103 protein-coding genes, 5 tRNA genes and 1 riboswitch (2 of these 109 only partly in view) are annotated in these 113202 nt (G+C 71.3%); of the genes, 35 read left to right on the forward strand and 73 right to left on the reverse strand.

Going from position 1 to position 113202, the window contains the following annotated elements; translation table 11 throughout:
- On the reverse strand, window positions 1-895 hold the 5' portion of the coding sequence (locus tag ACIRQ9_RS20065) for a DAK2 domain-containing protein (RefSeq protein ID WP_404174784.1). It extends 779 nt beyond the left edge of the window; 895 of the gene's 1674 nt are visible here — the first part of the coding sequence; it begins with the start codon at window positions 893-895; the stop codon falls past the left edge of the window.
- 257 nt (window positions 896-1152) lie between these two features.
- On the opposite strand from ACIRQ9_RS20065, the gene rpmB reads away from it, so the two are divergent.
- The gene (gene rpmB / locus ACIRQ9_RS20070; protein WP_003993230.1) at window positions 1153-1338 is read left to right on the forward strand and encodes a 50S ribosomal protein L28; all 186 of its coding nucleotides are present in this window, start codon (window positions 1153-1155) and stop codon (window positions 1336-1338) included.
- 106 nt (window positions 1339-1444) lie between these two features.
- Here rpmB and thiD read toward each other — a convergent pair whose 3' ends face one another.
- Window positions 1445-2248: a bifunctional hydroxymethylpyrimidine kinase/phosphomethylpyrimidine kinase gene (thiD, locus tag ACIRQ9_RS20075; protein ID WP_404174787.1), complete on the reverse strand. Its 804-nt coding sequence runs from the start codon at window positions 2246-2248 to the stop codon at window positions 1445-1447.
- The gene (locus tag ACIRQ9_RS20080) at window positions 2245-3210 is read right to left on the reverse strand and encodes a thiamine-phosphate kinase (RefSeq protein WP_404174790.1); all 966 of its coding nucleotides are present in this window, start codon (window positions 3208-3210) and stop codon (window positions 2245-2247) included. Before ACIRQ9_RS20080 ends, thiD begins: the two co-directional genes overlap by 4 nt.
- Window positions 3211-3416: 206 nt before the next feature.
- On the opposite strand from ACIRQ9_RS20080, the gene ACIRQ9_RS20085 reads away from it, so the two are divergent.
- Entirely contained in the window at window positions 3417-3650 is a 234-nt protein-coding gene (locus ACIRQ9_RS20085; RefSeq protein WP_404174793.1) for an Lrp/AsnC family transcriptional regulator, read from the forward strand.
- Window positions 3651-3670: 20 nt separating this feature from the next.
- A complete protein-coding gene (locus tag ACIRQ9_RS20090; RefSeq protein WP_404174796.1) occupies window positions 3671-4156 on the forward strand; it encodes a DUF3515 domain-containing protein in 486 nt (161 codons plus the stop codon).
- Between the two features lie 79 nt (window positions 4157-4235).
- Here the strand turns inward: ACIRQ9_RS20090 and ACIRQ9_RS20095 are convergent, their stop codons facing one another.
- The 3 genes from ACIRQ9_RS20095 to ACIRQ9_RS20105 are packed head-to-tail and all read right to left on the reverse strand — an operon-like array spanning window position 4236 to window position 7224.
- The gene (locus tag ACIRQ9_RS20095; protein ID WP_404174799.1) at window positions 4236-5393 is read right to left on the reverse strand and encodes a D-alanine--D-alanine ligase family protein; all 1158 of its coding nucleotides are present in this window, start codon (window positions 5391-5393) and stop codon (window positions 4236-4238) included.
- A gap of 59 nt (window positions 5394-5452) precedes the next feature.
- Window positions 5453-6463, reverse strand: a complete 1011-nt coding sequence (locus ACIRQ9_RS20100; RefSeq protein WP_404174802.1) for an NAD(P)H-dependent glycerol-3-phosphate dehydrogenase — start codon at window positions 6461-6463, stop codon at window positions 5453-5455.
- Window positions 6460-7224 (reverse strand): lysophospholipid acyltransferase family protein, encoded by a 765-nt coding sequence (locus ACIRQ9_RS20105; RefSeq protein ID WP_404174805.1) that lies wholly within the window; start codon window positions 7222-7224, stop codon window positions 6460-6462. Before ACIRQ9_RS20105 ends, ACIRQ9_RS20100 begins: the two co-directional genes overlap by 4 nt.
- A 179-nt stretch (window positions 7225-7403) precedes the next feature.
- Between ACIRQ9_RS20105 and cofC the strand changes: the two genes are divergently transcribed.
- Window positions 7404-8042 (forward strand): 2-phospho-L-lactate guanylyltransferase, encoded by a 639-nt coding sequence (gene cofC / locus ACIRQ9_RS20110; RefSeq protein WP_404174808.1) that lies wholly within the window; start codon window positions 7404-7406, stop codon window positions 8040-8042.
- A gap of 9 nt (window positions 8043-8051) precedes the next feature.
- Window positions 8052-8255 carry a hypothetical protein gene (locus tag ACIRQ9_RS20115; RefSeq protein WP_404174811.1) on the forward strand — a complete coding sequence of 68 codons (204 nt, stop codon included), beginning with the start codon at window positions 8052-8054 and terminating at the stop codon, window positions 8253-8255.
- Between the two features lie 82 nt (window positions 8256-8337).
- On the opposite strand, the gene ACIRQ9_RS20120 is transcribed toward ACIRQ9_RS20115, so the two are convergent.
- The 4 genes from ACIRQ9_RS20120 to leuC all read right to left on the reverse strand — a co-directional run bounded on the left by ACIRQ9_RS20120 (window position 8338) and on the right by leuC (window position 11648).
- The gene (locus tag ACIRQ9_RS20120; protein ID WP_404174814.1) at window positions 8338-8958 is read right to left on the reverse strand and encodes an HU family DNA-binding protein; all 621 of its coding nucleotides are present in this window, start codon (window positions 8956-8958) and stop codon (window positions 8338-8340) included.
- A 140-nt stretch (window positions 8959-9098) separates the two neighbouring features.
- Window positions 9099-9329 carry a hypothetical protein gene (locus ACIRQ9_RS20125; RefSeq protein WP_404174817.1) on the reverse strand — a complete coding sequence of 77 codons (231 nt, stop codon included), beginning with the start codon at window positions 9327-9329 and terminating at the stop codon, window positions 9099-9101.
- 288 nt (window positions 9330-9617) lie between these two features.
- Entirely contained in the window at window positions 9618-10211 is a 594-nt protein-coding gene (leuD, locus tag ACIRQ9_RS20130; protein WP_404174820.1) for a 3-isopropylmalate dehydratase small subunit, read from the reverse strand.
- A gap of 6 nt (window positions 10212-10217) precedes the next feature.
- A complete protein-coding gene (leuC, locus tag ACIRQ9_RS20135; protein WP_404174822.1) occupies window positions 10218-11648 on the reverse strand; it encodes a 3-isopropylmalate dehydratase large subunit in 1431 nt (476 codons plus the stop codon).
- 204 nt (window positions 11649-11852) lie between these two features.
- Here leuC and ndgR point away from each other — a divergent pair, with 204 nt between their 5' ends.
- Entirely contained in the window at window positions 11853-12569 is a 717-nt protein-coding gene (gene ndgR / locus ACIRQ9_RS20140) for an IclR family transcriptional regulator NdgR (RefSeq protein ID WP_003993203.1), read from the forward strand.
- A 227-nt stretch (window positions 12570-12796) separates the two neighbouring features.
- Here the strand turns inward: ndgR and ACIRQ9_RS20145 are convergent, their stop codons facing one another.
- Window positions 12797-13306: a DUF4188 domain-containing protein gene (locus ACIRQ9_RS20145; RefSeq protein WP_404174826.1), complete on the reverse strand. Its 510-nt coding sequence runs from the start codon at window positions 13304-13306 to the stop codon at window positions 12797-12799.
- A gap of 90 nt (window positions 13307-13396) precedes the next feature.
- On the opposite strand from ACIRQ9_RS20145, the gene ACIRQ9_RS20150 reads away from it, so the two are divergent.
- The gene (locus tag ACIRQ9_RS20150) at window positions 13397-14041 is read left to right on the forward strand and encodes a MerR family transcriptional regulator (RefSeq protein WP_404174829.1); all 645 of its coding nucleotides are present in this window, start codon (window positions 13397-13399) and stop codon (window positions 14039-14041) included.
- A gap of 56 nt (window positions 14042-14097) precedes the next feature.
- On the opposite strand, the gene ACIRQ9_RS20155 is transcribed toward ACIRQ9_RS20150, so the two are convergent.
- The 9 genes from ACIRQ9_RS20155 to ACIRQ9_RS20195 form a co-directional block, all read right to left on the reverse strand.
- Window positions 14098-14170, reverse strand: a tRNA-Glu gene (locus tag ACIRQ9_RS20155).
- Window positions 14171-14214: 44 nt separating this feature from the next.
- Window positions 14215-14286: transfer RNA gene (locus ACIRQ9_RS20160), tRNA-Gln, on the reverse strand.
- A gap of 21 nt (window positions 14287-14307) precedes the next feature.
- Window positions 14308-14380, reverse strand: a tRNA-Glu gene (locus ACIRQ9_RS20165).
- A 22-nt stretch (window positions 14381-14402) separates the two neighbouring features.
- Window positions 14403-14475, reverse strand: a tRNA-Glu gene (locus ACIRQ9_RS20170).
- Window positions 14476-14514: 39 nt separating this feature from the next.
- A tRNA-Gln gene (locus tag ACIRQ9_RS20175) sits at window positions 14515-14586 on the reverse strand.
- A 91-nt stretch (window positions 14587-14677) separates the two neighbouring features.
- Complete coding sequence (locus ACIRQ9_RS20180) at window positions 14678-15418, reverse strand: HAD family hydrolase (RefSeq protein ID WP_404174834.1); 741 nt, start codon at window positions 15416-15418, stop codon at window positions 14678-14680.
- Window positions 15419-15501: 83 nt separating this feature from the next.
- On the reverse strand, window positions 15502-16986 hold the full coding sequence (gene gltX, locus ACIRQ9_RS20185; RefSeq protein WP_404174837.1) for a glutamate--tRNA ligase: 1485 nt from the start codon (window positions 16984-16986) through the stop codon (window positions 15502-15504).
- Window positions 16979-17764 (reverse strand): fumarylacetoacetate hydrolase family protein, encoded by a 786-nt coding sequence (locus ACIRQ9_RS20190; RefSeq protein WP_404174840.1) that lies wholly within the window; start codon window positions 17762-17764, stop codon window positions 16979-16981. The genes gltX and ACIRQ9_RS20190 overlap by 8 nt, the downstream gene beginning before the upstream one ends.
- 132 nt (window positions 17765-17896) lie before the next feature.
- Complete coding sequence (locus ACIRQ9_RS20195) at window positions 17897-18085, reverse strand: hypothetical protein (protein ID WP_351932127.1); 189 nt, start codon at window positions 18083-18085, stop codon at window positions 17897-17899.
- A gap of 572 nt (window positions 18086-18657) precedes the next feature.
- Between ACIRQ9_RS20195 and ACIRQ9_RS20200 the strand changes: the two genes are divergently transcribed.
- From ACIRQ9_RS20200 to ACIRQ9_RS20235, 8 genes are all read left to right on the forward strand, one after another.
- Window positions 18658-22587, forward strand: coding sequence for a nitrate- and nitrite sensing domain-containing protein (locus ACIRQ9_RS20200; protein WP_404174843.1), 3930 nt, complete (start codon window positions 18658-18660; stop codon window positions 22585-22587).
- A gap of 9 nt (window positions 22588-22596) precedes the next feature.
- Window positions 22597-23010: a roadblock/LC7 domain-containing protein gene (locus ACIRQ9_RS20205; protein WP_005479910.1), complete on the forward strand. Its 414-nt coding sequence runs from the start codon at window positions 22597-22599 to the stop codon at window positions 23008-23010.
- Between the two features lie 111 nt (window positions 23011-23121).
- Window positions 23122-23520, forward strand: a complete 399-nt coding sequence (locus ACIRQ9_RS20210; protein WP_019058642.1) for a DUF742 domain-containing protein — start codon at window positions 23122-23124, stop codon at window positions 23518-23520.
- On the forward strand, window positions 23501-24076 hold the full coding sequence (locus ACIRQ9_RS20215; RefSeq protein ID WP_046729249.1) for an ATP/GTP-binding protein: 576 nt from the start codon (window positions 23501-23503) through the stop codon (window positions 24074-24076). Before ACIRQ9_RS20210 ends, ACIRQ9_RS20215 begins: the two co-directional genes overlap by 20 nt.
- Before the next feature lie 381 nt (window positions 24077-24457).
- Window positions 24458-27739: a nitrate- and nitrite sensing domain-containing protein gene (locus tag ACIRQ9_RS20220; RefSeq protein ID WP_404174846.1), complete on the forward strand. Its 3282-nt coding sequence runs from the start codon at window positions 24458-24460 to the stop codon at window positions 27737-27739.
- A 10-nt stretch (window positions 27740-27749) separates the two neighbouring features.
- A complete protein-coding gene (locus tag ACIRQ9_RS20225) occupies window positions 27750-28163 on the forward strand; it encodes a roadblock/LC7 domain-containing protein (protein ID WP_005479603.1) in 414 nt (137 codons plus the stop codon).
- 96 nt (window positions 28164-28259) lie between these two features.
- Window positions 28260-28829, forward strand: a complete 570-nt coding sequence (locus tag ACIRQ9_RS20230; RefSeq protein ID WP_404174849.1) for a DUF742 domain-containing protein — start codon at window positions 28260-28262, stop codon at window positions 28827-28829.
- The gene (locus tag ACIRQ9_RS20235; RefSeq protein WP_046729246.1) at window positions 28810-29391 is read left to right on the forward strand and encodes an ATP/GTP-binding protein; all 582 of its coding nucleotides are present in this window, start codon (window positions 28810-28812) and stop codon (window positions 29389-29391) included. The genes ACIRQ9_RS20230 and ACIRQ9_RS20235 overlap by 20 nt, the downstream gene beginning before the upstream one ends.
- 214 nt (window positions 29392-29605) lie before the next feature.
- Here the strand turns inward: ACIRQ9_RS20235 and ACIRQ9_RS20240 are convergent, their stop codons facing one another.
- A complete protein-coding gene (locus ACIRQ9_RS20240; protein WP_351323498.1) occupies window positions 29606-29806 on the reverse strand; it encodes an acyl-CoA carboxylase subunit epsilon in 201 nt (66 codons plus the stop codon).
- Between the two features lie 35 nt (window positions 29807-29841).
- On the reverse strand, window positions 29842-31437 hold the full coding sequence (locus ACIRQ9_RS20245; RefSeq protein ID WP_351932135.1) for an acyl-CoA carboxylase subunit beta: 1596 nt from the start codon (window positions 31435-31437) through the stop codon (window positions 29842-29844).
- A gap of 443 nt (window positions 31438-31880) precedes the next feature.
- Between ACIRQ9_RS20245 and ACIRQ9_RS20250 the strand changes: the two genes are divergently transcribed.
- Window positions 31881-32474, forward strand: a complete 594-nt coding sequence (locus tag ACIRQ9_RS20250) for a YceI family protein (RefSeq protein ID WP_404174855.1) — start codon at window positions 31881-31883, stop codon at window positions 32472-32474.
- A gap of 218 nt (window positions 32475-32692) precedes the next feature.
- Here ACIRQ9_RS20250 and ACIRQ9_RS20255 read toward each other — a convergent pair whose 3' ends face one another.
- A complete protein-coding gene (locus ACIRQ9_RS20255) occupies window positions 32693-34048 on the reverse strand; it encodes a hypothetical protein (RefSeq protein WP_404174858.1) in 1356 nt (451 codons plus the stop codon).
- A gap of 41 nt (window positions 34049-34089) precedes the next feature.
- On the reverse strand, window positions 34090-37101 hold the full coding sequence (locus ACIRQ9_RS20260; RefSeq protein ID WP_404174861.1) for a glycoside hydrolase family 3 protein: 3012 nt from the start codon (window positions 37099-37101) through the stop codon (window positions 34090-34092).
- Between the two features lie 127 nt (window positions 37102-37228).
- Between ACIRQ9_RS20260 and ACIRQ9_RS20265 the strand changes: the two genes are divergently transcribed.
- On the forward strand, window positions 37229-39094 hold the full coding sequence (locus ACIRQ9_RS20265) for a ricin-type beta-trefoil lectin domain protein (protein ID WP_404174864.1): 1866 nt from the start codon (window positions 37229-37231) through the stop codon (window positions 39092-39094).
- A gap of 59 nt (window positions 39095-39153) precedes the next feature.
- Here ACIRQ9_RS20265 and cimA read toward each other — a convergent pair whose 3' ends face one another.
- The 5 genes from cimA to ureA all read right to left on the reverse strand — a co-directional run bounded on the left by cimA (window position 39154) and on the right by ureA (window position 45268).
- Window positions 39154-40764 carry a citramalate synthase gene (gene cimA, locus ACIRQ9_RS20270; protein ID WP_404174867.1) on the reverse strand — a complete coding sequence of 537 codons (1611 nt, stop codon included), beginning with the start codon at window positions 40762-40764 and terminating at the stop codon, window positions 39154-39156.
- Window positions 40765-41144: 380 nt separating this feature from the next.
- Window positions 41145-41744, reverse strand: a complete 600-nt coding sequence (locus ACIRQ9_RS20275; protein ID WP_404174870.1) for a TetR/AcrR family transcriptional regulator — start codon at window positions 41742-41744, stop codon at window positions 41145-41147.
- A gap of 18 nt (window positions 41745-41762) precedes the next feature.
- Window positions 41763-42800, reverse strand: coding sequence for an agmatine/peptidylarginine deiminase (locus ACIRQ9_RS20280; protein ID WP_404174873.1), 1038 nt, complete (start codon window positions 42798-42800; stop codon window positions 41763-41765).
- A 60-nt stretch (window positions 42801-42860) separates the two neighbouring features.
- Window positions 42861-44573 carry an urease subunit alpha gene (locus ACIRQ9_RS20285; RefSeq protein ID WP_404174876.1) on the reverse strand — a complete coding sequence of 571 codons (1713 nt, stop codon included), beginning with the start codon at window positions 44571-44573 and terminating at the stop codon, window positions 42861-42863.
- A complete protein-coding gene (gene ureA / locus ACIRQ9_RS20290; RefSeq protein WP_404174879.1) occupies window positions 44570-45268 on the reverse strand; it encodes an urease subunit gamma in 699 nt (232 codons plus the stop codon). The genes ACIRQ9_RS20285 and ureA overlap by 4 nt, the downstream gene beginning before the upstream one ends.
- A gap of 155 nt (window positions 45269-45423) precedes the next feature.
- Between ureA and ACIRQ9_RS20295 the strand changes: the two genes are divergently transcribed.
- A complete protein-coding gene (locus ACIRQ9_RS20295) occupies window positions 45424-46872 on the forward strand; it encodes a cytosine permease (protein ID WP_404174882.1) in 1449 nt (482 codons plus the stop codon).
- A 99-nt stretch (window positions 46873-46971) separates the two neighbouring features.
- Here ACIRQ9_RS20295 and ACIRQ9_RS20300 read toward each other — a convergent pair whose 3' ends face one another.
- Together ACIRQ9_RS20300 and ACIRQ9_RS20305 are read right to left on the reverse strand one after the other, a co-directional pair.
- The gene (locus ACIRQ9_RS20300; RefSeq protein WP_404174885.1) at window positions 46972-48060 is read right to left on the reverse strand and encodes a branched-chain amino acid aminotransferase; all 1089 of its coding nucleotides are present in this window, start codon (window positions 48058-48060) and stop codon (window positions 46972-46974) included.
- Between the two features lie 251 nt (window positions 48061-48311).
- Window positions 48312-49355 carry a 3-isopropylmalate dehydrogenase gene (locus ACIRQ9_RS20305; protein ID WP_404174888.1) on the reverse strand — a complete coding sequence of 348 codons (1044 nt, stop codon included), beginning with the start codon at window positions 49353-49355 and terminating at the stop codon, window positions 48312-48314.
- Window positions 49356-49487: 132 nt separating this feature from the next.
- Between ACIRQ9_RS20305 and ACIRQ9_RS20310 the strand changes: the two genes are divergently transcribed.
- Complete coding sequence (locus ACIRQ9_RS20310) at window positions 49488-51035, forward strand: purple acid phosphatase family protein (protein WP_404174891.1); 1548 nt, start codon at window positions 49488-49490, stop codon at window positions 51033-51035.
- Between the two features lie 82 nt (window positions 51036-51117).
- On the opposite strand, the gene ACIRQ9_RS20315 is transcribed toward ACIRQ9_RS20310, so the two are convergent.
- From ACIRQ9_RS20315 to ACIRQ9_RS20330, 4 genes are all read right to left on the reverse strand, one after another.
- Window positions 51118-51249, reverse strand: coding sequence for a hypothetical protein (locus tag ACIRQ9_RS20315; RefSeq protein ID WP_089098576.1), 132 nt, complete (start codon window positions 51247-51249; stop codon window positions 51118-51120).
- A 287-nt stretch (window positions 51250-51536) separates the two neighbouring features.
- Complete coding sequence (locus tag ACIRQ9_RS20320) at window positions 51537-52073, reverse strand: GNAT family N-acetyltransferase (protein ID WP_404174894.1); 537 nt, start codon at window positions 52071-52073, stop codon at window positions 51537-51539.
- Window positions 52074-52183: 110 nt separating this feature from the next.
- A complete protein-coding gene (pruA, locus tag ACIRQ9_RS20325) occupies window positions 52184-53815 on the reverse strand; it encodes an L-glutamate gamma-semialdehyde dehydrogenase (protein WP_404174897.1) in 1632 nt (543 codons plus the stop codon).
- An 80-nt stretch (window positions 53816-53895) separates the two neighbouring features.
- Complete coding sequence (locus ACIRQ9_RS20330; protein ID WP_404174900.1) at window positions 53896-54876, reverse strand: proline dehydrogenase family protein; 981 nt, start codon at window positions 54874-54876, stop codon at window positions 53896-53898.
- 181 nt (window positions 54877-55057) lie between these two features.
- Here ACIRQ9_RS20330 and ACIRQ9_RS20335 point away from each other — a divergent pair, with 181 nt between their 5' ends.
- Together ACIRQ9_RS20335 and ACIRQ9_RS20340 are read left to right on the forward strand one after the other, a co-directional pair.
- A complete protein-coding gene (locus tag ACIRQ9_RS20335; RefSeq protein WP_404174903.1) occupies window positions 55058-56308 on the forward strand; it encodes a PucR family transcriptional regulator in 1251 nt (416 codons plus the stop codon).
- Between the two features lie 181 nt (window positions 56309-56489).
- Window positions 56490-56657, forward strand: a complete 168-nt coding sequence (locus tag ACIRQ9_RS20340) for a hypothetical protein (RefSeq protein WP_404174906.1) — start codon at window positions 56490-56492, stop codon at window positions 56655-56657.
- 7 nt (window positions 56658-56664) lie between these two features.
- Here ACIRQ9_RS20340 and ACIRQ9_RS20345 read toward each other — a convergent pair whose 3' ends face one another.
- The 7 genes from ACIRQ9_RS20345 to ACIRQ9_RS20375 form a co-directional block, all read right to left on the reverse strand.
- Window positions 56665-56796, reverse strand: a complete 132-nt coding sequence (locus ACIRQ9_RS20345; protein WP_404174909.1) for a hypothetical protein — start codon at window positions 56794-56796, stop codon at window positions 56665-56667.
- A 97-nt stretch (window positions 56797-56893) separates the two neighbouring features.
- Window positions 56894-58483 carry a phosphoglycerate dehydrogenase gene (gene serA / locus ACIRQ9_RS20350; protein WP_404174912.1) on the reverse strand — a complete coding sequence of 530 codons (1590 nt, stop codon included), beginning with the start codon at window positions 58481-58483 and terminating at the stop codon, window positions 56894-56896.
- A gap of 226 nt (window positions 58484-58709) precedes the next feature.
- Entirely contained in the window at window positions 58710-59708 is a 999-nt protein-coding gene (gene ilvC, locus ACIRQ9_RS20355; protein WP_351323474.1) for a ketol-acid reductoisomerase, read from the reverse strand.
- 116 nt (window positions 59709-59824) lie between these two features.
- The gene (gene ilvN, locus ACIRQ9_RS20360) at window positions 59825-60349 is read right to left on the reverse strand and encodes an acetolactate synthase small subunit (protein WP_404174917.1); all 525 of its coding nucleotides are present in this window, start codon (window positions 60347-60349) and stop codon (window positions 59825-59827) included.
- A 22-nt stretch (window positions 60350-60371) separates the two neighbouring features.
- The gene (locus ACIRQ9_RS20365; RefSeq protein WP_404174920.1) at window positions 60372-62237 is read right to left on the reverse strand and encodes an acetolactate synthase large subunit; all 1866 of its coding nucleotides are present in this window, start codon (window positions 62235-62237) and stop codon (window positions 60372-60374) included.
- Between the two features lie 243 nt (window positions 62238-62480).
- A complete protein-coding gene (locus ACIRQ9_RS20370) occupies window positions 62481-65519 on the reverse strand; it encodes a putative bifunctional diguanylate cyclase/phosphodiesterase (protein ID WP_404174923.1) in 3039 nt (1012 codons plus the stop codon).
- A 402-nt stretch (window positions 65520-65921) separates the two neighbouring features.
- Entirely contained in the window at window positions 65922-66872 is a 951-nt protein-coding gene (locus tag ACIRQ9_RS20375) for a 2-hydroxyacid dehydrogenase (RefSeq protein ID WP_404174926.1), read from the reverse strand.
- A gap of 73 nt (window positions 66873-66945) precedes the next feature.
- Here ACIRQ9_RS20375 and ACIRQ9_RS20380 point away from each other — a divergent pair, with 73 nt between their 5' ends.
- Window positions 66946-67944 (forward strand): aldo/keto reductase, encoded by a 999-nt coding sequence (locus ACIRQ9_RS20380; RefSeq protein WP_404175131.1) that lies wholly within the window; start codon window positions 66946-66948, stop codon window positions 67942-67944.
- A 149-nt stretch (window positions 67945-68093) separates the two neighbouring features.
- Entirely contained in the window at window positions 68094-69239 is a 1146-nt protein-coding gene (locus tag ACIRQ9_RS20385) for a PQQ-dependent sugar dehydrogenase (protein WP_404174929.1), read from the forward strand.
- Here ACIRQ9_RS20385 and ACIRQ9_RS20390 read toward each other — a convergent pair.
- The 5 genes from ACIRQ9_RS20390 to ACIRQ9_RS20410 all read right to left on the reverse strand — a co-directional run bounded on the left by ACIRQ9_RS20390 (window position 69227) and on the right by ACIRQ9_RS20410 (window position 74535).
- The gene (locus ACIRQ9_RS20390; protein ID WP_404174932.1) at window positions 69227-72277 is read right to left on the reverse strand and encodes an AAA family ATPase; all 3051 of its coding nucleotides are present in this window, start codon (window positions 72275-72277) and stop codon (window positions 69227-69229) included. The genes ACIRQ9_RS20385 and ACIRQ9_RS20390 overlap by 13 nt on opposite strands.
- A 188-nt stretch (window positions 72278-72465) precedes the next feature.
- Window positions 72466-72660, reverse strand: a complete 195-nt coding sequence (locus tag ACIRQ9_RS20395; RefSeq protein ID WP_404174935.1) for a hypothetical protein — start codon at window positions 72658-72660, stop codon at window positions 72466-72468.
- 198 nt (window positions 72661-72858) lie between these two features.
- Window positions 72859-73485, reverse strand: coding sequence for a hypothetical protein (locus tag ACIRQ9_RS20400; RefSeq protein WP_404174938.1), 627 nt, complete (start codon window positions 73483-73485; stop codon window positions 72859-72861).
- A gap of 35 nt (window positions 73486-73520) precedes the next feature.
- A complete protein-coding gene (locus ACIRQ9_RS20405; RefSeq protein WP_404174941.1) occupies window positions 73521-74096 on the reverse strand; it encodes a GNAT family N-acetyltransferase in 576 nt (191 codons plus the stop codon).
- 100 nt (window positions 74097-74196) lie between these two features.
- Window positions 74197-74535 carry a hypothetical protein gene (locus ACIRQ9_RS20410; protein ID WP_404174944.1) on the reverse strand — a complete coding sequence of 113 codons (339 nt, stop codon included), beginning with the start codon at window positions 74533-74535 and terminating at the stop codon, window positions 74197-74199.
- 186 nt (window positions 74536-74721) lie between these two features.
- On the opposite strand from ACIRQ9_RS20410, the gene ACIRQ9_RS20415 reads away from it, so the two are divergent.
- Window positions 74722-75519, forward strand: a complete 798-nt coding sequence (locus ACIRQ9_RS20415) for an SAM-dependent methyltransferase (RefSeq protein ID WP_404174946.1) — start codon at window positions 74722-74724, stop codon at window positions 75517-75519.
- A gap of 51 nt (window positions 75520-75570) precedes the next feature.
- Here ACIRQ9_RS20415 and gatB read toward each other — a convergent pair whose 3' ends face one another.
- The 6 genes from gatB to ACIRQ9_RS20445 all read right to left on the reverse strand — a co-directional run bounded on the left by gatB (window position 75571) and on the right by ACIRQ9_RS20445 (window position 80141).
- Entirely contained in the window at window positions 75571-77085 is a 1515-nt protein-coding gene (gene gatB / locus ACIRQ9_RS20420) for an Asp-tRNA(Asn)/Glu-tRNA(Gln) amidotransferase subunit GatB (protein WP_404174949.1), read from the reverse strand.
- Between the two features lie 15 nt (window positions 77086-77100).
- Window positions 77101-77343 carry a hypothetical protein gene (locus ACIRQ9_RS20425; protein WP_351323461.1) on the reverse strand — a complete coding sequence of 81 codons (243 nt, stop codon included), beginning with the start codon at window positions 77341-77343 and terminating at the stop codon, window positions 77101-77103.
- Complete coding sequence (gene gatA, locus ACIRQ9_RS20430) at window positions 77340-78833, reverse strand: Asp-tRNA(Asn)/Glu-tRNA(Gln) amidotransferase subunit GatA (RefSeq protein WP_404174952.1); 1494 nt, start codon at window positions 78831-78833, stop codon at window positions 77340-77342. The genes ACIRQ9_RS20425 and gatA overlap by 4 nt, the downstream gene beginning before the upstream one ends.
- Before the next feature lie 5 nt (window positions 78834-78838).
- Window positions 78839-79135 carry an Asp-tRNA(Asn)/Glu-tRNA(Gln) amidotransferase subunit GatC gene (gene gatC / locus ACIRQ9_RS20435; RefSeq protein ID WP_018544665.1) on the reverse strand — a complete coding sequence of 99 codons (297 nt, stop codon included), beginning with the start codon at window positions 79133-79135 and terminating at the stop codon, window positions 78839-78841.
- Between the two features lie 112 nt (window positions 79136-79247).
- Window positions 79248-79739 carry a cupin domain-containing protein gene (locus tag ACIRQ9_RS20440; RefSeq protein ID WP_404174955.1) on the reverse strand — a complete coding sequence of 164 codons (492 nt, stop codon included), beginning with the start codon at window positions 79737-79739 and terminating at the stop codon, window positions 79248-79250.
- A 30-nt stretch (window positions 79740-79769) separates the two neighbouring features.
- Entirely contained in the window at window positions 79770-80141 is a 372-nt protein-coding gene (locus tag ACIRQ9_RS20445) for a DUF4267 domain-containing protein (protein WP_404174958.1), read from the reverse strand.
- A 96-nt stretch (window positions 80142-80237) separates the two neighbouring features.
- Between ACIRQ9_RS20445 and ACIRQ9_RS20450 the strand changes: the two genes are divergently transcribed.
- Window positions 80238-80816 (forward strand): TetR/AcrR family transcriptional regulator, encoded by a 579-nt coding sequence (locus ACIRQ9_RS20450; protein ID WP_404175134.1) that lies wholly within the window; start codon window positions 80238-80240, stop codon window positions 80814-80816.
- 51 nt (window positions 80817-80867) lie between these two features.
- On the opposite strand, the gene ACIRQ9_RS20455 is transcribed toward ACIRQ9_RS20450, so the two are convergent.
- The 5 genes from ACIRQ9_RS20455 to ACIRQ9_RS20475 form a co-directional block, all read right to left on the reverse strand.
- A complete protein-coding gene (locus ACIRQ9_RS20455) occupies window positions 80868-83099 on the reverse strand; it encodes a putative bifunctional diguanylate cyclase/phosphodiesterase (protein ID WP_404174961.1) in 2232 nt (743 codons plus the stop codon).
- Between the two features lie 213 nt (window positions 83100-83312).
- Window positions 83313-85508 (reverse strand): NAD-dependent DNA ligase LigA, encoded by a 2196-nt coding sequence (gene ligA, locus ACIRQ9_RS20460; protein WP_404174964.1) that lies wholly within the window; start codon window positions 85506-85508, stop codon window positions 83313-83315.
- Between the two features lie 13 nt (window positions 85509-85521).
- Window positions 85522-86523, reverse strand: coding sequence for a methionine synthase (locus ACIRQ9_RS20465; protein WP_404174967.1), 1002 nt, complete (start codon window positions 86521-86523; stop codon window positions 85522-85524).
- A gap of 154 nt (window positions 86524-86677) precedes the next feature.
- Window positions 86678-87376, reverse strand: coding sequence for an SDR family oxidoreductase (locus tag ACIRQ9_RS20470; protein WP_404174970.1), 699 nt, complete (start codon window positions 87374-87376; stop codon window positions 86678-86680).
- A gap of 7 nt (window positions 87377-87383) precedes the next feature.
- Window positions 87384-87923 carry a TIGR00730 family Rossman fold protein gene (locus ACIRQ9_RS20475; RefSeq protein ID WP_404174973.1) on the reverse strand — a complete coding sequence of 180 codons (540 nt, stop codon included), beginning with the start codon at window positions 87921-87923 and terminating at the stop codon, window positions 87384-87386.
- A 50-nt stretch (window positions 87924-87973) separates the two neighbouring features.
- On the opposite strand from ACIRQ9_RS20475, the gene ACIRQ9_RS20480 reads away from it, so the two are divergent.
- Window positions 87974-88300, forward strand: coding sequence for a DUF427 domain-containing protein (locus tag ACIRQ9_RS20480; RefSeq protein ID WP_404174976.1), 327 nt, complete (start codon window positions 87974-87976; stop codon window positions 88298-88300).
- A 3-nt stretch (window positions 88301-88303) separates the two neighbouring features.
- Here the strand turns inward: ACIRQ9_RS20480 and mnmA are convergent, their stop codons facing one another.
- Window positions 88304-89437, reverse strand: coding sequence for a tRNA 2-thiouridine(34) synthase MnmA (gene mnmA / locus ACIRQ9_RS20485; protein ID WP_404174979.1), 1134 nt, complete (start codon window positions 89435-89437; stop codon window positions 88304-88306).
- 60 nt (window positions 89438-89497) lie between these two features.
- Here mnmA and ACIRQ9_RS20490 point away from each other — a divergent pair, with 60 nt between their 5' ends.
- Window positions 89498-90151, forward strand: a complete 654-nt coding sequence (locus tag ACIRQ9_RS20490; RefSeq protein ID WP_404174982.1) for an N-acetylmuramoyl-L-alanine amidase — start codon at window positions 89498-89500, stop codon at window positions 90149-90151.
- Between the two features lie 57 nt (window positions 90152-90208).
- On the opposite strand, the gene ACIRQ9_RS20495 is transcribed toward ACIRQ9_RS20490, so the two are convergent.
- The 3 genes from ACIRQ9_RS20495 to ACIRQ9_RS20505 form a co-directional block, all read right to left on the reverse strand.
- Window positions 90209-91372: a cysteine desulfurase family protein gene (locus tag ACIRQ9_RS20495; protein WP_404174985.1), complete on the reverse strand. Its 1164-nt coding sequence runs from the start codon at window positions 91370-91372 to the stop codon at window positions 90209-90211.
- 141 nt (window positions 91373-91513) lie between these two features.
- Window positions 91514-91789, reverse strand: coding sequence for a DUF4190 domain-containing protein (locus ACIRQ9_RS20500; RefSeq protein WP_401647927.1), 276 nt, complete (start codon window positions 91787-91789; stop codon window positions 91514-91516).
- 32 nt (window positions 91790-91821) lie between these two features.
- Window positions 91822-91989, reverse strand: coding sequence for a hypothetical protein (locus ACIRQ9_RS20505; protein ID WP_404174988.1), 168 nt, complete (start codon window positions 91987-91989; stop codon window positions 91822-91824).
- Window positions 91990-92111: 122 nt separating this feature from the next.
- On the opposite strand from ACIRQ9_RS20505, the gene ACIRQ9_RS20510 reads away from it, so the two are divergent.
- Entirely contained in the window at window positions 92112-92750 is a 639-nt protein-coding gene (locus tag ACIRQ9_RS20510) for a TetR family transcriptional regulator (RefSeq protein ID WP_404174991.1), read from the forward strand.
- A 491-nt stretch (window positions 92751-93241) separates the two neighbouring features.
- Here the strand turns inward: ACIRQ9_RS20510 and ACIRQ9_RS20515 are convergent, their stop codons facing one another.
- Complete coding sequence (locus ACIRQ9_RS20515) at window positions 93242-94093, reverse strand: thioesterase family protein (protein WP_404174994.1); 852 nt, start codon at window positions 94091-94093, stop codon at window positions 93242-93244.
- A 165-nt stretch (window positions 94094-94258) separates the two neighbouring features.
- On the opposite strand from ACIRQ9_RS20515, the gene ACIRQ9_RS20520 reads away from it, so the two are divergent.
- Window positions 94259-95488, forward strand: coding sequence for an alpha/beta hydrolase (locus tag ACIRQ9_RS20520; protein WP_404174997.1), 1230 nt, complete (start codon window positions 94259-94261; stop codon window positions 95486-95488).
- Here the strand turns inward: ACIRQ9_RS20520 and ACIRQ9_RS20525 are convergent.
- From ACIRQ9_RS20525 to ACIRQ9_RS20570, 10 genes are all read right to left on the reverse strand, one after another.
- Window positions 95397-96056 carry a trimeric intracellular cation channel family protein gene (locus tag ACIRQ9_RS20525; RefSeq protein ID WP_404175000.1) on the reverse strand — a complete coding sequence of 220 codons (660 nt, stop codon included), beginning with the start codon at window positions 96054-96056 and terminating at the stop codon, window positions 95397-95399. The genes ACIRQ9_RS20520 and ACIRQ9_RS20525 overlap by 92 nt on opposite strands.
- A gap of 47 nt (window positions 96057-96103) precedes the next feature.
- Entirely contained in the window at window positions 96104-97495 is a 1392-nt protein-coding gene (locus ACIRQ9_RS20530; RefSeq protein WP_404175003.1) for a M1 family metallopeptidase, read from the reverse strand.
- Between the two features lie 97 nt (window positions 97496-97592).
- Complete coding sequence (locus ACIRQ9_RS20535) at window positions 97593-98897, reverse strand: ABC transporter ATP-binding protein (RefSeq protein WP_404175007.1); 1305 nt, start codon at window positions 98895-98897, stop codon at window positions 97593-97595.
- Between the two features lie 14 nt (window positions 98898-98911).
- Complete coding sequence (locus tag ACIRQ9_RS20540; protein ID WP_404175011.1) at window positions 98912-100009, reverse strand: ABC transporter ATP-binding protein; 1098 nt, start codon at window positions 100007-100009, stop codon at window positions 98912-98914.
- Window positions 100006-101004 carry an ABC transporter permease gene (locus ACIRQ9_RS20545; protein ID WP_404175014.1) on the reverse strand — a complete coding sequence of 333 codons (999 nt, stop codon included), beginning with the start codon at window positions 101002-101004 and terminating at the stop codon, window positions 100006-100008. The genes ACIRQ9_RS20540 and ACIRQ9_RS20545 overlap by 4 nt, the downstream gene beginning before the upstream one ends.
- 111 nt (window positions 101005-101115) lie before the next feature.
- On the reverse strand, window positions 101116-102912 hold the full coding sequence (locus ACIRQ9_RS20550; RefSeq protein ID WP_404175017.1) for an ABC transporter substrate-binding protein: 1797 nt from the start codon (window positions 102910-102912) through the stop codon (window positions 101116-101118).
- 69 nt (window positions 102913-102981) lie between these two features.
- Window positions 102982-103989 (reverse strand): ABC transporter permease, encoded by a 1008-nt coding sequence (locus ACIRQ9_RS20555; protein WP_404175020.1) that lies wholly within the window; start codon window positions 103987-103989, stop codon window positions 102982-102984.
- A gap of 676 nt (window positions 103990-104665) precedes the next feature.
- Window positions 104666-105457: an enhanced serine sensitivity protein SseB C-terminal domain-containing protein gene (locus ACIRQ9_RS20560; protein ID WP_404175023.1), complete on the reverse strand. Its 792-nt coding sequence runs from the start codon at window positions 105455-105457 to the stop codon at window positions 104666-104668.
- A gap of 169 nt (window positions 105458-105626) precedes the next feature.
- Window positions 105627-106418 carry an enhanced serine sensitivity protein SseB gene (locus ACIRQ9_RS20565; RefSeq protein ID WP_404175026.1) on the reverse strand — a complete coding sequence of 264 codons (792 nt, stop codon included), beginning with the start codon at window positions 106416-106418 and terminating at the stop codon, window positions 105627-105629.
- 103 nt (window positions 106419-106521) lie between these two features.
- Complete coding sequence (locus ACIRQ9_RS20570; RefSeq protein ID WP_404175029.1) at window positions 106522-107205, reverse strand: AAA family ATPase; 684 nt, start codon at window positions 107203-107205, stop codon at window positions 106522-106524.
- Window positions 107206-107367: 162 nt separating this feature from the next.
- Window positions 107368-107465: riboswitch (glycine riboswitch) on the forward strand.
- A 156-nt stretch (window positions 107466-107621) separates the two neighbouring features.
- Here ACIRQ9_RS20570 and gcvT point away from each other — a divergent pair.
- From gcvT to ACIRQ9_RS20600, 6 genes are all read left to right on the forward strand, one after another.
- Window positions 107622-108749 (forward strand): glycine cleavage system aminomethyltransferase GcvT, encoded by a 1128-nt coding sequence (gene gcvT, locus ACIRQ9_RS20575; protein ID WP_404175032.1) that lies wholly within the window; start codon window positions 107622-107624, stop codon window positions 108747-108749.
- Window positions 108750-108881: 132 nt separating this feature from the next.
- Window positions 108882-109259, forward strand: coding sequence for a glycine cleavage system protein GcvH (gcvH, locus tag ACIRQ9_RS20580; protein ID WP_351323430.1), 378 nt, complete (start codon window positions 108882-108884; stop codon window positions 109257-109259).
- Between the two features lie 31 nt (window positions 109260-109290).
- Window positions 109291-110553, forward strand: coding sequence for a serine hydroxymethyltransferase (gene glyA / locus ACIRQ9_RS20585; RefSeq protein ID WP_404175037.1), 1263 nt, complete (start codon window positions 109291-109293; stop codon window positions 110551-110553).
- A 56-nt stretch (window positions 110554-110609) separates the two neighbouring features.
- Window positions 110610-111977, forward strand: a complete 1368-nt coding sequence (locus ACIRQ9_RS20590) for an L-serine ammonia-lyase (RefSeq protein WP_404175040.1) — start codon at window positions 110610-110612, stop codon at window positions 111975-111977.
- Between the two features lie 104 nt (window positions 111978-112081).
- Window positions 112082-112240 carry a hypothetical protein gene (locus tag ACIRQ9_RS20595; protein ID WP_404175043.1) on the forward strand — a complete coding sequence of 53 codons (159 nt, stop codon included), beginning with the start codon at window positions 112082-112084 and terminating at the stop codon, window positions 112238-112240.
- A 79-nt stretch (window positions 112241-112319) separates the two neighbouring features.
- Window positions 112320-113202 carry the 5' portion of a YcaO-like family protein gene (locus ACIRQ9_RS20600; protein WP_404175047.1) on the forward strand. The gene runs 401 nt beyond the window's last position, so only the first 883 of its 1284 coding nucleotides appear in the window; it begins with the start codon at window positions 112320-112322; its stop codon lies off the right edge, out of view.

The raw sequence follows: 113202 nt of genomic DNA on the forward strand, positions 1-113202 counted from the left end.
CGACGTGCACGTGGACGTTCCACAGGCCGTCGCCGCCGACCACGACGAGGGAGTCGCCGAGCGCGTCGAGCCGGGCCCGCAGCCGCTGTACGGCGCGGTCCTCGGCCTCCAGCAGGTAGATGACCTCGAAGGCGGGGCCGGTGGCCTGCTCGGCGCACGCCTCGGCCCGCACGCCGGAGACGGCGTCCACGCGCGCGCCGGCGACCGGGGGCGCTCCGTGGGCGTGCGGGTCGAAGACCGCCGGCGTCTCCCCGGTGAACGCCTCCACCAGGGCGCCGAGCACGGCGACCAGGCCCAGGCCGCCCGCGTCGACCACACCCGCCCGTGCCAGCGCGGCGAGCTGTCCCGGGGTCCGCGCGAGCGCCGCGCAGGCGCCCTGGTACGCGGCCCGCGCGACCGTGGCGCAGTCGCCCTCGGCCGTGTCGGCGGCGTCGGCCGCCGCGGACGCGACCGACAGCACGGTGCCCTCGACGGGGCGCGCGACGGCCCCGCGGGCGGCGTCGGCCGCGTGCCGCAGGGCCCGCCGCAGCTCCGCGCTGTCGATGTGAGCCGCCTCGCCCTCGGCGAGGACCTGGGACATGCCGCGCAGCAGCTGCGCGAGGATCGTGCCGGAGTTGCCGCGCGCGCCTATCAGGGCGCCGTGCGCCATCGCGCGGACGGCGTCGGCGAGGGCGGGGACCTCTTCGCCCAGTTCGTAGCCCGCGAAGACGGCCTCCACGGCGCCGGCGGCCGATTCCAGCGTCAGATAGAGGTTGGTGCCCGTGTCGCCGTCGGCCACCGGGTAGACGTTGACGGCGTCGATCTCCTCGCGCGCCCGGCCGACCGCCCCGAGCGCGAGAGCGCACCAGGCGCGTACCGCGAGAGCATCGAGGAATGTCTGCGGCACCTGCGCCACCTGCGCCTCCTTGAGCTGGCCCGACGTGGTCGCAGCGTAGACCCCGCGCGGGTGTCCACCGGAAGAGGGCCGGGAGCGGGCCCCTGAGCTGCCATGCTAGTTTCGTCTAACCGTCGCGGCCGTTGTATGCTGCTCCGGTTGCCCGATCCGATCGGGCCATACCCCTGGCAGGCCACTCAAGATCTCAGATCTCCGGATCTGGATCCCGGGCACGCCGGGATCCACCGTAAGTGCATCTGAAGTCTTTGGAGTGACCCGTGGCTGCCAACTGCGACGTCTGCGGCAAGGGGCCGGGCTTCGGCAACAACATCTCGCACTCGCACCGCCGTACGTCCCGTCGCTGGAACCCGAACATCCAGCGTGTGCGTACCGTGGTCGGCGGGACGCCGAAGCGCGTGAACGCCTGCACCTCGTGCATCAAGGCCGGCAAGGTCTCGCGCTGACGCACTGCTGCTAGCGCGCGGCCACAACCGGTTTCGCCGCACTGAGCCGGTCCACCTCCGGGTGGACCGGCTTTTTGCCATGCCCGGCCGCGAGCGGCCCGGCCCCCTACTTCTGTCCTGAGTCCCGGCTCAGGGCCCAGCCGTGGTCCACCGGACCGATCCCGGCACCGAGCGCGAACCCGGCGGCGATCGCGCCGGTGACGTACTCCTTGGCCGCCGCCACCGCCTCCGGCACGGACTGCCCCTTCGCCAGGTGGGACGCGATCGCGGACGCGAGCGTGCAGCCGGTGCCGTGCGTGTGCCGGTTGTCGTGGCGAGGAGCGCTCAGCAGGAAGTCGTCCGTGCCGTCCGTGAGCAGGTCCACGGCCGCACCGGGCAGATGCCCGCCCTTGATCAGCACCCACCGCGGCCCGTACGACAGCACGGCCGCGGCGGCCCGCCGCAGGTCCGCCTCCGATTCGACCCGTACGCCGGTGAGCTGGGTCACCTCGTCGAGGTTGGGGGTGGCCACGGTGGCCAAGGGGAGCAGTTCGGTGCGGACCGTCTCCAGGGCGGAGGCGGCGAGCAGGGAGTCGCCGTGCTTGGAGACGCCCACCGGGTCGACGACCACCGGAGCCCCGGTCCCGGCGATCAACTCCGCGACCGCTGCGACGAGTTCGGCGGAGGCGAGCATCCCGGTCTTCACCGCGTCCACGCCGATGTCGTCGACCACGCTGCGGTACTGGGCGCGCACCGCCGCCACCGGCAGTTCCCAGGCGCCCTGCACGCCCACGGAGTTCTGCGCGGTGACGGCCGTGATCACGCTCATGCCGTGCACGCCCAGCGCCAGCATCGTCTTCAGGTCGGCCTGGATCCCGGCGCCGCCGCCGGAGTCGGAGCCCGCGACCGTCAGCACGCGCGGGAGGCTCATGACTCGATGTCCCCGAAGTGGTCCCAGCCGCCCTTGCTGGTCCAGGGCGCGCCGTCGACGGTCACCTGGGGCAGCGCGGACGGGTTGAGGACCTCGCCGATGACCTTCCAGCGGGCGGGCAGCTTCACGTCCGGCGGGAAGGTCGCCACGATCGCGTGGTCCTCGCCGCCGGTCAGCACCCACTGGAGCGGATCGACGCCGACGGCCTGGCCGATGTCGTTCATCTGGGTCGGGACGTCGATCGCGCCGGAGCGGACGTCGATCCGCACCTTGCTGGCCTCCGCGATGTGCCCGAGGTCGGCGATCAGTCCGTCGCTGACGTCGCACATCGCGGTGGCACCGAGTCCGGCAGCGGCCGGGCCCGCGTGGTACGGGGGTTCGGGGCGACGGTGCGCCTCCACGAAGGCGCGCGGCGACCGGAAGCCCCGGGAGAGCACCGCGTAGCCGGCCGCGGACCAGCCCAGCCAGCCCGTGACGGCCACCAGGTCACCGGGCTGGGCACCGGCCCGGGTCACCGGCTCCTGGTTGCGCAGATCGCCGAGCGCGGTGATGGAGACCATGATCGTGTCGCCGCGGACCACGTCCCCGCCGACCACCGAGGCGCCCGCCACCTGGCACTCGTCCCGGATGCCGTCCATCAGCTCGCTGGGCCAGGTCACCGGCAGTTCGGCGGGGACCACCAGGCCGAGCAGCAGCGCGGTCGGGACGGCGCCCATCGCCGCGATGTCCGCGAGGTTCTGGGCGGCCGCCTTGCGGCCCACGTCGTAGGCCGTGGACCAGTCGCGGCGGAAGTGCCGGCCCTCCAGCAGGATGTCGGTGCTCGCCACGACCCTGCGGTCGGGCGCGGCGACCACCGCGGCGTCGTCGCCGGGACCGACCCGGACCGCCGGAGTGGTGGTGAGACGGGAGGTGAGCTCCCTGATGAGCCCGAACTCCCCCAGCTCACCGACAGTGCCCTTCATCGCCCTTACGCCCCTTCTCTGCTCTGCCGGGCCCGCTCGCGCGTCACCGTCGTCCTGGATACGGTCGAGGTGACCGTCAACTTCTGTCCTGCCTGCACCCTGGCGCGCGGGCCCCTGTCCGCGCAGGTCTCCCCGCGGTGAGCGGCGACGCGATACCGTGGCGTTCCTTTTCCCCACATGATCCTCGTGGCCGCCCTGGAGGTTCCGTGGTACAGGCGTACATCCTGATCCAGACGGAGGTCGGCAAAGCGTCGACCGTCGCCGAGATCATCAGCAAGATCCCTGGAGTCATCCAGGCCGAGGACGTGACAGGACCGTACGACGTCATCGTGCGCGCGCAGGCGGAGACGGTCGACGACCTCGGTCGGCTCGTGGTCGCCAGAGTCCAGCAAGTGGACGGCATCACGCGCACCCTGACCTGCCCGGTCGTCCATCTGTAGCCCCCGTCTACGCTTGGCCGGTGAACATCTACCGTCACCGGCCATTCGGTCTGCCCGCGCTCGCCGCACTGGTGCTCGCGGCCGCGGGCTGCTCCTCGGCAGACGACGCCCCGACGGCGGAGGTTCCCCGTCCGGGCGCGGCCGTCGCCGAGCTGTGCCGCAACCTCGACGAGGGGTTGCCGAAGAAGGTGGACGGACTCGCCCGGCGGGACCCCGAGCCCGCCTCCGCGCTGACGGCGGGCTGGGGGAACCCCGCGATCATACTGCGCTGCGGTGTCGAGCGGCCTGCGAAGATGTCCGACCCCGAAGCCGACGGGGTCGAGGTCGACGGGGTCGGATGGCTGCTGGAGCAGGAGGCCGACAAATCGTTCCGCTTCACCACCACGCTGCGGAAGGCGTACGTCGAGGTGACGATCCCGGCGGCGCGGACCGGCGGCGGCATGACGCCACTGGTGCACCTGGCGCCCGCCGTCAAGAAGGCGATCCCGAAGGGGATCGCCGACTAGCCGTCGCAGCGGCCCAAGGAGTGCGCCGGGTGCGAGCCGCGCGGGGTCGCCCGCGCGGTTCCGGGCGCCTCCCGATCGGTCACCTCAGACCGGTCGAGCGGTTCAGGGCCGCCTGGATCAGGCGGTCGATGAGGTCCGGGTAACTGACGCCGGTCGCCTGCCACATCTGCGGGTACATCGAGATCGGCGTGAAGCCCGGCATCGTGTTGATCTCGTTGATCACGAAGTCGCCGTCCTCGGTGAGGAAGAAGTCCGCGCGGACCAGGCCCTCGCAGGACGCCGCCTCGAACGCGTCCACCGCGAGCGCCTGGATCTGCGCGGTCTCCTGCTCGGTGAGCGGGGCGGGGACGATGCCGGGGGTGGAGTCGATGTACTTGGCCTCGAAGTCGTAGTACGCGTGCGTGTCGGCCGGCGGGATCTCGGCCGGCACCGAGGCGCGCGGGCCGTCCTCGAACTCCAGGACGCCGACCTCCAGCTCACGGCCGCGCAGCGCCGCCTCGACCAGGATCTTCGGGTCGTGGACCTGCGCCGTGGCGATCGCCTCGTCCAGTCCGGAGAGGTCGTCGACCTTGGTGATGCCGATCGACGAGCCGGCCCGGGCGGGCTTCACGAACAGCGGCCAGCCGTGCTCGCCGGCGAACTCCACGATCCGCTTGCGGGCGGCGGACTCGTCCTGCTTCCACTCGCGGGGCCGGATCACCAGGTACGGGCCGACCTTGAGCCCGAACGAGGTGAACACCCGCTTCATGTACTCCTTGTCCTGGCCGACGGCCGAGGCCAGCACGCCCGAGCCGACGTAGGGCACCCCGGAGAGCTCCAGGAGCCCTTGCAGGGTGCCGTCCTCGCCGTAGGGGCCGTGCAGCATCGGGAAGACGACGTCGACCTCGCCGAGCGCCTTGGGCACGGAACCGGGCTCGCTGTAGACGACCTCGCGGTTGGCCGGGTCGACGGGGAGCAGCACGCCGCCGTCGGTGGACTCGGCGAGGTCGCCGACCTCCGGCGTACGGCGGTCGGCGATGGCCATGCGCTCGGGGGCGTCGGCCGTGAGCACCCAGCGGCCCTCCCGTGTGATGCCGATCGGCAGGACGTCGTACTTCGTCCGGTCGATGGCGCTCAGGACCGCTCCGGCGGTGACCATGGAGATGCCGTGCTCGGAGCTGCGGCCGCCGAACACGAGGGCCACACGGGGCTTGCGAGCGGGCTGCTCAGGGCTCTGGGGGAGGTTCTCGGTGCTCATATCGCGATGAGAGTACCCGGTGGTAGTGCGCCGATACAGCGTCGGCGGGGTGCGTTCGCTCAGCGTCGCTCGGGCTTCGCGCTGCGCGACATCAGCTCCTTGAGGGCGACCACCGGGGGCTTGCCCTCGTGCACGATGTCGACGACCGTCTCGGTGATCGGCATCTCCACGCCGTGCCGGCGGGCGAGATCGGCCACCGACTCGCAGGACTTGACGCCCTCGGCGGTCTGCCGGGTGACCGCGATGGTCTCCTCCAGGGTCATGCCCTTGCCGAGGTTGGTGCCGAAGGTGTGGTTGCGGGACAGCGGCGAGGAACAGGTCGCCACCAGGTCGCCGAGTCCGGCCAGGCCGGAGAAGGTGAGCGGGTCGGCGCCGAGCGCGACGCCGAGCCGGGTGGTCTCGGCCAGGCCGCGGGTGATGAGCGAGCCCTTGGCGTTGTCACCGAGCCCCATGCCGTCAGCGATGCCGACCGCGAGCCCGATGACGTTCTTGACCGCGCCGCCGAGTTCGCAGCCGATCACGTCGGTGTTCGTGTACGGCCGGAAGTACGGCGTGTGGCAGGCGCTCTGGAGGCGCTCCGCGACGGCCCCGTCGGTGCAGGCGACCACGGCGGCGGCCGGCATCCGGGCGGCGATCTCGCGCGCCAGGTTGGGGCCGGTGACCACGGCGATGCGGTCCCGGCCGACCTTGGCGACGTCGGAGACGACCTCGCTCATCCGCATGGTGGTGCCCAGCTCGATGCCCTTCATGAGGGACACCAGGACGGTGCCGGGCGCGAGCAGCGGCGCCCAGTCCGCGAGGTTGGCGCGCATGGTCTGGGACGGCACCGACAGGACGGTGAAGTCGGCGCCCTCCGCCGCCTCGGCGGGGTCGGTCGTGGCCCGCAGGTTCTCGGGGAGTTCCACGCCGGGCAGGTAGTCGGGGTTGGTACGGCCGGAGTTGATCGCCTCGGCCACCTCCGCCCGCCGCGCCCACAGGGTGACCTCGCACCCGGCGTCGGCGAGCACCATCCCGAAGGCCGTACCCCACGAACCCGCGCTGAAGACCGCTGCCTTGGCAGGCATGCTCACTTGCCGCTCTCCTCTTCCAGACCGCTCTGCGCACGCGTCCGGCGCCGCTGCTCGATCCGCACCTGGCGTGGATCGTAGGGGGTCTCGGGAGCCTTCTCGCCGCGGATCTCCTCCAGCAGGCGGGTGATCGACGCCATGATGACCTCGGACGCCTCCCTGAGGACGTCCTGGGTCATCTCCTTGTCGTAGAAGCGGCTGAGATCGACCGGCGGGCCCGCGAGGACGTGGTGCGTCTTGCGGGGCAGCAGGTTGGGCTTCTTCGCGTACGGCGGCAGCAGTTCGTTGGCGCCCCACTGGGCGACCGGGATCACCGGGCACCTGGTCTGCAGGGCGACCCGGGCGGCGCCGGTCTTGGCCGTCATGGGCCACTGGTCGGGGTCGCGGGTGATCGTGCCCTCGGGATAGAAGGCCACGCACTCGCCGCGTTCCACGGCGTCGATCGCGGCCCGGAAGGCGCTGAGGGCGTCGGTGGACTCGCGGTAGACCGGGATCTGGCCGGTGCCCCGCATGGCGGCCCCGACGAATCCCTTCTTGAAAAGCCCGCTCTTCGCCAGGAATCGCGGAACACGCCCGGTGTTGTACTGATAGTGCGCGTAGGCGAAGGGGTCGATGTGGGAATTGTGGTTCACCGCGGTGATAAATCCGCCGTCAGCCGGAATGTTCTCCATTCCGCGCCAGTCCCGCTTGATCAGGACCACCAGCGGCGGTTTGCAGAGCACTGCAGCGAAGCGGTACCAGAAGCCGATTCTCCGGCGGGGCACGCGCACACCTTCCTCTAGGACTTCATTCCCGGTCCCCGGGACTTCTTCTCCCGGACCGGGGGGCCGGGAGAAGTGTCGCCCCGGACCGCCGGTCTGTCGAGGAACACCGTACGCCTCACTTCCGCGCCCGCCTCGGGGCCCGGGTGACAATGAGGCAACAAGGGAGGGACGGTACGTCGGTGCAGTGGACCTTGGTGATACCCCTCAAGCCCCTGGCGCGAGCCAAGAGCAGGCTCGCGGACACCGCGGCGGACGGTTTGCGCCCGGGACTGGCCCTGGCCTTCGCCCAGGACACGGTGGCCGCGGCGCTGGCCTGCCAGGCGGTGAAGGATGTGGCGGTGGTCACGGACGACGCGCTGGCCGGGCGGGAACTGTCGGCGCTGGGCGCGCGGATCGTCCCGGACACGCCGGGAAGCGGCCTGAACGCGGCTCTGCGGCACGGCGCGACGGCGGTCCGCGTGTCGCGCCCGGAAAGCGCGGTGGCCGCGCTGAACGCCGATCTGCCGGCGCTGCGTCCGCTGGAATTGTCGCGGGTGCTCGACGCGGCCGCGGAATTCCCGCGCGCTTTTCTCGCGGATGCGGCGGCTGTCGGCACCACTCTGCTGGCCGCGGCGCCCGGCAGTGAATTGGCGCCCGCATTCGGGCCGGATTCCCGTGCCCGGCACGCCGCCTCGGGCGCCGTGGAACTGCGGCCGGCCGACGTGGAGTCGGTGCGCCAGGACGTGGACACCGGTGCCGACCTGCGCACGGCGCTGGCCCTCGGCGTGGGCCCGCGCACGGCGGCGGTGGCGGCGCGCCTGCTGATCCCGGGCCAGTAGGCTGCCGCCATGCAGGCGACCGCGTACACGTACGACCCCGAGACCCGCGGCGGCCAGGTGCTCCTGGACGACGGGACCCCGGTGCCCTTCGACGGTGCGGCGTTCGACGCGGGCGGACTGCGGCTGCTTCGCCCGGGTCAGCGCGTGCGCATCGAGACCGAGGGCTCCGGAGACGGTCTGCGGATCACGTTGGTGACGCTGCAGACGCTCTGACGCGCTCCACCCCGACCACACCGCGGGCCGGACTCCCCGAGGAGTCCGGCCCGTCGCGTGAGTGTCCCCGGGTCGTCGCTGCCTAGCGCGCGGCCGTCTTCTTGGCGGTGGCCTTGCGGGCCGTCGACTTCTTGGCCGGCGCCTTCTTGGCGGTGACCTTCTTGGCCGGCGACTTCTTCGCGGCGGTCTTCTTGGCCGTGGCCGTGACCTTCTTCGCGGTCGCCTTCGCCGTGGTCTTCTTCGCGGCGGCCGTGGTCTTCTTGGCGGCGGCCGTGGTCTTCTTCGCGGTGACCTTCTTGGCGGCGGCCGTGGTCTTCTTGGCGGTGCTCTTCTTCGCGGCCGCCTTCTTGACGGTCGCGGAAGCGCCGCCGGTCAGGCTGCCCTTGGGCGCCTTCTTGACCGAGACCTCGCCGCCGCGGGGAAGCTTCTTCGAGCCGCTCACCAGGTCCTTGAAGCCCTGACCGGCGCGGAAGCGCGGCACGGAGGTCTTCTTGACCCGAACCCGCTCGCCCGTCTGGGGGTTGCGGGCGTAACGCGCGGGGCGGTCCACCTTCTCGAAGGACCCGAAGCCCGTGACCGAGACCCGGTCCCCCGCGACGACCGCACGGACGATGGCGTCCAAAACCGCGTCCACCGCTTCGGCGGCCTGCTGACGGCCGCCCATCTTGTCGGCAATCGCTTCTACGAGCTGCGCCTTGTTCACGTCTTCCCCTTCGGAGACATCGCCAGAACGAATGTGTTCAAGCTTTTTCGCACGTTAGGCAGATATATACCGCAAATCAAACACGAAACGGGCTTATCACCCTTGTGCCGCAACGGATTAGATCGTCCAGGACGGTTCGGTCAGCGTTCCTCTTCGGCGAATCGACCCGCTTCGAGGTCCGTGTTGAACCGTTCCAGCCGCCTTGCCGCGTCGGCGAGGTCGTGCTTGGCCGCGGCCGTAATGACCAGCAGCTTCCGGGTCAGCGCCATCCGTACGCCCTCCGGGACTTGCAGTGCGCGCACTCTTGTGTGCGCTTCCTTCAGTTGGTCCGCGACCGCCGCATAGAGCTGGAGTTGGCCGTCGTGTTCCATGCACAGATTGTGCCATCTGGGGCGAGTTGTCGCCTGCGCAGGGGGCAACTGCCGCCTCGAATGGCCTTCCGGGCACTTGCGGAAGACGCGAGCACAGCACTCACGTACCCACACAACATCCTTCTTAACGTGGGAAGTTGGCAAGACCTGCGACAACGCGAGCGTCCGTTCGGGTGCAGACATGGCTGTACCCCCAATCGTGGCGATCGGGGGTACAGGCGGGGGGCTGCGGTGGCTGAAACCAGCCGTATTCAGATGGGGGCGATCAGGCCCGAAGCGGGCTCCGGATCAGCTCTGGAGCGTCCGCGGCTTGTAGGACGGCCGCTTGGTCTCGTACGCGGCGATGTCGGCCTCGTTCTGGAGGGTGATGGAGATGTCGTCCAGCCCGTTCAGCAGCCGCCAGCGGGAGTTCTCGTCCAGCTCGAAGGAGGCGGTGATGCCCTCGGCGCGCACCTCGCGGGCCTGGAGGTCGACGGTGATCTCGGTCTGGGGGTCGCTCTCGGTGAGCTCCTGGAGGGCGTCCACCGTCTTCTGCTCCAGCACCACCGTGAGCAGCCCGTTCTTCAGCGAGTTGCCCCGGAAGATGTCCGCGAAGCGGGAGGAGATGACGGTCTTGAACCCGTAGTTCTGCAGGGCCCAGACGGCGTGCTCGCGCGAGGAGCCGGTGCCGAAGTCGGGGCCGGCGACCAGGACGGTCGCCCCCTGCCGCTCGGGCCGGTTGAGCACGAACTCCGGGTCCTTGCGCCAGGCCTCGAACAGCCCGTCCTCGAAGCCGTCCCTGGTGACCTTCTTGAGCCAGTGAGCAGGGATGATCTGGTCGGTGTCGACGTTGGAACGGCGCAGCGGGACGGCCCGGCCGGTGTGCGTGGTGAATGCTTCCATGGCTGATCAGACTCCAGCGGGCGTACGAACGTCGGCGTCGGACAGGTCGGCGGGCGAGGCCAGGTGGCCGAGGACGGCCGTGGCGGCCGCGACCTGCGGCGACACCAGGTGGGTACGGCCGCCCTTGCCCTGCCGGCCCTCGAAGTTGCGGTTGGAGGTGGACGCGGAGCGCTCACCGGGGGCCAGCTGGTCGGGGTTCATGCCCAGGCACATCGAGCAGCCCGCGTGCCGCCATTCGGCGCCGGCCTCCTTGAAGACGACGTCCAGGCCCTCGGAGACGGCCTGCAGGCCGACCCGCGCGGAGCCGGGGACGACCAGCATCCGTACCCCGTCGGCGACTTTGCGGCCCTCCACGACGGCGGCGGCGGCGCGCAGGTCCTCGATGCGTCCGTTGGTGCAGGAGCCTACGAAGACGGTGTCCACCTTGATGGACCGCAGCGCCTGTCCGGCCTCCAACCCCATGTACTCCAGGGCCCTTTCGGCGGCGTGCCGCTCCGAAGCGTCTTCGTACGAAGCCGGGTCGGGGACGTGCGCCGAAAGCGGCGCGCCCTGGCCGGGGTTGGTGCCCCAGGTGACGAACGGCGCGAGGGCGGACGCGTCGATGCGCACCTCGGCGTCGAAGACCGCGTCCTCGTCCGTCCGCAGGGTCTTCCAGTACGCGACCGCCGCGTCCCAGTCCTCGCCCTCAGGCGCGTGGGCACGGCCCTTGATGTAGGCGAAGGTGGTCTCGTCGGGCGCGATCATGCCCGCGCGGGCGCCGGCCTCGATCGACATGTTGCAGATGGTCATGCGGGCCTCCATCGAGAGCTTCTCGATGGCGGAGCCGCGGTACTCCAGGATGTAGCCCTGGCCGCCGCCGGTGCCGATCCTGGCGATGATCGCCAGGATCAGGTCCTTGGCGGTGACGCCCTCGGGCAGCTCGCCGTCGACCGTGATGGCCATGGTCTTCGGGCGGGCCAGCGGCAGGGTCTGGGTGGCCAGCACGTGCTCCACCTGGGAGGTGCCGATGCCGAACGCGAGCGCGCCGAAGGCGCCGTGGGTGGAGGTGTGGGAGTCGCCGCAGACGACGGTCGTGCCGGGCTGGGTCAGGCCCAGCTGCGGGCCCACGACGTGGACGACACCCTGCTCGACGTCGCCCAGCGGGTGCAGCCGGACGCCGAACTCGGCGCAGTTCTTGCGCAGCGTCTCCAGCTGGGCGCGGGAGACCGGGTCCGCGATGGGCTTGTCGATGTCGAGGGTCGGGGTGTTGTGGTCCTCGGTCGCGATGGTGAGGTCGAGGCGGCGCACCGGGCGGCCGTTCTGGCGCAGACCGTCGAAGGCCTGCGGGCTGGTCACCTCGTGCAGCAGGTGCAGATCGATGAAGAGGAGGTCGGGCTCGCCCTCGGCGCGCCGGACGACGTGGTCGTCCCAGACCTTCTCCGCGAGTGTCCTACCCATCGCTTTCCCTCCGGCCGGCAGCGCGCACCGGCCCAACTAGAGATCTTGAGGTAGCGGCCGCCCGTTCTCCGGGCCCCTGAAGTCGTGGTTCCGGGCTTCCGCCGCCGGGCCCGTTGGTTCGCGGGCCACTGTGTCCATCCAGGGTGGCGCGTTCCCACGAAAATTGAACTTGCGTTTCACAGAGTGAGACGTGAGTATCGTTGCATGGACAACAGTAGCGGCGTCGGCGTTCTGGACAAGGCGGCCCTTGTCCTGAGCGCCCTGGAGTCCGGTCCGGCCACCCTCGCGGGTCTGGTCGGAGCCACCGGACTGGCACGGCCCACGGCTCACCGGCTGGCCGTGGCCCTGGAACACCACCGCATGGTGGCACGCGACATGCAGGGCCGTTTCATTCTCGGTCCGCGACTCGCGGAACTGGCCGCGGCGGCCGGCGAGGACCGCCTGCTCGCGACGGCGGGCCCGGTGCTCACGCACCTCAGGGACATCACGGGCGAGAGCGCTCAGCTCTATCGCCGTCAGGGGGACATGCGGATCTGCGTGGCCGCGGCGGAACGCCTGTCCGGCCTGCGGGACACCGTCCCGGTCGGCTCGACCCTCACGATGAAGGCGGGATCCTCGGCGCAGATCCTGATGGCCTGGGAGGAGCCGGAGCGGCTGCACCGCGGTCTCCAGGGCGCCCGCTTCACGGCGACGGCGCTGTCGGGCGTGCGCCGCCGTGGCTGGGCGCAGTCCATCGGCGAGCGCGAGCCGGGCGTGGCCTCGGTGTCGGCGCCGGTGCGCGGGCCGTCGAACCGGGTGGTGGCGGCGGTCTCCGTCTCCGGACCGATCGAGCGGCTGACCCGCCATCCCGGCCGTATGCACGCGCAGGCGGTCATCGACGCCGCGGGCCGTCTCTCCGAGGCGCTGCGCCGCACCGGCTGACACCTCCACCGACAGGGGCCGGCCTCAACGCCGCGGCCGGGCCCTTTCCAGGGGATGAGACTCTTCCCCCCGGGGACTGCCCGCACCCAGGGGCCGCGGGGAACCACGCGGCCGGCCACGACTGTCCGCGGTCGTCCGCCGCCGGCAGCGGACGACGCGCCAGGGGGGCCGGCCGGAGGTCGGGCGCGCCCCGGACGTGGCCGGCCGCGCAGTCGTCCCCCGCGCCCCTAGTCGGTTGCGCTCCCGGAACGATGGGCGAACCGGTCCTTCCCGTACCGCCCGCGGTGTTCCAGCGGCAGTACCCCGCTCGCCGCGCCCAGGCCGAACTCGGGCATGTCGAAGTAGATCGACTCGTAGCCGCCCTCGGGCGCCACGTACGTCTCGTGCCACAGGCCCACATGGCCCCGCAGCTTCCCCGCACGCTCCTTGCGGTTCACGAGGCTCCACATCCCGTGGTGGAGCATCTCCGGCGAACTCGCGTACGCGTACAGCTTCTCCTTGGACTCCCAGTACTGCACGACGTAGTACGTCCGCGGCGAAGCCGTCAGCAGGACGCGTCCCAGCAGGCCCCGGCCCGGGTCCCGTTCGAGTTCGCGCAGCATGCGGACCATCGACAGCCCGACCGGCAGCCACTGGTGGACGGCCCAGAAGTGGTTGACGCGCATGCCGATCAACAGAACCACGGCGTCGCCCTCGCGCGCCGCGGTCGTACGGCCCCGAATCGGTTTCGTGAACATGATGACAGCCCCCGGATCATCATCGGATAGCGGCACTATCCTTCGCGTCGATGCTTGGATAGTGGCACTAACCGAGGAGGGGCGCAAGACATGCGGCTTGCCCAGCTGAGCGAGCGCAGCGGTGTGTCCGCCGCGACGATCAAGTACTACCTGCGCGAGGGCCTGTTGCCGCCGGGCCGCCAGGTCAACGCCACCACCGCCGAGTACGACGAGGAGCACCTGCGGCGGCTGCGGCTGGTGCGGGCGATGATCCAGGTCGGGCGGATCCCCGTCGCCACCGTCCGCGAGGTGCTCGGCCATGTCGACGACAGCTCGCTGGGCCGCACGATCAGGGTGGGCGCCGCGCTGTGGGCGCTGCCGCAGGTGCCGGAACCGGACGAGGAGGACAAGTTCGTGCGCAGCGCGCACCGGGAGGTCGGTGCCCTGCTGGACGCGCTCGGCTGGGAGAACGCCAAGCAGCTCACGACCATCTCCCCCGCGTACCGCCAGTTGGTGGTCGCGGTGGCCGCGTTCCGCCGGCTCGGTTACGACTGGGGCTCCGAACTCCTGCTCTCGCACGCGCGGTTGATGCACCGGGCGGCCGTCGCCGACCTGGACTTCCTGGAGACGCATCCGTCGGAGGAGGAGAAGGCCGAGGTCGCCGTGGCGAGCGCGGTCCTGGTGGAGCCGATGCTCCAGGCGCTGCACCGGCTGGCCCAGGAGGAGGAGACGGCCCGCCGCTACGGCTTCGAGTGAGCGCGGGACGCACGAAGAAGGCCCCTCACCGAAGTGAGGGGCCTTTTCCGTATCTGTACCCCCGACCGGATTCGAACCGGCGCTACCGCCTTGAGAGGGCGGCGTGCTAGGCCGCTACACAACGGGGGCGTGGATCTTGCGAGCGTTCACAACTGCTCCGCCGCAGATCCGAGCTGGTCTACCTGGACTCGAACCAAGACTAACTGAACCAGAATCAGTCGTGCTGCCAATTACACCATAGACCAATGATGGTTTAGACCAGTTCGTACCCCCGACCGGATTCGAACCGGCGCTACCGCCTTGAGAGGGCGGCGTGCTAGGCCGCTACACAACGGGGGCCCTAGCGATCTTTCGATCACCGTACCCCCGACCGGATTCGAACCGGCGCTACTGCCTTGAGAGGGCAGCGTGCTAGGCCGCTACACAACGGGGGCTTGCGGATGTGATCCGCGCATGCAGATGAGCTCTGCGAGCTGGCCTACCTGGACTCGAACCAAGACTAACTGAACCAGAATCAGTCGTGCTGCCAATTACACCATAGGCCACTGGAACGCAATCCCCCGAAGGGATCTTGCTCTAGCTTCGCGCCTCCGGTTCCGGCCTTTCGGCCCGCTCCCCGGCGGCGCAGGAAGAACATTACCTGAAGGTGGACGGGGCTCCAAAACGGGTATCGGCGTGGAGGATCGCGGGCAGTTCGGCGAGGGAGCCGATCCGGTGACCGCCGGCCGGCGCGCTCCCGGTCCCGTGCCGGTCGAGCCAGACGGACAGCAGCCCGGCGTCCGCGGCACCGCGTGCATCGATCTCCGGGTGGTCACCGACGTACGCGACCTGGTGCGGAGCGAGTTCCAGCGCCTCGCAGGCGGCGAGGAAGGCCCCGGCCGCGGGCTTGGAGACGCCCAGTTCGGCGGCGCACAGCACGGCCTCGAAACGGTCGTGCACACCGAGCGTGCGCAGCTTGTGGTCCTGGACGTGCAGGCTGGAGTTGGACAGCACGACGTGCCGGTAGCCGGCCGCGAGCGCGTCCAGGGCGGGCAGGACGTCCGGGAAGAGCGCCCAGGCCGCCTCGTAGTGGGCCCGGTACCGGCGGAACCAGGCGTCGGCCTGCTCGTCGGTCAGCTCCTCGCCCAGGAAGACCCGCACCCGGTCCAGGCGCTGCCCCTCGAAGGTGACCTCGCCCGCCGAGAACCGCGCCCACTGCGCGTCGGTGATCGCCCGCCACCGCACCAGCGCCGCGGCCACGCCCTCCCCGCCCTGCGCGCCCTCCTCCCCCGCGAGCAGGCCCTCCGCCGCCAGGTGCGCCCGCATCCCCTCGCGGTCGGCGCTCGTGTAGTCGAAGAGAGTGTCGTCCACGTCCCAGACCACGGCCCTGATCGTCATGGCACCGACCGTACCCCGGCCGGGACGGGTGAGGGGCGGCGCCCGGTGGTCACCGGATGCCGCCCCTCGGGTGCGTGCGCGGGTTAGGCGCTCAGCCTCGCCAGCGCCGTGTCGATCCGCGCCAGGGTCTTCTCCTTGCCCAGGATCTCCAGGGACTCGAAGAGCGGCAGGCCGACCGTGCGGCCGGTGACGGCGACCCGGACCGGGGCCTGCGCCTTGCCGAGCTTGAGGCCGTGGGCCTCACCGGCGGCCAGGACGGCCTCCTTCAGGGACTCCGGAGAGGTCCAGTCGGCCGACTCCAGCTTCTCGCGGGCCGTGGTCAGCAGGGCGTCGCTGCCCTCCTTCATCGCCTTCGCCCACGACGCCTCGTCGGAGACCGGCTCGGGCAGGAACAGGAAGTCGACGTTGTCGGTGATCTCCGACAGGACCTTCAGACGGGTCTGGGCATGCGGGGCGATCGCCTGCCACTTCGCCTCGTCGAAGTCCTCCGGCGCCCAGGGCGCGACGGGGGCCCGCAGCCAGGGGGCGCAGCGCTCCGCGAAGTCCTTCACGTCCAGCATGCGGATGTGGTCGGCGTTGATCGCCTCGCACTTCTTCAGGTCGAAGCGGGCCGGGTTGGGGTTCACGTCCGAGATCTCGAACGCGGCCACCATCTCCTCGACCGAGAAGATGTCCCGGTCGGCGGAGAACGACCAGCCGAGCAGCGAGAGGTAGTTCAGCAGGCCCTCGGGAAGGAAGCCGCGCTCGCGGTAGAGGTTGAGCGAGGACTCCGGGTCGCGCTTGGAGAGCTTCTTGTTGCCCTCGCCCATGACGTACGGGAGGTGGCCGAAGGCCGGGACCCGCTGGGCGATGCCGAGCTCGATGAGCGCCTTGTAGAGGGCGATCTGGCGCGGGGTGGAGGAGAGCAGGTCCTCACCGCGCAGGACGTGGGTGATCTCCATCAGGGCGTCGTCGACCGGGTTGACCAGCGTGTACAGCGGGGCGCCGTTCGCGCGGACGATGCCGTAGTCCGGGACGTTCTCCGGGGTGAAGGTCAGCTCGCCGCGGACCAGGTCCGTGAAGGTGATCGTCTCGTCGGGCATCCGGAAGCGGACGATCGGGGTGCGGCCCTGGGCCCGGTACTCCTCGACCTGGGCGGCGCTCAGGTCGCGGCAGTGGCCGTCGTAGCCGGACGGCTTGCCGGCGGCGCGGGCGGCCTCGCGGCGGGTGTCCAGCTCCTCCTGGGAGCAGTAGCAGTGGTAGGCGTGGCCGGCGTCGAGCAGCTTGCGGGCGACGTCGGCGTAGACGTCCATGCGCTGCGACTGGCGGTACGGCGCGTGCGGGCCGCCGATCTCGGGGCCCTCGTCCCAGTCGAAGCCCAGCCAGCGCATCGCGTCGAGCAGCTGGCCGTAGGACTCCTCGGAGTCGCGGGCCGCGTCGGTGTCCTCGATGCGGAAGACCAGCGTGCCCTGGTGGTGCCGGGCGAACGCCCAGTTGAACAGGGCGGTGCGGACCAGGCCCACGTGGGGGTTACCGGTGGGCGAGGGGCAGAAACGGACGCGTACGGGGGAGCCGGGTGCGCTAGCCACGCTTGACAACCTTGTTGGTGAGAGTGCCGATGCCTTCGATGGTGACGGCGACCTCGTCGCCGACGTTGAGGGGGCCGACCCCTGCCGGGGTGCCGGTGAGGATCACGTCGCCGGGGAGCAGCGTCATGGCCTCGGTGATGTTGACGATGAGATCCGCGATGGGGTGGATCATCTCGCTCGAACGGCCGAGCTGGCGCTGTTCGCCGTTGACCGTGAGCTGGATCGTGAGGTCGGACGCGGCGTCGAGGTCCAGGTCCGTCTCCACCCAGGGGCCGAGCGGGCAGGCGGTGTCGAAGCCCTTGGCCCGGGCCCACTGCTTCTCCCGCTTCTGGACGTCGCGGGCGGTGACGTCGTTGGCGCAGGTGTAGCCGAGGATGACGTCCTGGACGCGCTCGCGGGGGACCTCGCGGCACATGCGGCCGATGACCACGGCCAGTTCGGCCTCGTGGTGGAGGTCCTCGGAGAAGGCCGGGTACTGGATCTCGTCGCCGGGGCCGATCACCGAGGTGGAGGGCTTGAAGAAGGCGAAGGGGGCGTCGGGGACCTCGTTGCCCAGCTCCCTGGCGTGCTCCGCGTAGTTGCGCCCGAAGGCGACGACCTTGTTGGGGAGCACCGGCGGGAGCAGCCGTACCTTGTTCAGCGGGACCTTCGTGCCGGAGAGCTCGAAGTCCGTGAACGGAATGCCCTTGATGATGTCGAGGACGAGTTCGTCCTGCTTGTCGCCTTCGACGGCGCCGAAGGCGACGTTCCCGTCGATGGAGAACCTGGCGATGCGCACGGGATCCTGGCGCCCCTCACTGAACCGGCTGGAGTCTGACACTCCAGGCTAGCGCGGCAGGGGGCGGCCGCCGTGAGAGCGACCCGGTGGCCGGGTGCGCGGACGGCCGGCGGCCGTGTCCCGTACCGGCGGCTATTCGGCGGCCGCGGTCGCGACCGGGATCTCCATGAGGACGGTGCGCCGCGGGTTGGCGGTCTGGGCCGGGAGGTCGAGGGAGTGCTCGGGCAGTTCCGGGGTCTGCAGTTCCTCGGCGTCCTTGAGGTGGGCGAGGGTGGTGCGCCGGGGGTTGGCTATGTTGCGGAACATCATCGTCGTCTTCACGGTTGTCGTGGACCCCGTCATGTGTCGGTTGGCAGAGACTTCCCTCTTGTAAAGCGCCAGGCTAAACATCGAATTCCCGGCGGAAGCCGCCAACCGACCGCGATCCGCGTGTGAGTTTGCTCACGGCGGCGATCTCAAACCAGTCATTCCGGACCGGTAACTCCTCGCACCGAAACGGACATTGACGAACTGAAGCTGTCATTCCGCTCCTGATCATGGCGACTGGGACACGAGTGAGGCGCCCGCGTCTGGCAGGGATACGTCCGTTATGTACGCGATCGACTTCGACATCTCGTAACGTGTCACTCACAGGCTGTCACGGAGGTCACAGCTCGGTCCACGGCCCTTGTTGGAGATCCGGCACTGTGCTGGAATTCCACGGACCGCCGCGGGATCCAGCCGGCGCGCAGGGGCGCAACGCAGCGCCGGGTGGCGGCGAGACAGGGGGAGCCAGCGCCGGTCACACTCACGACCAACAGGGGGCGCGCATTCAGGGCGCTCCTCCCTATCAACGCCGACACCGTGTCTCTCCGTTCAGCGGAGGGGCGCCTGGTCCAGAGGTTGCGACGCTAGTGCAGGGACGTTTCAAGAGGGATGGCAGCGCTTCGGCGGAGCCGGAGGCGCACGGCGGGACCGACCGCGGTTCCTCGCCCCAGCACGCCCAGAACCAGGGCCCGGCTCCGGCCGGCGGTGGTGACGGCGGCGAGCGCTCCGGGCGCCCCGCCGTGTCGGCGTCTTCGACGGCACCGGGATCCTCGGGTCCCCAGCCGGCCGCCACACCGGCGCCCACGATCAAGCCCGCCACGGGCCCGTCCAACGCGGGCTCGCGCATAGCCCTGCGCAACTGGCGCATCTCCACGCGCCTGGTGTCGCTGCTCGCGCTCCCCGTGGTGGCGGCGACCTCGCTGGGCGCGGTCCGCATCAACCAGTCGCTCGACGACATCCAGCAGCTCGACAACATCAAGCTGCTGACCGACATGACCAAGCAGGCGACCGAGCTGGCCGCCGCCCTCCAGGACGAGCGCGACTTCACGGCCGGTCCGCTGGCGCACGGCCAGTCGGTCACCAGCATCGCGGTCAAGACCCAGGAGACGCAGACCGACCGGGCCCGCGAGAACTTCCTCAACGCCTCCGAGGAAATCGACACCGCGAGCAAGAACGGCCAGCTCCAGGGCGTCCGGGACAGCCTCGTCGGTCTGGCCGGCCAGCTGGACGACCTGGCGAAGATCCGCAAGGACGCCTATCAGCAGAAGGCGAACTCGACCCAGACGGTCGAGGCCTACCACCGGCTGATCACCCAGCTGATCGACCTCTCCCAGGACATGGCGCAGGCCTCCAGCAACCCGGAGATGATCCAGCGCACCCGCGCCCTGGCGGCGTTCTCCACCGCCAAGGAGTACGCGTCGGTGCAGCGAGCGGTCATCGCCGCGGCCCTGCCGGCCAACAACACGAACATCGGAAACCTCTCCGAGAACGACCGCCTCTACGGTCAGTCGGCCCAGGAGAGCGAGACCTCCGAACTCACGATCTTCCGGAAGATCTACTCGGGCAACGCCGCCGAGCTGCTCAAGCCGGTCGACGAGAACAACCCGACGATCGAGGCCGCCAACACCTACGCCAAGCGCGCGCTGGGTGCCCAGAACGGCCTGAACGAACTGGCCAAGCGGTCCTACCGCGACTGGGTGGACGACAGCTCCACCAAGATCGAGCAGATGAAGAAGATCGAGCACACGCTGCTCGAGGACATGGAGCAGAAGGCCCGCGAGCTGCGGTCCTCCTCCGAGCAGGAAGCGATCATCTCCGGTGCGCTGATCCTGCTCGTCCTCGGCGTGTCGCTGGTCGGCGCCTTCATCGTGGCCCGCTCCATGATCCGCTCGCTGCGCCGCCTCCAGGAGACCGCCACCAAGGTCGCCCAGGACCGCCTGCCCGAGCTGGTCAAGCAGCTCTCCGAGTCCGACCCGCAGGACGTCGACACGTCCGTGGAGTCGGTCGGTGTGCACTCCCGGGACGAGATCGGCCAGGTGGCCGCGGCCTTCGACGACGTGCACCGCGAGGCGGTCCGTCTCGCCGCCGAGCAGGCCCTGCTGCGGGGCAACGTCAACGCGATGTTCACCAACCTCTCGCGCCGCTCCCAGGGCCTCATCCAGCGTCAGCTCTCGCTCATCTCCGAACTGGAGTCCCGCGAGGCCGACCCGGACCAGCTGTCCTCCCTCTTCAAGCTCGACCACCTCGCGACCCGTATGCGCCGGAACGGTGAAAACCTTCTGGTCCTCGCGGGCGAGGAGCCCGGCCGCCGCTGGACCCGCCCGGTCCCGCTGGTCGACGTGCTCCGCGCCGCCGCCTCCGAGGTGGAGCAGTACGAGCGCATCGAACTGGCCGCCGTGCCGACCACCGAAGTGGCCGGCCGCGTGGTCAACGACCTCGTGCACCTGCTCGCCGAGCTGCTGGAGAACGCCACCTCGTTCTCCTCTCCGCAGACCAAGGTCAAGGTCACCGGTCACGCGCTGCCCGACGGCCGGGTGCTGATCGAGATCCACGACACCGGCATCGGCCTCTCCCCCGAGGACCTGGCGGCGATCAACGAGCGGCTCGCCTCGCCGCCCACCGTGGACGTCTCGGTCTCCCGCCGCATGGGTCTGTTCGTGGTCGGCCGGCTGTCCCAGCGGCACGGCATCCGCATCCAGCTCCGTCCCTCCGACTCCGGTGGTACGACCGCGCTGGTCATGCTCCCGGTCGACGTCGCCCAGGGCGGCAAGAAGCCCGCTCCCGGCAAGCCCGGCGTCCCGGCCTCCGGCGGTCCCGCCGCCGCGCAGGCCGCGGCCGGTGCGGCCGCGGCCCGTCGCGGCGGCGGCCAGGGGGGATCGCTCGGCGCGGGTGCTCCCGCCTCGGCCCTCGGCGGCGGCGCGGCAGGCGCGCGCGGCGGTGCCCTCGGCGCGGGCGGTGCCACCGGTGGTCTGCTCGGCGCCGGTGCGGCGCGCGGACAGGTCGGCGCTGGCCAGGGTCCCAGGGCCGCGCTGCCCGGCGCGGGCCAGAACGGCGGCCGTCCCGGCGCGCCGGGCGGTGCCCGCGGCCAGCAGCCTCCGGCCGCTCCGCAGCAGGGCCGGTCCAACGGCGCCGGCACCTTCGGCGACCAGGACGCGTTCGGCAACCGGCAGGAAGCCTTCGGCTCCCAGGACGCCTTCGGCAACCGGGGTCCGGTCCCGCCGCAGCGTTCCGGATCCGCCTCCGACCAGGGCCGTCAGCCCCAGCTGCCGCCGCGCGGTGGTCCGCGGGCCGAGCTGCCCGGCGGCAACCCGCAGCAGGGCCGGCCCAGCTGGAGCGACGACAACGCCCAGCCGCCGCTCTCCCGTGCCTCGCTGGACGCCCCGCGCGGCCACGACGAGCAGGACCCCTCCCAGACCGCGCCGATGCCCCGCATCGACGACCGGCAGGACCTGGGCGCCACCTCGCAGATGCCGGCGATCCCGCAGGGACCGTCGTCCACCGGCGAGTTCCCCCGCCCGGACTTCAACCAGCCGAACAACGCGCAGAACACGGGCTCGTACCAGCGTCCGGGCATGAACGGACCGCAGGACACCGGCTCCTACCCGCGCCCCGACGCCAACGGCCGCCAGGACACGGGTTCCTTCCCGCGCCCCGGCGGACCGCAGGACACGGGTTCCTTCCCGCGGCCCGACGTCAACGGCCAGCAGGACGGCGGGCAGTTCGTCCGCTCGGACGTCTTCGGCGGGCAGGGCGGGCCGCAGGGCGCGCCCCACCACACCGGCCAGTACGCCGCACCGCAGGCCTACGACAACGGTTCCGCCGGTCAGTACGCCGCTCCGCAGGCCTACGACAACGGCTCGACCGGCCAGCACTCGCTGCCCGGCCGCCAGAACGGCTACCCGGACAACGGCCGCCACGACACGGGCCAGTTCGAGCGTCCCGGCACCAACGGCCGCGGCATGGACTTCGGCGCCGCCCAGCGTCAGCCCGCCCCGCCGGTCCGCCAGGAGCCCGAGGCGCTGCCGCCGGCCAGCGGTCCCGGCGACGGCCGTACCCCGCTGTACGACACGCTGGAGACCAACTGGTTCCACGGCGGTCAGCAGGAACAGCAGCACCAGCAGCAGCCGCAGAGCAACGGCCACGGGATCGGCTCGGCGCCGCTCCCGCCCGTCCCTGCCCAGCCGCCGGCCCCGGCCGCCGCGGCCCCCCAACGTCCCGCCCAGGCGGCCTGGCGCACGTCCCCGAACGACGATCTCGTTCGGCAGGCGGAGCGCGTACGGCAGCCGGCGGCGGGCGGTGTCACCACCTCCGGTCTGCCGCGCCGGGTGCCCAGGGCGAACCTCGTCCCGGGCACGGCTCAGCAGCAGCAGCACCACACCGGTCCGCAGGTCTCGCGTGCGCCTGATGACGTCCGCGGCCGGCTGACCAATCTCCGTCGGGGTATCGCGCAGGGTCGGCAGGCCGGCGGCCCGCAGACCGGCAGCTTCCCGAGCCCCACTCACCAGCAGGAGCGTTAGTTGAGTCCGATGAGCCAGGCGGCACAGAACCTGAACTGGTTGATCACCAACTTCGTGGACAACACCCCAGGGGTGTCCCACACCGTCGTCGTGTCCGCCGACGGTCTCCTTCTGGCCATGTCCGAAGGCTTCCCCCGCGACCGCGCCGATCAACTGGCGGCCGTCGCGTCCGGGCTCACGTCGTTGACGGCCGGGGCGTCCCGGATCTTCGAGGGCGGCGACGTGGCGCAGACGGTCGTCGAGATGGAACGCGGCTTTCTGTTCCTGATGTCCGTCTCGGACGGGTCGTCCCTCGCCGTCCTGGCCCACCCCGAGTGCGACATCGGCCTCGTCGGCTACGAGATGGCGCTCCTGGTCGACCGCGCGGGCGCGGTGCTCACGCCCGACCTGCGTGCCGAACTGCAAGGCAGTCTGCTCCACTGACCGCCCCGGATCCAACCCACCTCACCAAATCACCGTCCGGCCGCCACAATCCCCCCACCGGCCACGTCCGACGGCACGACTGACCGACTTGCTGTCCCGCCCGGAGGAACGATGACCCCGCCCACCGCCTCTCATGATCCGTACGCGGAGCCGTACGGGGACGAGGGCGACCAGCCGCTGGTACGTCCTTACGCGATGACCGGCGGCCGGACCCGGCCCCGCTATCAGCTCGCCATCGAGGCGCTGATCAGCACGACGGCCGACCCGGCAGCGCTCATGGGGCTGCTTCCGGAGCACCAGCGCATCTGCCACCTGTGCCGTGAGGTGAAGTCGGTCGCCGAGGTCTCGGCGCTGCTCGCCATGCCGCTGGGTGTGGCCCGGATCCTGGTGGCCGACCTCGCCGAGGCCGGCCTGGTCGCCATCCACCAGCCGGGCGGCGACGAGAACAACGGTGGCGCACCTGACGTGACGCTGCTCGAAAGGGTGCTCAGTGGACTTCGCAAGCTCTGACGGAGGCCGGGCCACCACCTCCGCGAAGATCGTGGTGGCGGGCGGCTTCGGCGTCGGCAAGACCACGTTCGTGGGAGCGGTCTCCGAGATCAACCCGCTGCGCACGGAGGCCGTCATGACGTCCGCCTCGGCGGGCATCGACGACCTGACCCACACCGGGGACAAGACCACCACCACGGTGGCCATGGACTTCGGCCGTATCACGCTCGACCAGGACCTGATCCTGTACCTGTTCGGCACGCCCGGCCAGGACCGCTTCTGGTTCATGTGGGACGACCTGGTACGCGGCGCGATCGGCGCGGTGGTGCTCGTGGACACCCGGCGTCTGGCCGACTGTTTTCCCGCGGTGGACTATTTCGAGAACAGCGGTCTGCCGTTCGTCATAGCCCTCAACGGCTTCGACGGGCACCAGCCGTACACGCCCGAAGAAGTCCGCGAGGCGCTGCAGATCGGTCCCGACGCCCCGATCATCACCACGGACGCCCGGCACCGCGCCGATGCCAAGAGTGCGCTGATCACGCTGGTGGAGCACGCGCTCATGGCACGGCTGCGGTAGCACTCAAGTCATTCGTCGAGTACGGCAGTTGCCGTACGGAAACCGGAGCCGACTGTGGCCTTTGACACGGTCGGCTCCGGTGTTCATAACGTTTCGGCAGAGGAATCGGGTGGTATCGCCACGCGTCGCGGTCGCACGGTACCGCTGCGCGCACAACAGCCCCGCCTTTTGGCGGGGCTCGCTCTTTATGACCGTTTTATCTGGGCCTTACAAGACCGCACTCCATCGCTTTCCGCTGTTTGGAAGTGCGCATGCCCCCATGCTGGAATGCCTGAACTGCCCAATAGTCAAAGACGTACTGAGTAGTGGTCTGGGACACACCGGGCTCTGAGAGACTGCGGCACAACGACAGGTGCCCGCCGCCGAGAGGTTGTTGGTCGAGTGAGGCGAAGCAAGAACGGTCCCGAGCCGTCGGCGCGGGGCAACTTCACCCCGCCGCCGCGCGCCGCGGCGCCCTCCCCCGTGCCGGCCGCGGAACCGCCGGCCGGCCCCGCGAAGAGCGGCGGCCGTTTCTCGCCGCGCAACTGGCGCGTGCCGACCAGGCTGAACGCGATCCTGCTCATACCCGTGACCGTCGGTCTGGTCATGGGCGGTTTCCAGGTCAAGAGCTCCATCGACACCTGGAACGAGGCCCGCGACGCGGAGAACACCGCGCGCCTGGTCCGTGCCTCCCTCACCTACGCGGACGCGCTCTACCAGGAGCGTGACATCACCGTCGCTCCCCTTCTCAAGGGCTCGCTGCAGAACGCCGCGGACAAGAAGACGGTCTCGGACGCCCGCGCCAACACCGACAAGGCCGCCGACGCCTTCGACGCGGCCGCGCAGAACATGCCGCAGAAGGCCGGCCTCGAGCGCCGCCTCAAACTCTTCCGCGAGGCCGAACCGAAGCTCACGGGCCTGCGCGCCGAGGCGTACACGACCAAGCTGACCGGCGTGAAGACCGAAGAGGGGTACGTCGAGATCGCCCACCCCCTGACGGAGTTCGCCAACGAGCTCGGTCTGGGCACCGGGAACATCACCTCCTACGGCCGTACGGTCTACGCCATCGCGCTCACCAAGTCGGCTCTGTCGCTGGAGCGCTCGATCGGCATGCACCTGCTGGTCAAGCCCGGTCCCGACGCCGGCAACCTGGCCAGCCAGCGGGTGGCGCTGTCGTCGTACGCCTACCTGGAGGGCATCGCCGTCGAGGAGTACATCGGCGGTGGCACCGAGGCGGACGCGCAGAAGCTGACCGACCTCCAGACGAAGATCAAGAGCGACGGCGCGGCCCTGGTGCAGCAGGCCAAGGCCAAGGACCCGAACTACGTGGCCCCGCCGTCCAAGGACAACGCGATGGTCTCGGCGCTGGCGACGATGCAGGACACCGATCCCAGCACCCGCCAGGCACTGGCCTCCCAGGGCGTCACCGCCGAGAACTGGTGGGCGGTGAACACCCTCAAGTACAACGCCTACCGCACGATCGAGTCGGACATGGCCGACAGGGCGGTGAGCGAAGCCTCCGACATCGCGGACAACGCGAAGACGGACGCGTTCATCACGGGCGCCGCGGTCGTGGTCGCGCTGCTCGCCGCGTTCATCCTGGCCGGCATGGTGGCCCGCCAGATGTCGCGCTCGATGCGCCAGCTGCGCAACGCCGCCTTCGGCATCGCCGAGCAGCGCCTGCCGATGCTGGTCGACCAGCTCTCCCGCACCGACCCCGGCCGGGTCGACACCCGGGTGGCGCCGATCCCGATCACCTCGACCGACGAGATCGGCGAAGTCGCCCGCGCCTTCGACCAGGTCCACCGCGAGGCGGTCCGCCTCGCCGCCGAGCAGGCCCTGCTGCGGGGCAACATCAACGCGATCTTCACCAACCTCTCGCGCCGCAACCAGTCGCTGATCGAGGGCCAGCTGACCCTGATCACCGAACTGGAGAACAACGAGGCCGACCCGGACCAGCTGGAGAACCTCTTCCGCCTGGACCACCTGGCGACCCGCATGCGCCGCAACGGCGAGAACCTCCTGGTCCTCGCCGGCGAGGAGCCCGGCCGCCGCTGGGACCAGCCGGTCCCGCTGGTCGACGTGCTGCGCGCCGCCTCCTCCGAGGTGGAGCAGTACGAGCGCATCGAGCTCTCCGGCGTCCCCGAGGCCGAGATCCACGGCCGCGCGGTCACCGACCTCGTGCACCTGCTGGCCGAGCTGCTGGAGAACGCCACCACGTTCTCCTCGCCGCAGACGAAGGTGCGCGTCACCGCGACCCGTCTGCCGGACGGCCGCATCATGATCGAGATCCACGACAAGGGCATCGGTCTCACCGCCGAGGACTTCGCGGACATCAACCACAAGCTGGCCAACCCGCCGACCGTGGACGCCGCGATCTCCCAGCGGATGGGTCTCTTCGTGGTCGGCCGGCTCTCCGACCGGCACGGCATCCGGGTCCAGCTGCGCCCCTCCGGCGAGCAGGCCGGCACCACCTCGCTGGTCATGCTGCCGGACGCCATCACCCATGGTGGTGGTGGCGAACAGGCCCTGGACCGCGACGAGTTCACCGTCTCGCAGATCATCCCGGAGCAGCAGTTCCAGGCTGAGAACTTCAGCCAGCAGCCGCAGCTCCAGCCGATGCGCACGGCAGCCGAGCTGGGCTTCGACGACAGCCGCTACATGGAGGTCCCGGACGACATCCGCGACCTGGACCCGGTCGGCCGCTCCCTGATGCGCGAGGAGCGCCGTGCGGCCCTGGAGGCCCAGGCGCAGCCCCCGCAGCCCGGACAGCTGCCGGGGACGCCTCAGGAGACCCCCGAGATACCGGCGTACGTCGACGAGTTCGACCGAGGGCAGCAGGGCTACGACAACGGCGGTACGGGCTTCCAGGAGCAGCCGACCGGTTTCGACGCCGGTCAGCAGTACCAGGAGCAGCCGCAGGGCGCGTACGACGAGCAGTACTACGCGCCGAACGGCGGCCTGCCGCAGAACGACACGTTCGCGCCGGACGCCTTCGCCGGCAACGGCGGCTATCCGGAACCGGGCTACCAGGAACCGGCCCAGGAAGAGCCCGCGGCCTCGCCCGACTCCTTCCAGGGATTCGGCGAGCAGCCCTACCAGGACGACTGGCCCCAGCAGGGCCAGCGGCAGGACGGCTACCAGAACGGCTACCCGGCCCAGTACGCTCCGGAAGCGGAATCTTCGCAGGCCGGTGACGTGGCGGAGCGAAACCACGTAGGCTTCGACCGTCCGGGAGCGGCCCCCGCCGCCGGCCACCGGCTGACCGACGCCGGGCTCCCCCGCCGGGGATCCGGCGGTCCGAACGGCGCCGCTCCCGCGCAGCAGGCTCCGGCCTCGGGTCCGGCCGCCTCGGCCCCGGAGCCGGGCGGCGACAACGGCTGGCGTTCGGCGAACGACGAGCGCTGGCAGCAGGCCTCGCAGCTGCGCAAGCCCAAGGCGGGCGGAGTCACCTCCTCCGGTCTGCCGAGGCGGGTCCCCAAGGCCAACCTGGTCGAGGGAGCCGCCGAGAACACCCCCCAGGGAGGCCCCCAGGTCTCCCGCGCTCCGGAGGACGTCCGGGGCAGACTGAGCAACCTGCGCCGAGGCGTCCAGCGCGGACGCAGTGCAGGCAGTGAAACGAACGGCCAGGCCACTCGGAATCAGCACAGTGGTCCTGACAGCACCTACAACCAGGAGCGTTAGTGTGAGCCCGATGAGCCAGGCGGCACAGAACCTGAACTGGTTGATCACCAACTTCGTGGACAACACCCCGGGGGTGTCCCACACGGTGGTGGTCTCCGCCGACGGACTCCTTCTGGCGATGTCCGAAGGCTTCCCCCGCGACCGCGCCGACCAGCTCGCGGCCGTCGCCTCCGGCCTGACGTCGTTGACGGCAGGCGCCTCCCGGATCTTCGAGGGCGGCAGCGTGAATCAGACGGTTGTGGAGATGGAACGGGGATTCCTGTTCATCATGTCCGTATCCGACGGTTCCTCGTTGGCCGTTCTGGCCCACCCGGAGGCCGACATCGGCCTGATTGGGTACGAGATGGCCCTTTTGGTGGACCGCGCGGGCACGGTTCTTACCCCGGATCTGCGTGCGGAACTCCAGGGAAGCCTTCTCAACTAACAGTCAGACAGTGCGTTTTCGCGTCCCGGGGCCGTAAGGTTTCGGGACGCGGCTCCACAGGGATGGGTGCCCGGCACGGTCGGAGGAGGAGAGAAAGTGGCAACACCCCCAGGCGGTTCTCATAGCGGCAACTGGTCGTACGGTCCTGCGCAGGGTCACGGCGACGGTTCCGCGAACCGGTACAACTTCCCCTCCACCCCCAGCCACCGGCAGCCGTACGCCCCGCAGGGCCCCGGCCCGTCGCCGTACGACCAGCCGCCGGCGCCCCGCATCCAGCCGGTGCAGCCGCAGCGTCGCCCCGAACCGGCGCCGGCCTCCGGGGCGAACAACCCGTTGGTGCGTCCGTACGCCATGACCGGCGGCCGGACCCGCCCGCGGTACCAGCTCGCCATCGAGGCGCTGGTGCACACCACCGCGCAGCCGCATCAGATGCAGGGCCAGTTGCCCGAGCATCAGCGGATCTGCACCCTCTGCCGTGAGATCAAGTCGGTGGCCGAAGTCTCGGCCCTCCTGTCGATCCCTCTCGGCGTGGCCAGGATCCTCGTCGCCGACTTGGCGGAGGCGGGCCTGGTCGCCATCCATCAGCCCGGCGGCGACGAGAACGCCGGTGGCCAGCCAGACGTGACACTGCTCGAAAGGGTGCTCAGTGGACTTCGCAAGCTCTAGCGGCGGTCCTTCCCGCTCCACCACCTCCGCGAAGATCGTGGTGGCGGGCGGCTTCGGCGTGGGCAAGACCACGTTCGTAGGTGCCGTCTCGGAGATCAACCCGCTGCGCACAGAGGCCGTGATGACGTCCGCGTCTGCCGGCATCGACGACCTCACCCACACCGGGGACAAGACGACCACCACGGTCGCCATGGACTTCGGCCGCATCACCCTGGACCAGGACCTGATCCTGTACCTGTTCGGCACGCCCGGCCAGGACCGCTTCTGGTTCATGTGGGACGACCTGGTACGCGGCGCGATCGGCGCCATCGTCCTCGTGGACACCCGGCGGCTCGCCGACTGCTTCCCGGCGGTCGACTACTTCGAGAACTCGGGTCTCCCCTTCGTCATCGCCCTCAACGGCTTCGACGGCAACCAGCCGTACAACCCGGAAGAGGTCCGCGAGGCGCTCCAGATCGGTCCCGACACCCCGATCATCACGACCGACGCGCGGCACCGTGCCGACGCGAAGTCGGCACTGATCACTCTGGTCGAGCACGCCCTCATGGCGCGGCTGCGGTAGTTTCCGGCAACCGGGCCGCCCCGACCGGTCGTTCGCCGACCGCGGGTGGTTCACGGCCTGTCGCGCGCTTCCTCGCGCCCCTGTAGGGGCGCTTCTCCGGGCCCCTTCCCGTGAAGGGGCCCGAACCTTTTCCCACCGGGCGCGCACGGCAGAAGGGCCCCTCTGAAGCCAGAGGGGCCCTTCTGCCGTGCTTGCCGTGGCTGAGCGGCGCGGGCTAGCCGTGCCAGCTGTGCGGGGCGCGGAAGCCGTTCTCGCGCTCCAGACGGCGCCAGGCGGCCTTCGCGCGGCCGCGGTGGGACTGCTCGGTGTCGGCGGTCGGCCGGGCTGCCGCACGGGCCAGGAGGACCGCCGTTATGGCGGCGACTTCCTCCGGGTCGGCATGACCCTTCTCGACGCGGATGTCAGGCACGTTCATGAGTGTCAGTCTCCGTGAGAGAGGTTTCCGCAGGATTACTGCGGGGGGTTGCCGTGCTTACGGGACGGCAGGTCGGCGTGCTTGGTGTGCAGCATCGCCAGCGACCTGGCGAGCACCTCGCGGGTCGACGCCGGGTCGATGACGTCGTCGACCAGACCGCGCTCGGCCGCGTAGTAGGGGTGCATGAGCTCGGCCTTGTACTCCTTGACCATCTTCTGCCGCATGGCCTCGGGGTCCTCGGCGGAGGCGATCTGCCGGCGGAAGATCACGTTGGCGGCGCCCTCGGCACCCATGACCGCGATCTCGTTCGTCGGCCAGGCGTACGTCAGGTCGGCACCGATCGACTGGGAGTCCATGACGATGTAGGCACCTCCGTACGCCTTGCGCAGGATCAGGGAGATCCGGGGCACGGTCGCGTTGCAGTAGGCGTAGAGGAGCTTCGCGCCGTGGCGGATGATCCCGCCGTGCTCCTGGTCGACGCCGGGGAGGAAGCCCGGTACGTCCAGGAAGGTGACGATCGGAACATTGAAAGCGTCACACATCTGCACAAAGCGCGCAGCTTTTTCGCTCGCCTCGATGTCCAGGACGCCGGCGAGGACCTGGGGCTGGTTGGCGACGATGCCGACCACCTGGCCGTCGATCCGGGCCAGCGCGCAGATGATGTTCCGCGCCCAGCGCTCGTGGACCTCCAGGTACTCGCCGTCGTCGACGATCTCCTCGATGACCTTGGTCATGTCGTAGGGCCGGTTGCCGTCGGCCGGGACGAGGTCGAGCAGGACGTCGCTGCGGCGGTCCAGGGGGTCCGTGGACTCGACGCTCGGCGGGTTCTCGCGGTTGTTCTGCGGGAGCAGCGACAGGAGGTAGCGGACCTCCGCGATGCAGGTCTCCTCGTCGTCGTACGCGAAGTGGCAGACGCCGGAGGTCTCGGCGTGCACGTCGGCGCCGCCGAGGCCGTTCTGGGTGATCTCCTCGCCGGTGACCGCCTTGACGACGTCCGGGCCGGTGATGAACATCTGCGAGGTCTCGCGGACCATGAAGACGAAGTCGGTGAGGGCGGGGCTGTAGGCCGCGCCGCCCGCGCACGGGCCGAGCATCACGGAGATCTGCGGGATGACGCCGGACGCCTTGGTGTTGCGCTGGAAGATGCCGCCGTAGCCGGCGAGCGCCGAGACGCCCTCCTGGATCCGGGCGCCCGCGCCGTCGTTCAGGGAGACCAGCGGCGCGCCGGCCGCGATGGCCATGTCCATGATCTTGTGGATCTTGGTGGCGTGGGCCTCGCCCAGCGCGCCGCCGAAGATCCGGAAGTCGTGCGCGTAGACGAAGACCGTGCGGCCCTCGACCGTGCCCCAGCCGGTGACGACGCCGTCGGTGTAGGGCTTCTTGGCCTCCAGGCCGAAGCCGACCGCGCGGTGCCGGCGCAGCTGCTCGACCTCCTGGAAGGAGTCCGGGTCCAGGAGCAGCTCGATGCGCTCCCGGGCCGTCAGCTTGCCCTTGGCATGCTGCGCCTCGGTCGCCTTCTCGCTGGGCCCCGCCACGGCCGCCGCACGGATCTCGTGCAGCTCGGCGACCCGCCCGCGCGCGTCCGTCGGCTCGCCGGTGGGCTCACCCGTCGTCTCTTCCAAAACGGTCATGTAGTGACCTTACGAAGGACACCAAGGATTGCGAGACGTCGACTCCGTACAGTCTCCGAAGCGTTTTCCTGGAAGCACTGAACAGAACCAGAACCGCATGCAGCCGTTCCAACTGCTCAGGGGGCCATGGTGTTGTAGGGGTGCCACAAAGAGGAAGCCTGAGACGCGCCTCACATTCATGGCCGACGCGTACCACCCCCGGAGTGAAGGGCCCCTCGAACGGCGGGCCCCGCGTCCCGGGACGGCTCCCCTCCGAGCCTAGCGGCACTCACGCGATACCGTCACGCCGCGTGGCGGCCGACCCCGCTTGCGGCTACGGTCCGTGAGGGACGCGACACGCGATCCAATGATGTTGAACGTTGTACGGAATAGGTCTACGGTGGGCGTCGTTGAGTTCGTTGAACTTTAAACATCAACGACCCGTCCCCCTCAAGGAGCACGTCATGGGTATCTTCGGCCGCAAGAACGACGACACCGCGACCGCCGCCGGTGCCGACACCGCCACGCTGACCGGCGAGTACACGCTCGACCCGGCGCACACCACGCTCGGCTTCGTGGCGCGCCACGCGATGGTCACCAACGTCAAGGGCAGCTTCGAGCAGTTCGAGGGCACCCTGCACCTGGACGGCTCGGACCCGTCGAAGTCCACCGCCTCCCTCGACATCGTCATGGACAGCATCACCACCGGCAGCCCGGACCGTGACGGTCACCTGAAGTCGGCGGACTTCTTCAAGACGGACGAGTTCCCGACGATGACCTTCCGCTCCACCAAGGCCGAGGCCCTGGGCGGGGACGACTACCGCATCACCGGCGACCTGACGATCCTCGGTGTCACCAGGCCCGTCACCATCGACCTGGAGTTCAACGGCGCGGCCAAGGACCCGTTCGGCAACGAGCGCGTCGGCTTCGAAGGCAAGGCCGAGATCAAGCGCTCCGACTGGGGCGTGACCTGGAACGCGGCGCTGGAGACGGGCGGCGTCCTGGTCTCCGACAAGATCAAGCTGAACTTCGACATCTCGGCGATCAAGAACGCCTGAGCCGTCGGCGCGGAACCGCCGCGGCCCCACGGGTCCCGGCCCCTCTCCCGACCGTCCGCGGCGCCCGCCCTCCCCGTGACCGCACGGAGGCCGGGCGCCCGGTCATGTCCGGGGCCTGGCGGCGAGCCGGTCCAGGGCCGCCGCCGGCCCGGTCCGCCGCGCCATCGCGTCCTCCTGGAGTAAGCCGGAGCCCCCGTGGGGCCTCCTCGGAAGCCCGCTCAGAATCCGCCGCCGAAGTCGCCGCTGTCGCCGCCTCCGCCGCCGAAGTCCCCGCCGCCGCCGAAGTCGCCGAAGTCGCCGGGGTCGAAGTCCGCGCCCGACAGGTCGCCGCCCTGGTAGCCGCCGGAGTGGAAGTCGCCGTAGCCGGTGCCGTAGTCCGCGCCGTAGGCGGGAGCGGACATCCAGCCGCCGAGGGCCGTGCCGACGAGGAGGCCGGGCAGCAGGCCGCCGCCGAAGTAGCCGCCCGCCCAGGGGCCGTAGGCCGGACCCGCCTCCCAGTAGGGGCGCCGGCCCTGCTCGGTGTCGACCTCGCGGACCGCCGGGTCGCGGCCGTCCGCCAGTCGGGCGGCGTCGGCCGCGCAGACCGGGACCTCGCGGGGCGAGCCGCCGGCCGGGGTCCAGGTGGCGTCGGTGACCGAGGGGCCGTGCCGGGGGTCGAAGAAGCACGGCGGCCGGCGTTCGGGCAGCGGCCTGCCCTCGCGGCGGGCGGCGAGCCGGGCCAGCGAGAAACGGCCGTCCTCCAGGGCCTGGGTGACGGCCCGGACGTCCTCGGGCCCGCGGGCGTCGCTCATGTACTGCTTCGCCTGGTCGTAGGCGTTCAGCGCGCGCTCGTAGTCGCCGCGCATGGCGTCGTCGGCGCCCGGCTCGGACGGATGGAAGTCGAGCCGGTCCAGCTCCTCGCCGAAGGCGGTGATGTCCTCGTCCACGACCACCCGCAGCCGGTCCAGGGCGGCCCGCCGTTCCTCCGCGTGGCGCCTGCGGCCGCGGCGGACCAGGGCGTAGGCGCCGGCGCCGCCGGCCACCACCACCGCGCCGACGGCGATCAGCGCGGTGCCGGAGACGCCGGAGCCGGAGGTGCCGCCGCCCCAGGACGAGGGCGCCCTGCCGCCGAGGTTGGTCAGGGCGCGGCCGGTGAAGTCGGTGAGCTGGGCGGCCGCGGGCTCGCCCTGGACGCTGGTGACCAGGTTCCGCACGCCCGTCCGGGACAGCACCGAGGAGTCGGCGCGGGCGTCGAAGCGGTCGCCGAGCCGGACCGCGTACAGGCCGGTGACGCCGGTGGCGGTTCTCAGGTCGGTGAACAGGTTCTTGGTCGGGTAGCCGGCCGGCAGGACCGCGATGAACAGGGGTTTGTCCGCGTCCTTGATCTGCCGGGCCAGGGTGTCGGCCTCGGCCGCGGAGAGCTGCGCGGCGGCCGCCGGGTCGACGTACACCGGGCTCTTGCGGAGGGCGGCGGCGATCGTCGAGACGCCGGTGGCCGCCGTGGCCCGCGGTGCGAACGCCGTGAGGGCGATCACCAGCAGGGCCAGCAGCAGGCCTGGGAGGCTTCGGGTCCGGATCCGCAGCACGGCCTTCATGTGTCGCAATCTACCCGAAGCCTCCTCTCACCAGTCATTTCTTATGCTGCCGCCCAGGCCTCCCGCAGCTTCTCGACGGCCGCCGCGTACCTGCCGGCCAGCAGCAGGTGGTCGGCGTCGGCGAAGGGCTTGGAGACGGCCTCGGTGACCGACTGCCCGATCCGGTCCTGCACCAGCAGCCGCGCCTTGCCGACCAGCTTCCGGCCTGCCGCGGCGGAGCCCTTCCGCTCCGCGGCCTTCGCCGCGACGCCGAGCGCCCGCAGGGTGGCGTCGCCGCCCTTGGGTGCCTTGCTCAGGGTCGTCAGGCCCCAGCCGTACGGGTACTGCGGGTCGTAGGCCGCGTCGCCGACGTTGATCGGCAGCTGGGCCTCGGACTTCGGCCAGGTGACCGGCAGCTGACCGGTGAAGGCCTGCTTGCCGTAGAGCACGTCGGCCACGCCGTCGCCCTCGGTGCCCGGCAGCCAGGACGCCACCAGGGCGTCGATCCCGCCGAGCCGGTCGCCGATGAGCTGCGGCCGCCCGGAGACGATCAGCACCGCGCACTTCATGGCCGCGCAGACCCTGTCCACGGCGGCCTGGTCGGCCGGGGTCAGCGCCAGGTCGTTGCCGTTGCCGACGTCTCCGACGCCCTCGGCGTACGGGGTCTCGCCGACGACGACCACGCCCACGTCGTAGCCGCCGGTGGGCGCCGAGGCGTCCTTGGAGTACGTGACGTTCCCGCCGGCGTTCCTCATGCCCTGGAGGATGGTGGTGCCCGTGGTGTGGGTACCGGACTGGCCCTGCCAGGTGATGGTCCAGCCGCCCGTCTGGTTGCCCAGGTCGTCGGCGTTGGAGCCGGCGACGTACACCTTCTGCGACTTCTTCAGCGGCAGGATCGCGCCGTCGTTCTTCAGCAGCACCTGGGACTCGGCGGCCGCCCGGCGGGCCACCGCGCGGTGCTTGGCGGAGCCGATCTTCGCAGCGCCGCTGGTGTCGGCGTACGGGTGCTCGAACAGGCCCAGCCGGAATTTCTGGGCGAGGACGCGGGAGACCGCGTCGTCGATCCGCCGCACCGTGACCCGGCCCGCGTTCACCTGGTCGGTGAGGGTCTTGGTGAAGTCCTGGTAGCTGTAGGGGACCATCATCATGTCGACGCCCGCGTTCACCGCGGTGCTGACGTGCGCGGCGTAGTCGCCGGGCAGCTGGTCGATGGCGTTCCAGTCGCTGATCACGAAGCCGTCGAAGCCCATCCGGCCCTTGAGCACCCCGTTGATCATGTCGCCGCGGGCGTGCATCTTCACCGGGCCCAGACCGTCGCCCGCGATGTCGAGCGAGGAGTACGACGGCATGACCGTGCCGATGCCCCGGTCGACCGCGCTCTGGTAGGGCGCCAGGTGGATGTCCTCCAGCTGCTGCCGGGTCACCTTGGTGACACCCTGGTCGATCGTGTACGACCCGGTGGTCGAGGAGCCGTACGCGGTGCCGCCGTCGCCGACGAAGTGCTTGGCGGTGGCCAGGACCTTGTCGTCGTCCTTGAGGTCGCGTCCGTCGGCGCGGCCCTGGAGTCCCTGGATCATGGTCTCCATGGACTTCACCAGCGCCGGGTCCTCGCCGAAGGACTCGTAGGAGCGGCCCCAGCGTTCGTCGCGGGTGACGCAGAGGCAGGGCGCGAAGTCCCAGGGGACGCCGGTGGCGCGGACCTCGGCCGCCGTCACCGCGCCGGTGTCCTCGGCGAGGGCGGGGTCGCGGGTCGCGCCGATGCCGATGTTGTGCGGCATGATCGTGGCGCCGGCCAGGTTGTTGTGGCCGTGCACCGCGTCGACGCCGTAGATCAGCGGGATCTGGAACCTGGTCGCCTGCGCCCGGAGCTGGAAGCCGTCGATCATCTTCGCCCAGGCGGCCGGGGTGTTGGGCGTCGGCGTGGAGCCGCCGCCGGAGAGCAGCGAGCCGAGGCCGTAGGCGGCGACGTCACCGCCGTTGCCGACGGCTCCGCGCTCGGCCTGGGTCATCTGGCCGACCTTCTCGGCCAGGGACATCCGTGACAGGAGGTCGGCGACCCGCTTCTTCACGGGCAGTCTGCTGTCCAGGTACGGGAGTCCGTGCGCGTCGATGACGACCTGCGGGGTCTCGGCGGGGGCCTTGGCGCCAGTGACGGTGAGCTTGAGCGGGACGGTCTCGGCGGACTCGGCGGAACGGTCGTCCAGCGTGCGCACCTTGACGGTCCGCGTGGCGCCGGAGACCGTGCCGGCCGGGAAGGTGAGGGTGCCGGAGACCGGGGAGTAGTCCTTGCCGGACGTGGCGGTGCCGCCGGCCGTCTCGTAGGCGACCGTCACGGGCTCGTCCAGCGGGGCGGAGCCGGTGGTGGCCACGGAGACCTTCACCGAGGCGGTGCGCCCCTCCCGTACCGGGTAGACGGCCGCGTCCGTGGTGACCGAGGCGCGCAGCGACTGGTCGGCCCTGCCGTACAGCTCCACGTCGTCCATGGCGAAGTGCCCCTGGACGCCGACCGGGAGGGTGAGCGCGTAGCCCCACATCCGGTCCAGGCCGAGGACGTGGTCGATGCCGCCGACGGGCTGGTAGTCGGTCCGGTACACGAAGTCCGTGAACGGGATCTCGATCTGCTTCCAGCCGGTGAAGTCGTCGGTGAAGGACGTCGTCCACAGTTCGGAGGCCTCGCCGTCGGCGCCGCCGTCCTTGATCTCGAAGGCGATCTTCCTGCCGTTGTCCTGGCCGTCCCACCAGAAGCGGATGCCCTTGTGCGCGGACCAGTCGTGGGCGGGTTCGGTGGCGGCGAAGTCGTGGGTGAAGCCGCCGTAGCCGCTGATGTCGTACGTCCCGGCGAGGACCTTGGCGCCCTCGGGGGCGTCCGCCCGGTCGGCGAACTGCAGAGCGGGCGGGTCGTCGCTGTCGCCTCCCCAGGTGAAGATGCCCTCGGCGGGCTGGGAGGCGAAGGGGACCTCGCCCTCGAAGCGGTCGACCGGGGTGGGTGCGGGATCGCCGGCGGCGCGGGCCGCGGACAGGGGCATCAGGGCTGCGAGCAGAGCGGTGGACACGAGCAGGGCGGTTCTTGGCATGGACCTTCCCTCGACTCTCTGGTTCACTCGGGGCTCTCTCAGTTCACTCATGGCTTAGATCACGACGTGAGTTAACTAACGGCTCTCACCCCCGTCAAGACGTCCCGTCAGGAAGGGCGATGTGTCCATGAGAACCACCCCCCACACGGTCCGGCTGCTCCTGGCCGGACTGCTCACCGTGGCCGGCATCTCCGCGGCCGTACCGTCCGCGCACGCGGCCGGTGAGCAGGTCACGGCGTACCTCACCACCACCGACGACTCCGGCGGCCGCCACGTCACACGCGGCCTGCAGGCACAGACGCCGTTCGCCTTCCAGTCCGGGAGCGGCGGCGGCGGCGAGAACATCACCGTCGACGAGAACACCCGCTACCAGACCTTCACCGGCGGCGGCGCCTCCTTCACCGACACCGCGGCCTGGCTGATGAACAGCAGCGGGGCGCTGTCCCAGGCCACCCGGGACGCCACGATGAGGAAGCTGTTCTCGCCCACGGACGGGATCGGGCTGTCGTTCCTGCGCAATCCGATGGGCGCCTCGGACCTGGCCCGGTACGGGTACACCTACGACGACGTGCCGGCCGGGCAGAGCGACCCGAACCTCAACAGCTTCTCCATCTCCCACGACCTGGCGGACGTCGTGCCGCTCACCAAGCAGGCACTCCAGCTGAACCCGTCCGCGACTGTCATGGCCTCGCCATGGACGGCGCCGGCCTGGATGAAGGACAGCGGCTCCCTCAACGGCGGCTGGCTCAAGTCGGAGGACTACGGCGCCTACGCCTCGTACTTCGTGAAGTACCTCCAGGCCTACCAGGCGCAGGGCGTGAAGGTCTCCTACGTCACCCCGCAGAACGAGCCGACCTGCTGCTCCGGCTACCCCTCGATGAGCTGGAACGCCTCGGGCCTGCAGTACTTCCTCAAGAGCGAACTGCTGCCGAAGCTCCAGGCCGCCGGGCTCTCCACCAAGGTCCTCGCGCACGACTGGAACTGGGACGTCTACGACTCCTACGCGGCCGCGAGCGTCGACGACGCGGCGATCCGCAACCACCCGAACTTCGGCGGCATCGCCTGGCACGGCTACGGCGGCGACATCGGCAAGCAGACCACCGTGCACAACCAGTACCCGAACCTCGACGCCTTCGGCACCGAGCACTCCGGCGGCACCTGGATCGCCAACCAGCAGCGCGAGGACATGAACAACATCATCGACTACACCCGCAACTGGGCGAAGTCGGTGACCAAGTGGTCGCTTGCGGTGGACCAGAACATGGGCCCGCACAACGGCGGTTGCGGCACCTGCACCGGGCTGATCACCGTGCACAACGGCGACGGCGCGAGCGGGACCGTCGACTACACCATCGAGTACTACACGATGGGACACCTGACGAAGTTCGTCCGGCCCGGCGCGCAGCGGATCGCCTCCACCGCGTCCTCCGCGGTGCCGAACGTGGCCTGGCGCAACCCGGACGGCTCCAAGGCGCTCATCGCCTACAACGACGCCTCCGCCGCCAAGACCGTCACCATCAACTGGGGCGGCCAGCACGCCACTTACTCACTGCCCGGCAAGACCTCGGCGACCTTCACCTGGTCCGGCACCCAGTCGGGCGGCGGCTCCCAGGGCGGCGCCTTCGTCGGCCTGGCGAACAAGTGCCTGGACGTGGCGGGCGGTTCGGCCGCCAACGGCACCGCCGTGCAGCTCTACGACTGCAACGGCTCCACCGCCCAGCAGTGGAGCGTGCAGTCCGACGGCTCGGTCCGCGCCCTCGGCAAGTGCCTGGACGTGACCTCGGCGTCGACGGCGAACGGGGCGAAGGTGCAGTTGTACGACTGCAACGGGACCGGCGCCCAGCAGTGGTCGTACAACGCCTCGACGGGTGACGTGGTGAACGCGGCGGCGGACAAGTGCCTGGACGTCACGGACAACTCGTCGGCGAACGGGGCGCGCGCCCAGATCTGGACGTGCACCGGAGCCGCCAACCAGAAGTGGCACCTGCAGTAGCCGGGCGGTGCGGCGGAGCGAGCCGGGGGCTGTGAGCCCAGCCCCCGGCTTTTCCGTCACTACTCGGCCGGCTCCACGCCCGCCCGCAGCAGGCCGTACGTGTACGCGTCCTCCAGGGCCTGCCAGGAGGCGGCGATGACGTTCTCCGCCACGCCGACCGTCGACCACTCGCCGATGCCGTCGGAGGTGGAGATCAGGACCCTGGTCGTGGACTGGGTGCCGTGCTTGCCCTCCAGGATGCGGACCTTGTAGTCGACCAGGTCGAGCTTGGCCAGCTGGGGGTAGATCTTCTCGAGGGCGACGCGCAGGGCGCGGTCGAGGGCGTTGACCGGCCCGTTGCCCTCCGCCGTGGCGACGATCCGCTCGCTCTTGGCCCAGAGCTTGACGGTGGCCTCGTTGGCGTGGGTGCCGTCGGGGCGGTCCTCGACGATGGCCCGCCAGGACTCGACGCGGAAGTAGCTGCGCCGCCTGCCCTCCACCTCGGCGCGCAGCAGGAGCTCGAAGGAGGCGTCGGCGGCCTCGAAGGTGTAGCCCTTGAGTTCGTACTCCTTGACCCGCTCCACCACCCGGCCGACCAGTTCGCGGTCGCCGCCGAGGTCGATGCCGAGTTCCTTGCCCTTGAGCTCGACGGAGGCGCGTCCCGCCATGTCGGAGACCAGCATGCGCATGGTGTTGCCGACCAGCTCGGGGTCGATGTGCTGGTACAGGTCCGGGTCGACCTTGATGGCGGAGGCGTGCAGGCCGGCCTTGTGGGCGAAGGCCGAGACGCCGACGTAGGGCTGGTGGGTGGAGGGCGTGAGGTTGACGACCTCGGCGATGGCGTGCGAGATGCGGGTCGTCTCGCGCAGCCGGCCGTCCGGGAGGACCTTCTGGCCGTACTTCAGCTCCAGGGCGGCGACCACCGGGAAGAGGTTGGCGTTGCCGACGCGCTCGCCGTAGCCGTTGGCCGTGCACTGCACGTGGGTGGCGCCGGCGTCGACGGCGGCCAGGGTGTTGGCGACCGCGCAGCCGGTGTCGTCCTGGGCGTGGATGCCGAGCCGGGCACCGGTGTCGGCCAGGACGGTGGAGACCACGGCGTTGACCTGGGCGGGGAGCATGCCGCCGTTGGTGTCGCAGAGGACGACGACGTCGGCGCCGGCCTCCGCGGCGGCCCGGACGACCGCCTTCGCGTACTCGGGGTTGGCGCGGTAGCCGTCGAAGAAGTGCTCGCAGTCGACGAAGACGCGGCGGCCCTGGTCCTTGAGGAAGGACACGGTGTCGCGGACCATCTCCAGGTTCTCGTCGAGCGTGGTGCGCAGCGCCAGTTCCACGTGGCGGTCGTGCGACTTGGCGACCAGTGTGATCACCGGCGCCCCCGCCTCCAGCAGCGCCCTGACCTGCGGGTCGTCGGCCGCCTTCGCGCCGGCCCTGCGGGTGGCGCCGAAGGCGACCAGCTGGGCGTGCTTGAAGTCGATCTCCTGCCGGGCGCGGGCGAAGAACTCGGTGTCCCGGGGGTTGGCGCCGGGCCAGCCGCCCTCGATGAAGCCCACGCCGAAGTCGTCCAGGTGCCGTGCGATGGCCAGCTTGTCCGCGACGGTGAGGTTGATGCCCTCGCGCTGCGCACCGTCGCGCAGCGTGGTGTCGAAGACGTGGAACGAGTCGTCCAGCTCGTTGGTTGCCGTCTCGGTCATGGTCCCTAGGCTCCTGATGTCGAATCTCGGTCGTACCGGAATGACCGGCTCCACCGTCCCTCCATGGTCCCTCGCGCTCGCTCTCCGGCTGAAGGTGGGCCGGAAAACGAAAAAACCCCTCGCGGGTGCGAGAGGTCTGCGCGCGGGTCGAGGACGACGATGGCCACCCGTACCTGGTCGTACGTGGTGGTCACTGCGGACCGGCGCGCCTGCTGCCCATAATCATGGCGAACGAGAGCACGGGGGAAGTCTGGCACAACCCGCCGCGGACTCACCGACCGTCTCAGGATGCGGTCGTCGCGGCGGACACCTCATGAGACCGCGCCCGTCCCGCGTGCCGCCGCGCGCTCGCGCGGGGTGACCCGCGCCACCGGACGGCCTCAGGCGCCCGCGAGGAGATCCGCCGCCAGGAACTCGGCCACGTGGCCGAGGACTTGGGCCCGGTCCGTGCCGCGCAGCCCGATCGCCACGTGGATGGAGAACCCGTCCAGCAGCGAGCGCAGGCGCGCGGCGAAGCGGTCGGGGTCGACGGCCCGGAACTCGCCCCGCGAGATGCCCTCGGCCAGCAGCGCCACCAGGTCGCGGTGCCAGGCGCCCTCGATGGCGGCCTGCCGGTCGCGGGCCGCCTCGTCGGCGTTCTGCGAGCGGTTCCAGACCTCCAGCCAGAGCGTCCAGTGCGGGTCGCGGTGGCCCGTGGGGACGTACAGGTCGACGTAGGCGTCCAGGCGCTCGCGGGCGGTGCCGCGGCGGGTGAGCAGCCGGCCCCGCTCGGCGCCCAGCCGGCCCTCGCTCCACTCCAGGGTCTGCAGCAGCAGTTCGTCCTTGGAGCGGAAGTAGTAGAGGAGGTGGCCGCTGCTCATGCCGACCTCGTGGCCGAGCGCGGCCATGGTGAGTTTCTCCAGACCGCGGTCGGCGATCATGTCCATGGCGGCGGCGAGCACGTCCTCGCGGGGCGGGGCCTGTCTGCGCCCACCGGCCATGTGCTGCTCCTCGTCGTCCTAGATCGTCGGCTGCTGCTGGGTGATGCAGTGGATGCCGCCACCGCCGGAGAAGATCGTACGGGCGTCCACCAGGGTCACCGTCCGGTCGGGGAAGAGACGGCGGAAGATCCCGGCGGCCACCTCGTCACGCGGGTCGTCGAAGCCGCAGAGCACGACCCCGCGGTTGCAGAGGTAGTGGTTGATGTAGGAGTAGTCGGCCCAGTGGCCGTCGGCCTCCAGCACGGTCGGCGCCGGGACCTCGACGACCTCCAGCGCCCGGCCGCGCGCGTCGGTCTGGGACCTGAGCAGGCCGATCACCTCGCGGGTCACCTCGTGGTCGGGGTGCGCCGGGTCCGGCTGGTGATGGGCGACGACCACGCCGGGGCGGGCGAAGGCGGCGACGATGTCGACGTGTCCGAGCGTGCCGAAGCCGTGGGGAGGGTAGTCGCCGGTGAGACCGCGGGGCAGCCAGATCGCCTTGCGGGTGCCGAGCATCGCGTGGACCTCGGCCTCGACCTCCGCCCGGGTCCAGTCCGGGTTCCGTTCGGGGCCGAGCTGCACGGTCTCGGTCAGCAGGACGGTGCCCTCGCCGTCCACGTGGATGGCGCCGCCCTCGTTCACCAGCTTCGAGGCGTAGGTCTTCGCGCCCGCGAGGTCCGAGACATAGGCGGCGATCTTCGCGTCGTGCCCCCAGCGCGCCCAGTGCTGGGCGCCCCAGCCGTTGAACGTCCAGTCCACGGCGGCCAGTTCACGGCCGTTGCTGAGGAAGGTGGGTCCGATGTCCCGCATCCAGGCGTCGTCCAGCTCGCGCTCGACGGTGTCGACGTCCGGCCCGAGCAGCGTCCGGGCGTCCGCGGACTGGCCGGGGCCGCACACCACCGTCACCGGTTCGAAGCGCAGGACCGCGCGGGCCACCGCGGCCCAGGCCTGACGGGAGGCCCGGAGGTCGTCCGGGTCCTCGAAGGTGGGGTTGGGGCCGGGCCACGCCATCCAGGTGCGCTCGTGCGGGGTCCACTCGGCGGGCATCCGGAAGCCGTCGGCGGCGGGCGTGCTCATGCGCGGGTCCATGCGGGGGTCCTTCACGGGCTGTGACGTCCGGCTGAGACGTCTGGACGTCTAGAGGAAGTAGAGGCGGTTGAGGGCGACGGAGTCGGCGGGCTCCGAGCGCAGCGGCTCGCCGTCGAGGGTGACCAGGCCGGTGCGCTGGTCCACGTCGACCGATCCGGTACGGGAGTTGAGCCGCAGGTCGGCCGGTCCGATGCCGCGGGTGCCGCGGACCGCGACCCGGCGGCGCCGGGTGGGCATGGTGTCGTTGCCCCGGTCCAGGGCGGCCTGCGCCACGAAGGCCACCGAGATGTCGGCGGGGGTCGCCCCGTGGGCTCCGAACTGCGGTCCCAGGACGAGGGGTTCGCAGGTGTCGGTGGCCGCGTTCGGGTCGCCGGTCACGCCGTAGGCCGGGAAGCCGGACTTGAGGACCAGCTGCGGCTTGGCCCCGAAGTACTCGGGTGACCACAGCACGATGTCGGCCAGCTTGCCGACCTCGATGGAGCCGACCTCGTGGGCGAGGCCGTGGGCGATCGCCGGGTTGATGGTGAGCTTGGCCATGTACCGCAGCACGCGCTCGTTGTCGTGGCCGTCGTCCGGGGCGCCGAGTTCGGCCTTCATCTTGCCGGCCATGGCGAAGGTGCGGCGGACTGTCTCCCCGGCCCGGCCCATGCCCTGCGCGTCGGACGAGGTGATGCCGATGGCGCCCAGGTCGTGCAGTACGTCCTCGGCGCCCATGGTCCCGGCGCGGATGCGGTCGCGGGCCATGGCGGCGTCGCCGGGCAGGTCGGTCTTGAGGTCGTGGACGGAGACGATCATCCCGTAGTGCTCGGCGACCGCGTCCCGGCCGAAGGGCAGGGTGGGGTTGGTGGAGGAGCCGATGACGTGGGGGACGCCGGCCATCTTCAGGACGTTCGGCACGTGTCCGCCGCCGCAGCCCTCGATGTGGAAGGCGTGGATGGTGCGGCCGTCGAGGACCTTGAGGGTGTCCTCGACCGACAGGCACTCGTTCAGTCCGTCGCTGTGCAGGGCGACCTGGACGTCGTGCTCCTCGGCGACCCGCAGGGCCGTGTCCAGGGCGCGGGAGTGGGCGCCCATGTCCTCGTGGACCTTGAAGCCGGAGGCGCCGCCCTCGGCGAGCGCCTCGATCAGCGGGGCCTCGTGCGAGGACGAACCCCGGCCGAGGAAGCCGATGTTGACCGGCCAGGCGTCGAAGGCGCCGAACGCGTGCCGCAGCGCCCAGGGCGAGTTGACGCCGACGCCCCACACCGGGCCGAACTCCTGCCCGATGACCGTGGTCACGCCGGAGGCCAGCGAGGCCTCCATGATCCGCGGCGACAACAGGTGGACGTGGGTGTCGACGGCCCCGGCGGTGGCGATCAGTCCCTCGCCGGAGACGATCGAGGTGCCGGTGCCGACCACGACGTCGACGCCGTCGAGGGTGTCGGGGTTGCCGGCCCGGCCGATCGCGCAGATCCGCCCCTCGCGGATGCCGATGGACACCTTCCGGATGCCCTGCACGGCGTCGATGACGACGACGTTGCTGATCACGACGTCGCAGGTGTCGCGGACCGCGGCCGCCTTCAGGTGCAGTCCGTCGCGGGCGGTCTTGCCGAAGCCGGCCAGGAACTCGTCGCCGTAGCGCTGGGAGTCGTCCTCGACGCGGATCACCAGCCCCGAGTCCCCGAGGCGGATCCGGTCGCCGGCCCGGGGGCCGTGGGTGGCCGCGTACTCGTGCGGGGTGAGGCGGCGGGCCTCGGCCGGGTGTCCTCCGGGACGGCTCATCGTCCTGCCTCCTCGTCGTGGATGCCCAGGTAGCCGCAGGCGGCCGCGCGGCGCAGCGCCTCCTCGCGGGCGCCGGGCGCGTCCAGCGGGCCGTCGACCAGTCCGGCGAAGCCGATGGCGACCCGGGCGCCGCCGATCGGCACCAGGCCGACCTCCAGCGACTCCCCCGGCCCGAACCGGACGGAGGACCCGGCGGGCACGGCGAGCCGCAGGCCGTAGGCGGCGGCACGGTCGAAGTCGAGGCGCGGGTTGGCCTCGAAGAAGTGGAAGTGGGAGGTGACGGAGACCGGGACGGTCGCGGTGTTGGTGACGTCCAGCCGGACGACCGCCTCCGGGTCGGCGTGCTCGGGTCCCGGGAGCAGCGCGCCGGGCCCGTCCTCGCCCAGCAGGCCACCGCCGATCGGGTCGGTGACCACCGCGAGCCGCGAGCCGTCGTCGAAGACGGCCTCGACGTGCACCTCGGTGACGACGTCGGCGACGCCGGGCAGCACGTCGGCCGGGCCGAGGACGGACCGGGCCGCCTCGATGGCCTCGGCGAGCCGCCTGCCGTCCCGGGCGGCCTCGCAGACGGTGTCCGCGATCAGCGCGGTGGCCTCCGGCACGTTGAGCCTGAGGCCCCGGGCGCGGCGGGCACGGGCCAGCTCGGCGGCTCCGAAGAGCAGCAGCCGGTCACGTTCCGTGGGGGTCAGTCGCACGTCCCGGCACCTCCTTCGCTTCCTCTTGGCTTGGTCGACTTAGAACAACACTCTAAATGCCGTATTACGAGAAGGGAACCATTGACATCGACCGGCCGGTCACCCAGATTGAACGTCGCTCTAACTCTCAGGCGGCCGTCGAAGGGGACCCAGCCATGCCGATAGAACAGCGCGGAGTCGACACCATCCCGGACGCGGAACGCACCAGCGGACCCAAGGACCTGGTCTCGATCCTGCTCGGCTCCAACCTCTGCCTCGGCGTGATCATCTTCGGCTGGCTGCCGCCGTCCTTCGGGCTCGGCTGGTGGGCGTCGGTGAGCGCGATCGTGGCGGGCACGGTGGTCGGCACGCTGTTCACGGCCCCGCTGGCCCTGGTCTCCCTGCGCACCGGCACCAACCTCTCCACCTCCTCCGGCGCCCAGTTCGGGGTGCGCGGGCGGCTGGTCGGCTCGGTGGTGGGCCTGCTGCTGGCCCTCGGCTACACGGCGCTGACCGTGTGGATCGGCGGCGACGTGATGGTGGGCGTGCTGAACCGGCTGTTCGGGCTGCCCGCGGACGGGGTGTCGTACGCGGTGGTCTACGGGGTGCTCGCGGCGGCCACGGTGGCCGGCGCGGTCTACGGCTACCGGGTCCTGCTCGCCATGTCCCGGGTGCTCGCCGTCGGCATGACCGCCCTGCTCATCCTCGGGATCTTCGCGTACGCCCCGCACTTCGCCACCTCGCCGCTGCCGGACGCCGGCGGCTACCTGCTGGGCGGCTTCTGGCCGACCTGGTGTCTGGCGGCGGTCGCGGCGGGACTGTCCGGGCCGGTCGCCTTCATCACCCTCCTCGGCGACTACACGCGCTACATCTCCCCGGCCCGGCACTCCTCCCGCCGGGTCCTGCACGGGACCTGGCTGGGCCTGGTCCTCGGCCTGCTGGTGCCGCAGCTGTTCGGCACCTTCACCGCGTACGCGGCCCGCTCGGCGACCGACTACGCGGGCCCGCTGGTGTCCGCCTCCCCCACCTGGTACCTGGTCCCGCTCCTGCTCTCCGCCTCCGCGGGCTCGGTCGGCAACGCGGGGCTGATGCTGTACTCGATGGGCCTCGACCTGGACGCGATCCTGCCCCGCGCCTCCCGGGCCCGCGCCACCCACACGGTCGCGATCGTGGCCACGGCCTGCGTCTTCGTCGGCCACTACGCCTGGAACGCGCAGTCCGCGATGACGTCCTTCGTGCTCCTGCTGACGGCGATCGGCACCCCGTGGGCGGTGATCACCCTCATCGGTTTCCGCCGCTGCCGGGGGATCTACGACGCGGACGCGCTCCAGGTCTTCAACCGCCGCTCGCACGGCGGGATCTACTGGTACCGGGCCGGCTGGAACGTGAGGGCCGCGGTCTCCTGGGCGGTCGGCGCGGGAGTGGGCCTGCTGGCGGTCTCGCTGCCGTCGTACGAGGGACCGCTGCTGTCGCTGACCGGCGGCGTGGACTGCAGCTTCCTGCTGTCGGGCCTGGTGGGCGGCGCGCTCTACCTGCTGCTGCCGTCCCGCCCGGCCGACCCGGGCCGCCCGTCCGGCGGCGACGAGGCGAGGACCGCGCCGCACGCCAGCCCCACCGGCGTCTGAGCAGGACGCCCGGCCGCCCCCGGCAAAGAACGCGCGCGGCGTGCCACCTCCCCCGCGGCACGGGGCGGGTGGCACGCCGCGTCCGGGCGTCCGGGAGCCTCAGCCCAGTTCGTGCATCCAGCCGTGCTGGTCCGCGACCTTGCCGCGCTGGATGTCCAGAAGCGCCTCGCGGAGCCTCATGGTCACCTCGCCCGGCTCGCCGCCCGACTGCAGCCACTGGGCGCCGTCGCGCTTGACCGTGCCGACCGGGGTGATGACGGCCGCCGTGCCGCAGGCGAAGACCTCGGTGAGGGTGCCGTTCTCCGCGTCGCGCTGCCACTGGTCGATGGAGACCCGGGCCTCCTCGGACTCGTAGCCGAGGTCGCGCGCGACGGTGAGCAGGGAGTCGCGGGTGACGCCTTCGAGGATCGAGCCGCTCAGGGTCGGCGTGACGATCTTGTCGCCGTAGACGAAGTACAGGTTCATCCCGCCGAGTTCCTCGACCCACTTGTGCTCGACCGCGTCGAGGTAGCAGACCTGGTCGCAGCCCTGCGCGGCGGCCTCGGCCTGGGCGAGCAGGGAGGCCGCGTAGTTGCCGCCGGTCTTGGCGTCGCCCATGCCGCCGGGGACGGCGCGCACCCGGTCCTCGGAGGCCCAGATGGACACCGGCCGGACGCCGCCGGGGAAGTAGGCGCCGGCCGGGGAGGCGATGACCAGGAAGAGGTACTCGTTGGCCGGCTTGACGCCCAGGCCGACCTCGGTGGCGATCATGAAGGGGCGCAGGTAGAGGGATTCCTCGCCGCCGTGTGCCGGGACCCAGTCCTTGTCCTGCTGGACGAGCAGGTCGCAGGCCTCGATGAAGGTCTCCACCGGCAGCTCGGGCATGGCGAGCCGGCGGGCGGAGCGCTGGAAGCGCTTGGCGTTCTGGTCGGGGCGGAAGGTGGCGACCGAGCCGTCGGGACGCCGGTAGGCCTTCAGGCCCTCGAAGATCTCCTGGGCGTAGTGCAGGACGTTGGTCGCCGGGTCGAGGGGGATCGGCGCGTACGGAACGAGCTGCCCGTCGTGCCAGCCGCGGCCCTCGGTCCACTTGATCGTCACCATGTGGTCGGTGAAGTGGCGGCCGAAGCCGGGGCTGGCGAGGATCGCCTCGCGCTCGGCGGCGGCGAGCGGGTGCGCGGACGGCTTGAGCTCGATCGTGGGCGTCGTCATGAGTGGTAATCCTTCACCGGTTGTAGTGATGGGCCGCGCTCACGCCCGTACGCCGGTGTCCACTGGTAGGACGTCCGAGCACTCCCTCACACCGCGGCTCCGCGTTCGATTATCGCGCGGGGGGCCGGGGCGGAAGGAATCGGGGTGAATGCGGACCCGGGGTCGATGGTGGCACCCGGCGGCAGGCATGGGGAAGCCGCCGGGCGCTGACGCGACCCGGCGGCTTCGAAGTGGTTCGGCAGCGCGGCGGGTCAGCCGGCTACGCGTACGGCGAGGGCGTCGCCGATCTCCGAGGTGGAGCGGGCGGGCTTGCCCTGGCGTTCGGTGAGGTCGGCGGTGACCGCCTCCTCGACGCGGGCGGCCTCCGCGTCGTAGCCGAGGTGGCGCAGCAGCAGGGCGACGGACAGCACGGTGGCCGTGGGGTCGGCCTTGCCCTGGCCCGCGATGTCCGGCGCGGAACCGTGGACCGGCTCGAACATCGAGGGGAAGTCGCGGGAGGGGTTGATGTTGCCGCTCGCCGCGACGCCGATGCCGCCGGAGACGGCCGCGGCGAGGTCGGTGATGATGTCGCCGAAGAGGTTGTCGGTGACGATCACGTCGAAGCGGGCCGGGTCGGTGACCAGGTAGATGGTCGCGGCGTCCACGTGGATGTAGTCCGTGGTGACCTCGGGGTACTCCGCGGCCACCTTGTGGAAGACGTTCGTCCACAGGTGCCCGGCGAAGGTCAGCACGTTGTTCTTGTGGACCAGCGTGAGCTTCTTGCGCGGGCGGGCCTGGGCGCGGGCGAAGGCGTCCCGCACGACGCGCTCCACGCCGTAAGCCGTGTTGACCGACACCTCGGTGGCGACCTCGTGCTCGGTGCCCTTGCGGATGGTGCCGCCGTTGCCGGTGTACGGACCCTCGGTGCCCTCGCGGACGACCACGAAGTCGATCCGCGGTTCGCCGGCCAGCGGGGTGGCGACACCCGGCAGGAGCTTCGACGGACGCAGGTTGACGTGGTGGTCGAAGGCGAAGCGCAGCTTCAGCAGGAAGCCGCGCTCCAGGACGCCGGAGGGGACGCTCGGGTCGCCGATCGCACCCAGCAGGATGACGTCGTGCTTCTTCAGCGCGTCGAGGTCGGCGTCGGTGAGGGTCTCACCGGTGGCGTGGTACCGCTTGGCACCGAAGTCGTACTCCTTGGTCTCCAGCTTCACGTCCTCCGGGAGGACGGCGGAGAGGACCTTGAGGCCTTCGGCCACGACTTCCTGCCCGATGCCGTCACCGGGGATCACTGCGAGATCGATGCTGCGAGACATGGCGGCACCCTACTCCTCGTCCCATGGAATGACACACGTTGTCCGGCATGCGGACGCCGCGCGTTGTTCCGTCGCCCGGCGTTCACCCGCACGTGCGGCCGGTGTTGGCCTGCGCTGGGCATAGTTCCTCCCATGGACGTCCCCGACTTCGGCATTCCGCCGCGGCTCGCCGCCCGGATGAGCATGGCCGAGCAGTACGCGTACCTGCGCGAACGGCTCGTGAGCCGCCGCGTGCTGGTGACGGCGGGCGCGCTGGCCGGCGGCGGCCTGGTCGCCGGCTGCACGAGCAGGTCGGCGAGCCCGGCGCCGGCCACCTCCGCGACCCGCGGCTCGGCGGTCGTGCCGTTCGGCCGCCATCTCGCCTTCGGCACCGACCCGCGGACCCGGATGCGGATCTCCTGGCAGGTGCCGTCCGCGGTGCGCGGACCGTTCGTCCGGATCGGGACGCGCCCCGACGACCTCGGCCGGCGCGTCGCCGCCGAGGTCCGGCACCTGCGCACGCCCGGAGTGCAGGGCGTGCGCCCGGTGGTCGAGCAGTACTACGTCCACGCGGCCCTGGACGGCCTCGCCCCGGGCACGACGTACTACTACGGCGTCGGCCACGACGGCTGGGACCCGGCCGCCCCCGAGCACCGCTCCACGATCACGTCCTTCCGCACCGCGCCCGCGCGGCCGGAGCGGTTCGTGTTCACCGCCTTCGGCGACCAGGGCGTCAGCCGGGCCGGGAAGTCGGCCGACGACGCGCTGCTGAAGCAGGACCCGGCGTTCCACCTGCACGCCGGGGACATCTGCTACGCGGACGGCAACGGGACCGGCCGCACCTCGGACGGTTACGACGCCCGTGAGTGGGACCGGTTCCTGCGGCAGAACGACCCCGTGGCCGGCTCGGTCCCGTGGATGGTGACGACCGGCAACCACGACATGGAGGCCTGGTACTCCCCCGACGGCTACGGCGGCCAGTACGCCCGCTTCGCCCTGCCCGACAACGGCTTCGACCCGCACGGGGCGCCCGGCGTGTACTCCTTCACCTACGGCAACGTCGGCTTCGTCGCGCTGGACGCCAACGACGTGTCGTACGAGATCCCCGCCAACCTCGGCTACAGCGGCGGCCGGCAGACGGCGTGGCTGGAGCGGACGCTGAAGGAGCTGCGGGCCGGTGCGGGCGTCGACTTCGTGGTCGTCTTCTTCCACCACTGCGCGTACTCGACGTCCTCGCACGCCTCCGACGGCGGGATCCGGGCCGCCTGGCTGCCGCTGTTCGCGAAGTACCAGGTGGACCTGGTGATCAACGGGCACAACCACGTCTACGAGCGCACGGACGCGGTGCGAAACGGCGAGGTCGGCCGCGAGGTCCCGGTCGGCGGCGCGACCGACCCGGCGCGGGACGGGATCGTGTACGTCACGGCGGGCGGAGGCGGACGGAACCTGTACTCGTTCCCCTCCGGCGTCGAGGACAGCTACGAGGGGCACCTCACCCGGCACGGCCCGGTGAGCAGCTTCCACTGGGCCGAGGGGCAGCACAGCGTGGCGGAGACGGCGGAGTGGTCGCGGGTGCGGTACACCGGCTTCTCCTTCCTCAAGGTCGAGGCGGAGACGGGCACCGCTCCGAGGCTCAAGGTGTCGGCGCTGGCGCACAGCGGTGCGCGGATCGACCACTTCGAGATACGGCGGGGCGGCTGACCCGGGGGTACGGCGCGGCGGTCCCGGCCGCGCCGCACCCCGTGCGGGCGCGGCTCCCGCTCAAGAGGCGGTGCGGGTGGGCTCAGTGGCCGGTCTCGCCGCCGTTGTCACGGCGGTCGAGGGCGCGCTGGAGGGCGGCGGCGGCGTTCTTGCGCTCGGACTCGCTGGTCCGGGACACGTGGCGGACGCGGCGGCGGACGGTCGTCTCGGCCATGGGGATCGACTCCTTCGGCAATCATCTGGAGTACGGCAATGGGGGGTTGCGAGACGCCGGAAGGGGCGGGGAGCGGTGCCGCAGGGGTTGCCTGCACGGGGCCCGGCTCACGACCGCCATTCGCTTGATCGAGCGAGACGTTCGGCTCCTACAAAAGTAAGGGAGCGGCCCGCTCCTGTCTGCACAATTACTCGGACTTCCTACTATCTGAGACGGCGGACCGCGTCACACGGCGCTGAACTGGGCTTTCGCCAGGCGCCGCGGGTGTGACGGATGTGGCGGACGGCCTAGAGGACGTCGCCGTCGCGCCAGTCGAAGACCAGCTCGTGGGCGGGGTCGAGGACGCCGGCGAGACCGGGCCGTACGAAGAGGCAGCCCTCCTCCTCCGCGAGGCGCACGATCCCCCGGTCCGGCGAGAGGGCGCTTATCCTGCCGGGCCAGCACTGCCAGCCGCGGGCGGCGTAGAGCAGCGCGCCGTCGTCGCTGGCGCCGAGCGCCCCGAGGTCGTAGGCACGCTCGACGTACCGCTCCAGGGCCGCCATCACCTGCCCGCCGAGGCCGCGGCGGCGGACGTCGGCCCGCACCGCGACGGCCTCGACGTAGCCCACCCGCAGCCAGGCGCCGCGGTACCGGGCCCGGCGCATGACCACCGAGCCGTGCGCGGCGAGCCCGGCCTCGTCGCGCACGAGGGCGTGCACGCCGCCGAGGCCGTGCTCCCAGTCGGCGTCGGTCAGGTCGTCGCCGAACGCGCCGTGCAGCAGGGCGTGCACGGCGTCGAGGTCGGCGGGGTCCAGGTCTGCGGTGTGCGCGAGACGGAGAGACATGAGCCCAGTATCGGCACGGGGCGGCGGGCGGGAGGCGGACTCATGGGAACGGGCCGGGAAGCCTGCTCGTGGGTCAGGCTTCCCGGCCCGTCGTTCGGGCGGGCCGAAGGTCAGCCCATGTGCGGGTAGGAGTAGTCGGTCGGGGCGACCAGGGTCTCCTTGATCGCGCGGGTCAGCGTCCAGCGCAGCAGGTTCTGCGGGGCGCCGGCCTTGTCGTTGGTGCCGGAGGCCCGGCCGCCGCCGAAGGGCTGCTGGCCGACGACGGCGCCGGTCGACTTGTCGTTGATGTAGAAGTTGCCCGCCGCGTAGCGCAGCTTCTCCATCGTGTACGCGGCCGCCGCGCGGTCGCCCGCGACGACCGAGCCGGTGAGCGCGTACTCGGACACCGACTCCATCTGGGTCAGCATCTCGTCGTAGCTGTCGTCCTCGTAGACGTGCACGGCGAGGAACGGGCCGAAGTACTCGGTGCGGAAGACCTCGTTCTCCGGGTCGGAGCACTCGACGACGGTCGGGCGCACGAAGTAGCCGACCGAGTCGTCGTAGGAGCCGCCCGCGACGATCGTGCAGGTCGGGTCCTCCTTGGCACGGTCGATCGCGGCCTTGTTCTTGGCGAACGCGCGCTCGTCGATCACGGCGCCCATGAAGTTCGACAGGTCGGTGACGTCACCCATCGTCAGGTACTCGACCTCGGCGGCGAACTCCTCCTTGAAGCCGGAGTTCCAGATGGACGCCGGGATGTAGGCGCGGGAGGTCGCCGAGCACTTCTGGCCCTGGTACTCGAAGGCGCCGCGGGTCAGCGCGGTCTTGAGCACCGCGCGGTCGGCCGACGGGTGGGCGACCACGAAGTCCTTGCCGCCGGTCTCGCCGACCAGACGCGGGTAGGTGCGGTAGTTCTCGATGTTGTTGCCGACCGTCTTCCACAGGTGCTGGAAGGTCTTGGTGGAGCCGGTGAAGTGGATGCCGGCGAGGTCGCGGTGGACGAGGGCGACCTCGGAGACCTCGATGCCGTCGCCGGTGACGAGGTTGATGACGCCCTTGGGCAGCCCGGCCTCCTCCAGCAGCTGCATCAGCAGGACGGCCGCGTGGGTCTGGGTGGGCGAGGGCTTCCAGACGACCACGTTGCCCATCAGCGCCGGCGCGGTCGGCAGGTTGGCCGCGATCGCCGAGAAGTTGAACGGCGTGATCGCGTAGACGAAGCCCTCCAGCGGGCGGTGGTCCATGCGGTTCCAGACGCCCGGGGAGTTGGCCGGCGGCTGCTCGGCGAGGATCTGGCGGGCGTAGTGGACGTTGAACCGCCAGAAGTCGACCAGCTCGCAGGGGCTGTCGATCTCGGCCTGCTGGGCCGTCTTGGACTGGCCGAGCATCGTGGAGGCGGCGATGGTCTCGCGCCAGGGGCCGGAGAGCAGTTCGGCGGCGCGCAGGATGATCGCGGCGCGGTCGTCGAAGGACATCGCGCGCCAGGCCGGGGCGGCGGCGAGGGCCGCGTCGACGGCGTCCTGCGCGTCCTGCCGGGTGGCGTGCCGGCCGGTGCCGATGACGGCCTTGTGGTTGTGCGGCTGGACGACCTGGAACTGCTCGCCGCCGCCGAGCCGCTTCTCGCCGCCGATGGTCATCGGCAGCTCGATCGGGTTCTCGGCCAGCTCCTTGAGCTTCGCCTCCAGGCGGGCGCGCTCGGGAGAGCCGGGGGCGTAGCCGTGCACCGGCTCGTTGACGGGGGTGGGGACCTGGGTCACAGCGTCCATGAGATCCGTGGCTCCTTGTACGTGAGCGGGTGTGGCGGGCGGCGGGTGGGAGAGAGACGAGGTGGCGGGCCGGGGGGCCGTCAGCCCTTGCTGAGCATGGAGCGGAGGAAGAAGCGCAGGTTGGCCGGCTTCTCCGCGAGCCGGCGCATGAAGTAGCCGTACCAGTCGGTGCCGTAGGCGGTGTAGACCCGCATCCGGTGGCCCTCCGCGGCCAGCCGCAGGTGCTCGTCGCCGCGGATGCCGTAGAGCATCTGGAACTCGTACTCGTCCGGCTTGCGCCCGGCGCGCCTGGCGAGCTCCTGGGCTATGGAGATCAGGCGGGGGTCGTGGGAGCCGACCATCGGGTACCCCTCGCCCTCCATGAGAGTCCCGAGGATGCGCACGTACGCCTTGTCGATCTCGTGCTTCTGCTGGTAGGCGACCTCGGCGGGCTCCTTGTAGGCACCCTTGACCAGCCGGACCCGGCTGCCGGCCGCGGCGAGGCGGCGGGCGTCGGCCTCGGTGCGGAACAGGTAGGCCTGGATGACGCAGCCGGTCTGCGGGAAGTCCTTCCGCAGCTCCTCGTGGATGGCGAACATCGAGTCGAGGGTGGTGTGGTCCTCGGCGTCGAGGGTGACGGTCGTGCCGATGGCGGCGGCGGCCTCGACGACCGGGCGGACGTTGGCGAGGGCCAGCTCGTGGCCGCCCTGGAACGCGGGGGCGGGCCCACGGGGCCCTTCGAGCGGGGTGGTGGTGGGCGACGGGAGGGCCTGGCCGAACATGGAGAGCTTCACCGACATCTCGACGCGCTCGCCGAGACCGAGGTCCCGCAGCCGGTCGATCAGCGCCAGGTAGGCGTCCCGGGCGGCGGTGGCCTGCTCCGGGGTGGTGATGTCCTCGCCGACGACGTCCATCGTCAGCTCCAGGCCGCGGCCGGTGAGCTGCTCGATGATCGGGACGATGTCGTCGACCGACTCACCGGGGATGAAGCGGTCGACGACCTGCTTCGTCACCGGCGCGGCCGAGATCAGACGTCGCATCCGGTCGCTGCGCGACGCGGCGAGAATCACGGGACCCAGCACGGGGCACCTCCACAACACATGCCAGAACGGCCGCGATCCGACGGGGTGGACACGGCACGGAGAACCACCGTGAAAGGTAGGGATCTCTGCGATCGTGAGCCATCGACAGCTGTCACGCATCCGTGCCGCAGATCTCAGACAGTTGTATGAAGGTACTCGGGAATTGCGGGAGAATGCCCGGGTGACGTCGGAATTCAAGGGTGACTACCAGGAGCCGGTCGACGAGATCTCCGAGCTGCTGGGCGTCCCGGCGACCCTGGAGAACCGCGACTTCGAGCTGCTCGCCTTCGGGGCGTACGACAGCGAGGGCGACCTCGATCCGTCGGCGCTGGACCCGGTCAGGACCCGTTCGATCCTGACCCGGCGCTCCACGGCGGCGGTCCGCGCCTGGTTCGAGGGCTTCGGCATCACCCGGGCGACCGGACCGGTCCGCATCCCGCCGACACCGGAGGCCGGCGTGTACCGGGGAAGGATCTGCCTGCCGGTACGCCATCGGGGTGTGGTGCTCGGCTACGTATGGCTGCTGGACGACGATCCGGGCCCGACGGACGCCCAGCTGGCGGCCGCCATGGAGGTGGCCGGACGGATCGGCGCGCTGCTCGCCGACGAGGCGCAGGCGGGCGCGGGCCTGGGCCGGGAGCTGCGGGCGGTGCTGGTCGCGGAGCACGGCTGGCAGCGGGACATGGCGGTGGCCGAGTTGCGTACCGCGCTCGGCGCCCGCGCGGACGGCCCGCACACGATGGTCTGCGTCGCCCCGTGGCCCTCCGCCGACCCGGACGACGCCCCGTCGCCGCGCACGGTCCCGCACGCCACCGCGCTGTGCACGCTGCCGTGGGGCGCGACCGGCCACAGCCTCGCCGTCCTGGTCAGGCTGCGCAGCACCGACACGGCCACCCCCGCCCTGACGGCCGCCGCGCGCCTGCTCAAGGAGGCCGCGGAGGCCCGGCCGGCCGCGGCGCGCGGGGCCGGGGCGCGCACGGCGGCCGCCGTCGCCGCGGGGTTCGCCGGCGCCGCGGTCCAGGGCCTCGCCGCCGGGGTGGGCGAGGCCCGTACCGGCCTCGCCGAGCTGGCCACGGTCTGGCAGGAGGCGGCCGCCGCGACCCGCGCGGCGCTGGCCGAACCCCGGTTCGGGCCGGTCGCCGAGTGGGCGCACGTGGGCCCGTACCGGCTGCTGACGGCGCTGCCGCCGGAGGCCTCGCACGACCCGGCGGTGGCCGTCCTGCTCTCCCCGGCCCACCGCGAACTCGCCCGCACCGCCGAGGCGTATCTGGACTGCGCGGGCCAGGCGGGCCGCACGGCCGGGGCCCTCGGCATCCACCGGCAGACCCTGTACTACCGCCTGTCCCGGGTGGAGCAGCTCACCGGCCTCGACCTGGACGACGGCGAGGACCGGCTGCTGCTGCACATGGCGCTGAAGCGGGCACGGCTGTAGCCGCCCCGACCGCCGCCCGAGCGGCGGTCGGCATGGGCTCCGCCTGCCGGTACGCCCGGCTGTCAACAGGGGGGGCGACATGGGTGATTTCACGCGCTCGCGGATTACCTGCGCACCGCGGGCCCGGTGCCGCGGGACGGGGAGCTGTTCGCCGAGACGTACGGTGCGAAAGGCGTCGCCGGTGAGGGGTTCGCAACTCCCGGCGGGGCTGTGCGGCACCGCCCTGAGGGACCCGGTCTTCAGCTACCGGACCGTGAACGGCGTCGGCGTCACCGTCGAGCGTTCGCCGCTGTCCGGCGACTTTCTGCGCTTCCCGGCCCGCGCGGTGATCACCTACCCCGTCGGCTGACGGCCGCTCAGCTCTCGGTCGCGGCCTCGACGATCTGACGGCGATCGCCGGGGCGGTGCCGCTGGTGCCGGCGGCGGTGGGGGGCCAGGGTGACGTTGCGGAAGCTCGGCGGCCGGGCGTGCCGGCCGAACGCACGCACGCCGGACGGGCTGGTTTCCCAGCCCGTCCGGCGTGCGCGGACGAGGCCGTTCCGGCCGAAAGCGGGGGCCCGGGGGCGGCAGCCCCCGGACGGCGGCTCAGACCAGGTTCACCGAACGCGCCGAGGTCGCGCCGATCTCCGCCTCCACCTCGGCCAGCACACCGGAGGTGACCGTGTCGTCGACGGTCAGCACGGCCAGCGCCTCGCCGCCCGCGATCGACCGCGCGACCTGCATGCCGGCGATGTTGATGCCCGCCTCGCCGAGGATGCGGCCGACGGTGCCGACGACGCCCGGACGGTCCTCGTAGCGCAGCACCAGCAGGTGGTCGGCGATGGCGAGGTCGACGTCGAAGTCACCGACCGCGACGATCTTCTGGAGGTTCTTCGGGCCGGCCAGCGTGCCGGAGACCGAGACCTCCTCGCCGCTGCCGAGGGTGCCGCGCACCGTGACGACGTTGCGGTGGTCGGCCGACTCCGAGCTGGTGGTCAGGCGCACCTCGACACCGCGCTCCTGCGCGAACAGCGGGGCGTTGACGTAGGAGACGGTCTCGGCGACGACGTCCTCGAAGACACCCTTGAGCGCGGACAGCTCCAGCACCTTCACGTCGTGCTGGGTGATCTCGCCGTAGACCTCGACGTCCAGGCGGACGGCGACCTCGCCGGCGAGCGCGGTGAAGATCCGGCCGAGCCGCTCGGCCAGCGGCAGACCGGGCTTGACGTCCTCGGCGATGACCCCGCCCTGCACGTTCACCGCGTCCGGGACCAGCTCGCCCGCGAGCGCGAGGCGGACCGACCTGGCGACCGCGATGCCGGCCTTCTCCTGGGCCTCGTCGGTGGAGGCGCCGAGGTGCGGGGTGCAGACGACCTGGTCCAGCTCGAAGAGCGGGGAGTCGGTGCACGGCTCCTTCGTGTACACGTCGAGGCCGGCGCCGGCGACCCGGCCCTCCTTGAGCGCCGCGTACAGCGCCACCTCGTCGACGATGCCGCCGCGCGCCGCGTTCACGATCCGCACCGACGGCTTGACCTTGCGCAGCGCCTCGTCGCCGATCAGACCGACCGTCTCCGGGGTCTTCGGCAGATGGACGGTGATGAAGTCGGAGACCTCCAGCAGCTCGTCCAGCGACAGCACCTTGACGCCCATCTGCGCGGCCCGCGCGGGCTGGACGTAGGGGTCGTACGCCACGACCTTCATGCCGAAGGCGGACATCCGCTGGGCGACCAGGGCGCCGATGCGGCCGAGGCCGACGACACCGAGGGTCTTCTCGGCGAGCTCCACGCCGGTGTACTTGCTCCGCTTCCACTCGCCGTTCTTCAGCGCCGAGTTGGCCTGCGAGATGTTGCGGGCGGTGGAGATCAGCAGACCGCAGGCCAGCTCGGCGGCGGTCACGATGTTGGAGGTCGGCGCGTTGACGACCATCACGCCGGCCTTGGTGGCGGCGGAGACGTCCACGTTGTCCAGGCCGACGCCGGCTCGTGCGACGACCCTCAGCTTCTTCGCGGCGGCGATCGCCTCGGCGTCGACCTTGGTGGCGGAGCGGATCAGGATCGCGTCCACGTCGGCGATGGCCGGGAGCAGCTCGGCTCGGTCTGCTCCGTTCGTGTGCCGGATCTCGAAGTCCGGGCCCAGCGCGTCGACGGTGGCGGGCGACAGCTCTTCAGCGATGAGTACGACAGGTTTCGAGCTCACGTGAGTCCTCACATGTCCAATGCGGACGGCCGTCCCGACGGCCGCTGGCGGTGGAGGGGGCTACCGCGGAGACGCACGACGCTGTGGGCCTGACGCGTATGTAGTACGGCAGTGTAGTGGCGTGGTGCCGGTCGTCCTGCGCCTTGGCGGAAGCATCACCCGTCCGAGATTCGACGAGCTGGACAACGGGGCCGGAGCGTCCCGCTCCGGCCCCGTCACCTGCGGCTCACGCCTCTTCGTCGACCCAGGACATCAGCTTGCGCAGCTGCTTGCCGGTGGTCTCCAGCAGGTGCTCGGAGTCCTGCTTCTTGTACTCGTTGTACTTCTTCAGACCGCCGTGGTACTCGTCCATCCAGTTGCGGGCGAAGGTGCCGTCCTGGATCTCCGCGAGGACCTTCTTCATCTCGGCCTTGGTGGCGTCGGTGATGATCCGCGGGCCGGTGACGTAGTCGCCCCACTCGGCGGTCTCGGAGACCGACCAGCGCATCTTCTCCAGGCCGCCCTCGTACATCAGGTCGACGATGAGCTTCAGCTCGTGCAGGCACTCGAAGTAGGCGATCTCCGGCTGGTAGCCGGCCTCGACCAGGGTCTCGAAACCGGCCTTCACCAGGGCGGAGGTGCCACCGCACAGGACGGCCTGCTCGCCGAACAGGTCGGTCTCGGTCTCCTCGGTGAAGGTCGTCTTGATGACGCCGGCGCGGGTGCCGCCGATGCCCTTCGCGTACGAAAGGGCCAGCGCGAAGCCATTGCCCGTGGCGTCCTGCTCGACGGCCACGATGCAGGGCACGCCGCGGCCCTCCTCGTACTGACGGCGCACCAGGTGGCCCGGGCCCTTCGGGGCGACCATGCAGACGTCGACGCCGGCCGGGGGCTTGATGAAGCCGTAGCGGATGTTCAGGCCGTGGCCGAAGAACAGCGCGTCGCCGTCCTTCAGGTTCGGGGCGATGGACTCCTCGTAGACCTGGGCCTGGATCGGGTCCGGGACCAGGATCATGATGACGTCGGCCTCGGCGGCGGCCTCGGACGGGGTCACCACGCGCAGGCCCTGCTCCTCGGCCTTCGCCTTGGACTTGGAGCCCTCGTGCAGACCGACACGCACGTCGACACCGGAGTCGCGCAGCGACAGGGCGTGGGCGTGGCCCTGGCTGCCGTAGCCGATGACCGCGACCTTGCGGCCCTGGATGATGGACAGGTCGGCGTCGGCGTCGTAGAACAGCTCGGCCACTTTGGGTTCTCTCCTTGGTGTGCGGATGGTGCGTCCCACCGTATGACGGCGGGTGGAAGGGAAGGTGCGGGGTCTCGGCATACGGGCGGCCGGCGGCCGGCCGCCCGTGTCCAGCCTTACGCGGATCGGTCCAGTGCGCGCAGCGACCGGTCGGTGATCGAGCGGGCCCCGCGGCCGATCGCGATGGTGCCGGACTGCACCAGCTCCTTGATGCCGAACGGCTCCAGCATCTTGAGCATGGCGGTCAGCTTCTCGCTGCTGCCGGTGGCCTCGACGGTGACGGCCTCCGGGGAGACGTCGACGGTCTTGGCGCGGAACAGCTGGACGATCTCCACGATCTGGGAGCGCGTCTCGTTGTCGGCGCGCACCTTCACCAGAACGAGTTCCCGCTGAACGGCGGCACCCGGTTCCAGCTCGACGATCTTGAGGACCTCGACGAGCTTGTTGAGCTGCTTGGTCACCTGCTCCAGCGGCAGGGCCTCGACACTCACCACGATCGTGATGCGGGAGATGTCGGGGTGCTCGGTGACGCCGACCGCCAGCGAGTCGATGTTGAAGCCCCGCCGGGAGAACAGCGCGGCGATGCGGGCGAGGATGCCCGGCTTGTTCTCCACCAGAACGGAGAGCGTGTGCTTGGACATGGTCTTTATACGTCTCTCTCGCTCAGTCGTCTTCGTTGTCGCCGAAGTCGGGGCGGACGTCCCGGGCGGCCAGGATCTCGTCGTTGGAGGTGCCGGCGGCGACCATCGGCCACACCATCGCGTCCTCGTGGACCACGAAGTCCACGACGACCGGCCGGTCGTTGACGGAGTTGGCCTCTTCGATGACCTTGTCGAGGTCGTCCGGGGACTCGCAGCGGATGGCGTAGCAGCCCATGGCCTCCGACAGCTTCACGAAGTCGGGGACGCGGGTGCCGCGGGCGTCCGGGTTGACGTCGTCGGGACCCGAGTGCAGCACGGTGTTGGAGTACCGCTGGTTGTAGAAGAGGGTCTGCCACTGGCGGACCATCCCGAGCGCGCCGTTGTTGATGATGGCGACCTTGATCGGGATGTTGTTCAGGGCGCAGGTGGTCAGTTCCTGGTTGGTCATCTGGAAGCAGCCGTCGCCGTCGATCGCCCAGACGGTCTGTCCGGGCTGCCCGGCCTTGGCGCCCATGGCGGCCGGGACGGCGTAGCCCATGGTTCCCGCGCCGCCGGAGTTCAGCCAGGTGGCGGGCCTCTCGTACTGCACGTAGTGCGCGGCCCACATCTGGTGCTGGCCGACACCCGCCGCGAAGATCGTGCCTTCCGGGGCGAGCTGTCCGACCCGCTCGATGACCTGCTGCGGGGAGAGCGAGCCGTTGTCGGGCAGGTCGTAGCCGAGCGGGTAGGTCTCGCGCCAGCGGTTGAGGTCCTTCCACCAGGCCGCGTACCGCGACGTGGCGGCCTCGCCCGGCTGGCCCTCGCCGTGCTCCTTCTGCACCGCCTGGATCAGGTCGGCGATGACCTCGCGGGCGTCACCGACGATCGGCACGTCGGCGGCGCGGTTCTTGCCGATCTCCGCGGGGTCGATGTCGGCGTGGACGATCTTCGCGTACGGGGCGAAGCTGTCCAGCCTGCCGGTGACGCGGTCGTCGAAGCGGGCTCCGAGGGCGACGATCAGGTCGGCCTTCTGCAGCGCGGTGACGGCGGTGACCGCACCGTGCATGCCCGGCATTCCCACGTGCAGCGGGTGGCTGTCGGGGAACGCGCCGAGCGCCATCAGGGTGGTGGTGACGGGCGCTCCGGTGAGTTCGGCGAGGACCTTCAGCTCGGCGGTGGCGCCGGCCTTGATGACGCCGCCGCCGACGTAGAGGACGGGCCGCTTCGCGGAGGTGATCAGCTTGGCGGCCTCGCGGATCTGCTTGGCGTGCGGCTTGGTCACCGGACGGTAGCCCGGCAGGTCCATGACCGGCGGCCAGGAGAACGTGGTCTTCGCCTGGAGGGCGTCCTTGGCGATGTCCACCAGCACCGGGCCGGGCCGGCCGGTGGAGGCGATGTGGAACGCCTGGGCGATGGTCCGCGGGATGTCCTCGGCCTTGGTGACCAGGAAGTTGTGCTTCGTGATCGGCATGGTGATGCCGACGATGTCCGCCTCCTGGAAGGCGTCCGTGCCGATCGAGGACGACGCGACCTGCCCGGTGATCGCCACGAGCGGCACCGAGTCCATGTGGGCGTCCGCGATCGGGGTGACCAGGTTCGTCGCACCCGGGCCGCTCGTCGCCATGCAGACGCCGACCTTCCCGGTGGCCTGCGCGTAGCCGGTGGCCGCGTGACCGGCGCCCTGCTCGTGCCGGCACAGGACGTGGCGCACCCGGGTGGAGTCCATCAGCGGGTCGTAGGCCGGCAGGATCGCGCCGCCGGGGATGCCGAATACCGTGTCAGCGCCGACCTCCTCAAGCGAGCGGATGAGGGACTTGGCACCCGAGACGTGCTCGACGGTGGGGGCCTGCTGTCCTCCGGAACGGGGCCGCGGCTGCGGATGGTGGGCCGCGGCGCTCTGCTCGGTCATCGGCATTCTCTTCTCGATGCTGAGGGTTTCTGCGAGTTTCGTACGGATTTCTGCCGCCGTACGTGTGGTGCTGGTGCAACAAAAAACCCCTCGTGCCGTAAGGCAAGCGAGGGGAGCGCGCCGGTGTGGTCGCTGGGGATTCCGGATCCTTCTCCGGCGAGTCCCAGCTCAGCCGACGCGCTGTCCAAGTACGAGAATTCGGGTGCGCATGGAACTGACCCTCCCTCTGACGCGCACCACGTGTCAAGTGGGTGGGACGGGAGTCTCACTATGTGAGCGAAGGGCACTGCCGCCTCCGAACACGGCGGTCACCCCACCGGCGACCGCGGGCACACCACTGGTGTACACCCCCGCGCTCCTGTCCATGGTCCGTTCGCCGCCGCCCGCGCCCGCGAAGGCAGGCTCGGCGGCCGTGTGCGGCAGCGGATAGTGGCCGGAACCCAGCGCCCGGCGCAGCCGGTACTCGTCCAGCGGTCCGGCGAAGGCCATGCCCGTCCCGTGCGTGCACCCCATCGCCCGCAACGCGCTGACCTGCTCGGGCAGGTCCACGCCCTCGGCCACCGACTGGAGCCCGAGATCACCGGCGATCCGCAGCAGCCCGCTGGTGATCTTGTGCAGCCGCGGCGACTCGACGACCCCCTCGACCAGACTGCGGTCGAGTTTGAGCAGGTCGACGGGGAGCTTGCGCAACGCGGTGATCGCCGCGTAGCCGCTGCCGAAGCCGTCCAGCGCGATCCGGACGCCGTGCCGGCTGAGCACGGTCAGCCGCCGCTCCAGATCGTCCAGCGGTACCCGCGGATCGGTGTCGGACAGCTCCAGGATCAGCGCTCCGGAGGGCAGCCCGTACCGGGTCAGCAGGGCCTCCACGGAACCCAGCGGCGAGGACCGGTCGAGCAGCCGCCGGGCGGAGGTCCGGACGGCGACCGGGACCACGAGGCCGTTGGCCGCCCGCTCGGCGGCCTGCTCGACCGCCTCCTGGAGGATCCAGCGGTCCAGCTCCGAGGTCTTGTCGCTGTCCTCGGCGACCCGCAGGAACTCGGCGGGCGTGAACAGCACGCCCTGGGAGGAGCGCCAGCGGGCCTGGGCCGAGACCGAGTCGATCCGGCCGGTCTCCAGGCAGACCACGGGCTGGTGCAGCAGCGCGAACTCGCCGTCGTGCAGCGCGGCCCGCAGCCGGGTGGCCAGCTCCGCCTTGCGTACGACGTCCTGCTGCATCTGCGGCCTGTACAGCTCGACGCGGCCCTTGCCCGCCGACTTGGCGCGGTACATCGCCAGGTCGGCGTTGCGCAGCAGCTCTCCGGCGCCGAGGCCCGGTTCGGCGAAGGCGACACCGATGGACGCGTTGACACGGACATCGTTGCCGTCAATGAGGTACGGCTGCGAGAGGGTCACCCTGAGGCGGTCGGCGAGCTCCAGGATGTGCCGCTCCCGGGCACTGCGGTCACGGGTGCCGTCCCCGACGATCAGCGCCGCGAACTCGTCGCCGCCCAGCCGGGAGGCGGTGTCGCCGTGGCGGACCGCGTCCTGGAGCCGTCGCGCGGCCTGGACGAGCAGTTCGTCGCCGGCCTGGTGACCGATCGTGTCGTTGACCGCCTTGAACCCGTCCAGGTCGATGAAGAGCACCGCCGTGTTCCGCAGGGCGGTGCCCCGGTCGGAGGAACGGCGGCCGGACAGGGCCTGCTGCACCCGCCGGGTGAACAGGGCCCGGTTGGGCAGGTCGGTGAGCGGGTCGTGCTCGGCGTTGTGCTGGAGCTGCGCCTGCAGCCGGACCCGTTCGGTGACGTCACGGCTGTTGAAGATGAGGCCGCCGTGGTGCCGGTTGACGGTGGACTCGACGTTGAGCCAGCCGCCGTCTCCGGACCGGAAACGGCACTCGATACGGGTGGTGGACTCCTCGTGGGGCCCGGTGGCCAGGAACCGGCGGACCTCGTGGACCACGCAGCCCAGGTCCTCCGGGTGGATGAGGTTGCCCAGTTCGGAGCCGACCAGTTCGTCGGCGGGGCGTCCGTAGACCCCGGCGGCGGCCGGGGAGACGTACCGGAGGATGCCGTTGGGCGCGGCGATCATGATGACGTCGCTGGAGCCCTGCACCAGGGACCGGAAGTGGTTCTCCTGATGGGCCAGTTCCTGGGTGAGGGTGATGTTGTCGAGCAGCATGATGCCCTGGCGCACGACGAGCGCGAGCACCACGCAGCCGGCGGTGATCAGGACGACGTGGTCCGGGCTGCGGCCGTTGAGCACGTTGTAGAGGATGCCCAGCGTGCACACGGCGGCGGCCAGGTAGGGCGTGAGCGCGGCCAGCGAGCCGGTCAGCGGGCGGCCCGACGAGTACCGGCCGTGCTCGCCGCCCGGCGCGGCGGCCGGCCGGGGGGCCGGGGTCCGCGCGCCGGGCACGTGTTCGTGGACCACGCGCGCGTGCGCCTCGGGCTCCGGCGCCGGCCTGGGCGGGGCCCAGGGGGCGTACGCCAGCAACAGCGAGCCGGCGAACCAGCCCGCGTCCAGCAGCTGGCCGGAGCGGTAACTGCTGTGCAGCAGCGGTGAGGTGAACAGGGCGTCGCACATCACGGTCAGGGCGAGCGCGCCGATCGCGGTGTTCACCGCGGTGCGGTTGCCCGGCGAGCGCCGGAAGTGCAGCGCGAGCACCATGCTGACCAGGGCGATGTCCAGCAGCGGGTAGGCCAGCGAGAGCGCGGTGTGCGCGACGCTGGGCCCGTCGAGCCGGGCGGCCTGGGCGAGCGCGAGGCTCCACGACAGGGTGAGCAGGGAGCCGCCGATCAGCCAGGCGTCCAGTGCCAGACAGATCCACCCGGCCTTGCTCATCGGCCGCTTGGCCAGCACCAGCAGACCGACGATGGCGGGCGGCGCGAAGCACAGGAAGAACAGGTCGGCGTAACTGGGGCTGGGCACCGGCCGCTGGAGCACGACCTCGTACCAGCCCCAGACCGCGTTGCCGAGGGCCGCCATCGCCGAGGAGAGGGCGAACAGCAGCCAGGCGGGTCGAAAGCGGACCCGCGGGGAGCGGGCGTAGAAGAAGCACGACACGGCGGCGGTGCCGGCGGCCGCGGTCAGACCGAAGTCGCCCATGAACAGGGCGATCTGGTTCGAGCCCCAGTCGAACGCGGAACCGACGGCGTATCCCGCGCAGATCAGGGCCAGGACGAGTTGGCGGACCACGCCGGTCCCGCTGCCGGTGACCGGCGGGCGGGAACGCGGCTTCTGAGCCGGAGGCTGTGCCCGCAGCGCTCCGGGGAGAGTGGTCGGCACGGGCGTCGGGGCCGTCACCGGACCCTCCCGGTCCGTGTCGAGCCCGGGTCCCTCGGGCCCCGGTGCGCCGGGTGGGCATTCCTCCGGCGTGCGCTGTGCCTTCGGTGGTGGTGATGGCAGGTGTGGTGGCCGCGTCTGCGCGCAGCTGTGCGCCAGGGTCGCCGCCGGCGGCTCCGCCGCGTCGGATCGTTCGTCCATAGGCCGTGCATCGCCCGTCGCCCCCCTCACGAATCTGAAATGTCCATCCCCGGCGCCGAACGGTGCGCGGCGCAGCCCCTGTCGGGACGATACACCAGTCTCGTCACTCAGGGACATAGCTTCTCTACGCTCCGTGACGACCAGCGACTATGCGGGCACGCACCGCGCCCGGAAGGTCGCGTACCGTACTGGAAGCGGATTACACGCGTCTTGCTGCGATTGTCAGTTGTCGGCGGATCCCGTCGTGAGGATCACGTTGCGCAGCGGCTCCCGGTTCACGAAGCGGGTCAACTGGTCGACGACGACCCGCTTGGCGCGCGGCAGGAAGGCCGAGGTGGGGCCGCCGACGTGCGGGCTGATCAGCACGCCGGGCGCCTGCCACAGCGGGTGTCCGGCAGGCAGCGGCTCGGGATCGGTGACGTCCAGGGCGGCGGTGAGGCGACCGCTCGTGAGCTCGGGCAGGAGCGCCTCGGTGTCGACGACGGCTCCGCGCGCGACGTTCACGAGCAGCGCGCCGTCCTTCATCCGGGCCAGGAACCCCGCGTCGACCAGGCCACGGGTGGCGTCCGTGAGGGGTGTGGAGACGATGACGACGTCGGCTTCCGGAAGCAGACGGGGCAGTTCGGTGAGCGGATGCACGGGACCGCGCGCCGAAGCGCGCCCGGAGCGCGCGACGCGCGCCACCCGCGCGACTTCGAAGGGCACGAGCCGGTCCTCGACGGCCGCGCCGATGGCGCCGTAGCCGACGATCAGGACGCTCTTGTCGGCGAGGGCGGGGTGGAAGCCGCCCTCCCAGCGCTCCTGCTGCTGGGCGCGCACGAACCCCGGCACTCCGCGCAGGGACGCGAGGGTGAGCGTCAGCGCGAGTTCGGCGGTGCTCGCGTCGTGCACCCCGCGCGCGTTGCACAGCGCCACGCCGGGGACGATCAGGTCGAGGGCCGCGATCATGTCGTCGACGCCGGCGGTGAGGGTCTGGACGAGACGCAGGCCGCTCATCCTCGGCAGCGGGCGGGCGCGCACCGCCTGGGGCTTCATATAGGGGACGACGTAGACGGCGCAGTCGGCGGGATCGCCGGGAAAGTCCTGCTCCCCGTCCCAGAACAGGTAGTCGAGCCCGTCGGGGAGCTGCTCGAACTCCTTCAGCGGGATGGGGAGCCATGCGTCTTGGGTCATGCCAGGAGGCTATGTCAGGAGCGCTCGGGCCCAGAGGTTAGGTTGGGTGTTCCAGAAGGAGGTTCACGGGCTGGTGGAGCGCAGGACGATCGGCGCGGGGGCGCTGGCGACGGGGGCCGTCGGACTCGGGTGCATGCCGATGAGCTGGGCCTACAACGGGTCGCGGCAGCGCGGTGACGAATCGGCGCGGGCGGTGCACCGGGCCCTTGACCTGGGCGTCACGCTGCTGGACACCGCGGACATGTACGGGCCGTTCACCAACGAGCTGCTGCTCGGGCGGATACTCAGGGAGCGGCGCGCCGAAGCCTTCGTGTCGACCAAGGTGGGTCTGCTGGTCGGCGACCAGCACGTCGTGGCGAACGGCAGACCCGGATACGTCAGGCGCGCCTGCGACGCGTCCCTGCGGCGGCTCCAGACCGACGTCATCGACCTCTATCAACTGCACCGCGCCGACCCGGAGATCCCCGTCGAGGAGACCTGGGGCGCGATGGCGGAACTGGTGCGGGCGGGAAAGGTGCGCGCGCTGGGGCTGTGCGCCCTGGGGGCGCGCGGAGGGCGCAGGTCCGGCGCGCGGCTGCATGACGCGACCCTGCGCCAGTTGCAGCGGGTGCAGCAGGTGTTCCCGGTGAGCGCGGTGCAGGCGGAGCTGTCGGTGTGGTCGCCGGAGGCGCTGGAGGCCCTGCTGCCGTGGTGCGAGGCGCGGGGTGTGGGGTTCCTGGCGGCGATGCCGCTGGGCAACGGCTTCCTCACCGGGACGCTCACACCCGGCGAGGGCTTCGAACCGGACGACGTGCGGGCCCGGCACCCGCGCTTCACGGCGGAGATGATGGCCGCCAACCAGCCGATCGTGGCCGGGCTGCGGCGGGTCGCCCGGCGGCACGGCCCCGAGGTCACCGCGGCCCAGGTGGCGCTGGCGTGGGTGCGGGACCGCGGGCGGCACGTGATACCGGTTCCCGGGACCAAGCAGTGCCGGTGGGTGACGGAGAACGCCCGGTCGGCGGAGGTGCGGCTGACCGCCGAGGACGCCGCCGAGCTGGGCTCGCTGCCCGCGGCCCAGGGGTCCTGGGACTAGCGGCCGGGTGCCGTCGCCACCCGGTGGCCGGGGCCGCGGCGTCGTGGCTGATCGCGGCGTTCCCGCGCCCACGGCGGGGCACTGCACTACCGTCGGTCGTGCGGGGGGTCGGGCATGGTGAAGGGACTGTGATCGTGCAACGTCGTGCTGTGCCCGCCGTGTTGGCAGGGTTCCTGCTGGTGGCCGGGTGTTCCTCCGGTGGCGGCGGTGAGGACGCCCCGCCGCCCTGGGTGAGGACTCCGTCCGCGTCCGCGAGCGCCGCCGCGTCCGCCGGGACGGGCGGGCCGGCCGCGCCGGCCAAGGGCTCGGCCAAGGTGCTGCGGACCGTCGCCGGCGGCCTCAAGTCGCCCTGGGGACTCGCGCCGCTGCCGGACGGGGCGGGGCTGCTGGTCTCCGACCGCGACGACGGGACGATCAGCAAGGTCGACGAGAAGACCGGGAGGAAGACCGAACTGGGCGCCGTCTCCGGGGTGTCCGCGGCCGGCGAGGGCGGTCTGCTGGGCATCGCCCTCTCCCCCGGCTTCTCCTCGGACCACATGATCTACGCCTACTTCACCTCGGCCTCCGACAACCGCATCGTGCGTCTGCTCTGGGACCGCGACAGGCCGGCCGGGGAGCAGCTCGGCGCCCCGGACACCGTCTTCAAGGGCATCCCCAAGGGGTTCATCCACAACGGCGGGCGGATCGCCTTCGGTCCGGACGGCATGCTCTACGCCGGCACCGGCGAGAGCGGGCAGCGCGGCCTCGCCCAGGACAAGGGCTCCCTGGGCGGCAAGATCCTGCGGCTCACCCCGGAGGGCGACCCGGCCCCCGGCAACCCCTTCCCCGGCTCCCCCGTCTACACCTACGGCCACCGCAACGTGCAGGGCCTGGCCTGGGACGAGAACGAGCGGCTGTACGCCTCGGAGTTCGGCCAGGACACCTGGGACGAACTGAACGCCGTCAAGCCCGGCGGCGACTACGGCTGGCCGAAGGCGGAGGGCACCTCCTCCGACGCCGCGTACGTGAACCCGATCGCCCAGTGGCACCCCGACGACGCCTCCCCCAGCGGCATCGCCTATGTCGACGGCGTGATCTGGATGGCCGGACTCAAGGGCCGGCGGCTGTGGCGCGTCCCACTGAAGGGAACCGTCGCGGGCGCCGCGCCCCAGGCCTTCCTCCAGGGTACGTACGGCCGGCTGCGCACGGTCGTGGCGGCGGGCGGCGACAAGGTGTGGCTGGTGACCAGCAACACCGACGGGCGGGGCACGCCGAAGCCGGGTGACGACCGGATCCTGGAGGTTCAGGTGCGCTGACCGGCGGCGGTGCGGTCGGCCCGCTCGGACGGGAACAGGTCCAGGCGGTGGGCCACCGCGGCGGCCTCACCGCGTCCCGAGACGCCGAGCTTGCCCAGGATGTTGGAGACGTGGACGCTGGCCGTCTTCGGGGAGATGAACAACTCCTCGGCTATCTGGCGGTTGGTGCGGCCCGCCGACACCAGCCGCAGCACGTCCCGCTCCCGGTTGGTCAGGCCGAGACTCTCGGCGGGGTCCAGGGCCCGGCGCGGGGTGCCGGTGGTGAGGGTGAGGCGGGCGCGCTGGGCGAGCAGGGCGACGGCCTCGGCGAGCGGGCGGGCGCCCAGGTGGCCGGCCGCCGCACCGGCCAGCCGGAGCAGTTCCGTGGCACGGTCGCGCTGGTCGCCGCCGTCCGCCTGCTCCAGCAGGACCTCGGCCAGACGGCGGCGGACCCGTGCGAGGTCGTACGGGCGCTCCAGGCATTCGAAGGCGGTGACGACGTCCGACCAGAGCGCGACGGTGTCGGTGCCGCGGGCGCGGTGCAGTTCGGCGCGGGTCCAGCGTTCGTACGCCCGCCACAGGGGTGCCCCGGTGGTGAGCTTGCGGACTGCCTCGGCGAGCCGGTCGAGGAACTCGGTGCGGCCGTCGGCCACCGCGGGCAGCGCGCGGGCGTCGGCCTCGGCAGCGGCGGCGGCCAGCAGCAGGGGCCAGCCGTAGCGCTGGGTGCCCGGCGGGAACCCGGCTTCCAGGGCGCGGTCCAGTTCGGTGCGGGCGTCGAGGTGGCGGCCCTCCGCGGCGGCGACGCCGACGGCGATCCGGGCGACGGGCAGCAGCGCCTGCGGCATCGGGTCGTGGGTGCCGTAGTGCTCGTGGGCGATGGCCAGTTGGCGGGCGGCCTCGGCGGCCTCCCCGCGGGCGAGGGCGATGTGGGCGAGCCGCAGGGCGCCGGCGCCGCGGGGCTTGGCGCTGGCCGCGGAGCCGAGCGCGCCGGCCGCCGCCTCGGCGGCCTCGTCCCACCGGCCGAGCGCGTACAGCGAGTCGGAGAGGTTGCCCCAGATCCACACCTCGGAGTCCAGCAGGCCGTGCCCGCGGGCGAAGGCCAGGCCCTCGCGCAGGAGCGGCACCGCCTCCGCGCTGCGGCCGACCGAGTCCAGTTCGGAGGGCAGGTTCACGTAGACGCGGCCCGCGACACCGGCCGCCCCCTCGCCGAGGGCGGTCTCCTTGACCCGGCGCAGTTCCGCCAGACCGTCCTCGACGTCGCCCGCGTCGACCATCAGGGAGCCCAGGGTCACGCGCGCGTTCAGCTCGATCTCCCGGGCACCCACCATCCGCGCGTACTCCACGGCCCGTTCGGCCGCGGCGAAGGCCTCGGGGCCGGGTTCGTGGAGCATGCGCCAGTTGGCGACGTTGGCCAGCACGTCGGCGTGCACCTCCGAGGGCGGCAGGCCGCGCACCAGGTCCTGGGCGGTGCCGAGTTCCTGCCGGCCGTCTCCTCGGGCCAGGTCCTGGACCAGCCGGGACCGCTGTACCCAGAACCAGGCGGCGCGCAGCGGATCGCCTTCCTCCTCGATGATCCGCAGCGCCCTCTTGGTGATCTTCAGGGCGCGTTCGCGTTCCCCGCTGAAGCGGCCCGCGACCGCCGCCTCCGCCATCAGGTCGAGATACCGCAGCGGCGCGGTGGCCGGATCGCAGCCGCACGGAGGGTAGACGTCGGTGCAGTCGATCGGGCGCAGCGCGGCTCGGGTCTCCTCGGGGGCGGCGTCCCACAGTTCCATCGCCCGCTCCAGGAGCCCCAGTTGCTCGCTGTAGGCGTGCCGGCGGCGGGCCACGACAGAGGCGGCAAGGACGGCGGGCAGGGCCTTGGCGGGGTCATGGGCCTGGTACCAGTAGTTGGCCAGCCGGGTCACGCGCGCGTCGGCCGCCACCAGCCCCGGATCGGACTCCAGGGCCTCGGCGTAGCGCCGGTTGAGCCGGGAGCGTTCGCCGGGGAGGAGGTCGTCGGCGACGGCCTCGCGGACCAGGGAGTGCCGGAAGCGGTAGCCGTCGCCGCCGGGCGCGGCGGTGAGGATGTTGGCGCCGACGGCGGCCCGCAGCGCTTCGATCAGGTCGTCCTCGGCGAACCGGGCGACAGCGGCGAGGAGCGGGTACTCGACGGTCGAGCCGCCCTCGGCGACGATCCGGGCGACCCGCTGGGCGCTCTCGGACAGCGCCTCGACCCGCACCAGCAGCAGGTCGCGCAGGGAGTCGGTGAGCCCGGTGCAGCAGCCCTCGGCCCAGGCGACGGCCAGTTCCTCGACGAAGAAGGCGTTGCCGTCGGAGCGCTCGAAGATCTCGTCGACCTGGGCGGGGTCGGGTTCGGCGGCGAGGATGCCGGCCATCTGGCGGCCGACCTCCTCGCGGGTGAAGCGGGCCAGTTCGATGCGGCGGACGGTGCGCAGCCGGTCGAGTTCGGCGAGCAGCGGGCGCAGCGGGTGGCGGCGGTGGATGTCGTCGGCGCGGTAGGTCGCGAGGACGACGAGCCGGCCGGTGCGCAGGGTGCGCAGCAGATAGGACAGGAGGTGGCGGGTGGAGGCGTCGGCCCAGTGCAGGTCCTCCAGGGCGACGACCACCGTGCGCTCGGCCGCCACCCGTTCCAGCAGCCGTGCGGTGAGCTCGAAGAGGCGGGCCATGCCCTGTTCGTCGTGGCGGCCGGCCGGGGCCTCGCCGAACTCGGGGAGCAGCCGGGCCAGTTCGTCCTCCTGGCCGGCGGCGGCCGCGGCCAGTTCGCCGGGCAGAGCGGCCCGCAGCGCGCGCAGCGCGGTGGAGAAGGGGGCGAAGGGCAGTCCGTCGCCGCCGATCTCCACGCAGCCGCCGAGCGCGACGACCGCGCCCCGGCGGCAGGCGGCCGCGGCGAACTCCTCGACCAGCCGGGTCTTGCCGACACCGGCCTCGCCGCCGAGCAGCAGCGCCTGCGGCTCGGCGGCCTCGGCACGGGCCAGCGCTTCGTTCAGCGTCCCCAGTTCGTCGTTGCGGCCGACGAACACAGGACTCACGGACCTGGTTTCCACGGGGCAGAGCATCGCATGCGGCTCGGAGAGGACGGCAGCGGTTTTCCACAGCCTGGGTGTGTTCGTCGTACGAACCGACGGCAGGCTGCCGTGCGGCTCGCCTCCCGACGGCGCGCCCGCGGACCGGCGGCCGACCCCCGTACGGCCACCGGTCCGCGGGTCCTGGGCCGCCGGGCGGCGGGCGCCGCCCGGCCTCCCGGTCACACCGTGCCCGGGATCCCGTGCCGGCCACGGCCGGCGCTATGGATCTCCTCCGGCACCGCGGCCCCGCGGTCGGCCCGCGCGCGGCGGCTGGCCCGGCGGGCGCGCCGGGCCTCGCGGGCCAGGCGGGCGTCGGCGGCCCTGCGGTGCAGTTCGGCAGCGCGGATCTCGTGGAGTTCGAACGCGAACATCATGGTTTCCCCTGGTGAGAGTCGGTGATCGGGTCTCGCTTCGTGCGATGCCTCCACCTTCGTCACCCAGGGGGGTGCGGCACATCGGGAGAGTGCCTGATCTTCCGGCGGCCGCCGGACCCCGGACACGCGTAAGGGGCCTCAGATCGGCCGTGAGATGCTCACGAACGGTCTGAGGCCCCTGGCGGGCCCGCGCCGGTCTCAGCCGGTCGAGGGCAGACCGAGGAGCGCGTCGGAGTACTTGAGGACGGCCAGCAGCAGGCCGATGACGCCGAGGGCGACACCCGCCCACGCGACGGACTTGATCCACGGCGCCTGGGGCCTGCCGGGGGCACCGAAGGCGGGCCGGACGATCACCACGACACCGGTGATCAGCGCCGCCAGCGCGAAGGCGCCGGCCCACAGCGCGGTGGTCTGCCAGGCGTCACCGTAGACCTCCTTGACCTGGGTGGCGACGCTCGCGTTCGAGGAGGTCCGGAGCTGGCCGACGAGGGTCTCGCGGGCGGCGGCCACGGTGCCGATCCAGCCGCCGGTGAGGGAGACCAGGCCGAGGACCGCGGAGACGACGGCGGCGGCGCCCTGACCGACCCCGGACGGTCCCTCGGCCGGGTCCTCGGCGAGGTGGACGTCGTCCTCCGGGTCCCGCGCGTCGAGCGCGGCGTCCGTGCCGTCGGCCCGCGCGTCCTCGGCGCTCTCTGCGCTCTCGGCACGCTCGGTGCCCGCCTCCGTCGCCTCGTCGGCGCTCTTGGTGACGCTCACCTTCTCCTCGTCGGTCGTGGCTTCGGCGCCCGTCGCGGCACCGGTCTCGTCAGCTGTCGTGGTTCCCATGTCCGGCACCGTACGGATCCTGTCTGAGAGGCGTCTTAATGATCGTTCTCTGCGGCACGCGCGCGTGCTTCGCGCCATTCCGGGGCGAGGATCGACCACACCTCCAGGTCGTGCCTCAGGCCACCATAGGGGTGTGCCTGCCGGCGGACGCCGTCGCGGGTCATCCCCAGCCGCCGGGCCACGTTCAGGCTGGGCCCGTTGCCCGAGGCGGCGACCCACTCGATCCGGTGGATGCCGCGCTGCTCGACCGCGAAGTCGAGCAGGACCCGCATCGCGCGCGTGACGAGTCCCCGTCCGGTGCCGGCGGGCTCCAGCCAGCAGCCGACCTCGGCGTTCCCGTGCTCGGCGTCGAAGTTCAGGAAGAGCACCCCGCCGACGAGGGTGCCGTCCAGCCACAGGCCGTGCAGGGAACCGGTGTCGGCGGCGCGCAGGTCGGCGTACCGCTGGAGCATCGCCCGTGCGGCGGGCACGTCCTTCTCCTTGCTGCCGAAGGAGATGAACCGTCCGATGAACTCCCGCCCGCGGTCCAGGTGGGCCAGGAACTCCTCGGCGTGCCAGGGTTCGAGCGGGCGCAGTTCGGCGCCGTCGTCACCCAGGGGTATCGCGTACATCGTGCTTCTCCACTTCCACCGCGTCCTCGCCCGGCACGCCAGCCTCTCATGGGCGGCCCGGCGTCCGGACGGCGGCGGCAACTCCGCGACCGCCGGTCCATCAGTCGAACTGGTCACCGAGGGCCATGACCATGACCCCGAGGATCATCAGCCACAGGGCCCTGCGGGTACGGCCCCGCAGGCCGAGCGTCCCGGCGGCCGCGCACACGGCGGAGCCCACGGCGTAGGCGGCCGGCACCGCCGCGGACACCCCGCCGCCCAGCCGTGTCACGGCGGCGGCCAGACCCGTCAGGGCCAGCAGGAACCCGGTCGCGGTGGCGGTCCAGCGGGCCCGGCGGGCGTCCTCGTGGACATCGTCGTCGCGGGGATCCCCGTCGTTCCCGGCAGCCGCACCGGCGGCCGCCCCGGCTGCCGCGCCGGATTGCGGAGGTCCGGCCACGGCGGCCGGGCGGGCCGCCGGTGTCCGGGTGAGCCTGCCGCGGACGCCGTCGGCACCTGCTAGCTTCCGCTGGTCGCCATCGACCGGCTCCTCGCCGACGACCGAAGCGGGTGCATTGTGTGACGGTCCGAATGAGCTCCTACGCATCGCCTTCCACTACGAAGATCACAAGGAGCCCGTTCACCCATGTCCGACACCATGACCGGGGGCGACCGCCTCGCTGACCGCCTGACCCACCCCCGTTACCCGCTCAGCAACGCCTACGACCCCCGCTGGGTGGTCGACAACCAGATGGGCCCGCACGCCCTGTGGCTGCTGGAATGGCTGGCCCCCGCCCTCGGTCTGGACGCCCTGCGCCCCTGCGCGCGCGTGCTCGACCTCGGCTGCGGCCGGGCCATGACGTCGGTCTTCCTGGCCCGTGAGTTCCACGCCCAGGTCACCGCCGCCGACCTCTGGATCGAGGCCGACGACAACGCCCGGCGCATCGCCGAGGCCGGGTTCGCCGACCGGGTGCAGCCCGTACGCGCCGAGGCGCACGACCTGCCGTTCGCCGAGGGCGGCTTCGACGCCATCGTGAGCATCGACGCCTACCAGTACTTCGGCACCGACGACCTGTACCTGCCGTCGCTGGCCCGCCTGCTGCGGCCCGGCGGCCGGATCGGCGTGGTCGTGCCGGCGCTCCGCGAGGAACCCGCCGGGACCGAGCCGCCGGAGCACCTGAAGCCCTGGTGGGAGCCCGACTTCTGGTGCTTCCACTCGGCCGGCTGGTGGCGCCGGCACTGGACGCGCAGCGGCGCCGTCGAGGTCGAGGCCGCCGACTGGCAGCCGGACGGCTGGCGGGACTGGCTGCTGTGGTGCGAGATCGTCGCCGAGGAGAGCCCGGAGGAGTTCCACCGCACGATGGCCCGCCGGGTCGCGGAGATGGTGCGCGCCGACGCGGGCCGCGCTCTCGGTTTCGTCCGCGTGGTCGCCCGTCGCCGATAGCCGTACGGCCCCGGAGGCGTCGCCTCCGGGGCCGTAGGGTGGTGCACTCGCTCAGCCTTCGCCGACGCCGAGCCGCTCCAGGATCAGTTCCTTGACGCGGGCCGCGTCGGCCTGGCCGCGGGTCGCCTTCATGACCGCGCCGACCAGCGCGCCGGCCGCGGCCACCTTGCCGCCGCGGATCTTGTCGGCGATGCCCGGGTTGCCGGCGATGGCCTCGTCGACGGCCGTGCCGAGCGCCGAGTCGTCGGAGACGACCTTCAGTCCGCGCTTGTCGACGACCTCGTCCGGGGTGCCCTCGCCCGCGAGGACGCCCTCGATGACCTGGCGGGCCAGCTTGTCGTTCAGGTCGCCGGAGGTGACCAGCTCGGTCACCCGGGCGACCTGCTCCGGGGTGATGGCCAGTTCGTCCAGCGCCTTGCCCGACTCGTTGGCGCTGCGCGCCAGTTCGCCCATCCACCACTTGCGGGCGGAGGCCGCGTCGGAACCGGCGTCGATGGTGGCGACGATCGGGTCCAGCGCGGCGGCGTTGATGATGGCCTGCATCTCGACCGCGGAGACGCCCCACTCGGCGAGCAGCCGGTTGCGGCGGGCCAGCGGCATCTCCGGCAGCGCGGCGCGGATCTCCTCGACCCACGCGCGGGACGGGGCGACGGGGACCAGGTCCGGCTCCGGGAAGTACCGGTAGTCCTCGGCCTCCTCCTTCACGCGGCCCGAGGTGGTGGACCCGGTGTCCTCGTGGAAGTGCCGGGTCTCCTGGATGATCGTGCCGCCGCCGCCGAGCACGGCCGCGTGCCGCATGATCTCGAAGCGGGCCGCGCGCTCCACGGACCGCAGCGAGTTCACGTTCTTCGTCTCGGAGCGGGTGCCGAACTTCTCGGTGCCGTTCGGGCGCAGCGACAGGTTCACGTCGCAGCGCATCTGGCCCATCTCCATGCGGGCCTCCGAGACACCGAGCGCCTTGATGACCTCGCGCAGCTCACGGACGTAGGCCCGGGCGACCTCGGGAGCACGCGCGCCGGCGCCCTCGATCGGCTTGGTGACGATCTCGATGAGCGGGATGCCGGCCCGGTTGTAGTCCAGGAGCGAGTGCGAGGCGCCGTGGATACGGCCGGTCGCGCCGCCCACGTGCGTGGACTTGCCGGTGTCCTCCTCCATGTGGGCGCGCTCGATCTGCACCCGGAAGGTCTCGCCGTCCTCCAGCTGCACGTCGAGGTAGCCGTCGAAGGCGATCGGCTCGTCGTACTGGGAGGTCTGGAAGTTCTTCGGCATGTCCGGATAGAAGTAGTTCTTCCGGGCGAAGCGGCACCACTCGGCGATCTCGCAGTTGAGCGCGAGACCGATCTTGATGGCCGACTCGATGCCGATCGCGTTGACGACCGGGAGCGCGCCGGGCATGCCGAGGCACGTCGGGCAGGTCTGCGAGTTGGGCTCGGCGCCCAGCTCGGTCGAACAGCCGCAGAACATCTTGGTCTTGGTGCCGAGTTCGACATGGACCTCAAGGCCCATGACGGGGTCGTACGACGCCAGCGCGTCCTCGTACGACACCAGGTCGGTCGTGGTGGTCACGGTGAAACTTCCCTCTCAGCCCAGCAGGACGTCGTCGTCGCCCAGCCGCTTCAGCTCGCGGTACAGCAGGGCGAATCCGGTGACGATCGCGACGGCGGACACGGTGGCGTCGACGAGCCGGAGCGTGTCGTGCTCGGCGCGGGCCTTCTTGATCTGCTTGGCGACACCGACCGCGCCGAACACGGTGGTGGCCATCGACAGGTACGTACCGGACTTCGACTTCTTGAAGCCCTTGGCCTTGGACAGTGCGTTGCTCACAGCGACGGTGCCTCCTCAAGGAGCGGGTGCCCCCACCTTTCCACGAAGGCGGCCTCGACAGCGGCTCCGACCTTGTAAAGACGGTCGTCCTTGAGCGCCGGCGCGATGATCTGCAGACCCACCGGGAGGTTGTCCTCCGGAGCGAGACCGCAGGGCAGCGACATGGCCGCGTTGCCCGCCAGGTTGGTGGGGATGGTGCACAGGTCGGCCAGGTACATCGCCATCGGGTCGTCGGCGCGCTCGCCGATCGCGAAGGCGGTGGTCGGCGTCGTGGGCGACACGATCACGTCGACCTGCTCGAAGGCCTTCTCGAAGTCGCGCGTGATGAGCGTGCGGACCTTCTGCGCGGAGCCGTAGTAGGCGTCGTAGTAGCCGCTGCTCAGCGCGTAGGTGCCGAGCATGATGCGGCGCTTGACCTCGGCGCCGAAGCCCGCCTCACGGGTGAGGGAGGTGACCTCCTCGGCGGAGCGCGTGCCGTCGTCGCCGGCCCGCAGGCCGTAGCGCAGGCCGTCGAAGCGGGCCAGGTTGGACGAGCACTCGGAGGGCGCGATCAGGTAGTACGCGGAGAGCGCCAGGTCGAAGGACGGGCAGTCCAGCTCGACGATCTCGGCGCCCAGTTCCTTCAGCAGCTCGACCGACTCGTCGAAGCGCTGGATGACGCCGGGCTGGTAGCCCTCGCCGCGGAACTGCTTGACGACGCCGACGCGCATGCCGTCGACGCTGCCGTTGCGGGCGGCCTCGACGACCGGCGGGACGGGCGCGTCGATGGACGTGGAGTCCATCGGGTCGTGCCCGGCGATGACCTCGTGCAGGAGGGCCGCGTCCAGGACCGTGCGGGCGCACGGGCCGCCCTGGTCCAGCGAGCTGGAGAAGGCGACCATGCCGTACCGCGAGACCGCGCCGTACGTCGGCTTCACGCCGACCGTGCCGGTGACGGAGGCGGGCTGGCGGATGGAGCCGCCGGTGTCGGTGCCGATGGCCAGCGGGGCCATGTGCGCGGCCAGCGCGGCGGAGGAGCCGCCGCCGGAGCCGCCGGGGATCTTGGTGAGGTCCCACGGGTTGCCGGTCGGCCCGTAGGCGCTGTTCTCGGTGGAGGACCCCATGGCGAACTCGTCCATGTTGGTCTTGCCGAGGATGATCACGTCGGCGGCCTTCAGCCGCTTGGTGAGGGTGGCGTCGTACGGGGGGATCCAGCCTTCGAGCATCTTCGAGCCGACGGTGGTCGGCACGCCCTCGGTGGTGAAGATGTCCTTGAGCGCGAGCGGGACGCCGGCCAGCGGGCCGAGCTTCTCGCCCCGCGCCTTCTTCTCGTCGACTGCACGCGCCTGGGCGAGCGCGCCCTCACGGTCGACGTGCAGGAAGGCGTGCACCTTCTCGTCGACGGCGTCGATCCGGGCGAGGTGGGCCTCGGTGACCTCGACGGCCGTGAGCTCGCCGGAGGCGATCCTCGCGGCGGTCTCGGCGGCGGTGAGCTTGATGATGTCGGTCATCGGGATCAGTCCTCCCCCAGGATCTGCGGCACCTTGAAACGCTGCTGCTCCTGGGCCGGTGCGCCGGAGAGCGCCTGGGCGGGGGTGAGCGAGGGACGGACCTCGTCCGCGCGCATGACGTTCGTCAGCGGCAGCGGGTGCGAGGTCGGCGGTACGTCTTGGTCGGCGACCTCGCTGACGCGGGCGACCGCGCCGATGATGTCGTCGAGCTGTCCCGCGAAGTGGTCGAGTTCTTCGGGCTTCAGCTCCAGACGCGCCAGCCGGGCGAGGTGGGCGACCTCCTCGCGCGTGATGCCAGGCATGCAGCGATCCTCTGGGGTGAGTGTGTGTTGTCGGGAACCAATCCTATGGGGCCGGGCCCGGTGACCGTGAAACGGTTTCCCCCGGGCCCCCCGACCGCGCCGTCCGGGCGCCTCAGCGGCGCTTCTCCCAGGCCGTGCTCCGCAGGTAGTGGTTGTCGTACCGCTCCTGCGCCTCCAGGAGGCTCTCCACGGTGGCCTCGCCCAGGCGGATGCGCTGGAGGTGGCGGAAGTACTCGAAGCGCTCCACGCCCGGTGTGATGACGATCAGGATGTCGGCGGTGGCCCCGGGTGCGGCGGCGAAGGCGTGCGGGCGGCCGGCGGGGACGACGACCAGGTCGCCGCGCTCGGCGGTGACGACGTCGTCGCCGCTGAGCAGTTCGGCGGCGCCGTCGAGCAGGTAGAACATCTCGGCGGAGTCGCGGTGCAGGTGCGGCACGGCTCCGTCGGCGCCCTCCCCCAGGGTGACCCGCACGGTGGACAGCGCCCCGCCGGTCGCGCTGCTGTCGGCGAGCAGCCGCACCCGGGTCGGGTCCTGGCCGACCAGTTCGGCGTCGGCCTCCCGCACGATCACGGACTCATCGAACTTCGGTACGAGCAACGACATTTCCGAACCCCCTGTTGATGGACGCGCCGTTCACACGAGGAACAGCAGCGCCGCGGTGATCAGGACGACGACCGCGGTGGCGAAGTGGATCCCGTACGCGACGGCCTTCGCCCCGCCGTGGCGCAGCACTATCAGCGTGTCGAAGAGCGGGACGAGTGCCACGCAGAGCATGAACCAGGCCTCGGCGCGGGCGCCGGCGAAGGCGAGCAGCGCGAGCCCGAGGACGCCGAAGGTGCCGTCCCTGAGGCCCTTGACCGCGAGGAAGGCGGAGGCGTCGCCCTCGGGGTCGGCGGGGACGCCGTAGCCGGCCGCGGCGGGTCCCGGCCGGAGCAGGAACCGGTAGCCGAGGAACAGGCAGAACAGGTCGAGCACGACGGCGAGCGTGTAGGCGGTGACGGTCACGGGGTCCCCCTGCGGGTTTTTGTCTAGCACTGCTAGGTCCGAGAGCGAAGCTATCAGAGCGTCGGCAGATTGGCTAGCATTGCTAGCATCATGGATATGCCGAGGCGGGACGGCCGGGAGCGGGAGCGGGCGGAACGGGAACTGCGGATCGTCACGGCCGCACGGGAGCTCGCCGAGACGGAGGGCTGGGAGGCGGTGACGACGCGCCGCCTGGCCGCCGAGATCGGGTACAGCCAGCCGGTCCTCTACAGCCACTTCCGTGGCAAGGACGCGATCACGGCGGCGGTGGCGGTCCAGGGCTGCGCGGACCTGACGGTGGAGCTGCGGGCCGCGCGTACCGCGGGGGCGGACGGGGCGGGGTCACTGGCGGCGGTGGCGTCGGCGTACACCTCGTTCGCCCGGCGGCGCCCCGCGCTGTACGACGCGATGTTCACCCACCGGGTGGACCTGCCGTTCGCGACGGCCGAGGCGCCGGAGGCCCTGCGCGCCGCGTTCACGGAGATCCTGCTGGCCGTCGAGCCGGTAGCGGGGCCCGGCGACGACCCCGGGCTCCTGACCGAGACGTTCTGGGCGGCCCTGCACGGCCTGGTGTCGCTGACGCGCGGCGGCCGGCTCCCGGAGGCCGCCCACGAGAGGAGACTGGCCCTGCTGGTCGGCCACGTCACCGCGCGGTAGCAACCGCGGCTCAGCCTCCGCCGGCCCGCGGCCGGACGCCGTGCGGCGCCGTCATTCGGCCGCCGGCAACGCGGCCCGCGGCCGCTGCCAGCCCCGTGACCCGCGCGCCCGCAGCCACGCCGTGGTCTCCTCCGGCGGCATCGCCGCGGCGACCAGCCATCCCTGGACCGCGTCGCACCCGAGGTCCCGCAGCCGCTCCCACGTCTCGTCGTCCTCCACGCCCTCCGCGACCACCAGCAGCCCCAGCGAGTGCGCGAGGTCCACCGTGCAGCGCACGATCTCCGCGTCCTCGTTGTCCACGGCCAGCCGGGCCACGAAAGAGCGGTCGATCTTCAGCTCGCTCACCGGGAGCCGCCGCAGGTGCACCAGCGAGGAGTACCCCGTGCCGAAGTCGTCCAGCGACATCTTCACGCCGTGCCCGGTCAGTCCCGCCAGGGTGTCGGCGGCCCGCTGCGGGTCCTCCAGCAGCACATGCTCGGTGATCTCCAGCTGCAGGGCGCCCGCCGGCACCCCGTGCCGGGCCAGCCGCGCCGCCACCGACCCGGCGAAGCCCGGCGTGTGGACGTCGCGCGGCGAGACGTTGACCGCCACCGGCACCCGCAGCCCCTGCGCCCGCCACTGGGCGACCTGGGCGAGCGCGGTCTCCAGGACGTACTCGGTGAGATGGGGCATCAGGCCCGAGGACTCGGCGATCGCTATGAACTCGTCAGGCGGCACCTTGCCGCGCTCGGGGTGCACCCAGCGCACCAGCGCCTCCAGGCCCGCCACCTGCCCGTCGAAGCGCACCTTCGGCTGGTAGTGCAGCTGCACCTCGTGGGCGTCCAGGGCGCGGCGCAGGTCGCCCAGCAGTCCCAGCCGGTCCGGGGTGTTGGAGTCCCGCTTGGACTCGTACACCTCGACGCCGGTGCGGTCCCGCTTCGCCTGGTACATCGCCACGTCCGCGCGGCGCAGCAGGCCCTCCGCGTCCAGCGCGTGGTCGGGGAAGACGGCGACGCCCGCGCTGGCCTCCAGCACGAGGGTGAGTCCGTCGAGGTCGAGCGGGGAGGAGAGGGCCGTGACCAGGCCCCGGGCGACCCGGGTCGCGGACGTCGTGGAGTCGGCGACCGGCAGTAACACGGCGAACTCGTCGCCGCCGAGCCGGGCGGCCTCCGCACCGCGCGGCAGCGCGGCCCGCAGCCGGTCGGCGATCTGCAACAGCAGCCGGTCACCGGCGAGATGACCGAGCGTGTCATTGACCGAACGGAACCGGTCGAGGTCGATCAGCATGAGGGCGGAGCGGGCGCCGATGCGTTCGGCGTCGTCCAGGGCGGTCCAGATCCGCTCCAGGAGCCACTGCCGGTTGGGCAGTCCGGTCAGCGGGTCGCGCAGCTGCTCCTCCGCGCGGGCCCGGGCCATCCACAGGGTGGAGTCGAGGGCGACCAGCGGGATGGAGAACAGCGGCAGCAGCAGCGGCTGGGCGACGGCGACCACGCAGACCAGCGGGGCGATGCCGAGCAGGGCGACGGCGAGCAGGCCCTGGCGCATCAGGGCGGTGCGGGCGACCGTGGGCAGGCCGCCGCCGCGCGGGGTGTGCAGGTACCAGAGCAGGGCGCGGGTGACCGCGAGGTAGGCCACCGCGACGAGGCCGACCTCGGGTGCGGTGGCGACGCTCCAGCTGCCGGGGTTCCAGGGCGACTCGACGGTGGGCACCCGCCCGAACGCGCCGAGCACCAGCGCTCCGGTGCCGATGCCGAGGATGTCGACCGCGCCGTGCAGGACGCCCTGCCGCCAGCGGTGGCGCCGGGCGATGCCGACCAGGACGACGACGGTGAGGCTGACCATGCCGGCCGGCACCCAGCCGTAGAGCAGGAGGACGGCGAGGGTGAGGGCGGCGCCGGAGCCGGTGCCGCCCCACCAGCGGGCGCGGCCGAGCAGCACCAGGTGGCCGACGATGATGCCGGTGAGCACGGCCAGCGACCAGCCGACCGTGCCGGACGGGAAGAGGGCGTGGTTGTCGGTGAAGGCGCGGTAGAAGCCGGCGCCCAGGACGAACGCGGCGACCGCGACGACGGCGGCGGGCAGCGCGGGCCAGGACAGGTGGTGTTCGTGTTCGTGGCCGGGCAGGCCGGGCGGCGGTTCGACGGCGATCAGCGGCAGCGGGCCGCGCGCGTCCCGGGCGGCGCCCACCCCCGGCGTGCCGACGCGCCGGCCGGTCCGTACCGCCCACCGAGTCCCCCACCACGCGCTCGCCCGGCGGCGCAGCGGCAGCCGCGCTCTGGGGGCGGCGCTCTCGGTCGGTTCCATTCCCGTCCCTCTCACAGCCGGCGGTGCCCACGCCGTGCGGTCCGTGCCCTGCCGGAGCACGGCAGTGCCCCGACCGCAGCTGGGCACGGCAGGTGCACGCCTCAACAGTAGGCCGCAGAAGGCTTCCACGGGCAGCGGTCGTCTACGGTTGCCCGATTGCGCCCTGGCCACCCGTATGCATCTGGTATGCGCCGAACGGGTGGCCTTCAACCGCTACTCCTCGACCGGAAGGGCGACTTCGGCCGCCGCGTCCGGTCCCTGCTCCAAAAGGACGACAAATCCGTCCTCGTTCAGAACGGGAACCTTCGCCTGCATCGCCTTGTCGTACTTCGATCCGGGGTTGTCGCCCACGACCACGAACGAGGTCTTCTTCGACACCGAGCCGGTCACCTTGGCTCCACGGCTCTGCAGGGCGTCCTTGGCGCCGTCCCGGGTGAACTGCTCCAGGGTTCCGGTCACGACGACGGTGAGACCTTCCAGCGGCCGCGGTCCCTCGTCCTCGCCGGTGGACTCGTCCTCCAGCGGGACTCCAGCGGCCTTCCACTTTCGGATGATCTCGCGGTGCCACTCCTCGGCGAACCACTCCTTGAGCGCGGTCGCGATGATGCCGCCGACGCCGTCGATGTTCGACAGCTCCTCCTCGGTGGCCTGCTCGATGCGGTCGATGGAGCGGAACTCGCGCGCCAGTGCCTGCGCGGCGACGGGTCCGACGTGGCGGATGGACAGGCCGTTGAGGAAGCGGGCGAGCGGGCGGGTCTTCGCCTCCTCGATCTTCTGGAGGAGCGCGAGGGTGTTCTTCTTGGGCTCGCCCTTCTGGTTGGCGAAGACCGTGACGACCTTCTCCTCGCCCGTCTTCGGGTCGCGCCGGGGCAGCCCGCTGTCCTGGTCGAGGACGTACGCCTTGATGGGCAGCAGCTTCTCGACGGTGAGGTCGAAGAGGTCGCCCTCGTCGACCAGCGGCGGGTCGGCGGGCTCCAGCGGCCGGGTGAGGGCGGCCGCGGCGACCCCGCCGAAGTGCTCGATGTCCAGGCACTCGCGGCCCGCGAGGTAGGACACCCGCTCTCTCAACTGGGCCGGGCAGGCACGGGCGTTGGGGCAGCGGAGGTCGATGTCGCCCTCCTTCATGGGCCGCAGCGGCGTGCCGCACTCGGGGCACTCGGCCGGCATCACGAACTCCCGCTCGCTGCCGTCCCGCAGGTCCACGACCGGGCCGAGGATCTCCGGGATGACGTCCCCGGCCTTGCGCAGCACCACGGTGTCGCCGATGAGCACGCCCTTGGCCTTGACGACCTCCTGGTTGTGCAGGGTGGCGAACTCCACCTCGCTGCCGGCCACGGTCACCGGCTCGACCTGGGCGTACGGCGTGACCCGGCCGGTGCGGCCGACGCCCACCTTGATGTCGATCAGCTTGGTGTTGACCTCCTCCGGCGCGTACTTGTACGCGATCGCCCACCGGGGGGCGCGGGCCGTCGAGCCGAGGCGTCCCTGGAGCCGGAGCTCGTCCAGCTTGACCACGACACCGTCGATCTCGTGCTCCACGGAGTGCCGGTTCTCGCCGTAGTAGGCGATGAACTCCCTGACTCCGTCGAGGCCGTCCACGACCCGGTTGTGGGGGGAGGTGGGCAGGCCCCAGCCCCCCAGCAGGTCGTAGGCCTGGGAGAGCCGGGTCATGCCCTCGAAGCCGGCGAGGGCGCCGATGCCGTGGACGACCATGTGCAGCGGGCGGGAGGCGGTGACGCGGGGGTCCTTCTGCCGCAGTGAACCCGCGGCCGCGTTGCGCGGGTTGGCGAACGGCTTGTCGCCGGCCGCCACCAGGCGTTCGTTCAGCTCGGCGAACTTCTCCATCGGGAAGTAGACCTCGCCGCGGATCTCGACCAGGTCCGGGACGGTGTCGCCGTGCAGGCGGTCCGGGATCTCCGCGATCGTGCGGACGTTGGGAGTGATGTCCTCGCCGGTGCGGCCGTCGCCGCGGGTGGCGGCACGGGTGAGCCGGCCGTGCTCGTAGGTGAGGTTGACGGCGAGGCCGTCGACCTTCAGCTCGCACAGGAAGTGGAACTCCTGGTCGCCCAGCTCCTTGTGGATCCGCTCGGCCCAGGCGGCGAGGTCGTCGTCGTTGAACGTGTTGTCCAGCGACAGCATCCGCTCGCGGTGCTCGACCGCCGTGAACTCCGTCGCGTACGCGCCCGCGACCTTCTGGGTCGGCGAGTCGGGCGTGCGCAGTCCGGGGTGCTCGTCCTCCAGCGCCTCCAGCGTCTTGAGGAGCTTGTCGAACTCCGCGTCGCTGACGACCGGGGCGTCCTTCACGTAGTACCGGAAGCGGTGCTCCTCGATCTGCTCGGCGAGCCGCGCGTGCTTCTCCCGTGCCTCGGCGGGCACTGCCGTCTCCGCCTGCTGCTTGTCGCCGGCCACCGTTTTCCTCCCGTTACTCTGGGTTGTCCGCGAGTGATCTCGCCGCCTGGACGCAGTGGGCGAGCGCCTGCCGGGCGTACGCGGGGGAAGCGCCCGCGAGCCCGCACGACGGGGTGACCGTCACCGCCTCCGCGAGAAGTCCCGGTTGCAGCCCCAGCCTGCGCCACAGCGTCCTGACACCCATGACGCTACCGGCAGGGTCTGACAATGCCGTGTCCGTGCCGGGTACGACACCGACGAACAGCTGGGTGCCGCCCTCCACGGCCTCGCCGATGGCGTCCTCGTCACGTTCGGTGAGGAGCGAGAAGTCGAAGGAGACGGCTGCGGCCCCGGCCCGGCGCAGCAGCGCGAACGGCACGTCGGGGGCGCAGGAGTGGACGGCCACCGGGCCGCCCGCCTGGACGCCGACGACGTCCCGCAGCGTGGACTCGACGACCTGGCGGTCCACGGCGCGGTGGGTGCGGTAGCCGCTCGCGGACCGCACCCGGCCCAGCAGCACGGCGGTGAGGGACGGCTCGTCGAGCTGCAGGACCAGCCGGGCGCCGGGGACGCGGCGGCGGACCTCGGCGAGGTGCAGGCGCAGTCCCTCGGTGAGGGAGGCGGCCAGGTCGCGGCAGGCGCCGGGGTCGGAGAGCACCGCCTCGCCGTTGCGCAGTTCCAGGGCGGCGGCGAGGGTCCAGGGGCCGACCGCCTGGACCTTGAGCGGGCCCTGGTAGCCCTGGGTGAACTCCTCCAGGGCGTCCAGGTCCTCGCCGAGCCAGGAGACGGCCCGGCGGGTGTCCCGGCCCGGCCGGTCGCCGAGCCGCCAGCCGCTGGGCTCCACGCGCGCGTACAGCTCGACCAGCAGGCCGGCGGTGCGTCCGATCATGTCAGCGCCGGGGCCGCGCGCGGGCAGTTCGGGAAGGAAGGGGAAGTCCTCGAAGCTGCCGGTGGCGGTCTTGGCGGCCTCTCGGGCGTCGGTGCCGGGAAGCGAGCCGATGGCTGTCGCGGGGCCGAAGGAGGGGGTTGCGTTCACGGGGGAAGCCTAGGGTCGGTGGGCCGGCAGGGGGGGAAGGCGGTGAGTCGTCGGGTGCGGGCCGTGGGGGCCGGTCACCCCCGCGCGGCGGCTGCCGCACGGGAACGCGGCCCCCGCGCCCCTCGCGGGGCGCTCGGCCTCAGGACGTCTGTTCTCAGCCGCCGGGGCGGATGGTCAGGTCGTTGATCTCCGCGTCCCGCGGCAGGTCGAGGGCGGTCAGGATCGCGGTCGCCACGGACTCGGGGTCGATCCACTTCGCCGGGTCGTACTCCTTGCCCTCCTGCTGGTGGACCTTGGCCTGCATCGGGCTGGCCGTGCGGCCCGGGTAGACCGAGGTGACCCGCACGCCGTTGCCGTGTTCCTCGTGGCGCAGGGCGTCGGCGAGGGCCTTGAGGCCGTGCTTGGAGGCCGCGTACGCCGCCCAGCCCGCGTGGGCGTTCAGGCCGGCGCCGGAGTTGACGAACAGCACCTGGCCGCGGGCGGCGCGCAGCTGGGGCAGGAAGTGCCGGGTCAGCTCGGCCGGTGCGACCAGGTTGACGTTCAGCTGGTGGCGCCAGGACTTCGGGGTCAGCTCGCCGATCTGGCCGAGGTCGACCACGCCCGCGACGTGCAGGAGGGTGTCGACGCGGTCGGGGAGCGTCTGGTGCGAGAAGGCCCAGGAGAGCTTGTCCGGGTCCGCCAGGTCGCCCACCAGGGTGCGGGCGCCGGGGAACTCGGCGGCCAGTTCCTTCGCCCGCCCCGCGTCGCGCGCGTGCAGGACCAGGTCGTCCCCGCGCGCGTGCAGACGGCGGGCCACGGCGGCGCCGATGCCGGAACCGGCCCCGGTGATCACATGAGTTGCCATGAGGGCCATGCTCGCATCAGCCGGCGGGCCGGTTCGCCTCGAGGTGGGCGAGCGCGTCGGCGGGTTCGGCGGTGAAGTGCATCAGCTCCGCCAGCGGGCGGGGCAGGAATCCCTCGGCCTCCATGCGGCGGAACTGCTGCTCCAGGCCGTCGTAGAAACCGTCGGTGTTCAGCAGGACGACCGGCTTGTCCGTGCGGCGGTGCTTCTTGAGCTCCAGGATCTCGGTGGCCTCGTCCAGGGTGCCGGTGCCGCCGACCATGATCACCACGGCGTCGGACTTCTCCAGCAGCAGCCGCTTGCGCTCCGCGAGGTCGGCGGCGATCACCATCTCGTCGGCTCCCGGCCGGGCCTTGTTCGCCAGGAACTCGACGGTGACGCCCAGCAGCCTGCCACCGGCCTCGTGGACACCGTCCGCGACGACCTTCATCAGCCCGGTGTCGGAGCCGCCCCAGACGAGCGTGTGGCCGCCCTTGCCGATGAGTTCCCCGAAGTCACGGGCGGGCCGGGTGTAGCGCTCGTCCAGGTCGGCGGCGGAGAGGAAGACACAGATTCGCATGGGGCCAGGGTAGGCGGGAACAAGCGGGCGCCCGCCGCTGTCATCCCTGTATGGCTACTGGACACACGATCACCATCGAGAAGAGCGACCGGCCCGTGCGCGTGGTGCACGGCGACCTCGTGCTGGCCGAGAGCGACCGGCCCCTGATCCTGCGCGAGACCGGCAGCCCCATGCGGTACTACATCCCCGCCGAGGACGTCCGGCTGGATCTCCTGACCCCCTCCGAGACGCACACCGTCTGCCCCTTCAAGGGCACCGCGTCCTACTGGTCCCTGCCGGACGCGCCGGACCTGGTGTGGGCCTACCCCGACCCCAAGTCCGACGTCGCCGAGATCAAGGACCACCTCTGCTTCTACGAGGTCGAGGTCACCGGCTGAGTCTCAGGCGCGGGCCACGTCGGCGGTACGTACCGTCGAGGCGATCGTCGCCGACCCGACGACACGCGAGTCGTCGTACAGGACGATCGCCTGGCCCGGTGCCACGCCACGGACCGGCTCCGTGAACGTGACGCGCAGCTCACCGCCGACCAGTTCCGCGCGCACCTCGGTCTCGCCGCCGTGCGCGCGGAGCTGGGCGGTGTAGACGCCGGCGGCGGTGGGGGCGGTGCCGCACCAGCGCGGCCTGATGGCGGTCAGGGCGCTGACGTCCAGGGCGGCGGCGGGGCCGACCGTCACGGTGTTGTCGACGGGCGAGATGTCGAGGACGTAGCGCGGCTTGCCGTCGGCCGCGGGGGTGCCGATCCGCAGGCCCTTGCGCTGGCCGACGGTGAAGCCGAACGCGCCCTCGTGGGTGCCGACCTTGGCGCCGGACTCGTCGAGGATGTCGCCCTCGGCCTTGCCCAGGCGCCGGGCCAGGAAGCCCTGGGTGTCGCCGTCGGCGATGAAGCAGATGTCGTGGGAGTCGGGCTTCTTGGCGACGGCGAGGCCGCGGCGCTCGGCCTCGGCGCGGATCTCGTCCTTGGTCGTCAGGGTGTCGCCTAGCGGGAAGAGCGCGTGCGCGAGCTGCCGCTCGTCCAGGACGCCGAGGACGTAGGACTGGTCCTTCGCCATGTCGGAGGCGCGGTGCAGCTCGCGGGAGCCGTCGGGGAGCGTCACGATCTTCGCGTAGTGCCCGGTGCAGACGGCGTCGAAGCCGAGGGCGAGGGCCTTGTCGAGCAGGGCCGCGAACTTGATCTTCTCGTTGCAGCGCAGGCACGGGTTGGGGGTGCGTCCCGCCTCGTACTCGGCGACGAAGTCCTCGACGACGTCCTCGCGGAAGCGGTCGGCGAGGTCCCAGACGTAGAACGGGATGCCGATGACGTCGGCGGCGCGGCGGGCGTCCCGGGAGTCCTCGATGGTGCAACAGCCCCGCGCGCCGGTGCGGAAGGATTGCGGGTTCGCGGAGAGCGCGAGGTGGACGCCGGTGACGTCGTGGCCGGCTTCGGCGGCGCGGGCGGCGGCGACGGCGGAGTCCACGCCGCCGGACATGGCGGCGAGGACGCGGAGGGGACGGGTGCGCTGCGGGGTCTCAGTCATAGCCCCTCCAGGGTACGGGGGCGCGGGAACCGGGGCCCGCGGGTATCCGTTGGAGATCACATGGGGGCGACGACGGGTGATCGGGACCGGCGGATCGGGCGGCGGGCACTGCTGATCGGCGGGGCGGCGGCGGCCGCGGGCACGGTGGTGCTGACCAGGGACGAACTGACGCGGCTGTACTGGCGGCTGCCCGGCGTGCGCAAGGCGCGGGTGGCGGGCGCGGTGGACTTCAGGGGCGCGCGCTGGGTGGCCGCGTCACCGGCGAACTACCGCACGGCGAACCGGCCGGACGACTATCCGGTGGACCGGGTGGTCATCCATGTCACCCAGGGCGGTTACGCGAGCGCGGTGAAGGTCTTCCAGGACCCGGCGCACGAGGCGGCGGCGCACTACATCGTGCGCAAGGACGGGCGGATCACCCAGCTGGTGCGCGAGCTGGACGTGGCCTTCCACGCGGGCAACCGGTCGTACAACGAGCGCAGTGTCGGCATCGAGCACGAGGGGTTCGTGGACCGCCCGCAGGACTTCACCCCCGCGATGTACGCGGCGTCGGCGCGGCTGACGGCGGCGATATGCCGGCGGTACGGCATGGCGATGGACCGGGAGCACGTGATCGGCCACGTCGAGGTGCCGGGGACGGACCACACCGATCCGGGCCGGCACTGGGACTGGGACCGCTACATGGGCCTCGTGCGGCGGGCCGGACGGCCCTGACGGCCCTGACGGCCGGCGCGGTCCGTGGCTCGGCCCAGTGGGGTCGACCCGGTCCGGTCAGCTCAGTCCGGCGAGCCGGGCCCGTTCCACCGCGGGGCCGATCGCCTTGGCGACCGCCTCCACGTCGGCCTCGGTGGAGGTGTGGCCGAGCGAGAACCGCAGGGTGCCGCGGGCCAGGTCCGGGTCGGTCCCGGTGGCCAGCAGGACATGGCTGGGCTGGGCCACTCCGGCCGTGCACGCGGAGCCCGTCGAGCATTCGATGCCCTGGGCGTCGAGCAGCAGGAGCAGCGAGTCGCCCTCGCAGCCGGGGAAGGTGAAGTGGGCGTTGGCCGGCAGCCGGTCCACCGGGTCGCCGCCGAGGAGGGCGTCGGGTACGGCGGTGCGCACGGCGTCGATCAACTGGTCGCGCAGGGCGCCGATCTCGCGGGCGAACCACTCGCGGCGCTCGACGGCGAGGTGGGCGGCGACCCCGAAGGAGGCGATCGCCGGGACGTCCAGGGTGCCGGAGCGGACGTGCCGCTCCTGGCCGCCGCCGTGCAGGACGGGTACGGGGGTGTACTCGCGGCCCAGAAGCAGGGCGCCGATGCCGTAGGGGCCGCCGACCTTGTGGCCGGAGACGGTCATCGCGGCGAGGCCGGAGGCGGCGAAGTCGACCGGTGTCTGGCCGACGGCCTGGACGGCGTCGGCGTGCAGCGGGACGCCGAACTCGTTGGCCACGTCGGCGAGTTCGCGGACCGGCAGGACCGTGCCGATCTCGTTGTTGGCCCACATGACGGTGGCGAGGGCCACGTCGTCGGGGTTGCGGGCGATCGCCTCGCGCAGCGCCTCGGGGTGGACCCGGCCGTAACGGTCGACGGGGAGGTACTCGACGGTCGCGCCCTCGTGCTCGCCCAGCCAGTCGACCGCGTCGAGGACGGCGTGGTGCTCGACGGGGCTGGACAGGACGCGGGTGCGGGCCGGGTCGGCGTCGCGGCGGGACCAGTACAGGCCCTTGACCGCGAGGTTGTCGGCCTCGGTGCCGCCGGAGGTGAGGACGACCTCGCTGGGGCGGGCGCCGAGCGCTGCCGCGAGGGTCTCCCTGGATTCCTCGACCGTGCGGCGTGCCTTGCGGCCCGAGGCGTGCAGGGAGGACGCGTTGCCGGTGACGTGGAGGGCGGCGGTGAGCGCTTCCACCGCTTCCGGGAGCATCGGGGTGGTGGCGGCGTGGTCGAGGTAGGCCATGGTGGGCTCGATTCTACGGGGGGCGGGACAAGGGTCGCCCAGCCGCCGTAGGTGGCCTGTGCCGGTGTGCGGGTACCGGAGGTTCGCGGCTTGTCGCGCAGTTCCCCGCGCCCCTGAGGGGACGCTTGTGCGACCGCGCTGCTACAGGCTCCAGGAGATCGTGTTCGACGCCGCCATCGCGATCGCCAGGACTCCGAGGTCCGCCACGCCGAGGGCCAGGCCCAGGTACGCGCGGCCCTTGCGCGCCGTGCCGCGCCACAGGGAGACCAGCGACAGGACGATCGCGATCGGGCCGAGGAACAGGTTCAGGACCAGCAGGCCGAGGAGGCCGAGGATGAAGGACGCCACGGCCATGCCGTCGGCGTCGCGGGTACGGGGTTGCGGCCGGGTGGTGGCGGCCGGGGCGGTGAGGTGCAGCATGCTCAGCTCCTGGAGGTCGTGGTGGACGGTCAGTTGGCCGAGGTGCGGCGCCGGCGGGCGGTGCGCTCGCGGAGCGCGAAGACGGCCAGCCAGACGGCGATCACTGCGGCGATTCCCGCGGTGACGTCGAGCGGCGCGTGGGCCACGGTGCCCAGCACCACGCCGAGCAGCATGAGTGCGGCGACGAGGAACAGCATGGGATGAGATCCCCCCTCCGTTACATTTGGGTGAACGGTTGTAGTAACAGTTGTTCACTGACTTCGAGTCTAGCAACTCCGACGGCTTTTCAATTCCGGAGAACAGTTGTTAACTGGATGACATGAGTCACACCCTCGGCATCCGGCAGGCCCAGAAGCAGAAGACCCGCCAGGCCTTTCTGGACGCGGCGCTGGCGCTGCTGGAGGAACAGAGCCTGAGCAGCCTGGGGCTGCGGGAGGTCACCCGGGCCGTGGGGGTCGCCCCGACCGCCTTCTACCGGCACTTCCGCTCCACCGCCGACCTCGGCGTGGCCCTGGTCGACGAGGCGCTCGGCAGCCTGCATCCCATGGTGCGCGCGACCGTCTCCACCCCCGGCCCGGAGCGCGTCACGCGCGCCGTGCGGCTGATCGCGGACCACGTGGCCGCGCACCCGGCGCACGTCCGGTTCATCGCGAGGGAGCGGCACGGCGGGGTGCAGCCGGTGCGCGAGGCCATCCGGGACCAGCTGGCCCGGTTCGCCGAGGAGGTCAAGTCCGAGCTGGCCAAGGACCCGGAGGCCGCCGGGTGGAACGACGAGGACCTGCTGATGCTGGCCCACCTCTACGTGGACCAGATGCTCATCACCGCGTCCCTGTTCCTGGAGACCCTGGAGTCGCCGGAGCCGTCGCAGGCGGAGCGGGACCGCGTCGCCCAGACCGCCGCCCGCCGGATGCGCCTGATCAGCCTCGGCCGTCAGCACTGGCTGGACCAGGACGGGTGACGGCAGGGGCGGTGCGGCGACCGTAAGAGGCCGTACGGCGCCCGGTGTCAGCTCTTCGTCACCCGCCTCGCCACCCCGGCCGGTGCCCCCGGCCGCACCGCCCCTGCCGTACGACGGCCGTACGAGGCCGTACGAGGCCCGGTGTCAGCTCTTCGTCGCCCGCGTCGCCACCCCGACCGGTGCCCCGCCGGGCGCCGCGCCGCCGGCGCATGGCCCCCCTGACCGGCGCCGCAGCCGCCGGGGCCGCCCCGGCCGCCCCCCGGAGCGCCGCTCGGCATGCCGGTGGGGGTGCCCGGTCGGCCGCGCCGTGGAGGTGGCTGTGGGCGCACCCGACGGGGCTCCGCCCGGCGCGCCGGAGGCGTTACCGGACGGCGCCCGACAGGATGGCGACGGCCCGGAGCCGCCGCTGCCGGAGGGCGACGGCGCCCGGCCTGCGGCTCGGGCAAGGCGCGGCTCAGGAAAGCGCGCCGGGACGGGTCCGACCCGAGGCGTCAGCCGAGGCGGACCCGGGCCAGCTGCCGGGACTGGGCGACCAGCCGGTCGTTGCTGTCCCAGACCTCGGCGTCCTCCTCCAGGAAGCCGCCGGCCAGGTTGCGAGTCGTGACGGAGACGCGCAGCGGGCCGGGGGCGGGAAGGTGGCGGACGTGGACGGTGAGTTCGACCGTGGGGACCCAGCCCTTGAGGCCGATCTCGAAGGCGGTGGGCGGCAGCGCGTCGACCGCCAGGAGCAGGGCGAGGGGGTCGGCGTCCCGGCCGTCCGCGAGCCCGAACCAGGAGCGCATCTCCCCCTTGCCGGAGGGCGCGCCGAGGGCCCAGCCGAGGGTCGACGGGTCCAGCTTGAGCATCAGCCGCTCGGTGATGGCGGAGCTGCCGTCGACCGGAGCCGGACCGTCCTCGGGGCCGAAGCACCGGTCCATGGGCGGGATGGCGGGCGGGGTCGCCGTGGTGCGGACGTCGTCGGGGAGGGCGGCGAGGTCGCCGTAGGAGGCGAGGACCCGGATGCGTTCGACCTCGTTGCCGTCGGCGTCGTACTGGAAGAGGGAGGCCTGGCCGGTGGAGAGGGTGCGGCCGGTGCGGACGGTGTCCGTGCGGATCACGGCCGGGCCCGGCTGGGACGCGGTCAGGTAGTGCGCGGAGACGGTGAACGGGTCCGGATGCGGCAGCGTGTCCGCGAGGGCCCGGCCGAGGACGGCCAGCAGGTAGCCGCCGTTGACGGCGCTGATGATGGTCCAGCCGGCGGAGAGGTCGACGTCGTAGACCCCGGGCGCGCGCCGGGTGACCGCGGTGTCGCGGTCGAACTCGCTGTCGCCGATCACGGCCCGCGTGGAAGCTGCTTCTGGCATGCCAGAACAGTACAAGAGGTGATTACTAAGCGGTAGCTTTTGTGACGCACACACCAGCCGCCCCCTGGGTAAGGGATCCACCCGCCGGGTGAGGTTCCGGCAATTTCTGGGTAAGTATCCGGACACGTCCGTAACCCGGAGCCGGTCGTTCCCCTCTATGGGGACATGAGCCTCACCGGGACGCCGTTCCTCTACACCACCATCGTCCTGTCCGTGGTCGCCCTCATAGTCCCGCTCGTCCTGTGGTCCAGGGTGCGCGGGCCCAAGGCCGTGCGTGCCGCGGCCCGGGTTCTGATGCTGCTGTTCGCCCAGGCCACCGCGGTGACGCTGATCTTCGTGATGGTCAACAACCAGAACAACCTGTACGACAACTGGGCCGACCTGCTCGGTACCGGCAACCACGTCCAGCGGGCCGCGAACCTCGGCCAGGACGGCACCGGTGGCATGGCGCTGCGACGGCTGCCCAAGGTGACGCAGCAGTTCGCGGCGGCCGACGGACCGGCCATGCACGCGGCCGGCGGCGTGCGGGTCACCCAGCTCAAGGGCCGGGTCTCGGGCGTCGACGCCGAGGTCTACGTCTGGCTGCCGCCCCAGTACGGCGAACCGGCCTACCGCCACCACCGGTTCCCGGTGGTGGAACTGCTGCCCGGCTACCCCGGCTCGGCCAAGGCCTGGTTCGGCTCCCTGAAGGTGCACGAGCAACTGGAGCCGCTGATGCGCAGCGGCCGGGTCGCGCCCTTCATCCTGGTGGCGCCGCGCACCAACCTGCTGGCCGGCACGGACACCGGCTGCGCGAACGTCCCGGGCACCGTCAACGCCGACAGCTGGCTGAGCATCGACGTGCCGAGGATGGTGAGCGACAACTTCCGCGCCGCGGCCGGGCCCGCGAACTGGGCGGTCGCCGGGTACTCGGCGGGCGCGCACTGCGCGGTCAAGCTGGCCGTCGCCCACCCGGACCGCTACCGGGCCGCGATCAGCCTGTCGGGCTACAACGACCCGATCGGCGAACGCAATTCGCTCACCGCGCAGAGCGTGACCCTGCGCGAGCGGAACAACCCCTACCTGCTGCTGCGCAAGGCGCCCGTCCCGCCCCGGATCGCCCTCTACCTCTCCGGCGAGTCCGGCGACGGCTACCAGGCCGCGGTGGCGCTCGAACAGATCGCCAAGGCACCGACCACCGTGCACGTGGTGTTCCTGCCGCACAGCGCGGGCGGTCACAACATGGCGCTGTGGCGGCCTCAGGTGCCGTCCGTCTTCGAGTGGCTGACGGTCAACATGGGCCAGAGCCACCTGAGGTCCGGCACTACTCCTCGCGAACCGTCGTCCGCCGGTTCCACGCGCGCGGCGCTCGCCAGTGGAACCGCATCGCGAGCAGGCGCAGCACGAAAGCGGTGACGACCGCGAGCCCGCTGGTGAGCGGGGTCAGCTCGTCGTAGCGGATGCACACGGCCACCAGGGTCGCCCCGACGATCGCCGGGACCGCGTACAGGTCGCGGTCCCAGCGCAGCAGCGAGGGGACCTCGTTGGCGAGCACGTCCCTGAGCACACCGCCGCCGACCGCGGTGGCGAGCCCGAGGGCCACCGAGGAGGTGAGGTTGAGGCCGTAGGAGTAGGCCTTCGTGGTGCCGGTCACGCAGAACAGACCGAGGCCGGCGGCGTCGAAGACCAGCACCGCGGACTGGATGCGTTCGACGTGCGGGTGCAGGAAGAACACCACGAGCGCCGTGAGCAGCGGGGTGACGAAGTAGCCGAGGTCCGTGAAGGCGGCCGGGGGCACCGCGCCGATGATCACGTCCCGGAAGATCCCTCCGCCCAGCGCGGTGACCTCGGCGAGGACGGCGATGCCGAAGACGTCGAAGTTCTTGCGGACGGCCAGCAGCGCGCCGGAGATCGCGAAGACGAAGATGCCGATGACATCGAGCGTGTGCTGGACGGAGGGAGAGAAGAGTTGCTGGAGCTGCACCCTGACATTGTGACCTGTCAGGGTGCGTGAACCTTACAAAGCCAGGCTCACAGGGCGGGTTTCCCTGGAGTGAACAGCCAGGTCTGGAAGAGGTCGTCCAGTTGCTGCCCGGAGACCTTCTCCGCGAGCCTGATGAAGTCGGCGGTGTCGGCGTTGCCGTAGCGGTGCAGCTTCGTCCAGGCGGGCAGCAGCTTGAAGAACGCGGTGTCCCCGATGCGTTCGCGCAGCATCTGGAGGGTCATGGCACCGCGCTGGTAGACGGCCGAGGCGAACATCGTGTCGCGCTGCGGGTCGGCGACCACGGTCTGCCAGAAGGCGTTGTCGGCGGGGCGGGAGTTGTAGCCGGCCAGGAAGGAGTCGTGGGCCGAACGGGTGCCCTGGTGCTCCGCCCACAGCCACTGGGCGTAGGTGGCGAAGCCCTCGTTGAGCCAGATGTCCTTCCACTGCGCCACGCTCACCGAGTCGCCGAACCACTGGTGGGCCAGCTCGTGCACGATCGTGGACTCGTTGCGCACCGCCGAGTAGGCCGGCTTGCTCTGCACCTCCAGCGAGAACCCCGCCTCCGGCATGTCGTCGACGATGGCGCCGGTCTCCTCGAAGGGGTACGGCCCGAAGAGCGTGGACCAGTAGTCGGTGGCGGCCGCGGTCACGGCGTACACGTCGACGCTGTTGCTGTTCGCGAGGACCGGGTCGATGGCGACGTAGATCGGGATGCCGGAGGGCGTCCTCCCGGTCCGCACGTCGAACTTCCCGATGGTGGCGGTGGCGAGGTAGGTCGCCATGGGCCTGCTCTCGCGCCAGTGCGTGTACGTCGAGGCACCCTTGTCGTAGGTCGAGACCAGCCGTCCGTTGGACACGCCGGTCAGCCCCTTCGGGGCCTTGATCCGGATGTCGTAGGTGGCCTTGTCGGAGGGGTGGTCGCTGGACGGGAACCAGGTGGAGGCGGCGTTGGGCTCGCAGGCGACGAAGACGCCGTCGGGGGTCTTCATCCAGCCGTAGTCGGAGCCGAAGACGATGGGGCCGGTGAGGGCCTCGGGTATGCCGCCGTAGGTGACCGAGACGGTGAACTCGCGCCCCTTGGGCAGCGTGCTTCTCGGCGTGATGGTGATCTCGTCGCCGCTGCGCGTGAAACGGGCGTTCCTGCCGTTCACCTCGACCCGTGCGACCTCCAGCTTCTGAAGGTCGAGATCGAAGGAGGAGAGGTTCTGGGTGGCCCGTGCGGTGAGGGTCGTGACACCGTCGAGGCGGTCGGTGTCCGGGTTGTACGCCACGTCGAGGTCGTAGTGGCGGGCGTCGAAACCGCCGTTGCCCAGCTCCGGGAAGTAGGGGTCGCCGATGCCGGGGGCGCCCTGGACGGGGGCGGGTGCGGCCGCGATGACGAAGGAGGCGGCTGCCGCGGTGGCGACAGCCGCCAGACGTGCCGAACGGGAGAGTTTCATGAGTCGTCCCTTTCGCGCGTGCGCCGATACGTCGGACGCGGACGACTCTGAACTCTCCCGTTCAGGCATGTACATGACTTTGCCAACTTGTCATGTGTTACTTGTCCGTTGACTCCTGGCCCGCGTCCTCGGACGACGCGGCGGGCTCGGTGGACCCGGTGGACCCGGAGTCCTCCGCCGCCTCGGTGATCCGCGCGGCCTCGGCCGGCGTCACGGGCTCGGCCGGCTCCGCGGACTCCGCGGTCTCGGCCACCTCCGCCGCCACCGCAGCCGACGTCTCCGCCGACTCCGCCAGCACCTCGTCGGAGACCAGCTCGGCCGCCTCCTTGGCGGCGGTCAGCAGCACCGTGTCCTGCGGGGCCTGGTCCTCGAAGGCCTCCGGGTGGTGGCAGGCGACCTGCTGACCGGGCTTCAGCTCGACGAGCACCGGCTCGGTCGTCCGGCAGATCTCCGTCGCCTTCCAGCACCGGGTGTGGAAGCGGCAGCCGCTCGGCGGCGAGATCGGCGAGGGCACGTCACCCTTGAGCAGGATCCGGTCGCTCTTGGCGTTCTTGCGCCGCGGGTCCGGGATCGGCACCGCCGACATGAGCGCCTTGGTGTACGGGTGCATCGGCGCCTTGTACAGCGACTCGCGGTCGGCCAGCTCCACGATCTTGCCGAGGTACATCACCGCGATGCGGTCCGAGACGTGCCGGACCACCGAGAGGTCGTGCGCGATGATCACGTACGTCAGGCCGAGCTCCTGCTGGAGGTCGTCCAGCAGGTTGACGACCTGGGCCTGGATCGACACGTCCAGCGCGGACACCGGCTCGTCCGCCACGACCAGCTTCGGCTTCAGGGCGAGCGCGCGGGCGATGCCGATGCGCTGGCGCTGACCGCCGGAGAACTCGTGCGGGTAGCGGTTGAAGTGCTCGGGGTTGAGGCCCACGACCGACAACAGCCGCTGGACCTCCGCCTTGACACCGCCGGGAGGCGTGACGCCCTGGAGCTTGAACGGGGCGCTGATGATCGTGCCGATGGTGTGGCGCGGGTTCAGCGACGAGTACGGGTCCTGGAAGATCATCTGCACGTCGCGGCGCAGCGGACGCATCCCGCCGACCCCGAGGTGGGTGATGTCCTTGCCCTCGAACTCGACCTTGCCGCCGGTCGGCTCCAGCAGCCGGGTGATCAGCCGGCCCATCGTCGACTTGCCGCAGCCCGACTCGCCCACGACGCCCAGCGTCTCGCCGGCCTTGACCTCGAAGTCGAGGCCGTCGACCGCGTGCACGGCTCCGACCTGCCGCTGGAGCAGGCCCTTCTTGATCGGGAAGTGCTTCTGGAGCCCGGTCACCTTCAGCAGGGTCTCGCCGTGGGCGGCGTCCTTGGTGAGGGTGGCACCTTCGCTCTGCGCAGGGATGGTCACCGCTTTGTCCTCGCTCACAGCTTCGGCGCAATCTCTTCGGTCCAGATACGCTCCCGCTGCTCCTGCGTCATGTGGCAGGCGGCCCAGTGCTGGCTGCCGACCTCGGTCAGCTCGGGGCGGACCGTGCGGGTGACGTTGTCCTTCGGGACGTCGGCGTACGGGCAGCGCGGGTTGAAGGCGCAGCCGGACGGGACGTTGATCAGGGAGGGCGGGGAGCCCTTGACCGGGATCAGGCGGTCCTGCTGCTCACGGTCGAGCCGCGGCATCGAGCCGAGCAGACCCCAGGTGTAGGGGTGGCGGGGCTCGTAGAACACCTTGTCGGCCGGACCCCGCTCGATGCAGCGTCCGCCGTACATCACCAGGATGTCGTCGGCGAGTTCGGCGACGACGCCCAGGTCGTGGGTGATGATGATGACCGCGGAGCCGAACTCCGTCTGCAGATCCCGGATCAGGTCGAGGATCTGCGCCTGGACGGTCACGTCCAGGGCCGTCGTCGGCTCGTCCGCTATCAGCAGCTCGGGGTTGTTCACCAGCGACATCGCGATCATCGCGCGCTGACGCATACCGCCCGAGAACTCGTGCGGGTAGTTGTCGACGCGCTTGTCGGGCTGCGGGATCCCCACCCGGTCGAGCATCTCGACCGCGCGGCGCTTGGCGGTCTTCTTGTCGACGTCGTGGTGGATCCGGTACGCCTCCACGATCTGCTGGCCGATCGTGTAGTACGGGTGCAGCGCGGACAGCGGGTCCTGGAAGATCATCGCCATGTCCCGGCCGCGCAGCTTGCGCACGTGGTCGGGGTCGGCGGACAGCAACTCGGTGCCGTCCAGCCAGATCTCGCCGGAGATCTGCGCCTTGCGCTTGCCGTACTGGCCGGCGGTGTGCAGGCCCATGATGCCGAGCGAGGTCACCGACTTGCCGGAGCCGGACTCTCCCACGATGCCGAGGGTCTTGCCCTTCTCCAGCGAGAAGCTGAGTCCGTCGACGGACTTGACCAGGCCGTCGTCGGTCGGGAAGTGCACCTTCAGGTCGCGCACTTCCAGGAAGGACGTCGGGGCGGGTGAAGCGGAGGTGGGCTCGCCCAGGGCGGCCCCGCTCTTGCTCAGGTCGGTCATGTGAGCCTCACTCGGGGGTCGATCACGGCGTACAGGATGTCCACCACGAGGTTGGCGATCAGCACCGCGAGAGAAGTGATCAGGGTCACGCCCAGGATGATGGGCAGGTCCTGGTTGCGGATGGCGTCGAGCACCGCGCGGCCGAGGCCGGGCAGGTTGAACGTCGACTCCGTCAGGATGGCGCCTCCGATGAGGGCGCCGAGGTCCATGCCGAGCATGGTCAGGATCGGGGTCATCGTGGAGCGCATGGCGTGCTTGCCGATGACCGTCTGCTCCTTGAGGCCCTTCGCGCGCGCCGTGCGGATGTAGTCCTCGCCCAGGATCTCCAGCATGGTGGCGCGGGTGATCCGGGCGTACATCGCCGCGTAGAGGAACGCGAGGGTGATCCAGGGCAGGATCATGCCGCCGAACCAGCCGCCGATGCTCTGGTCGAGGGGCACGTACTGCGCGTCGATCCATTTCAGCCCGAAGGCGAAGATCGCCAGGCTGAGCAGACCGGTGAAGTAGATGGGCAGGGAGACACCCGCCAGGGCGACGACCATCGCGCCGCGGTCCCAGATGGTGCCCCGCTTGAGAGCGGAGAGCACACCGGCCGCGACACCGAAGATCAGCCACAGCACGGCGGCACCGAGCGCCAGACCCAGGGTCACCGGGAAGCGGTCGGTGAGCACCGGCCAGACGGCCTGCTCGCTGCGGAAGGAGTAACCGAAGCAGGGCGCGGCGCAGTGCGTGACGTCGCCGCCGCCCGAATAGGTGCGGCCGGCGAAAATCCCCTTGAAGAACTCCCAGACCTGGGAGTAGATCGGGTCGCTGAGACCCAGCTTCTGCCGCACGGCCTCGACCGCAGCCGGGTCGGCCTGCTTCCCCACGAAGCTCGCGGCGATGTCGACGCCTGCCCACTTGGGGACGAGGAAGAAGATGCCGAAGACCACCATGACGATGACCACGAGCATCACAGCGGCGGCGAACAGCCGCCTGATCAGGTAAGCGAGCACAGCTTACGGCCCGCCGCCGGGCCGCGGGCCACCGGAGGTCTTCCGATGGCCCGCGACCACGCGACGCCGGCCTTCACCTGCCTTTCGTGCCGTACGGCGGGTGTGCCGGGATTACTTCGCGGACTTCAGACCGAGGTTCACGAAGTCGTACATGCCGCTGTAGTTGTCCGACGTGTACACGTTCGCGAGGTTGTCGCTACGCCAGTTGATGAACTTCTCGAAGGTGAAGGGCAGGTAGTACGCGCCCTCCATGACCTTGTGGTTGATCTCGGTCGAGATCTTGGTCTTGCCCGCGTCGTCCAGCGTGGTGACGTACTGGGAGAACAGACCGTCGATCGTCTTGTCCTTGATCAGGGCGTAGTTGTTGTTACCGCTCTGCAGGATGTACTTGCTGTCCCACAGCGGCAGACCGAAGCCCTGGACGGTCGGGAAGTCCGGACCCCAGCCCATGATGATGATGCCGTAGTTCTTCTTCTTGACGTTCGACGGGCTGCCGATGATGCCGGCCGTCTGCGAACCGTCGTACTGGTCGATCTGGGCGTTGATGCCGATCTTCTTCAGCGACGCCTGGAGCGACTGGGCCGTGGCCACCTCGACCGGCTTGTTGTTGCGGACCGCGATGGTGGTGGAGAAGCCGTTCGGCTTGCCGCAGGCCTTCAGGGCTTCCTTGGCCTTCGCGGCGTTGCCGCCCTTGTTGGCACCGGCGATGCTGTACGGGTCGTACTTCTGGCCCTCGGAGCCCGGGACGGACGGCGGGAGCATGTTGGTGCCGATGTCACCACCGGCGATCGGGCCACCGCGCGCGGTCTGCAGCGAGACGTGGTCCGCACCGAGGATGACGGCCTTGCGGCACTCGATGTTGTCGAACGGCTTCACGCTCTGCGGGAAGACCGCGTAACGGATGTAGCCGGAGACCGGGTTGTCCAGGTTGCCCTTGTGCTCCTTCAGGGCGGTGGTGCGGCCCTGCGGGGACATGCCCGTCTGGTTGATGTCCAGGTCCAGGTCACCGTTGAGCAGGCGCTGGTCCAGCTGGTTGGCGTCCGAGAAGAACTGGACGGTGATCTTGTCGGGGTAGGCCTTGCGGACCGGGTCCGAAGCCTGCTTCCACTCGGTGTTGCGCACCAGCGTCAGGCTCTTGCCGGGGCTGTACGACTCGAACTTGTACGGGCCGGAGGAGAACGGCTTCAGGCCGTACTTGGACTTGGTGTCCATGTCCTGGCGGACCGGCGAGGCGGAGACCAGGCCGAGGACCTCCTGGAAGTCCGAGTTGGCCTCGGGGAGGTGGAAGACGATCGTCTTGTCGTCCGGCGTGGTGATGGACTTCAGGCCCAGGTGGTCCTTGGAGGTGTCCTTGTAGGGACCCTTGTACTCGCCCTTGGGGTCGAGGAAGTCCTTCAGGTACGTCGGGCCGCCGGACAGCACGTCCTGCGCCCAGACGCGCTCGATGCCGTACTTGACGTCCTTGGACGTGATCGGCTTGCCGTCCTCCCACGTGACGCCGTCACGCAGGGTGTACGTGTAGGTCTTGCCGCCGTCCGAGACCTTCGCGAGACCGGTGGCGAGGTCCGGGGTCAGTTCGGCGCCGGCCTTGCCCGGCTCCGTCTTGCCCGTGACCAGCTGGCGGCTGTAGTAGCGCGCGAAGTTCCACATGAAGCCGTAGTAGCCGCGCGTGGTGTCCCACGAGTCGGCGTCCTGGGCTCCACCGAAGCGCAGCGTGCCACCCTTCTTGGCCAGCGAGGCCTGGGCGACCTTGTTGTTGGCCGCGTCGAAGCCGGCGGCGCCGTTCTTCGAACCGCCGCCGTTGTCGTCGCTGCTGCCGCCGCACGCCGCCGTGGTCAGCAGTGCGGCGACCGCAGCAGCGGCGGCAAAGGCCTGCTTACGCCGCCCTGAGGTGCGTTGGGTTGTCACGATCTCGGATCCTCCGGATTAGATGAGAGACCCCGTGTTGGTGCCACGGGACGCTTGGGGTACGGCAGTTCAGCGGGAGGCCTTCGGGTCCAGCGCGTCACGCACGCCGTCGCCGAAGAGGTTGAAGGCGAGCACGGTGATGAAGATCGCCACACCCGGAACCACCATGTACATGGGGTCGGACTCGTAGTAGTCGATCGCGCTCGACAGCATCTGTCCCCAGGACGAGGTGGGCGGCTTGACGCCGACGCCCAGGAAGCTGAGGGCCGCCTCGGTGAGGATGTTGGTGGGGATCATCATCGTCGTGTAGACGATGATCGGCGCGACCAGGTTCGGCAGCAGTTCCTTGAACAGGATGTAGAACCGGCCGGCGCCCAGGGAGCGGGCGGCCTCGACGTACTCGCGCTCACGCATCGAGAGCGTCTGGCCGCGCACCACGCGTCCGATGTAGGGCCAGCCGAAGAATCCGATGACCAGGATCATCACGAACACGCGCACGTTGGAACCGGACAGGCCGAGCATGTTGTTCGGCATGACGGAGACCAGGGCGATCGTGAAGAGCAGCTGCGGGAAGGCCAGCAGGCCGTCCATCACGCGGCTGATGAACGAGTCCACCCAGCCGCCGAAGAAGCCCGCCAGGATGCCGAGGACGGTGCCCAGCACCACCGCGACGAGGGCGGAGAGGAAGCCGACCAGGAGGGACACCCGGGCGCCGTAGAGGATCCGGGCGAGGATGTCGCGGCCGTTGACCGGCTCGACGCCCAGCAGGTGGTCGCCGCTGATGCCGCCGAGGGACCCCTTGGGGGTGCCGAACAGCGGGTCGATCAGCGTCTCGTTGTAGGCGTCCGGATCCTGGCCGAGCAAGTGGGTGATCACTGGCGCGAGGAGGGCGACCACGATGAGGACGAGCACGACTACGCCGCCCGTGAGGGCGAGCTTGTCCCGCTTCAGGCGCTCCCAGGCGATCCGGCCCAGGGAACGCCCCTGAACGGCCTTTTCGCCGGCGGTCGCCGCCGCCGCTTCCTCGGCCGCGCTCGGGGCCGCTTCCGCGGTCGGCTCGTGCAATGGTGCCGTCATCTGGCAGGGACCCCTCTCAACCGGCTGTAGCCGGCTTGCACTTGCCGCTGGTAGCGGCATGATCACTCTCTCCTGGGCAGGGGTGAACACCCCTTGGAGCGCGAGTCTTCAACGCCGCGGCGACCAGTTACCAGAGTTGACGGTGAATGGATGCGCAACCGTGATACGAGCAAACGGTTTCGTTATCCGAACGACGGGTAACACCTGTCGGACAGGGGCAAGCCTGGCAAGACGCCACATCAGCGCCGCAAAGCCTCCGGTCTACACGCGGAGACCCGCCCGCCCGCACGCCCGGATCCCGGCCACACCCGAGGCTCCCGTGATCTGGATCACAGCGCGGTGAAGGGAATTCACCAACGGAATTGAGGATTCCCCGTCCCGGAATACCGGGACCCGCGGGATTCCTTTTGCGACGCGTTCACGGCGGCTCCGGCGCCGTCGCCGCCGGGCGTCCGCCTCCGCGCCCGCGACGGCCGCGTACGAGGTCAGCCGGTCGGTGCCGGTCCTCGGGCGCTCAGGCGCTCCGTCAGGGGCACCACGCCCGGTTCCTCGCGCCGGAGGCCCGGCGGCGGTCACGTGGCACTGCGGGAATTCCCGTGCCGGTGATCCCGAATCCGCCCGCACGACAAAAGACCGCGCCCGTCCTTTCGAGGACGGGCGCGGTGCGGTCGTTCGCTCAGTAGCCGGCGGGCGCCGGCGGATAGCCGTAGCCCGCGGCCGGTGCCGGTGCCGCGTGGGCCTCGCGGTCGTAGAACGGGCGGGCGGCCGCCCGCATCCACAGCACCACCGGGTCGAACTCGTCGGTCATGGCGACCGTCGACACCGGCAGCCCGTCCGGCACCGCCCCGATGGACTGCTGCATCATCGCCCGCACCGAGTCCACGGCCGGCGGCGACGTGTCGTACACGTCGAGCCCGATGGCGAGGTACGGATCGCCGAGCGCCGGCTGCACCCAGGCCCGCCGCAGCGAGCGGACGGCGGGCGTGCGGTGGGCGTTCTGCGCGAGCAGCGCGTAGAACTGCGGGACCTCGATGGACGGTTCGGCCAGGCGCAGCGGGCCCGCGGGCTGGCGCTCCAGACCGGTCGCGATGCGCCGCAGGTCCGGCCACGGGATGCCGACCCCGCCGCCCGGGGCGTGCGGGTTGAGCCACAGGCCGAAGTGGTCGGGATAGAGCGTGCGGGCCACGTCGAGGCCGTCGACGACCTCGTAGGAGCGGTTCCAGCCGCTCGCCGACAGTTCCTGGGCGGAGGTCACGCAGGGCGCGTAGCCGTGGCCGTCGACCTCCATGTTCCCGTACTGGGCGTCAGGGGAGCCGCCCTGGCCGTGCCAGAGGAGCATCCAGACCTGACCGGAGGACGGCGTGGCGAGGGCGCGGAGGAGTGCCTCGTAGGCGTCGTACCGCCCGGGGGCTACCTGGCGCAGCATGTGCTCGACCTGCCCGGCCGCCGCGGTGCCGCTGGCGCTCACGTGTTACCGCCCCTTCATTTGTCGCCCCGCCTTCGGGGACAGCTTAAGCGCCGAGGGAGTGCGGGCCGATGGTTCGTCGGCGGCCGCGGACCTCGTCGTGGCCCGGCGCGCGGTTCCCCGCGCCCTGGGTCCGTGGCCCGCGGTTCGCCTCCCGTGGCCGTACTCGTCTCTAGTGGCCGAACTGGTAGAAGGGCCGGACCTTCTCCCGCATCCAGTGGCCCACCGGATCGTCCGCGACGTCGAGCAGGACCAGGTTGACCGGCCACGTGACCGGGACCCGGCCCAGCGCCCGGCCCAGCGCCTCCAGGGGCAGCGCCCTGATGTCGCCCTCCCACTGGGAGAGTTCGACGCCCACGAACATCACCGGGTCCGCCGTCTCGACCACGGCGAGGCAGCGGCGGGCCGTGGCGACCACGCCGGTGGCCGCGAACTCCGCGGAGGCCGCCGCCAGGAAGTCCATGGGGTCGTCCTGCCAGTCCGGTTCGAAGAGCCGGACCCGGCCGCCCGAGGCGATGCCGTCCAGTTCGCTGAGGCCGGCCCGGCACAGCTCGGCGACCGCCTCGGGCGGCAGCGGGACGCCCACCATGCCACCGGGGTTCACGGCGATGCCGACCTGCGGGGGCAGCCCGCGGGCGAACTCGACGGCCGGGGCGACCGTGTACGACAGGTGGGAGCCGGCCACCTGGCGGAACTGCTCCTCGGAGCTGAAGACCGGCACGTACACCCGGCCCTCGATCTCCGTGGTGGGCAGGTCGAGGGAACCGCTGTGCGGGCCGCCGCCCTCCGGCAGCGGGATCCACAGGAAACTGCGGCCGAGTACCTCGATGAGCCGGCCGGCGGCCGCGGGAACGCCGAGGGAGGCCGACAGGACCTCCTCCAGTTCGTTGCCGGGCCAACCGCCGTGCGGGTGGGGGTGCGCCTGTGCCGGGAAGTCCGCGGGAAGGTCCGCCGGGAAGTCCATCTGCCTACCGCCTGCTGGAAACCGCTGCTGCTGAGTCCGAAAAGGCTATCGGGTGGCTGTGACAATGCCCCACCCTCCGAGCCGCCCACCCATGCGGAGGGCCTCACTCCGCGGGCTTCTCCGGCTCGCGGAAGGCGATCCGGCACAGGACGTCGGCCGCGTCCCGGTCGAGCAGCACCGCCGAGCCGACGCCCCGGGGCAGCCCGCCCCTCTCCACCGCGCGCACCAGCCGGGACGCGGCGTGGCGGTGGCGCAGGAAGGCGTACCGGGAGACGCCGCGGCCCCGCGCGCGCTGGCCGTCCAGCGCCGCGCCCGGCGGGACGTCCAGGAGCAGCAGGTGCAGGGTGGCGCCGCGGCGGCGGGCCGCGCGGGCCAGCCATTCGCGCACCCAGGCCTGGGTGCCGCAGTCGTGCACCACCACGCCCTCGCCGCCGCGCAGCGCGCGGCGCAGTCCGGCGTAGTGGGCGAGGCGGACGAGCGGGCGGTAGAGGGCGTAGGGCAGGAAGCGGGCCAGGCGGGCGTCCCAGCGGTCGCGGGTGTCCTGGGAGTCGATCCGGATGCCCTGGACGGCGCGGTGCATCAGGGTGGACTTGCCGCTGCCCGGCAGGCCGGTGACCACGACCAGGTCACGGGGGCCGAAGAGGAGGCCGTGCGGGCTGCGGCCGGTCCGGTCGCGCAGGTCGCGGACGACCCGCGCCGGGCCCTCCTCGTGCCGCTCGCGGGCCGGGGCGGCCGGCTGTCCCGGCAGGGCGATGCCCGTCGTCACGTACGCCGTGGTCCTTGTCACCGTGACCGTCCTCCCTGGGGGTTCAGGAAAGGTTCTCCCCGCTTAGTGTAAAGAGAAGGTAATGCACGGTGTCTCGCGGTTCCGTCCGCTTCCGGCCACAGGCCTGTCACAAAGCCCGGCCCGGCGTGCAATGATGTGCGCGCCAACTGCATACCGGCCGTTTGAATCCGCGCGGGAGAGTCCCTGGCAGTGTTCGCCGGGGCGCCGAAGGAGCAAGTCCCTCCCTTGAATCTCTCAGGCACCGTTACCGCGCGGGCGAGGCACATCTGAAAAGCGGACCGCCCACCGGCGGTCCCACCCAAGGTGCAAGCCGTGACCACGTCCGTGGTCGAGGCGAACCTCTCAGGTTCCGATGACAGATGGGGAGGACCGACCTCGCCTGTCATGCCCTGGGATCTTTGGGAGACGACCGACCGATGAGCAGTTCCGATTCCGCTGGACCGCGCCGTACCGCGCTCGATGCCCTGCATCGCTCGCTCGGCGCCACCATGACCGACTTCGCCGGCTGGGACATGCCCCTGCGCTACGGCTCCGAGCGCGACGAGCACGTCGCGGTGCGGACCAGGGCAGGCCTCTTCGACCTCTCCCACATGGGCGAGATCGCGGTGACCGGCCCGCAGGCCGCCGCCCTGCTGAACCACGCCCTGGTCGGCAACATCGCCTCCGTCGGCGTGGGCCGCGCCCGCTACACCATGATCTGCCGGGCCGACGGCGGCATCCTCGACGACCTGATCGTCTACCGGCTGGCCGAGACCGAGTACCTGGTCGTGGCCAACGCCTCGAACGCCCAGGTGGTCCTCGACGCGCTGACCGAGCGTGCCGCCGGCTTCGACGCCGAGGTGCGCGACGACCGGGACGCGTACGCGCTGATCGCCGTCCAGGGGCCGGAGTCGCCCGGGATCCTGAAGTCGCTCACGGACGCCGACCTGGACGGCCTCAAGTACTACGCCGGGCTGCCCGGCACCGTCGCCGGCGTCCCGGCGCTGATCGCCCGCACCGGCTACACCGGCGAGGACGGTTTCGAGCTGTTCGTGAAGCCGGAGCACGCGGTGGCGCTGTGGGAGGCGCTCACCGAGGCGGGCGCCGGCGTCGGCCTGGTGGCCTGCGGCCTGTCCTGCCGCGACACCCTGCGCCTGGAGGCGGGCATGCCGCTGTACGGGCACGAGCTGACCACCTCGCTGACCCCCTTCGACGCCGGTCTCGGCCGGGTCGTGAAGTTCGAGAAGGACGGCGACTTCGTGGGCCGCGAGGCGCTCCGGGAGGCCGCGGACCGGGCCGCCGCCGAGCCGCCGCGGGTGCTGGTCGGCCTGGTCGCCGAGGGCCGCCGCGTGCCGCGCGCCGGGTACCCGGTGGTCGCGGACGGCAAGGTGATCGGCGAGGTCACCTCCGGCGCCCCCTCCCCCACGCTCGGCAGGCCGATCGCCATGGCGTACGTCGACGCGGCGCACTCGGCGCCGGGCACCGGGGGTGTCGGCGTGGACATCCGGGGCAGCCACGAACCGTACGAGGTCGTGGCCCTGCCGTTCTACAAGCGCCAGAAGTAGACCCCGAGGCGGGACCCGCAGGGAGACACTGAGCCCGGCGGTGCGTGACCCTGCGCACATTTGCGCTGCTCACGTGTGTTTCGCGCACTTCTCTTTCACCAGCACCCCACCGCGTACAGGAGAATTCAGGCCATGAGCAACCCCCAGCAGCTGCGTTACAGCAAGGAGCACGAGTGGCTGTCGGCCGCCGCGGACGGCGTGGCGACGGTCGGCATCACGGAGCACGCGGCCAACGCGCTCGGTGACGTCGTCTTCGTCCAGCTCCCGGCCGTCGGCGACACCGTGACCGCGGGCGAGTCCTGCGGCGAGCTGGAGTCGACCAAGTCGGTCTCCGACCTCTACTCGCCGGTCACCGGTGAGATCACCGAGATCAACGAGGACGTCGTGGACGACCCGTCCCTGGTGAACTCGGCCCCCTTCGAGGGCGGCTGGCTGTTCAAGGTCCGGTTCGCGGACGAGCCGGCCGACCTGCTCTCCGCCGACGAGTACACCGCGTTCACCGCCGGCTGAGGCGCCGTACCCACAGGAGTCGTAGAAACAGATGTCCGTTCTGAACACGCCCCTGCACGAGCTGGACCCCGAGGTCGCGGCCGCGGTCGACGCGGAGCTGGTGCGCCAGCAGTCCACCCTGGAGATGATCGCCTCGGAGAACTTCGCTCCGGTCGCGGTCATGGAGGCCCAGGGCTCGGTCCTCACCAACAAGTACGCCGAGGGCTACCCGGGCCGCCGCTACTACGGCGGCTGCGAGCACGTCGACGTCACCGAGCAGATCGCCATCGACCGGGTGAAGGAGCTGTTCGGCGCCGAGTACGCCAACGTGCAGCCGCACTCCGGCGCCTCCGCCAACCAGGCGGCCCTGTTCGCGCTGGCCCAGCCCGGCGACACCATCCTGGGCCTGGACCTCGCCCACGGCGGCCACCTGACCCACGGCATGCGCCTGAACTTCTCCGGCAAGCAGTTCGACGTGGTCGCCTACCACGTGGACGACTCCGGTCTGGTGGACATGGCCGAGGTCGAGCGCCTCGCCAAGGAGCACCGGCCGAAGGTGATCATCGCCGGCTGGTCGGCGTACCCGCGCGAGCTGGACTTCGCCGAGTTCCGGCGGATCGCCGACGAGGTCGAGGCGTACCTGTGGGTCGACATGGCCCACTTCGCCGGCCTCGTGGCCGCCGGTCTGCACGCGAACCCGGTGCCCTACGCCGACGTGGTCACCTCCACCACCCACAAGACCCTCGGCGGTCCCCGCGGCGGCATCATCCTCGCCCGGCAGGCCTTCGCGAAGAAGCTGAACTCGTCCGTCTTCCCGGGCTTCCAGGGCGGCCCCCTGGAGCACGTGATCGCGGCGAAGGCGGTCTCCTTCAAGGTCGCCGCCTCGGCGGACTTCAAGGAGCGCCAGCGTCGTACGGTGGAGGGTGCGCGCATCCTCGCCGAGCGGCTGACCGCGCCCGACGCCCGCGAGGCCGGGGTGAACGTCCTGTCCGGCGGCACGGACGTGCACCTGATCCTCGTCGACCTGCGCGCGTCCGAACTGGACGGACAGCAGGCCGAGGACCGTCTCCACGAGGTCGGCATCACGGTCAACCGCAACGCCGTCCCGAACGACCCGCGCCCGCCGATGGTCACCTCGGGTCTGCGGATCGGCACCCCGGCGCTGGCCACCCGCGGCTTCACGGCCGAGGACTTCGCCGAGGTCGCGGACGTGATCGCCGAGGCGCTGAAGCCGTCCTACGACGCGGCGGCCCTCACGGCCCGGGTCGAGGCACTGACGGCCAAGCACCCGCTTTACCCCGGTCTGAACAAGTAGTTCTCTGGTGGGGGCACCCGATGGCGTGTGCCCCCGCCCTGTTCCAAGGAGTTCCCGTGGCCATCTCGGTCTTCGACCTGTTCTCGATAGGCATCGGCCCGTCGAGTTCCCACACCGTCGGGCCGATGCGCGCCGCCCGCATGTTCGCCCTGCGCCTGCGCAACGAAGGACTGCTGGACTCCGTCGCCTCGGTGCGCTGCGAGCTGTACGGGTCACTCGGCGCGACCGGCCACGGGCACGGCACCCCGAAGGCGGTGCTGCTGGGCCTTGAGGGCGCCTCGCCGCGCACGGTCGACGTGGAGGGCGCGGACGACCGGATCGAGACGATCAAGACCGCCAAGCGCCTGTCCCTGCTCGGCGAGCACGAGATCGCGTTCTCCTTCGACGCCGACCTGAAGCTGCACCGCCGCAAGGCCCTGCCCTACCACGCCAACGGCATGACCCTGTGGGCGTACGACGCCTCCGGGGCGGAGCTGCTGTCCAAGACGTACTACTCGGTCGGCGGCGGGTTCGTGGTCGACGAGGAGGCGGTCGGCGCCGACCGCATCAAGCTGGACGACACCGTCCTGAAGTACCCCTTCCGCACGGGCGACGAGCTGCTGCGCCTGACGAGGGAGACGGGTCTGTCGATCTCCGCGCTGATGCTGGAGAACGAGCGGGCCTGGCGCACCGAGGACGAGATCCGCGAGGGACTGCTGGACATCTGGCGGGTGATGCAGGCGTGCGTCGCGCGCGGGATGTCGCGCGAGGGCATCCTGCCGGGCGGGCTGCGGGTCCGCCGCCGGGCCGCCGTCACCGCGCGCCAACTGCGCGCCGAGGGCGACCCGCTGGCCCACGCGATGGAGTGGATCACCCTCTACGCGATGGCCGTGAACGAGGAGAACGCGGCGGGCGGCCGCGTGGTCACCGCCCCCACGAACGGCGCGGCGGGCATCATCCCCGCGGTCCTGCACTACTACATCAACTTCGTCCCCGGAGCCGACGAGGACGGAGTGGTCCGCTTCCTCCTCGCCGCCGGCGCGATCGGCATGCTCTTCAAGGAGAACGCCTCCATCTCCGGCGCCGAGGTCGGCTGCCAGGGCGAGGTCGGCTCCGCCTGCTCGATGGCGGCGGGCGCGCTCGCCGAGGTGCTGGGCGGCTCCCCCGAGCAGGTCGAGAACGCGGCCGAGATCGGCATGGAGCACAACCTCGGCCTGACCTGCGACCCGGTCGGCGGCCTGGTCCAGATCCCGTGCATCGAGCGCAACGGCATGGCCGCGGTCAAGGCGGTCACCGCGGCCCGCATGGCCATGCGCGGCGACGGCTCCCACAAGGTCTCCCTGGACAAGGTCATCAAGACCATGAAGGACACCGGCGCCGACATGAGCGTCAAGTACAAGGAGACGGCCCGGGGCGGGCTGGCGGTGAACATCATCGAGTGCTAGGGCGTGCCGCCCGGTCCTGGCACTGACGTGCAATCCATGGCGCCGTGAGTCGCCCTAATGTCTCCCGCGAGGCAAGAGCGGAACAACTCCAGGGAGGCAATTCCATGGGTACAGGAGACCTCAGGCTGCTGTGCACCGCCGCCACCGGCAGCGAGGACGTCGTTCTCGCGGAGAGCGAGCGCGCGGCCCTGGCCTGCATGCTCAGCACCGGTTTCGAGGACGAGGCCGTCACCTCCTCGCTTCCTTCCGGCGCCGACCGATAGGTCAACGCTCCGACGGGCCCGCAGCCGTACTCCTCCGAGTCGGCTGCGGCGCTCTTTCTCACTTCGAGAGGGGTCATTGATGACGGAAGGCGCCACGGTGGACGTCGCCGGGCCGATCCAGGCCGGCGAACGGGAGAACGAACTCGCCGACGCCCTGCGGCAGGGTCTGTCCGCCGCTCGCTCGCTGGGCCTCGAAGCCCGTTTCGTGCCGGTTCTGGAGGCGGAGTCCGGGGCGTGGGCGTGCGAACTGAGAAAGGGCGCGACCCGGGTCGAGGACGGATTCGGCCTGGGAAAGGGCGCTTCCGAGACGGCACGGGTGGGCGCCCTCTTCGAAGCCCTCGAACACTACGTGAGCGAAAAGGGCTGCTTCGATCCCGGCGCGGTGCGCGGCGAGCGGGCCCACGCGCTCGCCCACCACGACAGCCCTCTGTTCCAGGACCAGGCCGTCCGGCTGCTCGGCGAGTTCGCGGACGGCGAGATCGGGTGCCTGGAGTACGAGGACGTCTTCTCGGGGGCGGCCGTCCCGGTGCCCGTCTTCCTGTCCACGCCCGGCTACGTGGACGCCGATCCGTCCTTCCGTGCCGCTCTCGGCGACACCTACGACTACTCCGCGGTGTGGCGGTACTCCAGCAACAACGGCTGGGCCTCGGGTGTCACGGTGGACGAGGCCACGGTGCACGCGCTCAACGAGGTCGTGGAACGCGACGCCTTCTCGCTGCTGCTGATCGGCCAGTTCCTCCGCCGCAGGCGTCCGCCGCTGCGCGTCGTGGACCGGGCCACGCTGCCCGCGGCCCTGGCGCGGCTGGCGGACCTGGCCGACGAGGTGACCGGCCGGAGCGTCCACCTGATCGACATGACCACGGACGTGGCGGTTCCGGCCTACCTCGCCTTCCTGCCGCCCCACGACGGAGATCCCGCCCGTATCCGCGGCTGCGGTGCGTCCCTGTCGTCCGACCACGCGG

The organism is Streptomyces sp. NPDC101237, from assembly GCF_044767465.1.
Taxonomy (GTDB): Bacteria; Actinomycetota; Actinomycetes; order Streptomycetales; family Streptomycetaceae; genus Streptomyces; species Streptomyces gramineus.

Bases quoted from the DNA above. Each gene is read 5' to 3' on its own strand.
- thiD (WP_404174787.1), bottom strand. From the start codon at position 2,248: ATGAGCCTCCCGCGCGTGCTGACGGTCGCGGGCTCCGACTCCGGCGGC.
- ACIRQ9_RS20080 (WP_404174790.1), bottom strand. From the start codon at position 3,210: ATGAAGGGCACTGTCGGTGAGCTGGGGGAGTTCGGGCTCATCAGGGAG.
- ACIRQ9_RS20095 (WP_404174799.1), bottom strand. From the start codon at position 5,393: ATGAGCACCGAGAACCTCCCCCAGAGCCCTGAGCAGCCCGCTCGCAAG.
- ACIRQ9_RS20115 (WP_404174811.1), top strand. From the start codon at position 8,052: ATGCAGGCGACCGCGTACACGTACGACCCCGAGACCCGCGGCGGCCAG.
- ACIRQ9_RS20125 (WP_404174817.1), bottom strand. From the start codon at position 9,329: ATGGAACACGACGGCCAACTCCAGCTCTATGCGGCGGTCGCGGACCAA.
- leuD (WP_404174820.1), bottom strand. From the start codon at position 10,211: ATGGAAGCATTCACCACGCACACCGGCCGGGCCGTCCCGCTGCGCCGT.
- leuC (WP_404174822.1), bottom strand. From the start codon at position 11,648: ATGGGTAGGACACTCGCGGAGAAGGTCTGGGACGACCACGTCGTCCGG.
- ndgR (WP_003993203.1), top strand. From the start codon at position 11,853: ATGGACAACAGTAGCGGCGTCGGCGTTCTGGACAAGGCGGCCCTTGTC.
- ACIRQ9_RS20145 (WP_404174826.1), bottom strand. From the start codon at position 13,306: ATGTTCACGAAACCGATTCGGGGCCGTACGACCGCGGCGCGCGAGGGC.
- ACIRQ9_RS20150 (WP_404174829.1), top strand. From the start codon at position 13,397: ATGCGGCTTGCCCAGCTGAGCGAGCGCAGCGGTGTGTCCGCCGCGACG.
- ACIRQ9_RS20180 (WP_404174834.1), bottom strand. From the start codon at position 15,418: ATGACGATCAGGGCCGTGGTCTGGGACGTGGACGACACTCTCTTCGAC.
- ACIRQ9_RS20205 (WP_005479910.1), top strand. From the start codon at position 22,597: ATGAGCCAGGCGGCACAGAACCTGAACTGGTTGATCACCAACTTCGTG.
- ACIRQ9_RS20210 (WP_019058642.1), top strand. From the start codon at position 23,122: ATGACCCCGCCCACCGCCTCTCATGATCCGTACGCGGAGCCGTACGGG.
- ACIRQ9_RS20225 (WP_005479603.1), top strand. From the start codon at position 27,750: ATGAGCCAGGCGGCACAGAACCTGAACTGGTTGATCACCAACTTCGTG.
- ACIRQ9_RS20240 (WP_351323498.1), bottom strand. From the start codon at position 29,806: ATGAACGTGCCTGACATCCGCGTCGAGAAGGGTCATGCCGACCCGGAG.
- ACIRQ9_RS20245 (WP_351932135.1), bottom strand. From the start codon at position 31,437: ATGACCGTTTTGGAAGAGACGACGGGTGAGCCCACCGGCGAGCCGACG.
- ACIRQ9_RS20250 (WP_404174855.1), top strand. From the start codon at position 31,881: ATGGGTATCTTCGGCCGCAAGAACGACGACACCGCGACCGCCGCCGGT.
- ACIRQ9_RS20255 (WP_404174858.1), bottom strand. From the start codon at position 34,048: ATGAAGGCCGTGCTGCGGATCCGGACCCGAAGCCTCCCAGGCCTGCTG.
- ACIRQ9_RS20260 (WP_404174861.1), bottom strand. From the start codon at position 37,101: ATGCCAAGAACCGCCCTGCTCGTGTCCACCGCTCTGCTCGCAGCCCTG.
- ACIRQ9_RS20265 (WP_404174864.1), top strand. From the start codon at position 37,229: ATGAGAACCACCCCCCACACGGTCCGGCTGCTCCTGGCCGGACTGCTC.
- cimA (WP_404174867.1), bottom strand. From the start codon at position 40,764: ATGACCGAGACGGCAACCAACGAGCTGGACGACTCGTTCCACGTCTTC.
- ACIRQ9_RS20275 (WP_404174870.1), bottom strand. From the start codon at position 41,744: ATGGCCGGTGGGCGCAGACAGGCCCCGCCCCGCGAGGACGTGCTCGCC.
- ACIRQ9_RS20280 (WP_404174873.1), bottom strand. From the start codon at position 42,800: ATGAGCACGCCCGCCGCCGACGGCTTCCGGATGCCCGCCGAGTGGACC.
- ACIRQ9_RS20285 (WP_404174876.1), bottom strand. From the start codon at position 44,573: ATGAGCCGTCCCGGAGGACACCCGGCCGAGGCCCGCCGCCTCACCCCG.
- ACIRQ9_RS20295 (WP_404174882.1), top strand. From the start codon at position 45,424: ATGCCGATAGAACAGCGCGGAGTCGACACCATCCCGGACGCGGAACGC.
- ACIRQ9_RS20300 (WP_404174885.1), bottom strand. From the start codon at position 48,060: ATGACGACGCCCACGATCGAGCTCAAGCCGTCCGCGCACCCGCTCGCC.
- ACIRQ9_RS20305 (WP_404174888.1), bottom strand. From the start codon at position 49,355: ATGTCTCGCAGCATCGATCTCGCAGTGATCCCCGGTGACGGCATCGGG.
- ACIRQ9_RS20310 (WP_404174891.1), top strand. From the start codon at position 49,488: ATGGACGTCCCCGACTTCGGCATTCCGCCGCGGCTCGCCGCCCGGATG.
- ACIRQ9_RS20315 (WP_089098576.1), bottom strand. From the start codon at position 51,249: ATGGCCGAGACGACCGTCCGCCGCCGCGTCCGCCACGTGTCCCGGACC.
- ACIRQ9_RS20320 (WP_404174894.1), bottom strand. From the start codon at position 52,073: ATGTCTCTCCGTCTCGCGCACACCGCAGACCTGGACCCCGCCGACCTC.
- pruA (WP_404174897.1), bottom strand. From the start codon at position 53,815: ATGGACGCTGTGACCCAGGTCCCCACCCCCGTCAACGAGCCGGTGCAC.
- ilvN (WP_404174917.1), bottom strand. From the start codon at position 60,349: ATGTCCAAGCACACGCTCTCCGTTCTGGTGGAGAACAAGCCGGGCATC.
- ACIRQ9_RS20365 (WP_404174920.1), bottom strand. From the start codon at position 62,237: ATGACCGAGCAGAGCGCCGCGGCCCACCATCCGCAGCCGCGGCCCCGT.
- ACIRQ9_RS20375 (WP_404174926.1), bottom strand. From the start codon at position 66,872: ATGACCCAAGACGCATGGCTCCCCATCCCGCTGAAGGAGTTCGAGCAG.
- ACIRQ9_RS20390 (WP_404174932.1), bottom strand. From the start codon at position 72,277: ATGCTCTGCCCCGTGGAAACCAGGTCCGTGAGTCCTGTGTTCGTCGGC.
- ACIRQ9_RS20395 (WP_404174935.1), bottom strand. From the start codon at position 72,660: ATGATGTTCGCGTTCGAACTCCACGAGATCCGCGCTGCCGAACTGCAC.
- ACIRQ9_RS20400 (WP_404174938.1), bottom strand. From the start codon at position 73,485: ATGGGAACCACGACAGCTGACGAGACCGGTGCCGCGACGGGCGCCGAA.
- ACIRQ9_RS20405 (WP_404174941.1), bottom strand. From the start codon at position 74,096: ATGTACGCGATACCCCTGGGTGACGACGGCGCCGAACTGCGCCCGCTC.
- ACIRQ9_RS20415 (WP_404174946.1), top strand. From the start codon at position 74,722: ATGTCCGACACCATGACCGGGGGCGACCGCCTCGCTGACCGCCTGACC.
- gatA (WP_404174952.1), bottom strand. From the start codon at position 78,833: ATGACCGACATCATCAAGCTCACCGCCGCCGAGACCGCCGCGAGGATC.
- gatC (WP_018544665.1), bottom strand. From the start codon at position 79,135: ATGCCTGGCATCACGCGCGAGGAGGTCGCCCACCTCGCCCGGCTGGCG.
- ACIRQ9_RS20440 (WP_404174955.1), bottom strand. From the start codon at position 79,739: ATGTCGTTGCTCGTACCGAAGTTCGATGAGTCCGTGATCGTGCGGGAG.
- ACIRQ9_RS20450 (WP_404175134.1), top strand. From the start codon at position 80,238: ATGCCGAGGCGGGACGGCCGGGAGCGGGAGCGGGCGGAACGGGAACTG.
- ACIRQ9_RS20455 (WP_404174961.1), bottom strand. From the start codon at position 83,099: ATGGAACCGACCGAGAGCGCCGCCCCCAGAGCGCGGCTGCCGCTGCGC.
- ACIRQ9_RS20470 (WP_404174970.1), bottom strand. From the start codon at position 87,376: ATGGCCCTCATGGCAACTCATGTGATCACCGGGGCCGGTTCCGGCATC.
- ACIRQ9_RS20475 (WP_404174973.1), bottom strand. From the start codon at position 87,923: ATGCGAATCTGTGTCTTCCTCTCCGCCGCCGACCTGGACGAGCGCTAC.
- ACIRQ9_RS20480 (WP_404174976.1), top strand. From the start codon at position 87,974: ATGGCTACTGGACACACGATCACCATCGAGAAGAGCGACCGGCCCGTG.
- mnmA (WP_404174979.1), bottom strand. From the start codon at position 89,437: ATGACTGAGACCCCGCAGCGCACCCGTCCCCTCCGCGTCCTCGCCGCC.
- ACIRQ9_RS20490 (WP_404174982.1), top strand. From the start codon at position 89,498: ATGGGGGCGACGACGGGTGATCGGGACCGGCGGATCGGGCGGCGGGCA.
- ACIRQ9_RS20495 (WP_404174985.1), bottom strand. From the start codon at position 91,372: ATGGCCTACCTCGACCACGCCGCCACCACCCCGATGCTCCCGGAAGCG.
- ACIRQ9_RS20505 (WP_404174988.1), bottom strand. From the start codon at position 91,989: ATGCTGTTCCTCGTCGCCGCACTCATGCTGCTCGGCGTGGTGCTGGGC.
- ACIRQ9_RS20510 (WP_404174991.1), top strand. From the start codon at position 92,112: ATGAGTCACACCCTCGGCATCCGGCAGGCCCAGAAGCAGAAGACCCGC.
- ACIRQ9_RS20515 (WP_404174994.1), bottom strand. From the start codon at position 94,093: ATGCCAGAAGCAGCTTCCACGCGGGCCGTGATCGGCGACAGCGAGTTC.
- ACIRQ9_RS20520 (WP_404174997.1), top strand. From the start codon at position 94,259: ATGAGCCTCACCGGGACGCCGTTCCTCTACACCACCATCGTCCTGTCC.
- ACIRQ9_RS20530 (WP_404175003.1), bottom strand. From the start codon at position 97,495: ATGAAACTCTCCCGTTCGGCACGTCTGGCGGCTGTCGCCACCGCGGCA.
- ACIRQ9_RS20540 (WP_404175011.1), bottom strand. From the start codon at position 100,009: ATGACCGACCTGAGCAAGAGCGGGGCCGCCCTGGGCGAGCCCACCTCC.
- ACIRQ9_RS20555 (WP_404175020.1), bottom strand. From the start codon at position 103,989: ATGACGGCACCATTGCACGAGCCGACCGCGGAAGCGGCCCCGAGCGCG.
- ACIRQ9_RS20565 (WP_404175026.1), bottom strand. From the start codon at position 106,418: ATGGACTTCCCGGCGGACCTTCCCGCGGACTTCCCGGCACAGGCGCAC.
- gcvT (WP_404175032.1), top strand. From the start codon at position 107,622: ATGAGCAGTTCCGATTCCGCTGGACCGCGCCGTACCGCGCTCGATGCC.
- gcvH (WP_351323430.1), top strand. From the start codon at position 108,882: ATGAGCAACCCCCAGCAGCTGCGTTACAGCAAGGAGCACGAGTGGCTG.
- glyA (WP_404175037.1), top strand. From the start codon at position 109,291: ATGTCCGTTCTGAACACGCCCCTGCACGAGCTGGACCCCGAGGTCGCG.
- ACIRQ9_RS20595 (WP_404175043.1), top strand. From the start codon at position 112,082: ATGGGTACAGGAGACCTCAGGCTGCTGTGCACCGCCGCCACCGGCAGC.